The sequence below is a fragment of the Helicobacter sp. WB40 genome, assembly GCF_027859275.1.
Taxonomy (GTDB): domain Bacteria; phylum Campylobacterota; class Campylobacteria; order Campylobacterales; family Helicobacteraceae; genus Helicobacter_D; species Helicobacter_D ibis.
The window spans coordinates 12,831-98,082 of the sequence record NZ_JAQHXS010000008.1; the positions used below are offsets into that span (position 1 = coordinate 12,831).

86 protein-coding genes, 3 tRNA genes and 1 other RNA gene are annotated in these 85,252 nt (G+C 32.5%); 52 read left to right on the forward strand and 38 right to left on the reverse strand.

From position 1 onward, the window contains the following. Positions 1–140: 140 nt before the first annotated feature. The 8 genes from PF022_RS06675 to ilvC all read left to right on the forward strand — a co-directional run bounded on the left by PF022_RS06675 (position 141) and on the right by ilvC (position 8,379). Positions 141–1,946, forward strand: coding sequence for a DNA translocase FtsK (locus tag PF022_RS06675; protein WP_271023292.1), 1,806 nt, complete (start codon positions 141–143; stop codon positions 1,944–1,946). A gap of 66 nt (positions 1,947–2,012) precedes the next feature. Further along, positions 2,013–3,314 (forward strand): trigger factor, encoded by a 1,302-nt coding sequence (gene tig / locus PF022_RS06680; RefSeq protein ID WP_271021716.1) that lies wholly within the window; start codon positions 2,013–2,015, stop codon positions 3,312–3,314. A 1-nt stretch (position 3,315) separates the two neighbouring features. Further along, positions 3,316–3,906: an ATP-dependent Clp endopeptidase proteolytic subunit ClpP gene (clpP, locus tag PF022_RS06685; RefSeq protein ID WP_271021717.1), complete on the forward strand. Its 591-nt coding sequence runs from the start codon at positions 3,316–3,318 to the stop codon at positions 3,904–3,906. A 10-nt stretch (positions 3,907–3,916) separates the two neighbouring features. After that, the gene (locus PF022_RS06690) at positions 3,917–4,999 is read left to right on the forward strand and encodes a GGDEF domain-containing protein (RefSeq protein ID WP_271021718.1); all 1,083 of its coding nucleotides are present in this window, start codon (positions 3,917–3,919) and stop codon (positions 4,997–4,999) included. Further along, entirely contained in the window at positions 4,999–5,505 is a 507-nt protein-coding gene (def, locus tag PF022_RS06695) for a peptide deformylase (protein ID WP_271021720.1), read from the forward strand. Before PF022_RS06690 ends, def begins: the two co-directional genes overlap by 1 nt. 8 nt (positions 5,506–5,513) lie before the next feature. Then, on the forward strand, positions 5,514–7,037 hold the full coding sequence (locus PF022_RS06700) for a YifB family Mg chelatase-like AAA ATPase (protein ID WP_271023293.1): 1,524 nt from the start codon (positions 5,514–5,516) through the stop codon (positions 7,035–7,037). A gap of 57 nt (positions 7,038–7,094) precedes the next feature. Then, positions 7,095–7,352, forward strand: coding sequence for a ComEA family DNA-binding protein (locus PF022_RS06705; protein ID WP_271023294.1), 258 nt, complete (start codon positions 7,095–7,097; stop codon positions 7,350–7,352). Between the two features lies 1 nt (position 7,353). Beyond that, positions 7,354–8,379, forward strand: coding sequence for a ketol-acid reductoisomerase (gene ilvC / locus PF022_RS06710; protein WP_271023295.1), 1,026 nt, complete (start codon positions 7,354–7,356; stop codon positions 8,377–8,379). Positions 8,380–8,974: 595 nt separating this feature from the next. On the opposite strand, the gene PF022_RS06715 is transcribed toward ilvC, so the two are convergent. The 5 genes from PF022_RS06715 to ssrA form a co-directional block, all read right to left on the reverse strand. Beyond that, a complete protein-coding gene (locus PF022_RS06715; RefSeq protein WP_271023296.1) occupies positions 8,975–9,181 on the reverse strand; it encodes a hypothetical protein in 207 nt (68 codons plus the stop codon). A 10-nt stretch (positions 9,182–9,191) separates the two neighbouring features. Next, positions 9,192–9,737: a hypothetical protein gene (locus tag PF022_RS06720; RefSeq protein ID WP_271023298.1), complete on the reverse strand. Its 546-nt coding sequence runs from the start codon at positions 9,735–9,737 to the stop codon at positions 9,192–9,194. Between the two features lie 94 nt (positions 9,738–9,831). Continuing rightward, entirely contained in the window at positions 9,832–10,011 is a 180-nt protein-coding gene (locus PF022_RS06725) for a hypothetical protein (RefSeq protein WP_271023300.1), read from the reverse strand. Next, on the reverse strand, positions 10,012–11,265 hold the full coding sequence (tviB, locus tag PF022_RS06730) for a Vi polysaccharide biosynthesis UDP-N-acetylglucosamine C-6 dehydrogenase TviB (protein ID WP_271021731.1): 1,254 nt from the start codon (positions 11,263–11,265) through the stop codon (positions 10,012–10,014). Positions 11,266–11,350: 85 nt separating this feature from the next. Continuing rightward, positions 11,351–11,720: a transfer-messenger RNA gene (gene ssrA / locus PF022_RS06735) on the reverse strand. A 64-nt stretch (positions 11,721–11,784) separates the two neighbouring features. Here ssrA and panB point away from each other — a divergent pair. Together panB and ruvB are read left to right on the forward strand one after the other, a co-directional pair. Next, positions 11,785–12,591 (forward strand): 3-methyl-2-oxobutanoate hydroxymethyltransferase, encoded by an 807-nt coding sequence (panB, locus tag PF022_RS06740; RefSeq protein ID WP_442908588.1) that lies wholly within the window; start codon positions 11,785–11,787, stop codon positions 12,589–12,591. Continuing rightward, entirely contained in the window at positions 12,591–13,598 is a 1,008-nt protein-coding gene (ruvB, locus tag PF022_RS06745) for a Holliday junction branch migration DNA helicase RuvB (protein ID WP_271021734.1), read from the forward strand. The genes panB and ruvB overlap by 1 nt, the downstream gene beginning before the upstream one ends. Before the next feature lies 1 nt (position 13,599). Here ruvB and PF022_RS06750 read toward each other — a convergent pair whose 3' ends face one another. The 5 genes from PF022_RS06750 to flgL form a co-directional block, all read right to left on the reverse strand. Continuing rightward, positions 13,600–13,932 carry a DUF2972 domain-containing protein gene (locus tag PF022_RS06750; protein WP_333770886.1) on the reverse strand — a complete coding sequence of 111 codons (333 nt, stop codon included), beginning with the start codon at positions 13,930–13,932 and terminating at the stop codon, positions 13,600–13,602. A gap of 386 nt (positions 13,933–14,318) precedes the next feature. Next, positions 14,319–14,395 (reverse strand) — tRNA-Arg (locus PF022_RS06755). An 18-nt stretch (positions 14,396–14,413) separates the two neighbouring features. Next, positions 14,414–14,491, reverse strand: a tRNA-Met gene (locus PF022_RS06760). 51 nt (positions 14,492–14,542) lie between these two features. Next, the gene (locus PF022_RS06765) at positions 14,543–15,130 is read right to left on the reverse strand and encodes a hypothetical protein (RefSeq protein WP_271021735.1); all 588 of its coding nucleotides are present in this window, start codon (positions 15,128–15,130) and stop codon (positions 14,543–14,545) included. A gap of 117 nt (positions 15,131–15,247) precedes the next feature. Further along, a complete protein-coding gene (flgL, locus tag PF022_RS06770) occupies positions 15,248–17,872 on the reverse strand; it encodes a flagellar hook-associated protein FlgL (protein ID WP_271021736.1) in 2,625 nt (874 codons plus the stop codon). Positions 17,873–18,026: 154 nt separating this feature from the next. Here flgL and aspS point away from each other — a divergent pair, with 154 nt between their 5' ends. The 17 genes from aspS (at position 18,027) to hemW (ending at position 36,983) form a co-directional block, all read left to right on the forward strand. Beyond that, a complete protein-coding gene (aspS, locus tag PF022_RS06775; protein ID WP_271021738.1) occupies positions 18,027–19,778 on the forward strand; it encodes an aspartate--tRNA ligase in 1,752 nt (583 codons plus the stop codon). Between the two features lie 9 nt (positions 19,779–19,787). After that, positions 19,788–20,360: an adenylate kinase gene (locus PF022_RS06780; RefSeq protein ID WP_271021740.1), complete on the forward strand. Its 573-nt coding sequence runs from the start codon at positions 19,788–19,790 to the stop codon at positions 20,358–20,360. Between the two features lie 9 nt (positions 20,361–20,369). Then, positions 20,370–20,888: an inorganic diphosphatase gene (ppa, locus tag PF022_RS06785; RefSeq protein ID WP_271021741.1), complete on the forward strand. Its 519-nt coding sequence runs from the start codon at positions 20,370–20,372 to the stop codon at positions 20,886–20,888. 112 nt (positions 20,889–21,000) lie between these two features. Then, positions 21,001–22,023, forward strand: a complete 1,023-nt coding sequence (locus PF022_RS06790) for a DctP family TRAP transporter solute-binding subunit (protein WP_271021742.1) — start codon at positions 21,001–21,003, stop codon at positions 22,021–22,023. A 14-nt stretch (positions 22,024–22,037) separates the two neighbouring features. Next, on the forward strand, positions 22,038–22,649 hold the full coding sequence (locus tag PF022_RS06795) for a TRAP transporter small permease (protein WP_271023339.1): 612 nt from the start codon (positions 22,038–22,040) through the stop codon (positions 22,647–22,649). Between the two features lie 10 nt (positions 22,650–22,659). After that, positions 22,660–23,934, forward strand: coding sequence for a TRAP transporter large permease (locus PF022_RS06800; protein WP_271023305.1), 1,275 nt, complete (start codon positions 22,660–22,662; stop codon positions 23,932–23,934). A 2-nt stretch (positions 23,935–23,936) separates the two neighbouring features. Then, positions 23,937–24,689 carry a cytochrome c biogenesis CcdA family protein gene (locus PF022_RS06805; protein WP_271021744.1) on the forward strand — a complete coding sequence of 251 codons (753 nt, stop codon included), beginning with the start codon at positions 23,937–23,939 and terminating at the stop codon, positions 24,687–24,689. Next, positions 24,686–25,216, forward strand: coding sequence for a UDP-4-amino-4,6-dideoxy-N-acetyl-beta-L-altrosamine N-acetyltransferase (gene pseH, locus PF022_RS06810; RefSeq protein WP_271021745.1), 531 nt, complete (start codon positions 24,686–24,688; stop codon positions 25,214–25,216). Before PF022_RS06805 ends, pseH (PF022_RS06810) begins: the two co-directional genes overlap by 4 nt. Further along, the gene (locus tag PF022_RS06815; protein WP_271021746.1) at positions 25,216–25,905 is read left to right on the forward strand and encodes a formyltransferase family protein; all 690 of its coding nucleotides are present in this window, start codon (positions 25,216–25,218) and stop codon (positions 25,903–25,905) included. The genes pseH (PF022_RS06810) and PF022_RS06815 overlap by 1 nt, the downstream gene beginning before the upstream one ends. Next, on the forward strand, positions 25,895–27,097 hold the full coding sequence (gene pseH, locus PF022_RS06820; RefSeq protein ID WP_271023306.1) for a UDP-4-amino-4,6-dideoxy-N-acetyl-beta-L-altrosamine N-acetyltransferase: 1,203 nt from the start codon (positions 25,895–25,897) through the stop codon (positions 27,095–27,097). The genes PF022_RS06815 and pseH (PF022_RS06820) overlap by 11 nt, the downstream gene beginning before the upstream one ends. After that, positions 27,094–27,726 carry a formyltransferase family protein gene (locus PF022_RS06825; RefSeq protein WP_271021748.1) on the forward strand — a complete coding sequence of 211 codons (633 nt, stop codon included), beginning with the start codon at positions 27,094–27,096 and terminating at the stop codon, positions 27,724–27,726. The genes pseH (PF022_RS06820) and PF022_RS06825 overlap by 4 nt, the downstream gene beginning before the upstream one ends. 404 nt (positions 27,727–28,130) lie before the next feature. Further along, positions 28,131–29,369: a TolC family protein gene (locus PF022_RS06830; protein ID WP_271021749.1), complete on the forward strand. Its 1,239-nt coding sequence runs from the start codon at positions 28,131–28,133 to the stop codon at positions 29,367–29,369. Next, positions 29,366–30,088 carry an efflux RND transporter periplasmic adaptor subunit gene (locus PF022_RS06835; protein ID WP_271023308.1) on the forward strand — a complete coding sequence of 241 codons (723 nt, stop codon included), beginning with the start codon at positions 29,366–29,368 and terminating at the stop codon, positions 30,086–30,088. Before PF022_RS06830 ends, PF022_RS06835 begins: the two co-directional genes overlap by 4 nt. Beyond that, on the forward strand, positions 30,085–33,135 hold the full coding sequence (locus tag PF022_RS06840) for an efflux RND transporter permease subunit (RefSeq protein ID WP_271021751.1): 3,051 nt from the start codon (positions 30,085–30,087) through the stop codon (positions 33,133–33,135). Before PF022_RS06835 ends, PF022_RS06840 begins: the two co-directional genes overlap by 4 nt. Before the next feature lie 86 nt (positions 33,136–33,221). Beyond that, positions 33,222–35,303, forward strand: a complete 2,082-nt coding sequence (locus tag PF022_RS06845) for a TonB-dependent receptor domain-containing protein (RefSeq protein WP_271023310.1) — start codon at positions 33,222–33,224, stop codon at positions 35,301–35,303. 11 nt (positions 35,304–35,314) lie between these two features. Next, the gene (locus tag PF022_RS06850; RefSeq protein WP_271021753.1) at positions 35,315–35,872 is read left to right on the forward strand and encodes a hypothetical protein; all 558 of its coding nucleotides are present in this window, start codon (positions 35,315–35,317) and stop codon (positions 35,870–35,872) included. Positions 35,873–35,912: 40 nt separating this feature from the next. Further along, a complete protein-coding gene (hemW, locus tag PF022_RS06855; RefSeq protein WP_271021754.1) occupies positions 35,913–36,983 on the forward strand; it encodes a radical SAM family heme chaperone HemW in 1,071 nt (356 codons plus the stop codon). Here the strand turns inward: hemW and ribD are convergent. The 10 genes from ribD to PF022_RS06905 are packed head-to-tail and all read right to left on the reverse strand — an operon-like array spanning position 36,969 to position 44,966. Next, positions 36,969–37,997: a bifunctional diaminohydroxyphosphoribosylaminopyrimidine deaminase/5-amino-6-(5-phosphoribosylamino)uracil reductase RibD gene (gene ribD, locus PF022_RS06860; RefSeq protein ID WP_271021755.1), complete on the reverse strand. Its 1,029-nt coding sequence runs from the start codon at positions 37,995–37,997 to the stop codon at positions 36,969–36,971. The genes hemW and ribD overlap by 15 nt on opposite strands. Beyond that, complete coding sequence (locus PF022_RS06865; RefSeq protein WP_271023311.1) at positions 37,991–38,422, reverse strand: ribosome maturation factor RimP; 432 nt, start codon at positions 38,420–38,422, stop codon at positions 37,991–37,993. The genes ribD and PF022_RS06865 overlap by 7 nt, the downstream gene beginning before the upstream one ends. Beyond that, positions 38,406–38,762 carry a 30S ribosome-binding factor RbfA gene (rbfA, locus tag PF022_RS06870; RefSeq protein ID WP_271023312.1) on the reverse strand — a complete coding sequence of 119 codons (357 nt, stop codon included), beginning with the start codon at positions 38,760–38,762 and terminating at the stop codon, positions 38,406–38,408. The genes PF022_RS06865 and rbfA overlap by 17 nt, the downstream gene beginning before the upstream one ends. Further along, positions 38,759–41,335, reverse strand: coding sequence for a translation initiation factor IF-2 (gene infB, locus PF022_RS06875; RefSeq protein WP_271023313.1), 2,577 nt, complete (start codon positions 41,333–41,335; stop codon positions 38,759–38,761). The genes rbfA and infB overlap by 4 nt, the downstream gene beginning before the upstream one ends. After that, complete coding sequence (locus PF022_RS06880; protein WP_271023314.1) at positions 41,328–41,573, reverse strand: DUF448 domain-containing protein; 246 nt, start codon at positions 41,571–41,573, stop codon at positions 41,328–41,330. Before PF022_RS06880 ends, infB begins: the two co-directional genes overlap by 8 nt. Positions 41,574–41,600: 27 nt before the next feature. Continuing rightward, on the reverse strand, positions 41,601–42,485 hold the full coding sequence (gene thrB, locus PF022_RS06885; RefSeq protein ID WP_271021760.1) for a homoserine kinase: 885 nt from the start codon (positions 42,483–42,485) through the stop codon (positions 41,601–41,603). Between the two features lie 9 nt (positions 42,486–42,494). Then, positions 42,495–43,037, reverse strand: coding sequence for a hypothetical protein (locus PF022_RS06890; RefSeq protein WP_271021761.1), 543 nt, complete (start codon positions 43,035–43,037; stop codon positions 42,495–42,497). Further along, positions 43,034–43,567, reverse strand: a complete 534-nt coding sequence (locus tag PF022_RS06895; protein ID WP_271021763.1) for a hypothetical protein — start codon at positions 43,565–43,567, stop codon at positions 43,034–43,036. The genes PF022_RS06890 and PF022_RS06895 overlap by 4 nt, the downstream gene beginning before the upstream one ends. Positions 43,568–43,575: 8 nt before the next feature. Beyond that, positions 43,576–44,424 (reverse strand): menaquinone biosynthesis prenyltransferase MqnP, encoded by an 849-nt coding sequence (gene mqnP, locus PF022_RS06900; protein WP_271023315.1) that lies wholly within the window; start codon positions 44,422–44,424, stop codon positions 43,576–43,578. Then, positions 44,424–44,966, reverse strand: coding sequence for a DUF502 domain-containing protein (locus PF022_RS06905; protein WP_271021764.1), 543 nt, complete (start codon positions 44,964–44,966; stop codon positions 44,424–44,426). The genes mqnP and PF022_RS06905 overlap by 1 nt, the downstream gene beginning before the upstream one ends. Before the next feature lie 108 nt (positions 44,967–45,074). Between PF022_RS06905 and PF022_RS06910 the strand changes: the two genes are divergently transcribed. The 5 genes from PF022_RS06910 (at position 45,075) to PF022_RS06930 (ending at position 49,010) form a co-directional block, all read left to right on the forward strand. Continuing rightward, on the forward strand, positions 45,075–45,206 hold the full coding sequence (locus tag PF022_RS06910) for a hypothetical protein (protein ID WP_271023316.1): 132 nt from the start codon (positions 45,075–45,077) through the stop codon (positions 45,204–45,206). A gap of 97 nt (positions 45,207–45,303) precedes the next feature. Further along, on the forward strand, positions 45,304–45,576 hold the full coding sequence (locus PF022_RS06915; protein ID WP_271023317.1) for a hypothetical protein: 273 nt from the start codon (positions 45,304–45,306) through the stop codon (positions 45,574–45,576). Next, positions 45,573–46,676: a CDP-glycerol glycerophosphotransferase family protein gene (locus tag PF022_RS06920; protein ID WP_271023318.1), complete on the forward strand. Its 1,104-nt coding sequence runs from the start codon at positions 45,573–45,575 to the stop codon at positions 46,674–46,676. Before PF022_RS06915 ends, PF022_RS06920 begins: the two co-directional genes overlap by 4 nt. A gap of 2 nt (positions 46,677–46,678) precedes the next feature. Further along, complete coding sequence (locus PF022_RS06925) at positions 46,679–48,139, forward strand: sugar phosphate nucleotidyltransferase (protein ID WP_271023320.1); 1,461 nt, start codon at positions 46,679–46,681, stop codon at positions 48,137–48,139. After that, positions 48,132–49,010, forward strand: a complete 879-nt coding sequence (locus tag PF022_RS06930) for a DMT family transporter (protein ID WP_271021769.1) — start codon at positions 48,132–48,134, stop codon at positions 49,008–49,010. The genes PF022_RS06925 and PF022_RS06930 overlap by 8 nt, the downstream gene beginning before the upstream one ends. On the opposite strand, the gene PF022_RS06935 is transcribed toward PF022_RS06930, so the two are convergent. The 6 genes from PF022_RS06935 to PF022_RS06960 are packed head-to-tail and all read right to left on the reverse strand — an operon-like array spanning position 48,949 to position 54,659. Then, positions 48,949–50,226 (reverse strand): ComEC/Rec2 family competence protein, encoded by a 1,278-nt coding sequence (locus tag PF022_RS06935; RefSeq protein ID WP_271021771.1) that lies wholly within the window; start codon positions 50,224–50,226, stop codon positions 48,949–48,951. The two genes, PF022_RS06930 and PF022_RS06935, sit on opposite strands and share 62 nt — an antisense overlap. Before the next feature lie 10 nt (positions 50,227–50,236). Beyond that, the gene (locus PF022_RS06940) at positions 50,237–51,055 is read right to left on the reverse strand and encodes a universal stress protein (RefSeq protein ID WP_271021772.1); all 819 of its coding nucleotides are present in this window, start codon (positions 51,053–51,055) and stop codon (positions 50,237–50,239) included. A 56-nt stretch (positions 51,056–51,111) separates the two neighbouring features. After that, entirely contained in the window at positions 51,112–52,272 is a 1,161-nt protein-coding gene (locus tag PF022_RS06945; RefSeq protein ID WP_271021774.1) for an aspartate aminotransferase family protein, read from the reverse strand. 20 nt (positions 52,273–52,292) lie between these two features. Then, a complete protein-coding gene (locus PF022_RS06950) occupies positions 52,293–52,922 on the reverse strand; it encodes a protein-L-isoaspartate(D-aspartate) O-methyltransferase (RefSeq protein WP_271021775.1) in 630 nt (209 codons plus the stop codon). Further along, a complete protein-coding gene (locus tag PF022_RS06955; protein WP_271021776.1) occupies positions 52,922–53,644 on the reverse strand; it encodes a carbon-nitrogen hydrolase family protein in 723 nt (240 codons plus the stop codon). Before PF022_RS06955 ends, PF022_RS06950 begins: the two co-directional genes overlap by 1 nt. After that, positions 53,634–54,659 (reverse strand): ribonucleotide-diphosphate reductase subunit beta, encoded by a 1,026-nt coding sequence (locus tag PF022_RS06960; protein WP_271021777.1) that lies wholly within the window; start codon positions 54,657–54,659, stop codon positions 53,634–53,636. Before PF022_RS06960 ends, PF022_RS06955 begins: the two co-directional genes overlap by 11 nt. A gap of 80 nt (positions 54,660–54,739) precedes the next feature. On the opposite strand from PF022_RS06960, the gene PF022_RS06965 reads away from it, so the two are divergent. The 3 genes from PF022_RS06965 to PF022_RS06975 are packed head-to-tail and all read left to right on the forward strand — an operon-like array spanning position 54,740 to position 58,283. Further along, positions 54,740–56,860, forward strand: coding sequence for a heavy metal translocating P-type ATPase (locus tag PF022_RS06965; protein WP_271023321.1), 2,121 nt, complete (start codon positions 54,740–54,742; stop codon positions 56,858–56,860). Further along, positions 56,857–57,744: a flagellar basal body P-ring formation chaperone FlgA gene (gene flgA / locus PF022_RS06970; protein WP_271021779.1), complete on the forward strand. Its 888-nt coding sequence runs from the start codon at positions 56,857–56,859 to the stop codon at positions 57,742–57,744. The genes PF022_RS06965 and flgA overlap by 4 nt, the downstream gene beginning before the upstream one ends. Next, the gene (locus tag PF022_RS06975) at positions 57,741–58,283 is read left to right on the forward strand and encodes a UbiX family flavin prenyltransferase (RefSeq protein WP_271021780.1); all 543 of its coding nucleotides are present in this window, start codon (positions 57,741–57,743) and stop codon (positions 58,281–58,283) included. The genes flgA and PF022_RS06975 overlap by 4 nt, the downstream gene beginning before the upstream one ends. Here the strand turns inward: PF022_RS06975 and tpx are convergent. Genes tpx through rpsO form a run of 3 tightly spaced genes read right to left on the reverse strand, consistent with a single transcriptional unit; the run spans position 58,280 to position 60,326 of the window. Continuing rightward, positions 58,280–58,789: a thiol peroxidase gene (tpx, locus tag PF022_RS06980; RefSeq protein WP_271021781.1), complete on the reverse strand. Its 510-nt coding sequence runs from the start codon at positions 58,787–58,789 to the stop codon at positions 58,280–58,282. The genes PF022_RS06975 and tpx overlap by 4 nt on opposite strands. A gap of 42 nt (positions 58,790–58,831) precedes the next feature. Further along, complete coding sequence (locus PF022_RS06985; protein WP_271023322.1) at positions 58,832–60,034, reverse strand: glycosyltransferase family 2 protein; 1,203 nt, start codon at positions 60,032–60,034, stop codon at positions 58,832–58,834. 16 nt (positions 60,035–60,050) lie between these two features. Further along, the gene (gene rpsO, locus PF022_RS06990; protein ID WP_271021783.1) at positions 60,051–60,326 is read right to left on the reverse strand and encodes a 30S ribosomal protein S15; all 276 of its coding nucleotides are present in this window, start codon (positions 60,324–60,326) and stop codon (positions 60,051–60,053) included. 144 nt (positions 60,327–60,470) lie between these two features. Between rpsO and flhA the strand changes: the two genes are divergently transcribed. Genes flhA through PF022_RS07015 form a run of 5 tightly spaced genes read left to right on the forward strand, consistent with a single transcriptional unit; the run spans position 60,471 to position 65,799 of the window. Next, positions 60,471–62,738: a flagellar biosynthesis protein FlhA gene (gene flhA / locus PF022_RS06995; protein WP_271021784.1), complete on the forward strand. Its 2,268-nt coding sequence runs from the start codon at positions 60,471–60,473 to the stop codon at positions 62,736–62,738. Between the two features lie 9 nt (positions 62,739–62,747). Further along, complete coding sequence (locus PF022_RS07000) at positions 62,748–63,809, forward strand: DHH family phosphoesterase (RefSeq protein WP_271021785.1); 1,062 nt, start codon at positions 62,748–62,750, stop codon at positions 63,807–63,809. Next, the gene (locus PF022_RS07005; protein WP_271021786.1) at positions 63,802–64,035 is read left to right on the forward strand and encodes a hypothetical protein; all 234 of its coding nucleotides are present in this window, start codon (positions 63,802–63,804) and stop codon (positions 64,033–64,035) included. The genes PF022_RS07000 and PF022_RS07005 overlap by 8 nt, the downstream gene beginning before the upstream one ends. Then, the gene (gene purN / locus PF022_RS07010) at positions 64,032–64,700 is read left to right on the forward strand and encodes a phosphoribosylglycinamide formyltransferase (RefSeq protein ID WP_271021787.1); all 669 of its coding nucleotides are present in this window, start codon (positions 64,032–64,034) and stop codon (positions 64,698–64,700) included. The genes PF022_RS07005 and purN overlap by 4 nt, the downstream gene beginning before the upstream one ends. Then, a complete protein-coding gene (locus PF022_RS07015; RefSeq protein ID WP_271021788.1) occupies positions 64,690–65,799 on the forward strand; it encodes a glycosyltransferase family 4 protein in 1,110 nt (369 codons plus the stop codon). The genes purN and PF022_RS07015 overlap by 11 nt, the downstream gene beginning before the upstream one ends. Here PF022_RS07015 and PF022_RS07020 read toward each other — a convergent pair. The 4 genes from PF022_RS07020 to PF022_RS07035 all read right to left on the reverse strand — a co-directional run bounded on the left by PF022_RS07020 (position 65,788) and on the right by PF022_RS07035 (position 68,336). Then, entirely contained in the window at positions 65,788–66,894 is a 1,107-nt protein-coding gene (locus PF022_RS07020) for a hypothetical protein (RefSeq protein WP_271023323.1), read from the reverse strand. The genes PF022_RS07015 and PF022_RS07020 overlap by 12 nt on opposite strands. Then, positions 66,891–67,871, reverse strand: a complete 981-nt coding sequence (locus PF022_RS07025) for a glycosyltransferase family A protein (RefSeq protein ID WP_271023325.1) — start codon at positions 67,869–67,871, stop codon at positions 66,891–66,893. The genes PF022_RS07020 and PF022_RS07025 overlap by 4 nt, the downstream gene beginning before the upstream one ends. A gap of 21 nt (positions 67,872–67,892) precedes the next feature. Then, positions 67,893–67,976, reverse strand: a tRNA-Leu gene (locus tag PF022_RS07030). Between the two features lie 33 nt (positions 67,977–68,009). After that, a complete protein-coding gene (locus tag PF022_RS07035; protein ID WP_271023326.1) occupies positions 68,010–68,336 on the reverse strand; it encodes a F0F1 ATP synthase subunit C in 327 nt (108 codons plus the stop codon). 175 nt (positions 68,337–68,511) lie between these two features. Here PF022_RS07035 and PF022_RS07040 point away from each other — a divergent pair, with 175 nt between their 5' ends. Genes PF022_RS07040 through PF022_RS07060 form a run of 5 tightly spaced genes read left to right on the forward strand, consistent with a single transcriptional unit; the run spans position 68,512 to position 72,817 of the window. Further along, entirely contained in the window at positions 68,512–69,561 is a 1,050-nt protein-coding gene (locus PF022_RS07040) for a glycosyltransferase family 8 protein (RefSeq protein ID WP_271023327.1), read from the forward strand. Next, a complete protein-coding gene (gene rfbA, locus PF022_RS07045) occupies positions 69,558–70,436 on the forward strand; it encodes a glucose-1-phosphate thymidylyltransferase RfbA (protein ID WP_271021794.1) in 879 nt (292 codons plus the stop codon). Before PF022_RS07040 ends, rfbA begins: the two co-directional genes overlap by 4 nt. Beyond that, positions 70,433–71,440 (forward strand): dTDP-glucose 4,6-dehydratase, encoded by a 1,008-nt coding sequence (rfbB, locus tag PF022_RS07050; RefSeq protein WP_271023329.1) that lies wholly within the window; start codon positions 70,433–70,435, stop codon positions 71,438–71,440. Before rfbA ends, rfbB begins: the two co-directional genes overlap by 4 nt. After that, positions 71,430–71,837: a sugar 3,4-ketoisomerase gene (locus PF022_RS07055; RefSeq protein WP_271021796.1), complete on the forward strand. Its 408-nt coding sequence runs from the start codon at positions 71,430–71,432 to the stop codon at positions 71,835–71,837. Before rfbB ends, PF022_RS07055 begins: the two co-directional genes overlap by 11 nt. Further along, a complete protein-coding gene (locus tag PF022_RS07060; RefSeq protein WP_271023330.1) occupies positions 71,834–72,817 on the forward strand; it encodes a glycosyltransferase family 2 protein in 984 nt (327 codons plus the stop codon). The genes PF022_RS07055 and PF022_RS07060 overlap by 4 nt, the downstream gene beginning before the upstream one ends. On the opposite strand, the gene PF022_RS07065 is transcribed toward PF022_RS07060, so the two are convergent. From PF022_RS07065 to ribE, 4 genes are all read right to left on the reverse strand, one after another. Beyond that, positions 72,818–73,801 (reverse strand): TylF/MycF/NovP-related O-methyltransferase, encoded by a 984-nt coding sequence (locus tag PF022_RS07065; RefSeq protein ID WP_271023332.1) that lies wholly within the window; start codon positions 73,799–73,801, stop codon positions 72,818–72,820. Positions 73,802–73,857: 56 nt separating this feature from the next. Then, complete coding sequence (locus PF022_RS07070) at positions 73,858–74,862, reverse strand: glycosyltransferase family 2 protein (RefSeq protein WP_271021800.1); 1,005 nt, start codon at positions 74,860–74,862, stop codon at positions 73,858–73,860. Positions 74,863–74,942: 80 nt separating this feature from the next. Further along, positions 74,943–75,224: an EscU/YscU/HrcU family type III secretion system export apparatus switch protein gene (locus tag PF022_RS07075; RefSeq protein WP_271021801.1), complete on the reverse strand. Its 282-nt coding sequence runs from the start codon at positions 75,222–75,224 to the stop codon at positions 74,943–74,945. Beyond that, positions 75,224–75,838, reverse strand: a complete 615-nt coding sequence (gene ribE, locus PF022_RS07080; protein ID WP_271021802.1) for a riboflavin synthase — start codon at positions 75,836–75,838, stop codon at positions 75,224–75,226. The genes PF022_RS07075 and ribE overlap by 1 nt, the downstream gene beginning before the upstream one ends. A gap of 58 nt (positions 75,839–75,896) precedes the next feature. On the opposite strand from ribE, the gene PF022_RS07085 reads away from it, so the two are divergent. Continuing rightward, positions 75,897–76,703 (forward strand): TatD family hydrolase, encoded by an 807-nt coding sequence (locus tag PF022_RS07085; RefSeq protein WP_271021803.1) that lies wholly within the window; start codon positions 75,897–75,899, stop codon positions 76,701–76,703. On the opposite strand, the gene PF022_RS07090 is transcribed toward PF022_RS07085, so the two are convergent. Then, a complete protein-coding gene (locus PF022_RS07090; protein WP_271021804.1) occupies positions 76,700–77,224 on the reverse strand; it encodes a phospholipase D-like domain-containing protein in 525 nt (174 codons plus the stop codon). The genes PF022_RS07085 and PF022_RS07090 overlap by 4 nt on opposite strands. A gap of 77 nt (positions 77,225–77,301) precedes the next feature. Between PF022_RS07090 and PF022_RS07095 the strand changes: the two genes are divergently transcribed. The 6 genes from PF022_RS07095 to PF022_RS07120 all read left to right on the forward strand — a co-directional run. After that, positions 77,302–79,014: a hypothetical protein gene (locus PF022_RS07095; RefSeq protein ID WP_271021805.1), complete on the forward strand. Its 1,713-nt coding sequence runs from the start codon at positions 77,302–77,304 to the stop codon at positions 79,012–79,014. After that, positions 79,011–79,637: a guanylate kinase gene (gene gmk, locus PF022_RS07100; RefSeq protein WP_271021806.1), complete on the forward strand. Its 627-nt coding sequence runs from the start codon at positions 79,011–79,013 to the stop codon at positions 79,635–79,637. The genes PF022_RS07095 and gmk overlap by 4 nt, the downstream gene beginning before the upstream one ends. Positions 79,638–79,649: 12 nt before the next feature. Next, positions 79,650–82,910: a carbamoyl-phosphate synthase large subunit gene (gene carB / locus PF022_RS07105; RefSeq protein WP_271023333.1), complete on the forward strand. Its 3,261-nt coding sequence runs from the start codon at positions 79,650–79,652 to the stop codon at positions 82,908–82,910. Next, entirely contained in the window at positions 82,911–83,345 is a 435-nt protein-coding gene (locus tag PF022_RS07110) for a hypothetical protein (protein WP_271021808.1), read from the forward strand. Next, on the forward strand, positions 83,345–83,806 hold the full coding sequence (locus PF022_RS07115; RefSeq protein ID WP_271023335.1) for a hypothetical protein: 462 nt from the start codon (positions 83,345–83,347) through the stop codon (positions 83,804–83,806). Before PF022_RS07110 ends, PF022_RS07115 begins: the two co-directional genes overlap by 1 nt. Positions 83,807–83,889: 83 nt before the next feature. Continuing rightward, positions 83,890–85,252, forward strand: a 1,363-nt coding sequence (locus PF022_RS07120) for a beta strand repeat-containing protein (RefSeq protein WP_271023337.1), incomplete at its 3' end; no start/stop codon positions are given.

An 85,252-nucleotide genomic window follows, 5' to 3' on the forward strand; every position in this document is an offset into this window, starting at 1 on the left:
AATCTGTGGAATCTGTGGAATCTGTGGAATCTGTGGAATCTGTGGAATCTGTGGAATCTGTGGAATCTGTGGAATCTGTGGAATCTGTCCCAGTTTTCAATACTATACCAATGCCAGTGTATGGATATGTGCAACACAATATGGAAGAATTTCACAACACAAATAATATCTTAGCAGATAAGATTCAAAATATTGCCATACAAAAGACAATGCCAAATATCGCACAATCACAAGAAGCAATGGTGCAAAATATAGCACCACATATACAACAAAATATAGAACCCAAAGAACAAATGCATAATATAAACGCCCCTAGTGATACTAATGTGCAACCACCGCGAAGTGAGCAATTAGAATCCCAAATAACTAAAGAGCAAAATATTCAACAAGAAATTAGCCAAGATCTAAAAAGTGAAAATACACTTCAACTAATACAAGATTCTAGTGTGGAAAATATGCAAAATTATGAAACTAGACAAGAGAATATAGTTGAAAATTTTGTACCTCAAGTCTTGGAAGGTTCTAGCAGTATAGAACAGCTTCCAAGAGAAAATCTGGAGTTTGTATTGCCTAAGTTAGGATTTTTACAAAAGGGCAATGATAGTGTAGAAGAGATAGATGAAAATGAGATTGATAGAAAAATCAATGAATTGCTTGTTAAATTAAAGATGTTTAAAATTGATGGAGATATTGTAAGAACATTTTCAGGTCCGATAGTAACGACATTTGAGTTTCGTCCTAGCCCAAATGTAAAGGTATCAAGAATCTTGAATTTACAAGATGACTTAGCTATGGCACTAAGGGCTAAGACAATAAGGATTCAAGCTCCAATACCAGGCAAAGATGTAGTTGGTATAGAAATACCAAATAGCACCATAGAGACTATATATCTGCGAGATGTATTAGAGAGTGAAGAATTTAGAGAATCTGAATCTCCATTAACCCTAGCACTCGGGAAAGATATAGTTGGAAAACCTTTTATAACAGATCTAAAAAAGCTACCACATTTACTAATTGCAGGGACTACAGGGAGTGGCAAGAGTGTAGGAATAAATGCGATGATATTATCTTTGCTATATAGAAATACACCAGATGAATTAAAGCTTATAATGATAGATCCTAAAATGCTAGAATTTAGCATATACAATGATATACCTCATTTGCTAACTCCAGTAATAACGCAGGCAAAAAAGGCAATCATGGCATTAGATAGCTCTGTAAAAGAAATGGAGAGGCGATATACCTTAATGAGTGAAGCAAGAACGAAAAATATAGAAGGTTATAATCAAAAAGCGCAAGTAGAAGGATTTGAGCCTTTTCCTTATATTGTAATTATTATTGATGAATTAGCAGATTTGATGATGACAGGTGGTAAGGACGCAGAAGTGTCCATATCTCGTCTAGCACAAATGGCAAGGGCAAGTGGAATCCACCTAATAGTAGCTACACAGCGTCCTAGCGTAGATGTTGTAACAGGACTAATTAAGGCAAACTTGCCTTCAAGAATTAGCTATAAGGTTGGACAAAGAATAGATTCTAAAGTGATACTAGATACTTTTGGTGCTGAATCTTTACTTGGTAGAGGAGATATGCTTTTTACTCCTCCGGGTGGTGGATTAGTTCGTGTACATGCACCTTGGAGCTCTGAAGTAGAGATTGAAAAAATAGTTGAATTTATAAAGTCTCAAAGAGCACCACAATATGATGAAAGCTTCATGCCAAGTGAAGATGATAATATAAGCGTTAGTTTAGATGGTGAGACTGATGAGCTATATAATGAAGCAAAAAGAATAATACTAACAGATAGAAAAACATCTATAAGTTATCTGCAAAGAAGGCTTGGTATAGGATACAATAAAGCAGCAAACATAATAGAACAAATGGAAGCAAAGGGATTTTTAGGTCCTAGAAACTCAAAAGGCGATAGGGATATAATAGGTGATTAAGAGAATTTAAGTAAATTTTCATTATAATTAAAAATTTGATAAATTAATTTTGGAGCAGAGTGTAAAATGAATTCAAATCTAAAGGTAAATAAAATAAATAGTGCAAATGCCACAGCTACAGCTACAATACCCACTTCTGAACTTAATAGTAAAATGGATAAAGTTATAAAAGATGCTGGTAAAAATATGAATATTGCTGGTTTTAGAAAAGGAAAAGTTCCTGCTTCTGTAATTAAAGCTAGATATGGTAAGCAACTTGAGAGCGAAGCACAAAGAGAGTGTGTGCAGGGTTTGATGAGAGATATTTTAAAGGAACTTGGCGTTGATGGCACTTCACTTATTGGCGATCCAAAGATTACAAAATTTGAAGAAAAAAATTCTGGTATTGATGTTGAGATAGAGTTAAGCTTGACACCTGAAATTAAACTTGGTGATTTAAATGAATATGTGCCTGAAGTAAAGATTCCTGAAGTTAGCAGTAAAGATGTGGAGAACAGACTGCAAGAGATTGCTGATGCAAGAGCACCACTAGTAAGTGTAGAAGATGGCAGAAGAAAACTAAAAGAAGGTGAATATGCTAAGATAAATTTTGAAGGCTTTGTTGATGATAAGCCATTTGATGGTGGTAAGGCTGAAAATTATTTATTAAAAATTGGTAGTGGCACATTTATAGCTGGGTTTGAAGATCAGCTAATAGGCATGAAAAAGGGAGAGGAGAAAGATGTGAATGTAACTTTCCCTAAAGATTATAAAGCAGATAACTTAGCTGGTAAAGATGCAGTATTTAAAGTTAAGCTTGTAGAGATTCAAACAAGGGGAAAGATAGAAATAGACGATAATTTTGCAAAAACAATGCTACCTGATGACAAAGAGGCAAGCGTAGAGAAGCTAAAAGAAAAAATCAAAGAACAACTAAAGATTGAAAAAAAGCAAGAGTTGTATAATGAGAGCTTAAAAGCTGAATTGATTGATAACTTAAATAGCAAAATCGAGTTTGATTTACCTAAGCTTGTTGTTGAGCAAGAAATGGATTTGATGATGAAAAATGTATTTATGACTATGCCTAAAGAAGAACAAGAAAAGTTGCTAAAAGATGTAGAGGCAATTAAGAAAAAAAGAGAAGAACAAAGAGCAGAAGCAGAGCAAAGTGTAAAGATCACATTTATAGTTGATGCAATTGCAAAGCAAAATAATATGACAATATCTGATAATGAAGCAATTAATACAATATATTATGAGGCAATGGCAATAGGTCAGGATCCAAGAGCTATGTTAGAGCATTACAAGAGAAATAATTTAATTCCTGCTGTAAAAATGGCTATGCTAGAAGACAGAATCCTTACTAGTCTATTAGATAGGAAAGCATAATATGAGCTATTATGTCCCTATAGTCATAGAAAAAACAGGTCGTGGAGAGCGTAGCTATGATATATATTCTAGGCTATTAAAGGATAGAATTATAATGCTAAGTGGCGAGATTAATGATGGCATTGCTTCATCTATTGTATCTCAACTACTATTTTTAGAAGCAGAAGATCCAGAAAAGGATATATATTTATATATTAACTCTCCCGGTGGAGTTATTACTAGTGGGTTTAGCATATATGATACTATGAATTATATAAAGCCAGATATATGCACTATATGCATAGGTCAGGCAGCAAGTATGGGTGCATTCTTGCTTAGTTGTGGTGCTAAGGGCAAGAGATACTCTTTGCCTCACTCTAGAATCATGATACATCAGCCACTTGGTGGGGCGAGAGGACAAGCGACTGATATAGAGATTCAAGCAAAAGAAATATTGCGATTGAAAGGTATTTTAAACGATATTTTAGCTAGTAACACAAAGCAACCACTCAAAAAAATAGAAAAAGATACTGAAAGAGATTTTTTTATGAGTGCTAATGAAGCTAAGGAATATGGAATAATAGATAGTGTATTGACAAAAAGTTTAAAGTAGGAGAGAGTTAGTGAAAGATGATTTTGGATCATTTGCAAATCTGCAAAGTTTTGAGACGCATGGAATTAAGGAAAATGCCGATTATTCATCGTTTGGCATGGAATCTGATATAGCTCCACAGCCTACAACTCTAAGCAGTGGTGATTCAGATTCACTAGAAGCTTATGGAATGAGTGTAATAAAATCAATGGTAGCAAATGGTGTCTCTCCTACTCCGTATAACTACAAAATATATTTTGAAAAAATGCTAGAAGATAAATCACAAGACTTTAGGGATAATGCAGCACAATTTATAGATATGGAGACTATTCCTACAGAAAAGCAAATAATACTAGAAGGGCGAATCTTAAAAACTCAAAACTTAATGGTAAATACGCTAAAGTTAATGGGTGCAGTTTATGAGAATATGAATCTTTTGCAAAAGCTATTAGAAAAGCATAAAAAAGAAGCAACAGATACAAATAATCCAAATGCTTTGCAAAATATAATGACCGTTTTATCAAAGGAATTAGAAAAGTTAGATGAGGTAACAAGAAAGCAACTCCAAGAAGTTAATACCTCATACAATCGTTCTTTAAGAGAGGTTGAGAGTATTAGTAGTGATATTATAAGTGATGCAAAGTATGGAGTGTATAATAAAAGCTATTTGGATTCGAGGGTTGCAGCTGAAGTTCAAGCAATCGCACTTGGAAATTATAAATCATCTTTATTAATGGTCAAAATTACAAAAAGCTTAGAGAAAAAAATCACAACAGAAAAAAATGTATTGTTGGTTAATAAGACTATAGCAAAGATTCTTCAAAAAATTTCCAACAAAAGCGATATCTTAGCGTATTATGGCACTGGTATATTTGGAATCTTGCTAAGTCATAATGATAAAGAATCTGCCAAAAGATACGCAAATAGATTACTAGAAAAAGTAATAACAACAAATATGTATTTTGGAGATGAGGAGATTTCGCTTAGTATTTGTAGTGGTATTGTTGAGATTAACTCTGGAGATGATCCAAAAGACATAATGAAAAATGCTGTCGAATCCTTAAAGAAAGCCGCAAACCATAATATATCATTTGTTGTGTTTGGGGAAAAATAATGCTTGAAGTAATAACCTATCCAAATACAATGTTAAGACAAATCTCAAAAAAAGTAGAAGTTTTCGATGAGGCATTGCATGAGTTATTGGATGGCATGTATGAGGTAATGCTCAAAAAAAATGGAGTTGGAATCTCTGCTATACAGGTTGCAAGACCAATTAGAGCGTTGCTAATTTGTATCCCAGATGAAGAGGGGATGCAGCATAAAGAAGACTTACTAGAGATAATAAACCCAGAGATAATACAAAATGAAGGTGAGATTTGCTTTAATGAAGGTTGCCTTAGTGTGCCGGAGTTTTATGAAGATGTCAAGCGTTCTAAAAATATAAAAGTATCATACCAAGACAGATATGGCAATCATAAAGAAATTGAAGCAAGTGATTATCTAGCAGTTGCCTTTCAACATGAGATCGATCATTTAAATGGAGTTTTGTTTATAGATAAATTACCTATACTAAAAAGAAAGAAGTTCGAAAAAGAGCTAAAAAGAAAGAAAAAACTCTAAGGGCTTAAATGAGCTTTCAATCTCTATATTGTGCTGCTTTTGATGGACTTAGTGCTAAAGAAGTCGAAGTAGAAGTTAGCTTTACAAAGGCATTGCCATCATTTCAGGTTACAGGATTAGCAGGAAATGCAATCCAAGAATCCAAACAAAGAGTGCAATCTGCACTGATGGCAAATGACTTTAAATTCCCACCACTAAAAATCACAATAAACCTTTCGCCTTCTGATTTACCAAAACAGGGTAGTTTTTATGATTTGCCAATTGCACTTTTAGTTGCAATGTATGGGAGAAATAATATAAAAGATTCCATAAATAATGAAAAGCCTAAAAAATACTTTGCATTTGGTGAGTTAGGATTAGATGGTAGAATTAAAGATACAAAAGCGATTTATCCTTTGATTTTTTCACTACTTAGTGATGAGAAAAATTTAGATTCCATCTTTTTCTTGCCTATGGAATCTAAGGATTTTTATTGTCAGATACCAAATTTAAAAGCATATTTTGTAGATACTCTAAGTGAGGCAATAGAGATTCTTCAAACTTCGCCTACAATAGTCAATATCATACAAGAGTTACCATTTTCATACATGGATATTTGTAGTGAGCGATATTATTATAGTGATAATTTTGAACTTGATTTTATAGATATAGTAGGACAGATACGAGCAAAAAGGGCTGCTTTAATTGCTGCATGTGGATTTCATAATATATTATTTGAGGGTAGTGCAGGTAGTGGTAAGAGTATGATAGCTACAAGAATGCCATATATATTGCCACCTCTTAGGAGAAATGAGATATTGCACAATGCTTCACATAATTTAATAATAACTCCAAATCGTCCATTTAGAAATCCCCACAATAGTGCTACTAAAGCTGCCATACTTGGCAGTGCTGTTGGACATTCTGTAAAGTTTGGTGAAATATCTCTAGCACATAATGGGGTTTTATTTTTTGATGAGTTACCACATTTTCCAAAGTCTATCTTAGAATCCCTAAGAGAACCGCTAGAAAATCACTACTTTGTAATTTCTCGTCTTTGCACAAAGGTTAAAACTCCTAGTGATTTTATGTTTATAGGAGCTATGAATCCTTGTCCATGTGGTAATTTGCTAAGTATTAGCAAAGAATGCAGATGTAGCAAAAGAGAGATAGATTCATATAGAGGCAAAATTTCAGAGCCTATTTGGGATAGGATTGATTTGTGTGTGCAAATGCAAGAAGGGGATAGCAATAAAGATAGAATCTCTTCAAAAGAGATTCAAAAGCAAATCTTAGATGCTTTCAAATTTCAGAAAAATAGAGGACAGAAGTGCTATAACTCTCGTCTAATTGGAGAATCTTTAGAGGAGTTTTGTAAATTAGATGATGAATGTATTTTTGTGCTAGATAAGGCAATAGCTCGTTTTGGAATCTCACTAAGGCAGAAAAATAAGATACTAAAAGTCGCAAGGACGATAGCAGATTTAGCAGGTAGCGATAATATACATAAAGAGCATTTAGCAGAATCTATCTCATATCGCAAAATCTCTTAAAATTTTTTGCTTTATGCTACAATATGCCCATATACTAAGTTATACAAAGGAGATTTTATGAAGTTTTTAGTTACTTTATTTTTGATGATTGGACTTGCCTTTGCATCTGTTAATCTAAATATAGCTTCTAAAGAAGAGTTAATGAAAATCGACGGAATAGGTGCTACAAAAGCTCAAGCTATAATTGATTATAGAGAGAAGACGCCTTTTAAGACAATAGAAGACTTAAAGAAAGTAAAAGGTTTTGGGGATAAGACATTTGAAAAAGTGAAAGATAAAATCAGTGTTGAGACATCACAAGAAGTAGGACAATAAAATGGCATTGAAGGTTTATTACGATAAGGATTGCGATTTATCATACATAAAAAGTAAGAAAGTTGCTGTAATTGGGTTTGGTTCTCAAGGACATGCACATGCGGAGAATCTTAGAGATTCTGGAGTAGAGGTTGTAATAGGATTATATAAAGGTGGTAGTAGTTGGAGTAAGGCAGAGGCTAAGAACTTTAAAGTCTTAGAAGTTAGCGAGGCTACAAAATATGCTGATGTAATTATGATACTAATCCCAGATGAACTTCAAGGAGATGTGTTTAAAAAAGATATAGAACCAAATTTATCTGAAGGCAAAGTTATTGCATTTGGGCATGGGTTTAATATCCACTTTGGACAGATTAAAGCACCAAAGGGTGTTGGTGTAATTATGATAGCTCCAAAAGCACCTGGACACACGGTAAGAAGCGAGTTTGTAAAAGGTGGCGGAATCCCTGATTTAATAGCAGTTGAGCAAGATACTGATAAAAATGATGCAAAGATTCTTGCTCTAAGCTATGCTTGTGCTATTGGTGGTGGCAGAAGCGGTATCATTGAGACTACTTTTAAAGATGAGACAGAGACAGATTTATTTGGAGAACAAGCTGTTCTATGCGGTGGCGTTAGCTCCCTAATTAAAGCTGGATTTGAGACTTTAGTAGAGGCTGGTTATCCAGAAGAGATGGCCTATTTTGAATGCTTACATGAGTTAAAGCTTATTGTTGATTTGATTTATCAAGGTGGATTATCTGATATGAGATATTCTATATCAAATACAGCAGAATATGGCGATATGGTAAGTGGCCCTAGAGTTATAAATGAAGAATCCAAAAAGGCTATGAAAGAGATTTTACAAGATATACAAGAGGGAAGATTTGCAAAAGATTTCATTTTAGAGCGTAAGGCCAACTATGCAAGAATGAATGCAGAGAGAAAGAATCTAGCAAATCACCCTATTGAGAAGGTTGGTAGCAATTTAAGAGCTATGATGCCTTGGATTGCAAATTCTAAGCTCATAAATAAAGAGAAAAACTAAGCTTTTAGTTTAGTTTTTCTGAATCTTTTATTATCTTATATATATTCCTATTACCTCACAACCTCTTTTATTTATATGCATGGAATCTATAAAGATGGATTTTTTTATGTTTTTTATTACTTCATTTGAATCATAAGCATAGGATTGGCTTTGTGTTTGTATCTCTATTTTTTAGTGCTTGAAAGTCTAATTTGTCTCTAAAATAAAAATTTCTATCTTCCAAGTTTCGATTTATATAGGTGTGGAAATATGGGTATCTTATCATATCTGTATCATCATATAGCATAGCAGTGTCATAGATTTTTGAAAATATATTTTGATTTTTTAAACTATTATCTATGTTGTTTCTTATATTTTTTAGATTTTATTTATTTTGTATTTTTTGCTGTATGTATTTTTCTTTAGAATCTTCTAAGATATTTGTAAAGTTTGACATATAATAGTCATTGTTTTTTTAGCATTTCTAGGATATTTTTATCTTTATAGCTATTGTATAGGAATTTAAAGATTCCATTACGAATTCCTATGAAGTTTGCTACTTTGATTATTTTTTCATCTATATTTTCATCTATATTTTTATCTAGTAGTTTTTGTTTTATTTTTTTTGAATCTCTTTTTTATCGCAGACACAAATTAGAGCTAGTTTGCAACTTTTTAGTGAGTTTAGATTTATAAATTTATCTATTGTTTTTATGTTTAGCCCATCATCTATTATAAGGTAGCTTAAAGAGAAGGTTTCGCATAGTTGTAATGCCTTCTTCCCAGTGTAGCCAAACTCATATATCAATACATCACATTCCATATAATATCCATTATGATAGTGAAAATCTTCTATCAAGTCTTATGTCGTAAATTATACTATTTTCTTGTGATAATTGAAAAATAGGTGCAACATATGGGTAGAATCCTATAAATTTAAACCATTCTCTGCTGTATTTATAAGTGGTGTGATATTCATGATTTAGCATACCGCAGATGAAGTTTGTATAAGAATCTAAATTATCTATATAAAATTCATTTGAGAAAAATTGCAATATTTTTCTTGTTGAGTATGGATCTTTTATTAGTGTGTTTGTGTTTATATTCATATACATGTTAAAAGTCGGGTCTAAAATATATGATACATCATTATGTATAACTTCTAAAAAGCCATGTGTCCAACCAAGCAAATTAGTATATCCACATACTTTTGAGTGAATGTTAAAGTGTGATAATAAAACTTGCAATGCTTTTGGTTTATGTGAGCAGTGTGCATATTCAAGTGTAAAATAATCTTGGAGGTTATTTATGATTATATTATTCTTTGGAGTGTAGTTTATAGGTGGATAGTGCCTTGTTTTATGTATAAAATCACACAAATAAAAGCATAAACTAAACTCCTTGTTTATTCCTCTTGTTTCTAATTCTTTCTCTAATGATTTTTTTAATTTTGCATAATCTTTTTTTAGTGCTTCATATATAGATTCTATCTGCGGGGGGGGGGGTATTTTCAGAATCTTTAAAAGATTCTGTTTGCTTTATAATAGATAAGTTTGATTTTATGTGCAATGGAAAATACTCCATAATCTCAAATGGTCTTATAGCTGGTGAAGTATATTTATATTGTGCATTTACATTAATTTTAATTGCCATTTAGAGTCTTCCATCTACTTGTTCTTTTGGCAAGATACCTTTTAGGTCATAAATTATAGTCTTGCCTTTATTGCTAAAGTCATATTTTTTAAACTCATCATGAGATACCGCTACGATCACTGCTTTATAATCTTCTAGTTTAAATTTATCCATATCTTTTAAAGTTAGATTATATTCATGTTTTACTTCTTTACTATCTGCCCATGGATCAAAAATATCTACACAACAATCAAACTCTTGTAATTCTTTTATAATATCAACTACTCTTGAATTTCTAATGTCTGGGCAATTTTCTTTAAATGTGATTCCTAAGATTGCAACTTTAGAACCTACAATTTGATGAGAGTTTTTAATCATTAGTTTTATAACTTTATTTGCAACCACAATCCCCATATTATCATTAATATGTCTTCCTGCTAGGATTACTTGTGAGTGATAGCCTAAAGATTCAGCCTTATGCGTTAGGTAGTATGGATCGACACTTATACAATGCCCCCCTACAAGTCCCGGGCGGAATGGCAAGAAGTTCCACTTTGTCCCTGCTGCTTCTAATACATCTAGTGTATCTATGCCCATTTTATCAAAGATTAGCGATAGTTCATTTACAAAGGCGATATTAATATCTCTTTGCGAGTTTTCTATAACTTTGGCTGCTTCGGCTACCTTTATGCTTGAGGCTTTATGTGTCCCTGCTGTAATTATGCTTGCATAAAGATTATTCACTTCTTCTGCAATTTCTGGTGTAGAACCGCTCGTTACTTTTTTGATGCTTGGTAGCCTATGTTCTTTATCTCCAGGATTAATCCTCTCTGGTGAATATCCACAGAAGAAATCCACATTAAACTTTAACCCACTCATTTCCTCTAAAATAGGCACACAATCTTCTTCTGTGCAACCTGGATAAACAGTGCTTTCATAAATTACTATATCACCTTTTTTGAGTACTTTTCCGACACTTGTTGATGCCTTCTTTAGTGGGGTTAAATCAGGTTTATTGTAGTTATCAATAGGAGTTGGAACGGTTACTATAAAAATTTGTGCCTTTTTTAAGTCCTCCAGATTTGTTGTATAGCTTAGTTTTTGGGCGCTTAATAGTTCTTCTTTATCTACTTCTAGAGTTCTATCATAGCCTTCTTTTAGCTCATTTATTCTAGCTTCATAAATATCAAATCCAATTACTTCATATTTCTTGCCAAATTCTACTGCTAGTGGTAATCCAACATATCCAAGTCCAATTACAGCTAAAGTTTTCATTAGTATTCCTTTTTGAGTTATTTATAGTTATTTTACTTTGTTTGGGATAAATAAATTATAAACGGAATTTTTATTTGAGAGAATCTGGTGGAGCTGTGGGGGATCGAACCCCAGTCCAAAAATCAAATCATCAATGATTGAATTACATGCTTTTCGTTGGTTTGTTATGCTTCTTTTTTATAAAACACCAAGAAATTTATAAAAAATGCAGTCCTAAAAACTTAGATTCTATATCGGACATATAAAATTGCATCTAGCAAACATGATATCTTTAGTAAATAGCTAGAATCTCTACTAAAAACAGCTCCTAAAGTCGATAAACTTACGCAACTTTAGCGTAAGCTGGAGCGTAATTTGTATTATTTGCGTTTATATTTAGCGGTCGATTTTACGACTTAACCATGTCGGCATGCAATCAGAGCAATTCAACTCCTGTCGATATCCAAGTCAGCCCCCAATTTATAGAGGGCTAAATTCTATTGCTATTTGTTAATTTTGTCAAGTTTTAGTAAAATCCAAATTAAAATAGAACAAGGATTCTTAGTGATAACTACAACACATATATTAAAGAAAAAAAGAAACGAAAAAATAACTATGATAACAGCATATGATGCACTTTTTGCCAAGATTTTTGATGGTGAAGTTGATATGATTTTGGTTGGTGATAGTTTGCATATGAGCTTCTTTGGTGAGAGCGATACTTTAGGGGTTAGTTTAGATTCTATGATATATCATACAAAAGCAGTGTGTAATGGTGCTAAAGAAAGCCTTGTAGTGTGTGATTTACCATTTGGAATCGCACAAGATGAGAGTGAGGCAGTAAAAAGTGCAATTAGGGTTTATAAAGAAACAAAAGCACAAGCAGTAAAGCTAGAAGGTGGTGTTGAGGTAGCAAATATAGTAAAGGGCATCACTAATTTAGGAATCGCAGTTGTTGGGCATATAGGGCTAAAACCGCAGTTTGTTCGTGCTGATGGTGGATATAAAATTAAGGGAAAAAGTGATAAAGAAATAGAAAAGCTATTTTTAGATGCGAAGGCTTTGCAGGATTCTGGAGCATTTTGTATAGTGCTAGAGGGAGTTAAAAGTGAAGTAGCAAAGGAAATAACAAATTTGCTAGAAATTCCAACTATAGGTATAGGAAGCGGTGTAGATACTGATGGACAAGTGCTTGTATGGAGTGATGCATTTGGATTTTTTAATGAGTTTAAACCAAAATTTGTCCGAGAATATTTAAATGGTGCTAGTCTTGTTAAAGATGCATTAAAAAAATATGTAAGCGATGTAAAGAGTAAAAACTTTCCAAATGAAAGTGAAAGCTACTAATGGAAAGAATAGTAGAAATTGAAAAACTATCAATCCAAGGCGACGAAGATGTAAAGCTTCGTCCAACTAGTTGGGATAATTATATAGGACAAGAAAAGCTAAAGAAAAATCTTCAAGTATTCATAAATGCTGCTAAAAAAAGGGGAGAGTGCTTAGATCATATATTGCTCTTTGGTCCCCCTGGATTAGGGAAGACAACTTTAGCTCATATAATAAGCAATGAACTTAATGCACCAATTAAAGTTACAGCTGCACCAATGATAGAAAAAGCTGGAGATTTAGCAGCTATTTTGACAAATCTAAGTGAAGGAGAGATACTATTTATAGATGAGATTCATAGGCTTTCTCCTGCTATTGAAGAGATATTGTATCCAGCTATGGAGGATTTTAGGCTTGATATTATAATAGGCAGTGGTCCTGCTGCACAAACTGTTAAGATAGATTTGCCAAATTTTACTCTAATAGGGGCTACAACAAGAGCTGGAATGATAAGTAATCCTCTAAGAGATAGGTTTGGAATGCAATTTAGAATGCAGTTTTACGAACATAATGAATTATCAAAAATTGTGCAACTTGCATCACAAAAACTACAAAAAGAATGTGAAAATTCTGCTGCACTAGAAATAGCTAAGCGTTCAAGAGGGACACCTAGAATCGCACTTAGACTACTAAAGAGAGTGAGAGATTTTGCTGATGTTGCAAACGAGGAAGTTATAAATCAATCTCGCACAAAATATGCACTAGATGAACTTGGTGTAAATGAACATGGTTTTGATGAACTTGATTTAAGATTCTTAAAAATATTATGTGAGGCTAGAGGCAGGGCAATAGGGCTTAGCACCATTGCTGCTGCTATGAGTGAAGATGAAGGAACAATCGAAGATGTAATTGAGCCTTATTTGCTAACTCTAGGATACTTGGAGAGGACCGCTAGAGGTAGGATTGCGACAAATAAGACTTATGAGTTATTTTCATTTTCAAAAGAGAGAAGTATTTTTGATATATAGCTTATAGTTTTAGAAATTCATTATAGTATTTCCATGAATCCATTATATCGCTTCTATTTCTCTTTAGTAGAGATAGGTGATTATCTAGCACTTTTTTAAGTTTTTCTTTTGAATATTGATTTTCTTTAAAATACTCCAAGACTTCAGATACTTTTAGTTTTTTATTTATTACTTTTTGTTTTTCTTGTTGTGGTATTTTTATGCATTCTAATATGTAAGCTCGAGTGTGTTTAGATAAGTCTTTGCAGTTATTTTTAAAATACTCTATATCATAGCTTTTGTCGCATATTATTATTAGATTATCTAGGGAAGAGTTAGAGAAGCAATTTATTATATCTTGTGTGTTGTTCTCTAGGAAGCAAACTTGTGGTTATCGTTAGTAATGCCCCCCCCCCCTCTTTGTTTGAATCTATACTATTTTCTATTCCCATTTTATTTCTTTCTAAATCGTTTGGGTGGATATGTATTTGTATTTGTTTTTAAGAGATGCTTTATTGATTCTATTGAATCTATTCTTAAGCATATAGATTTTGTGTTTTGGATTAGATTGAAAAATTTTTCTGCATTTTGATATTTGGGATATTTAATAGCTAACAAATTGATATAAAATCATCTAGTAGGTTATCATATATTTATTTTTATTTTATATTGGATTAATAATTTAAGTTTATCAAAGTTTGCTAGTTATTGTATTTTAGCTTGGATTATATTTATATGAAGTGGTACGCCCAAGAGGATTCGAACCTCTGACCTACGGCTTAGAAGGCCGTTGCTCTATCCAGCTGAGCTATGAGCGCATATTTGTAACATAGAAGTGGTACCAAAGGGGGGACTCGAACCCCCGACCTCCGGCTTATGAGACCAGCGCTCTAAACCACCTGAGCTACCTTGGCACTTCAAAAGGTGAGATTATATAGAATTTGTATTTAAAATAAAATTAAATTCTAGCCTATTGTGTCAATTTGTATATTGCCAACATGTATTGCATGGCTGAATTCTCTTAGGATTCTATGTGTTTTGGCCTCTTGGTTTTGATTCATTATATCATTATAGTTGCTAGATAATTGCTTGAAGTGTGGCTTTTTATAATTTCCTTCCAAATTATTTAGATTTTCTTGGAATTCCTTTGCTACTACTTCCCAGCCATTTTTGCTAATACCTAAGAATCCTATTGGATTTGTTTTTTCGTCTATTTTGTCTTTTTGTTCTTTTTCTTGTTGTTCTACTCTCTCAACGCTCCCACTTAGATTCCCTGCTCTTGTAAGAGTTTGTGCTACTGATATTTTTTCGTTATGAGACATACCTGCAGTTACCCTTTCAAATGCCAAATATTGCTCATCACTCATTATCTCTAAACTAACTAACCCATAAGTTACGCGTGGTTTTAATGCTAGGCTATCGTCATTTTCATTTATAGATTCTATCTTTTGTGTTTTGTTTGTTTGACTTATATTTTTGCCATCACTTAGTAGCTTGTTTGCTTCATTGATTACGCTACCAATTTGTGAGCTAAGCGACTGATTGACAACCATAAATAACCCTTTATATAAGTTTGTATTATTAGAAGCAAAAAGGATTCCAAAAGTGTGAATTTAGGTAGCTATTTTGTGTAGGATTAAAGTTACTTAGAATCTAAAATGGATTCTAAGTTAAATGTAATTTACTAAAGATAGTTGAGAGATTTTACCAATAGATGATAGCAATGATTGATAGTTCATGCTTAGGGTTGAAAATTGTAGATAGTTTTCTGCTAAGTCAGTGTCAATAGTATCTGATCTAAGTGTCATTGTTTGAGTTATTAGCACTTCTGTTCGTTCAATGGAGTATTTAAATGAGTTCCCTTGAGAACCATTTTTTGTATGTGCTTTATTTACATGATCTGCTAGATGATCAAATATTAATAGTGCATTTTGAATCCCAGGATTTCTCATTGAATCATTATATGAAGCATTGCCACCAGGTCTATAGATTCCTTCTTCTACTGCTTTTATTATCTCATCTATTTGCTCGAAGAAATTTACATGCGGATCATCTGCTACTAGAGCATTGTTTGCATTAAATGTTAAGGCTGGTTTCCCTGCATTTTGCACCCTTCCGTTTGCATCAAGAGAAAAATCACTACTTGTATTATCATACATTGTAAATTCCATTCTTGTAGCTGATCTTTGTAGGTCTTTTATTTGTAGTTGTCCATTTTGATCCAAACTTACGCTTAAATTTGCTTTAGAGTTATTAATCATATTCTCATAAGCTCTTTTGACTGCTGGATCGTTGAAGTTAGCCCCACCTGCACCATTATTTGTAATAGCATTTAGATCATTGGTTGATGTGTTTGATAGATTCATAACCATTCCAATAGTATTTGCTAATTGCTGATATGTTACTTCATCTGCTGGTGTTGCTTGTCCATTTACTTGTGGTGGATTACCATTAGGACCTAAGATTGGAATCTCTAGTCCACCAACTTGAACTCCATTCATTGTTTGTGGAGAATCTATAATTAGCACACTTCCGCTATCTCTAAATTCGATTCTTGCGTTAATTGGGATTCCGTTAATATCTTTTACTTCTAGGTTATATGTATGCCCATTTAGGCTACCACCTGCTACTTCTGATAGTTTTGTATCTAGTGTTGCATATTCATTTGAATCTCTTATTATTTGTGATACATTTGAGCTTAGAGTTGATCCTTCTTTTTCAAATGCTGCTCTATCATACTCCACACTATAATCATGTCTAAAACCATTTACCGGTTGACCAGCGGCATTATTTGCTGTGATTGTTAGGCTTAGACTACTCTCGCCAATATATGGTAGATCATCTTTGTCTGCTGGTTCTTTTTGTTTTACATTATTATCCTTAATAACTATCTTGCCTTCTGAAAATTCAACCTCCACATTTGCACCTGGTTGTGCATTATACATCTGTCCTATTGCGTCCATTAGATCTTGCACTGTGGTATCAGGTCCGATTGGAAAGTTTGTATTTAAGTTGGTGTTTGTTGGATTTTTATCAGCATCATTTGCACTAATACCGCTTAGATCAAGGCTTGTTACTCCTGCTGGGAAAATATCTGTTAGTTTTGTGTCTTTTTTGGCTATTTCGTTATTATGCGTTCTAAATGTAGTTGGAATTGTATGTAATCTATGATCATTGTAGTCTTCTACTGAAGCAATAGAATCATTAGAAAAACTTCCTAGATATGGGCTTTGAACATATGTATTAACCTTAGCACCACTGCTAAGCAATGCATCCATATCAGCAACACCTATTCCATCTGGATTATTTGGATCTCGATAGTTGCTTGAAACCATGTGGAATTCTATATTTGATCTACCGCCTGTTAGATCTTTAATCTCAATTTGACCCCATTCATTAAGCCTTACATCTACAACTTTATTTGTTGTTGTATTTCCAAATTCTTTTCCGATTCTATCTAGCAAATCTTGTACTTTTACAGCACTATCTTTATCTGTGTATGCTACATCCATTTGGAATTTTGATTTAAAAGGTGTGCCATCTGGTCTCCTGCCTGTTATGTAAAATACTTCTGGAGCGTCATTGCTTGGATCTCCATCATTATCTCCTACTAGATCTCTTAGAGTATCATCAGCTTTTATATATACTTCCTCTCCTTGACCTGTTGGATGGTTTGGATCCATTATTTCTGGATTTAGTTTGCTTTGATTATACTTTGGGACATTTGTTGTTATTACCCTATTTGTATCTCTATCAGAACCAAAGAATAGTTCATATCCTGTTATATTGTACGGAAGTGAATTGTTTGAGCCAAGAAGAGCGTTTAAAGAACCATTGTTGCCATTGTATGTGCCGTCTTTATTAAATGGTATGTTTGTTGTATTTGTTCCTCCAAATAGATACTCTCCACCTATCGATGTGTTTGCTATTGATAGGAAGTGATCTCTAATTGCTTTTAAGTCTTTTGCTATCGCAAGGCGTGATGTCTCACTATGAATGTCGTTTGCACCTTGTACTAGTTTGCTCTTAAAGTTATCCATAGACTTTGTTAGTTCTTGTAGTGCTGTGTCTGTATGGTTTGTAAAAGTTAATGCATTGTTTGCTATGTCTTTTGTTTGTCTTAGTGTTGTTAGATTGTAATCCAAATTAAGAGTTTTACTAAAAATAGATGAGCCTTGATAACCCATTTGAATCTTTAATCCACTCATTCTTTGCATTGTTAGATCAAGTTGCGACATTAGCCTATCTTGCTGATATTGAAGCTTTGAATATATGGAGTTTGTCCCTACTCTCATAGCTACCCCTTTAGAGTTAAATTTATAAATTTTAAGTGGGATTCAAGCAAAAAATATTCCATAAGTTTGTGGATATATGATTTATTGTTTATTTTATTTTTTTGAGTTAGAATCCTAGATTTTTATTAGTTTTAGAAACTTGTAGGAGCAGAATTTGAGAACACATTATTGTGCTAGTCTAAACGAGGCAAATATCGGAGAAGAAGTAAGCTTATGTGGGTGGTGTAATACTTATAGAGATCATGGTGGAATTATCTTTATAGATTTGCGTGATAGAAGCGGGTTAGTTCAGCTTGTATTTGATCCAAAAGACTTTGAAGATTCACATAAAATCGCTTCAGAAGTTAGGGATGAATATGTGTTAATAGCCAAAGGAAAAGTAAGAAGAAGAGGTGAGGGATTGGAAAATCCTAAACTAAAAACTGGAAAAATAGAAGTTCTAGTAAGCAAATTGATTATAGAAAATAAAAGTTTAACTCCTCCTATTGCAGTTGGTGATGAAAGTGTTGGTGAAGATGTGAGATTAAAATATCGTTATTTAGATTTAAGAAATCCAAGACTACAAGAGATTTTTATCACGCGTTCAAAAGTGGCACAAGCTACAAGAAATACTCTAAGTAATTTAGGATTCTTAGAAGTAGAAACTCCTATTTTAACTAAAGCCACACCTGAGGGAGCTAGAGATTATCTAGTGCCAAGTAGGGTTCATCATGGTGAGTTTTACGCACTTCCTCAAAGTCCGCAACTTTTTAAACAACTCTTAATGGTAAGTGGATTTGATAGATATTTTCAGATTGCAAAATGCTTCAGAGATGAAGATTTGAGGCTCGATAGACAGCCTGAATTTACTCAAATTGATATTGAAATGAGTTTTGTAGAGCAAAAAGATGTAATACAAGTAGCTGAAGAGGTTATAAAGTCTATATTTGGTGCTTGTGGTATAGAGGTAAATGCTCCATTCCCACATTATACATATAGCGATGTAATGGAGAGCTATGGTAGCGATAAGCCGGATTTACGCTATGAACTACCACTTATTGAAGTATCTGATTTATTCATAGATTCTTCTAATGAAATATTTGCTTCTATTGCAAAAGATTCTAAGAAAAATAGATTTAAAGCTTTGTGTGTTAATGGTGGAGATAACTTCTTTAGCCGAAAGACATTAGGAGAGGCAGAAGAATTTGTTAGAAAATTTGGTGCTAAAGGACTTGCATATATTCAAGTAAAAGAAGAAGGAGCTAAAGGACCACTTGTTAAATTTATAAGTGAAGATAAGTTAAAAGTATTACTAGATAGAGTTGGTGCTAGTGTGGGCGATATTATATTCTTTGGTGCTGGGGCTAAAAAAGTCGTATGGGATTATATGGGAAGACTCCGCCAAAAAATCGCTTCTGATATGGGAATGATTGATGAGAGTTTATATAAATTCTTGTGGGTTGTTGATTTTCCTATGTTTGAGAGAAATGATGATGGAAGCATCTCTGCATTGCACCACCCATTTACAATGCCAAAAAATATTGATGTAGAAGATATTGAAGAGATTAACTCTGTAGCGTATGATATTGTGCTAAATGGATTTGAAATTGGTGGAGGAAGTATTAGGATTCATAAGCAAGATATTCAAAGCAAAGTATTTGAGTTGCTTGGAATTAGTAAAGAAGAAGCAGAAGATAAGTTTAGCTTCCTATTAGAAGCATTGCAATTTGGAGCACCACCTCATGGCGGAATTGCGTTTGGACTAGATAGAATCATCATGCTTCTAACGAAGGCAAATTCTATTAGAGATGTAATTGCATTCCCTAAAACGCAAAGAGCGACTTGTCCGCTAACTTCTGCTCCAAGTGTTGCAGGAGAGGAGCAATTAAGGGAGCTACATATTAGAGTTAGAGAAACAAAAAAATAAGGAGAAAGAATGAAAAAATTATTTTTAGTTATTGGAGCACCCGGAAGTGGAAAGACAACTGATGCAGAGATTATTAGTAAAAATAATGCAGAATCTATGGTGCATTATTCCACAGGGGAGCTTCTAAGAGCAGAAGTTGCAAGTGGTAGTGAGCAAGGAAAGCTAATTGAGAGCTTTACAAGCAAGGGAAATTTAGTGCCTTTAGAAATTGTAGTTAAGACAATTGTAGATGCAATTTCTAATGCTCCAAAAGATGTGGTGCTAATTGATGGCTATCCAAGAAGTGTAGAACAAATGCTAGAGCTTGATAAAATCTTAGAATCTAAGAGTGATATTAGTCTTTCTTCTGTTATTGAAGTGGAGGTTAGCAAAGAGGTAGCATGCGATAGAGTGCTTGGTCGTGCTAGAGGTGCTGATGATAATGTAGAAGTGTTTAATAATAGAATGAATGTATTTTTAGAGCCATTAAAAGATATACAAGATTTTTATAACAAAAAGGGAATCTTACATAAAATTAATGGTGAAAGAACTATCGAAGAGATAGTAAGCGAAATGGAACGCTTTATTAAGAGTAAAATTTAAGGAGACAAAATGGATTTAAGTAAAATTGAAGTAGGTGAGAATCCTAGTAAGCTAAATGTTGTAATTGAAATTCCTTATGGAAGTAATATAAAGTATGAAATTGACAAAGATAGTGGTGCAGTTGTAGTAGATAGAGTGATGTATAGTGCTATGTTTTATCCTGCAAACTATGGCTTTGTGCCTAATACTCTAAGTGATGATGGCGATCCTGCTGATGTGCTTGTGATTAATGAATATCCGCTTCAAGCTGGAAGCGTTATAAAAGCTAGATTGATTGGTGTTTTAATCATGGAAGATGAAAGCGGAATGGACGAGAAGCTAATTGCTGTGCCTATTTCTAAGATTGATCCTAGATATGACAATATAAAAAGCCTGGAAGATTTGCCAAAAATCACACTTGATAGAATCAGAAATTTCTTTGAAACATACAAAATGCTAGAGCCTAATAAATGGGTGAAAGTAAAGGAATATAAAGATTTAGACGCTGCTAAAGAGATTTTAGATAGAGCAATTTCAAATTATAAATAGTTTCAAAAAGTAGCATTTAGATTCTATAGTTTTATTAAGTGAAATTAAAATTTAATATTTTAAGTTTTACTTTTTATAAAATTAAGAATCTAATAATTTTATGGAGGTATTTATGAAAAAGATTCTTGTATCTTTTGTAGGTGTTTTTTGTCTTGCATTCTTAGTTGGGTGTGGTGGAGATTCCAATAAGAGTGCTAGTGCTAATGGAGATAAGGTTTATGAGGTAAAGTTTGCACATGTTGTTAGTGCAAATACTCCTAAGGGCAAAGCAGCTGATTTTTTTGCCAAAAGAGTTGGAGAGCTAAGCAATGGTAAAATCGTTGTTCATGTGTTTCCTTCAGCACAACTTGTAGATGATGATAAGGTATTCCAAGAGCTAAAGAGAAACAATGTGCAACTAGCTGCTCCTAGTTTTTCAAAATTTGCCCCTTTTGCTAAGGAGTTTAATTTGTGGGATGTTCCCTTTATATTTAGAGATACAGAACATTTACATAAGGTAATGGATGGTGAAGTAGGTCAGATTCTAAAAGATGTGATAAATGCTAAAGGATATGTTGCATTAGATTATTGGGACGCGGGATTTAAGCAATTTAGCACAAATAAAAAGCCAATTATAGAGCCAGCAGATGCACAAGGGCAAAAAATGAGAATTATGAGTTCTAAAGTGCTAGAGGAACAAACAAAAGCCATTAAAGCAATCCCTCAAGTATTGCCATTTGGTGAAGTTTATTCAGCACTTCAAACAGGTGTAGTTGATGCAGCTGAAAATCCATTATCAAATCTTTATAATTCTAAATTCTATGAAGTGCAAAGTTCTATTACTATGTCAAATCATGGGTATTTAGGATATTTGGTTGTTGCAAGTGAAAAGTTTTGGCAAGAACTACCAGATGATTTAAAAGAAGTATTTAAAACTGCTATGAGTGAAGCTACCGAATATGAAAGAGAAGAGAGTGCTAAAGAAGAGCAAGTTTTATTAGATAGACTTAAAAATGATGATAAAACAGGCACAAAAGTATATGAGCTAACAGATGAGCAAAAGAAAGAATGGCAGGATTTGATGATTTCCATTTATCCTAAATTCTATGATTTAGTTGGCAAAGATTTGATTGAAAAGACTTTAAATACTAAATAGGGGGAGTTTTGGGTATTTTAGGTATTGTTAAAAAGCCCTTTTTATGGGCTCATAATAATCAAAAAGTTCAACAAATTTTCAAAATATTAGATGTGATTATTGCTTCAATTAATAAAAATGTTGCGGTAGTTGGGTTGGCAGTTGGAGTTGTAATAACTGCGATTAATGTATTTATGCGTTATGCTGCTGGGTTTTTCCCAGAGATAGGCTCTCTTACATGGGCAGAAGAGGTTGCTAGGTATTGTTTTTTGTGGTCAGCATTCTTTGGTGCTGCATATGGCTTTAGAAAGGGTGTTCATATATCAGTTACTATGCTAATAGAGAAGTTTCCACATTCTATTGCAAAGACATGCGTAATATGTAGCCATATTTTATGTGTAGTATTTTTGGGATTTATGTGTTATGCAAGTGTTATGGTTTGTTATTTAAATTATGAGATTGGCTATATGAGTGAAGCGTTGCATAGTGTGCCTTTGTGGGTGTTTTTATTATGTTTGCCTATTTCTTTTTTGGGTGCGACATATAGAAGTGTGGAAAAAATATATGAAGTCTCTTTCTTGCCTTCAGATAGGGTTGTAAAAAGTGCTGAAGCTGAAATTATAAGAGATTCTGTAATAAAAGATTAAAGAGTTAAAGATGAGTGTTGCATTTTTATTGATTTTGTTATTTGGTCTTTTATTACTTGGAGTGCCGGTTGCTATATCGCTTGGAGTTAGTGCTGTTGCTACGATGCTACTTTTTAGCTCTTATGATATTTTTGGAGTGCCAGAGATTATGCTAAATGGGTTAAAGCCTGCATTAATGGCTATCCCTATGTTTATACTAGCTGGCTCTTTAATGAGTAAGGGAAGTAGTGCACATAGAATCGTTGAGTTTGCCAAGAGTATTGTAGGGCATTTGCCCGGTGGGCTTCCTATGAGTGCGATTTTAGCTTGTATTATTTTTGCTGCTGTTAGCGGTAGCTCACCTGCCACGGTTGTTGCAATTGGTTCTGTTATGTTTTTGGCATTAAAGGAGGCTGGTTATCCTACTAGCTATTCTGTTGGTGCTATTACTTCTGCTGGTAGTCTTGGGATTTTGATTCCGCCTTCTGTTGTCATGATTGTATATGGAGTAACTGCTGAAGTCTCGATTGAAAAGCTCTTTATCGCAGGAGTGATTCCTGGATTGCTAGTTGGCGGAATGATGATGTTGTATGCTTATTTTGGAGCGAAACGACTCGGATTTACCGCTACAAAACCTGCTAGTTTAAAAGAGAGGATAAAGAAGTTTAAAGAAGCATTTTGGGCATTATTAATTGTAGTAGTTGTAATTAGTGGTATTTATGCTGGTGTATTTACTGCTACTGAAGCTGCTGGGATTAGTGCCATGTATGCGTTTATAGTATCTGTATTTATTTATAAAGATATTAAGTTTAAAGACTTGTATGGAGTATTTTTAGATGCAGCAATTACTACTGCTATGATTTTTTTTATCATTGGCTTTGCTGTCGTTTTTGCTCACTTTTTAACAAGCGAGAGGATTCCGCATATAATTGCTGAATATTTAGTTAGCATAAATATGACATGGTGGATGTTTTTAATATTGGTAAATTTAGTGCTGTTTGTTATGGGACAGTTTATGGAGCCTAGCTCTGTTGTCATGATTATGACGCCATTATTGCTACCTATTGCTGTGTCTTTAGGGATTGATCCTATACATTTTGGGATTGTTATGATTGTAAATATGGAGTTTGGTATGCTAACTCCTCCTGTTGGGCTTAATTTGTTTGTTGCAAGTTCTTTAACTGGACTTAGTTTAAAAGAGGTAGTAGTATCGGTCCTACCTTGGTTGTATGTGTTATTGGTTGGGCTTATACTTATAACATATATACCAGCAATTTCGCTATGGCTACCTAGTATGATAGGATAATTATGGAAGAATCTTTGGTTGGGCTATTTGGTGAAGCTCCAATTTTAATTAGTCTTGTTGCAGGGATTTTGACTTTTCTTAGTCCCTGCGTTTTACCGCTTATACCTATATATCTTTCTTATGTTTCTAATATTTCTATTAATGAGCTAAAAGATTCTGAAGTTCTATCTTTTAAGTCGCGTTTGTTTGTGCTTAGGAATTCCATATTTTTTATATTTGGCATGGGGATTGTATTTGTTCTTTTGGGTGCTGTTAGTGCTAGAATCTTAAGTGGTGGAATCTTGCTTAGCAGTTATGTCTCATATGTTGCTGGTGGTATTTTAATAATTTTTGGATTATGTGTTATGAATGTTATTAAAATACCATCTATACAAAGACAAAAGACTTTTGATTTTACAAAATTACAGAAATTTTCGTTTGCAAAGGATATTTTAACTCCATTCTTACTTGGCGCTAGTTTTAGCTTTGGTTGGACACCTTGTGTTGGTCCGATATTAGCTGGTATTATATCATTGGCTTCTTTTGAGGGTGAGAGAGGTATTTGGCTTATGGTGGTTTATACTTTAGGGTTTAGTATTCCGTTTTTGCTGTGTTCTATTTTTATAGGATATGCCTTTAATGCATTAAATAAAATTAAGAGATATTTTAGAGTGATTGAATTTATAGTTGGTAGTTTGTTAATAATCATAGGAATCTTGGTAGCTAGTGGCGGAATGAGTAAGATTTCTCTGTATTTAGTAGAGATTTATAAATGATAGAGCTAAAAAACTTTACAAAGCTAAGTTGTGAAGAATCTATAATGGTGCTATCATGGCGTAATAGTCCAAAAGTAGCTCCTTTTATGTATAATGCTCTAATAAGCCCCAAGGAGCATTTGGAGTTTTTAGAGAGTTTAAAAACTACTTGTAATAAAGAATATTTCTTAGTGTATAAGGGTGCAATTCCAATAGGAGTTATAGATTTTATAAATATACAAATTGGCAATTCTTGTGAGTTTGGAATCTATGCTAATCCGAATCTTAAAGGTTATGGAGTGATATTAATGGAGACTTTGTTGGATTATGCTTTTAATACTCTAAAAGTAAAAGAATTAAAAGCACAAGTGCAGAGTGAAAATATAAAAGCTATAAATTTGTATAGTAAATTTGGCTTTAAAAATGTTTGTAAAAAAATAATAAATAATAAAAAGATGAATCTAATAAAGCTAGATTCCGTGTTTTATAGTGGGGGGGGGGGTAATAATCTCCTAGTAGCTCCATTTTCTAGTTCTTTGGTTGCGTAATGAAAGTTATAGTAATCGCAACTCTAAAGAAATGGAATATAAAAAACTTCTACAAGCTACAAGATTCTTGCAAAAATTACAAATTACATTTAATTACACAACCGCAAGATTTAACATTGCAAAATCTTCATAAGATAAATCCTAAATATATTTTCTTTCCTCATTGGTCAGAGAAAATAGAATCTGAAATTTATAAAAACTTTTCTTGTGTTGTATTTCATATGAGTGATTTGCCTTATGGTAGAGGTGGCAGTCCATTGCAAAACCTAATAATTATGGGAATAAAACACACAAAAATATCTGCACTAAAGGTTAATGATATTTTAGATGGTGGGGATATTTATCTAAAAAGCAAATTGGATATTTCTAAAGGTAGTGCTAAAGAAATCTATAAAAAAGCTTCTAAGATTATATTTTTCCACATGATTCCATATATTTTAAAAAATAATCCAAAACCTAAAAAGCAAGTTGGAGATGTGGAGATATTTAAAAGACGAAAAAGAGAAGAGAGCAATATTCTAACTATTAATAATAAAAATTTAGATTCTATATATGACTTTATTAGAATGCTTGATGCACCTACTTATCCAAGAGCTTTCATTGAGCTTGGTAACTTTAAAATAGAATTTTATAAAGCTAAAAGAAATAGAAAAACAATATCTGGGAGATTTAAAATTTATGAGAAATAAAACCATATTAATTGTAGTAGCACACCCTGATGATGAGGTGCTAGGTTGTTTTGGCACTATCGCTAGAATGATAAAAGAAGGACATAGGGCTTATACTTTGGTTCTTGGAGAGGGCAAAAGTAGTAGAGCAGTTAAGAGGAGTGATATTACACAAGAATCTTATGATATCTTAGATGATGAGTTTTATAAGGCAAATAAAAGCATTGGCATAAGTGAAGTTTTTAGAGAAAGATTCCCTGATAATGCCTTTGATAGTGTGCCTTTATTAGAGATTATAAAAAGTATTGAAAAAATAAAGCAAAAAACAAAACCAGATATTATCTTTACGCATTATGAATCTGATTTAAATATTGACCATAAAATCACATTTCAAGCAGTTCTTACGGCAACTAGACCTATGAATGATGAGTGTGTGAGCGAAATATATAGCTTTGAAGTTTTATCATCAACAGAGTGGAAGTATCCACATAGCTTTTCTCCAAATGTGTTTTTTGACATTAGTGATACTTTAGAGTTAAAAATAAATGCTATGAATCTTTATAAGTCAGAATTATGTGAATATCCTCATCCAAGAAGTCTAACGGGAATAGAGCTAAATGCGAAATATCGTGGATTGCAAGTTGGATTACAAAGCGTAGAATCTTTTATGCTTATTAGGTTGGTTAATCATTGCAAAATAGAGTTTAAATCCTTTAGCGAGCTAGATATTAATGAAATTGCAATTATATTTGTTTGGAGAAACGATAAAAGAGTGTGCGAGTTTATGAAGGCAAAGAATTTTTCATGGGAGATTCATAATGAGTTTATAAAAAGTTTAAAAGATAGAAAAGATATGGAGTATTTTTTGGTTTATAGTGGTGATGTTGCAATTGGTGTTGTGTATTTTGTTGATATAAATTCAGATTCTTGTGAGTTTGGAATCTATGCTAATCCGAATCTTAAAGGCTATGGGAAGATTCTTATGCAACACTTATTAGATTATGCAAAAAATACTCTAAAAGTTAAAACCTTGTATTCTAGTGTATATACGAAAAATAAAAGAGCATTAAAATTATATGAGAGCTTTGGCTTTGAAATACAAGAAAATAAAGAAATGTCTTTTGTTAAGCTTGATTTATCTGCGGGGGGGGGGGGACTATTAAGCTTTAGTAGGTTTAATCTCTCTTATAGGTCTTTTAGGGGGGTTGCATGAAAGTTGCAATCCTAACCTCTAAAAGTCAGTGGTTTGTCCCATATGCTAGAGAGTTAGCAGAAAATCTTAAATGTCCTTTGTATTTCTCTCATAAATATTTTGTGGAATCTTATGAGATTGTCTTTATCCTCTCTTATCATTCTATAATTCCTAAAGAGTTTTTAGATACAAATAAACATAATATTGTGATCCATGCTTCTTCTTTGCCAAAGGGCAAGGGCTGGTCGCCGATGTTTTGGCAGGTTTTAGAGGGTAAGAGTGAGATAACTTTTAGCCTATTTGAAGCAGATTGTGGCATAGATAGTGGGGATATTTATCTGCAAGATATGCTAAGGCTTAAAGGTGGTGAACTCTATGATGAATTGCGAGAGCTTCAAGCTAGAATGTGTCAAAAAATGTGCTTAGAGTTTTTAGACAAATATCCGAATATAGAATCTAAAAAGCAAGTTGGAGAGGAGAGCTTTTATCAAAAACGCACAAAAGATTCAAGTGAGCTAGATATAACAAAGAGTTTGGAATCTCAATTTAATCTTTTGCGAATTGTAAGCAATGAGGAGTTCCCTGCATTTTTCTATAAAGATGGCAAGAAGTTTATTATAAAAATTTATGATTCTAGCTGTGGGAGTTAAAATAGTCTTAGTTGATTAATAAGTATATAATCGATAAAGAAAGACTATAGATTTTGCAAATGAGAAATGAACCAATAAGTTTTGTGATGTGATTTTGGGTAGTGTTAATTTTGAAATTAGAGAAGAGGTTGTGGAGTTTGGATTTTATGCGAATACATTTCGAGGTTGCTGGGGTTGGTAGGATTTTATAGTAGATTTCTATTTTTTATGAATTTTTTGGTTAAGTAAATAAGTTTTAGAGCTAGAGGGTATTAAATAAAACAAATCAGTGGCAAACTTGTGTATGAATTTGTGTTTTGTTATCTATGATGAATTGAACAAAATATTTAAGATAAGGCCGGATAAGATCTATAGTGTTAATTAAGCATATTTTAGCAATAATCAAAGAAACATTTTGGAAATACATGTTTAGAATATTGATACTTTTTTGTTTTATTGTTAATTGCTTTGCTGAATCTAGTCTGTATGAACTTATACAAAATGCAAAAAATAATCCCCTAATACAAGCAAAAATCGCCCAACATCAAGCACTAAAGCAAGAAAAAAATGCACTATATTCTAACTATCTCCCAAAAATAGCTGCTGGTTATAACTATCAAAATACCACAAATGCTGATTTATTCTATCCTAAAGAGGCAGAGGGATTCTTTGTTGAGGGTTCATTTGATTTATTTGATGGATTTAAAAGAGAAGGAAAAATAAAAATTCAAGATTCAAAAGTAGAATCTTCTTATTTTGATTATTTAGACACGCAAGAGAAGGTATTTTTAGAAATAATAACCAAGTATTATTCATTGCTTATTGCAAAAAGTAAGCAAGAAGCATTAATGAATCAACAATTAGAGTTGCAAGAAAATCTAAAAAAACAAGATATTTTATATGATGCTGGATTGATACAACAAGATAGCTTAGAGGCAATAAGGTCGCAATTTTTGCAAAATTCTTATAACTTAGAAAATATAAAGGTGGAGATAAGCATATATAAGGAGAATTTGAGCCTTCTTAGTGGGATAGAGATTGTTGATATAAATAAGGATTCTAAGCTAAAGGAAGTTGAAGCAAATAATAAGCTACCAAATTATTTGCTATCACAGAGACATTATGTAAGGGGCGTTGAATCTTCTAAGAATCTATACACATATCTGCCTACAATAACTATTTTTAATAAATACACAAATTATAACTATGGCACACGCAACATACCTACACTGCCATTTAGCTTTGATATACAAGATCCAAAGTATCAAAATGTATTTGGTATTAGTGTTAGTTTTACTATTTTTGATTCTTTTGCTACTTCTTTTGCTAAAGAGAGTGCTAGATTAAACGCACTAGCAGCAAATACAGAGTATGCATATAATGTAGATAAAAATAATAAAGATAGAATAATTTCCAAAAATGCCCTCCATTCAGCCAAAGAAAAGATAAAATGGGCAACTTCAGCACTAAAATCAGCACAAATATCTCATAGCTATGCAAGAGAAAAATTCAATGCTCAACTAATAGACTATACAGAGTATTTAAGCTCCCTAACATCATTGTTTAATGCACAATTTTTTTTTGATGAATCTTATTTTTCCTATGAGATACAAAAGGCGAAATTCTTGTATGTAAATGGGGAAAATTTAGAGGAGTATTTGTGAGATATGTTGTTGTTTTTGTTATGTTTTTTGGCGTAGCGTTATGTGAGGGGATTTATGCTACATTCCATATACAACCGATAAAAAAGGCAACTTTAAGTCTATCTAGTAGTGGAATTATAAAAGAGATATTTGTAGATGTAGGAAGCCATGTAAAAAAGGGAGATAAATTATTGGCTTTAAAAAATGATGACTTAAAAGCTAGTGTAGAAGTGTCATTGGCACTTTTGGAGGGGGCTAGGATACAACATAGCTTTTTAAAAGATCAATTTTTGCGTTATGAAAAATCAAAAGAAGCAATAGATAAAAATACCTTTGAAAAAATCGCAACCCAATATAAAACAAGTCTATATGAGCTAAAAAAAGCAGAATCTAATTATAAGCTACAAAAAGAATTATTAGAAAAATCAATCCTTTATGCTCCATTTAGTGGTGTGATTTCAGAAAAATTTGTAGAAGTTGGCGATGGCATTGGTGCTATATCTAGTAAGCTATTTATTTTAGAATCTAAAGAAAAAAAGGCTTTAATAGAATTTGATTCTAAGTATTTTACACAAGTAAAAGTTGGCAATAAATTAGAAAATAATATAAGCAAAAATCCAATTGCTATAAATAAAATATATCCAAGTATAAATGATAAAACAAAAAAGGCAATAGCCGAAGGGGAGTTTTTAGAATCTATACCTAGTGGTATTTTTGGAGATGGATTTATACAACCATGAAATTAGCTATTTCTCGTCCGATTTTGGTGTTTAGCTTTGCATTAATATTAGTGTTTTTTGGGATTAATGCTCTAAAAAACTTGAGCGTATCTTTATATCCAAATGTAGATGTGCCAATAATTACTATAACAACAATATATAAAGGTGCAAATGCAGAAATAGTAGAAAGCAAAGTAACAGAAAAGATAGAAGAAGCAATAAGTGGAATTGATGAGCTAAAAAAGATAACATCGACTAGTAGCGATAATGTGAGCATTGTTGTTGCAGAATTTGAACTTACTAAAGAGATAGAAATTGCCGCAAATGATGTAAGGGATAAAATCTCAAGACTAAGTTTGGATAATGATATAGACTCTCCAATAATAGAAAAATATAATGTAGGAGGAGCACCTGTTGTATCTTTGTTTATATCTCCTAAACATAAAATCACAAACACCAAAGAATTGTTAGCATTAAATACTTATGCTGATTTGAATATTAAGCCACTTTTGCAGAGGATAAAGGGTGTAGGAAGTGTGAATATGGTTGGCTTTTTGGAAAGAGAGATAAAAATAAAGCCAAACAATAACGCACTTAGCAAATACAACCTAACATATACAGATATAGCACAAGCGATAAATGCCCAAAATATCCAACTAGATGGCGGTAAAATAATCTCTAAAGATAAAGAGTGGAAGATTCTAAGTAAGAGTGATAAAGATAAAGTAGAAGAATTAGCAAATATAGTTGTCGCAAATGGCATAAAGCTGGGAGATATTGCTGTAATTTTGGATTCAACAAAGGAGAGGAGAAGTTTCTCAAGTTTAGCAGATGGCGAGATTCAAAGTGAAGGGATTTTATTAGAGCTACAAAAAATATCTGGTGCAAATGAAATTGAAATTAAAGAGGGATTATTAGAGAACCTTCCATTTTTGCGGAGTATAAGTAGTGATTATGATCTAACAATCGTTAGAGATACGACAAATTATATACAAGATACCATAAATTCTGTTTCATTTGATTTGTTCTTAGGTGCATTCTTGGCCGTTTTCATAGTGTTTGTATTTTTACGGAATCTTTCTGTAACGCTAATAGCGGCACTTAGTTTGCCCATCTCAATTATGGGTGCGTTTGCTTGTCTTTATTTCTTTGGTATGACATTAAATTTAGCTACCATGATTGCAATTACTCTTGCAATAGGTATTATTATTGATGATGCTATTGTTGTAATTGAAAATATATATAAAAAAATAGAACAAGGAATGGAAAGAAGGGAAGCAGCATATGAAGGTGTTAAGCAGATATCTTTTGCGTTAATTGCTATATCGTGTATGCTATTATCTGTATTTATACCAATTGCAAATATGAGTGGAGTTACTGGGAGATTCTTTGTGTCTTTTGGTCTTAGTCTATCAGCTTCAATTATTATTTCGTATTTTGTTGTTATATCATTAATCCCAATGCTATCAGCAAGAATCATAACTACACAAAAAAGCAGATTCTACGCAAATACAGAAAAGTATTTTACCAATATTGAAGAGTTTTATAGCAGAATCTTGCAGGTTGTATTAAGAAATAATTGGCGTGTTATTTTGCTTGTGTTTTTAGCTTTTGTTAGCTCTTTATTGTTAATTTCTAGGCTTGGAGTTGAGTTTTTACCCTCTGAAGATAAAGCAGAGTTTGATATAAGATTAGTAAGTAAGCCCGGAATTTCAATGGAAAAAATGCAAGAAGAATCTTTGGAGATTCAAGCTTATTTGGATAGGTTGCCTGAAGTTGAGTATAGCATTTTAAATATAGGATTCACACAAGAGAGGAAGGTATATGAAGGGAAAATCTATGTAAAACTAACACCATATAATAAAAGAGATAGAGGTTTGCAAGAGATAATGGAATCTCTAAGAGAAGTATATAAGCCATATTCTAGCAAGCTTGATATGGATATTACGCTAATTGAGATTCCACAAATTAGTCTTGGCGAAGATGATTCACCTTTTCAGATGGCACTTTATTCATTTAGTGATGAAAAATTACAAGAAAGCCTAAATAGACTAGAATCTCTTATGCAAAGTAGTGGTAAATATAGTGATATACACACTGACATAAAGCCCAAAACACCGCAAATAAGGCTTGATATAAAGCAGAGTGTTGCTAATGAATATGGCTTTAGTGCAAAAGAAATTGCACTAGCAGTTAGCAATGCTTTTAGCGGGGAGTATGCTATATCTTATTTTAAAGAAAATGGAAAAGAATATGACATAGTTCTTCTAAGCACACAAAAGTCAAATATAAATGATATAAGAAGATTGATTTTAAGGAATAAAAGAGGAGATATAGTGTTTTTAGAAGGCTTAGTTGATATACAAGAAATAGATTCTATTACTTCTATAAAGCATTATGATAGACAGAAAAGTATTATGGTGTATTCTAATTTGGGTAATGGAATAAGTCTTGGAGAGGCTACAAGTTATGTTGAAAACAATACAGATTCATGGCTATTAGATGGGGTTAGATATAAAATTGAAGGATATGCAAAGTATATGCAAGAGACAAATGAAGCATTTATCGTTGCTATGAGTATGGCATTTATCCTTATATATTTAATTTTAGCAGCACTTTATGAATCTTTATTGCAACCATTAATTATAATAACAACCTTGCCACTTAGCTTTAGTGGAGCATTTTTCGCACTTTTTATAAGTGGTGAATCTATCAGTCTTTTTAGTGTTATGGGGCTTATGCTTTTAATGGGATTGGTTGGAAAAAATGCTACGCTTATAATTGATGTAGCAAACGAAAAGATAGAATCTGGCATTGAGATTGCACAGGCTATTTGTGAGGCTGGCAAAGAAAGGTTGCGACCAATACTGATGACTACCATTGCTATGGTTTTTGGAATGTTGCCTTTAGCATTAGCAAGTGGAGCTGGAAGTGGTATTAAATCTCCAATGGGAATTGCTATGATAGGAGGACTTGTATTTTCAATGATTCTTAGTTTATTAATCGTCCCTGCCCTTTTTAGAGTATCTTATAATTTAGATAGAAAACTTAGAAATTGGTATAAATAATTTCAATTTTAAGATTAACTTTCATTTTTATATATTTTTAAACAAATAGTAAATAAAATCCATTCTTATTATTAGAATTAAAAGGAATGGAAATGAAAAAACTTGTTGTCTGTGTTTCATTAGCTGGTATTTTATCTGCCAATGTTTATGCAAATGAGTATAGATTAGATACTTCAGTAATTAGTGCTACTGGATTTGAGCAAGATGTAAAAGATGCACCTGCTAGTATATCTATAATCACAAAAGAAGACTTGGAAAATAGACCAGTGGCTGATATTGCAGATGCCATAAAAGATGTTCCAGGGGTTGATGTTAGTGTATCTAAACTTGGAACTTACTCGTTTAATATTAGGGGTTATGGTTCAAACTATGTGCTTGTTTTAGTTGATGGCAAGAGGCAAAATTCAGTTAGAGGATTCCAAGGCAATGGATTTGGAGAAGCTGATAATGCATATTTGCCACCACTAGCTATGATTGAGAGAATAGAGATTATAAAGGGTCCTGCTTCTACTTTGTATGGTGGAGATGCTGTAGGTGGTGTGGTAAATATAATCACAAAGAAGAATCCAAGTGAAGTAACAGGGACAATTTCATTTGATACAAAGTTTCAACAGCACCCAGATTTATATGGGAATTATAAAGGTATAAATTCTTATTTGGCATTTCCATTGCTAAAAGATACACTATCTCTTTCACTAAGAGGTCAATATAAAACAAGGGAAAAGAGCAATCTAAAATGGCCTACACAGACAGATCTAAGCAATCCAAACACAGCATATCCTAGTCATTCTCCCGGTGCATTTGATATGGGTAATATAGGCACAAGACTTAATTGGACTATAAATGAACAAAATAATATGTATTTTGATGCGGAGCATTATTTTCAAAAAACAGCTACAAACAATACTTCAGGTAAAAGTGTAGCGGTAAATAAAAAGTATAGAAAGAATAATTTACTATTAAATCACGATGGATATTATCACTTTGGGACGCTAAATACATATCTGCAATCACAAACAACAAGCGAGGTCGGTAGTAGCTCTATTGCAGGTAATGGTGCTGTAAGTAAAGGTGCAAGATTGGATAGTGAAGTCTATATCGCTGAAAGCAAGGCAATAATCCCAATTAGTATGGGGAATCTTGGTGGCATGTCTTTAAGTGCTGGAGCACAATTTATGTATGAAAATTTCGTAACTTTTGCTTCTAGTGCTGGAGCTTTGCAAGGTAAAGATCAAGATCAAACAACAATTTCTCCATATGCTGAAGCAGAATATTACATAACAGATTCTCTTATTTTAACTGGTGGTTTGAGATATGCAAAGAGTGATTTATTTGATGGGGAATTCATACCTAGAGGATATTTGGTATATCATCTAACTGATAATATAACCTTAAAAGGTGGGGTAGCAAAGGGCTATAAAACACCAGAAGCAAAAGTGCTAACTAGTGGAGAATATAGTTTAGGCTACTATGGGAATCCAAATTTAAAGCCAGAATCTAGTATTAACTATGAATTGGGAACTATATTTGATTTTAATCATTATGGAAATGTAAGTATTACAGCGTTTCAAACCGAGTTTAGAGATGAGATATCAAGTGAAATGTATGATTATCAAGCTATGTTGCCAAATGGTGCAGAATGTTCTGTAGATACTGGTTGTTATTATTCTGTAAATAGAGGTAGAAATGAGGCTTTAGGAGTTGAGGTTGCACTAACTAGTGGAGAGTATAAAGGCTTTAGTGCAAATGTTTCTTATACATTTTTGGATAAAAAATATAAAGATGGGATAAAAAATGTCCTTGGTGGAGATAGGGTTGAGAATGTTCCTAGACACACAGCAATTTTGAAATTAAATTACACTAGTGGTAAGCTTAGCTCATATATTAAAGCAACAGGTAGATATGATACTTTAGCTAAATCTAAAGGTGGTGGTAATCGACCTATACTGGGATTAGATAAGTATAAAGATTTTTATGTTGTTGATTTGGGTATGAGTTATAAGTTATCAAAGTCTTCAAGCATTAGTTTGGCCATTAATAATTTGTTTGATAGAGATTTCTTTGTTCCACATGAGTATTTAAATAATGGCAATGTAGCATATGCAAATAGTTATAAAGACTACTATGAAGGCAGAAATATGTGGATTAACTATAAGTTTGAATTTTAATATCAATTAAAATGAAAAAGTTAATCAGCAATAAGTCTTGGATGAAGATTCATCTATATGTTAGCTTATTTTTTATACCAATGGCACTAATATATGCAATCACTGGTGTTGGATATATATTTGACTATCGTCAAAATGCAGGTGCAGAGATAAATAAGGTAGCTATCAATTCAGAAATTAACGCAGAAAAGATTCAAGAAATCATGCTAAATACACTTAAAGAGAACAATCTAGCAATACCTAGCAATACTGAAGTTAGGTTTGCTAAAGGTGCTCATAGCATGGGGAATTTAAAATATCAAGTGGTGCTATTAAAGAATAAAGACAATGAAGGCTATACGCTACAAACGATAGATAGAAACTTATATGGTGTGGTGTTGCTACTACACAAGGCAGCTGGCAAGTATTATTTTGATATTTTAGCCATAGCATTTTCTGTTGCATTAGTTTTATTATATATTTCTGGATTGTTTATAACTGCATTTTGCAAAAAAGACAGAAAAGGTTCTATGATTGCTGTATTGCTTGGATTCTTGGTTACTGCTTTAGCTATATATTTTAGTATTTGATTTTAGGTATTTGGATATAATTTGCATTTTTGGAGATTCTTTGGAAATTGCACTTTATATTCATATACCATTTTGCGATAGTAAATGTGGCTATTGTGCCTTTAATTCAAAAATAAATAAAAATCATCTAAAAGAATCTTATATGAGATTCTTGCGAGATACTCTAAGATCTAAACTACAACAAGAAAACTACAAAATTACATCTGTTTATATTGGTGGTGGGACGCCTAGTGTTGTTGATTATAATTTATACAATGGAATCTTTGAGACTTTTAATCCATATCTTATAGAAAATAGTGAGATAAACATAGAGGCAAATCCAAATTCATGCACTAAAGAGTGGATATTTCACCTAAAAAATCTTGGAGTAAATAGGCTTAGCCTTGGTGTGCAGAGTTTTTATAAAGAAAAGTTAGAGTTTTTGGAGAGAGATCATAGTAGAGATTCTATTTTTCATGCTTTAGACTTTGCTACTAGTGCAGGATTAAGCAATATTAGTATTGATTTAATTTATGGCACTCCACTTTGTGTTAGAGAAACTTTAGAAGATGAAGTGAAAATAGCCTCCAAACTACATATTAATCACATTTCAGCATATCAGTTAAGCATAGATTCTGGAAGTAGGTTTTTTACTCAAAATAAAAAAGAGTTTATAGGGGAGTTTTGCGGATTTGATAGTATGGGACATTTTGTTAGAAGTCTCTTAGAGAAATCAGGCTTTAAACAATATGAAGTTAGCAACTATGGGAGGGTTATTAATGATTCATATTATAAAAGTCAGCATAATTTAGCATATTGGCGTGGTGCTGATTATTTAGGGGTTGGTGCTGGTGCTGTATCATGTCTAAAAGGCACTAGATATTATGAGGAATCCAAAATAGAATCATTTATAAAAGGCACACCTCCAAGAGTGGAAAATCTAAGCATAGAAGATATAGCCTTAGAGAGGTTATTTTTGGGATTTCGCTCTTTAGTTGGGGTTGATTGTAAGTTTTTAGATTCTAAAAAGTGTGAATTGCTATTGCAAGAAAATAAAGTTTATAAAAATGGTAACAAAATTATTGCAAGTGATTATTTTTTGGGAGATGAGTTAGCATTATTTTTTAGCTAACCATATTAATAAATCCCCATCAAGTTCTGATGTATGTAGAATCTTTAGATTCAAGTTTAGTGTATGTATTAGCGTGTTTTGTGAGATTGTAGGGCTTAAAAACAATAAAATCATATCAACCATATCTATTAGAGACTCTAGCATACTAATGCCACCTTCTATCATAATAAACCCACTTGGCTTTGGTGGCGTATTTGTGATTGTAATTTCTCTATTTATGTGAAATAATGGTGCATTTTGTGGGAGATTTTTATTTCTTGTTAGAATTGTTATGTTTGGTGCTTTTTTATTATCTAAAGTAGCATATCTGCAATCTAGTGTTGGGTTATCTAGCATTATGGTTTTACCAGAGATTAGCAGGTTATCTACTTTGGTTCTTATGTTGTGCATAAATATTTGCGAAGATTCATTGCTTATTCTGCCCCCATCTATGCTACCATTTAGTCTGCTTGCATACTTAAATAACACAAAAGAATCCTTACTCTGTAATGATATAAATGGCAATAGCAACTCTTTAGCTTTTAGCGCTACTTTTTGCATTTTTTGTTGTTTGTATGCATATATAACTTCTATCCCATTTTGTTCTAATAGCTCTCCACCGCCTTGTGCATTTTTGTTTATATCTTCACTTCCTATTATGATTTTTTTAACTTTTAGCTCTTTTAGTAGATTTGCACATGAAGGAGTTTTGCCCACATGTGTGCAAGGAGAGAGTGTAACATACATTGTTATATCATTAAAGATTGATTTTGCATTTTTAAGCAGATATTTGTGAATTTCAGCAGAATCTGTAATGTTTTCTATCTTATTATCGTTGGTTAGTTTTATATAAGATTCTTTTAAGGCTAATACCTCTGCATGAGGTGTGCCTACTTCTTTGTGTGCTTGTATGCTTAGTATTTGCCCATTTTTATCTATGACTAGAGCACCTACGGCTGGATTTGGGATAGTTATACACTGATATTCCCATGCTCTATTTATCGCTAAATTTAAATAAAAGCTATCATCTACCATATGAAAAATGTTTGTGCTTTTTTTATGTCTTGAATCTCTATTTTTGTTCCATCTTCTATAACTAAAGATTCTGCTTCTACTTTTATTAGTTTGCCTTTATATTCGTGCTTATTAATTGTCTTTATTTTTACCATTTCGCCTATTGCACCTTTGAAGTGCACCATTGTCTTTAGCACTCTTTCAATCCCCGGTGAGCTAACTTCTAAGAAATAATTGTCATAATTTTCTAATTCAACATCTAAAAGTGGTGATAGCACAAGACTTACTTCTTTGCAGTCATCTAGCGTTACTTGTGGTGATTTTGTAATATAGATTCTTAGTATTTTGCTATCATTTTCTTTTAGAATGTCAATTCCATACAATTCACACTCTAGTGACTTTATGAGATTTTCTATTTTTGCTTCTAATTCATTGCCTATCATCATTTTCACTCTTTATTTGTTGAAATATAGATTCTAATTTATTTTGTTGTTCTAGTGTGTTATCAAATATAAACTTAAAATCCGGACACCTAAACCAGCCAGTCTCTTCAAGACAATACTCTTTTATGATCCCATTTGCTTTTTTTAGTTGTTGCAGTATTTCTCTTTGTTCTTTTTCGTCATAGTCTGCACTTAAGAAGACTTGTGCATTATGCTTGCCTTTAGAGCATTGCACATCTACTACATTTAGAGAGCTTAGCCTTGTATCATTTAGTTGCGATAGTGCTATCCCTACTATTTCTTTTAGTAGAGATTCTGTGCGTTGGAGTTTTATGCTTTTCAATCTAACTCTCTTTGTTTATGCACTTCTTTGAATGTCTCAAATACATCGCCTATTTGTATATCATTGAAACTCTCTAGCATAATTCCGCATTCAAAGCCTTTTTGAACTTCTCTTGCGTCATCTTTGAATCTCTTTAGCGATGCTATATTGCCAGTGTGTATTACAACACCATTTCTAATTAGCCTAACTTTTATACCTCTTTGGATTACTCCATCAGTTACAAAGCACCCAGCAATAACGCCAACTTTAGCTATGCTAAATGTCTCTCTTACTTCTGCTTGACCGGTGTTTTCTTCTTCTAGCACAGGAGATAGTAATCCGCCAAGCAATGCCTTAATATCATCGATTAATGAATAAATAATCGAATATGTCTTAATTTCAATGCCCAATTCTTTGGCTTTATTTTTCACGCTTCCAGTTGGACGAACATTGAATCCTAAAATCACACAATTACTACTAGCACCAGCTAGCGTAACATCACTCTCTGTGATTCCTCCTACACCTTTATGAATCACATTTACTTGCACTTCTTCGTTTTGAAGCTTGTCTAAACTTCCTTTTATTGCCTCTAAACTTCCTTGTGTATCAGCTTTTATAATAACAGGTAGGCTTTTTAGCTGACCTTTTGCAACCATTGAGCTTAGTTCATCAAAAGATACTTTAGTTGAGTGCGATAGTTCTTTTTGTCGCAAGTGAGCTGCTCTTTTTTGTGCATAATCCCTTGCTATTGTATCGTTTTCCACTGCTAGAAGTATAGAACCAGCAGGAGGCACTTCGCTAAGACCAGTTATTACTCCAACACCAGAAGGAGTTATTTTGCTTATATTTTCTCCAAGATCGTTTGTAATTGCTCTAACCCTACCAAATGCAGTATCTGCAATAATGCTATCTCCAACATTTAAAGTTCCATTTTGCACGATTATTGTTGCTACTGGTCCTTTGCCTTTTTCTAGACTACTTTCAATGACTACTGCTCTTGCTTGCTTGTTTGGATTTGCTTTTAGCTCTATTATCTCTGCTTGAAGCAAGATAGTTTCTAATAAGTCATCAATACCCATACCAGTTTTAGCAGAAATATGCACAAACTCATATTCTCCACCCCATTCTAAAGGTGTGAATCCTAACTCTGCGGCTTCTGCTTTTACCTTATCGGGATTTGCATCTGGCTTATCCATTTTATTTACTGCTATTATAATAGGTGCTTTTGCAGCTTTTGCATGGTTTAGTGCTTCTATGGTTTGTGGTTTTATGCCATCATCTGCTGCTATTACTATTATTGCTATATCTGTTACAGAAGCACCTCTAGCCCTCATTTCGCTAAATGCTTCGTGTCCGGGAGTGTCAATAAAGGTGATTTCTTTGTCATTTTTTGTGATTGTATATGCACCTATGTGCTGTGTGATTCCACCAGCTTCACCATGTGCTACTTTTGTGTTTCTTATATAATCAAGCAGTGAAGTTTTACCATGATCTACATGTCCCATTATTGTAACGACAGGTGCTCTTGTAATTAGGTGCTCTTCTTTATCATTATCATCATGTAGCTGTGTATAATCAAGCTCATCAGCAGTATTTATAAGCTCGATTTCAACACCAAACTCTTCTGCTAGAATCTCTATTGCATCTTTTTCTAGGAAGTCATTTTTGGTTATCATCATTCCAAGGTTGAAGAGTATTTTTATTACCTCTCCTATGCTTCTGCCTACTTTTTCTGCAAATTCATATGCGCGAATCTCTTCTGGGATTTTTACCACACCGCTTACTGCTTCTTGGATTTTTTGCACTTTTGGTGCTTTTTTTCTGCTAGAACGCCTTGTGCTACCTTGCTCCATGAAAGGATTGTGTCGTTGCACCCTTATTCTATCGGTTGTTGCTTTCTTTTCATTTTCATCTTCATCTATATCTACTTCATCTTGAACGCTTAGATCAAAGAGTATAACGCCTTCTTCTTCATCGTCATCAGTTGAATTAAATTCTCTATTATCTAGCAAGTCCATTTTGTAATCATTGCTATGTTTTTTGGCGTGATTTACATGCTTGTCTTTTTTCTTTTTTTTGTCTTTTTTGTAAGAATCTTCCGTGTCTATGTTGCCAAGTAGGTCTTGTAGAGTTTTTGTTGGGTTTTCTTTTTTTGTATCGTTATTTGTGCTTGGCTTTTCTTGTTCTCTTTTTTTGACGATTCTTAAGCCAGTTCTTTTTATTTGGTTTTCTTTCTCTTTTGTTTCTTTTACTTCTTCTTTCTTAGCTGGAATAGATGGTTTTTTTTCTTTTTCTTTCTCTTTTGTTTCTTTTACTTCTTCTTTTGGCTTTTCTTGTTTTACTTCTTCTTTTTTAGCCTTTGTTTCTTTTTTGGGCTTTGTGCTTTCTTTTTCTTTTGTCTCTTTTTTAGCCTTTTTTTTGCCTTCTGGTAGTTTGCCTGATATTATGTAGTTATACAACTCTTCTGCTTCAGTTGCACTAACAGCACTTGACGCCGTCTTTGCTTCTAGTCCTAATTCCTGTGCTTTTTGCAGTATTTCTTTGCTTGTCTTCCCAAGCTCTTTTGCTATTTGACTAATACGGATTTTATCCATATATTAACAACTCCTTTAATTCTTGGTTTATTTGGTCTTTGTATTTTTTGTCAATTTTGCAAACCCTAAGCAAAATATCTGAAATATTTTTAGATTCTTTACAAGTGTGGCATATGTAAAAACTTCTACCAAAACCGCTAAACTTTATCAGTTTTGAATTTATATATTGAAGGCGAATTAGCTCACATTGTAACAATCTATTTCTGCACTTTATACACATTCTAGTAGGGTTTGACATAAAATCTCCATTATATCACTTTAGAACTTAAAATTCTTCAAAGGATACGCCATTGTTATCAAATGGAAGTGTTAGAATCTTTATGTTTTTGAATTTATTTTCTAACACGGCATGTAGTCTATCTGCATCATCGCTATAACATAAATTAAAAAATGTAGAACCGCTTCCTGATAGTGTGCTCATCAAAGCACCATTATTTAGTGCAGTCTTTTGTAAATCAAATAAGATTGGCACTTGCTTCATTCTGTAAAATTGGTGGAATCTATCCATACTTGCTTCTCTTAATAAATCCCACCTTTCTTCAAAAAAGGCACTAGCAAGATATGTCGAATGCGATATGTTGAAAATAGCATCTTTTTGCGAGTATCTCTTTGGCAGTGTTTGTCTTGAATGGTGTGTTGAGATTGATTGTTGTGGGATTGCAATTACTGCTTTTATTGTATTTGGTAATTTTTTGTTTATAAATCTTACTTGTCTATGCATTAGCATACATACATTAAATCCTCCAACAAGTGCTGGAGTGATATTATCTGGGTGAGATTCGTAATATAGTGCTATATTTAGAATCTCTTCTTTATTTATTGCTTTTTTGGCAATTTTAAAGGCCGCACTAATAGCACCGACTATAACTGCAGAACTGCTACCTAGCCCTCTTGAGATAGGAATAGAATTTTCAAATGTGAATTTGAAGTTTTGTTTTTCAATTTTTAGCCTTCTTAGCTGTTCGTTAAATATTTTGACAAATGCGTTATCAACTCTTATTTTGGTGTTTTTTGTGCCTTCGCCTTCTACATGTATGCTTTGAATCTTGGCTGGTTTTATTGTTATTTTATTATAAAGCCCTAAAGCTAATCCTAAAGTATCAAAGCCAGGTCCTAGATTCGCACTTGTTGCTGGTATTTTAAACTGCATTTCTTTCACCTAATTTAAATTTGCAAATTTTAATGTAAATTCTACCTCACCTTTTCCGATTCTTAGCTCTTTTGCTATTGAATCTACACTCCAACCATCTTTAAACATAGAAATAATTCTGCCCTCATCAATGTTAGTAGGATTCGTAGGTGTGTAGGCAAATTCTTTTATTCTATCTTCAAGTCCAAATATCTTATTTTCAAGCATATCTTTAGAGTTTTCAAGTTGGTTTTGCAATAAATCAATTTGGCTTCTTAGTGGCATTACTGATGAGTGAAGGTTTGAATCTATTAGATTTTTCATCTCTAATCTCATGTCTTGGTATATTTGTTGTTTTATATTTGATTTAAATTGCTCTACATTCATTTCTGTATTTTTTATTTTTTTTTGTAGGCGATATACTTCTTTGTTTAGTTCTTCTATTGATTTTTCATATCTTTTGGTTCTTTTGGTACTTTCATTTTCTTTTATGTATAAATATATAATTAATAATATTAGAATAGCTCCAGCACCCACTGCTACCCATAACATTAGGTTTTCTTCATTTATCATACATTCGCCTTTTTGTCTGATTTTATCATTCTTATTAATGCTCTTTCTTTGCTTGCTACATAGCTATCCCACTCCATTTCGTCTCTAGCGTGTATTTGCTCTATGAATGCTAGTTCTTTGTTGTATTTAAAATACATAGGAACGATTCTTGTTGGGAATGTTGGTAACTCAACTCTTCCATAATATAGCGTATTTTCTAATAGATTTGAATCTTCTAGTGCAAAACACCCATGTCCTATTGTAGATATATTTGATGAATACTCTAGTGGTATGTATGTTTTTGGATTTTTTTCTATTTTGTTTTCTAGAATCTCTAGCTTTCTGTATATTTCTACTAATAATTCTAAGACAATTGTATTTTCGCTATCAAAATTACCCTTTTTAGCACGCATGATTCTTAGCCATTCACCTATTGGGTCTTCATCGCTTTGTGTTAGTTTGTTGAATTCTTTGGCACATTCTTCGCTTTTTATATGGGCTTGTTCGTATTGTATGTTTAGTGTTGTATTTATAAGACGACTTTTTTCCATGCAAATCCTTAAAGAATCAAATCAATTATGCAGAATATTAAAAATACAATACCCAAATAACCATTAACAACAAAAAACGCCTTTGGTATATTATTAAAGTCTTTTCTCACCAAATAATGCTCATAAGTTAATGCAATCATAGATATTAAAAGTCCAATATACATATATAATCCTAAGTTTGCATTATAAATAAAAAGACCCCAAAATATTATTGTAAAGACATGGAAGATTCGTGAAATTAAAATTGCTTTTTGAGCCCCAAATATGCTAGGTATTGAATATAAACCTTCTTTCTTATCATGTGCTATATCTTGTAGAGAATATAATAAATCAAAACCAGCTACCCAAAATAGCACACCAAGACATAAATACACACTCCAAAGTGGCACATATCCTAAAACCGCAATCACCCCAGCAATAGGTGCTAATCCTAGTGATAATCCTAGCATTAAATGTGCCATTGATGTAAATCTCTTCATTAAAGAATAACTAGCAAGGACTATTAAAATAGGAAAAGAAATATAAAAACACAGAGGATTTATAAAATATCCTATAAGCACAAAAATTATCGCATTAACCAAGATAAAAATTAGCATTCCATTAGGTGAGATTCTGCCATCTACACTTGGTCTATTTTGTGTGCGTGGATTTGTTATATCAAATTTCCTATCAGCATATCTATTAAATGCCATAGCAAAATTTCTGGCACTTAATGTGGCTATAATCCCAAATATAAGCAGTTTTAATCCAAACCAACCATTTTGTGCAGTGATCATAGCAATGAAAATAAATGGTAGTGAAAAAATGCTATGTTCAAACATTACAAGCTCTTTAAAGTCTTTTATTTTTTGCAGCATCACTTTACGCCTAGAGAGATGATTTTCTTAAATCCATCACTTACAGATAGGTTGGACATTCTTATATTTTCTTTGCTTATTTTGGCGATGAATCCTGAAGTTGGGTTTGGCGTTGTTGGTATAAATACCCAAAAAAACTCACCTTCATCTTTTGTTATAAATCCCATTAACTCCATTGTGCCCACATTTACATATGCTACCCCAAGATACCCTTCTTTGCCCTTGCCAGAGAAGATATTTAACACTTCTTTGATGCCTGAATATATACTCTTTACCAATGGAATCTTAGCAATTATCATCTCTGTTATACTAATTAGCAAAAATTCCTTATTCTTGTCTAGCAAATGTCCTATGTAGTATAAAAGACAAATGCTAAGTATAAAAATCACTATGGTGATAAAAAGATTCGAGTTTGTAATGCCAAATACGGAGTGGAAAATTGCCTCAAAAAAGTCATAGACAAATGAAAAAATCCAAAACAATAGTAAAAAAGGTAGTATTGCAATGATGCCTTTACTAACTTTAGAGATAAAGTTATTCACCAAAAATCCTTGAAAAAAATCTTAAAAAGTATGCGTGATTTTATCTTTTTTTGGTTAAAAAACAAAATTTGGTTAGAATTTATGATCTTAAAATATTAGGGGATATTCATGGATATTTTATATGCACCATCATTTAGGCTTGAGACAGATACTATTCATGCAAATTGCATGGTTAGTTATGATATTGTAAATATTGAGATTCTAAATTCTCTGCGGGGGAGGGGGGCAAAATATAGCTAAAAGCAATAATATATTATATCTTCCAAGCACAAAAACTCCACAAAAATATAATGAGACAGTATGCGATTCTTTACACTATGTAAAACAAATAGATTCTTTGTCTGAAGCTAGTGAGTGTGATTTTTTGATAACTGATAGTTCTGCTAGATTGCTTGCTTTTACTTGTGCGTTTTTAAAACCAGCAATTTTCTTCTATCCGGGATATGATAATGTGTCTTTAAGTGATGATAAATTGGATTTACTATTACCAAAAATAGCGTATGTTGCACATTCTATTAGTGAGTTAGATTCTGTGGTGCAAACTCTTAGTGAAACATTTGAAGACAGAAGACAAAATATATTAGAGTTTTTAGATGGAGATTTAGTATGATTGATTTGGTGCAAGAACAAATAAACAAATTTATAAGTATTACAAAAAAGGAGTTAGAATCTAAGCTAAGTAATGATAGGGAAAATATAGTAATAGTCTCATATTATCCAACTTATAGATCTCAATATGGTGAGCTAATAGAAAGGTTAATGGAGAGATATAATGTAATTGTTGTGTATTCTATGAAATGTAATGATGAGTTTGAAAAGAAGGGTCATCATAGCATGTTTATACCTTGGATAATTGTTGAGAATAATCAGACATATTATCTAAATATGGATATACCTAATATTGATCTAATAATTACTGCAGATGAGGTTGGGTATTTAGAAGGCAAGATAGATAAGACATTTTTAAGTAAGACTGCAAAGAGAATCTATCTACCACATAGACTAAATGGTGCTTGTGGGAACTTGGAGTATCATACAGGGGTTTTAGTGCCTAGCAAGAGAGCATTAGAAGGATTTAAAGAAAAAGATTCAAATAAGCTTATAAAATGCGGTTATCCACAGCTTGATTATGCTATTAAAAATTATACTTTTAAAGATACTAATACAATATGCTATGCACCTACATTAAGGTATGTAGAATATGATAGAAAAGCTAATGTAAATATATTTGCAGGATTAGAGATTCTAATAATTGAATGGTTGCTTAAAAACACAACTTTTAATATTGTGTATAGAGCTCACCCACTAGCATTTTCTAATAATCATTCATATTATAAAACTATACTAAGCAGATTTAGAGACGAAAAAAGATTTAGCTTCAATAATTCTATTGGATATGATTTTTTTAATAATATATCATTTATGATTACTGATTGGAGTTCTACTAGTAGGCTTTTTTCTTATACTACATTACGTCCTTGTTTATTTTTTATGCCATATCCTATGAATGATAGCGAATTAGCAAATGGAGAGTATGTATTTAGTGATTTAAGAGCAAGTAGTTTAGAATCCCTAAAAAAGTTAATGGACAATATAGACTATAAAAAAGAAGAAGCAAGATATAAACAAATGAGAGAAGATGAAGTCTATAACATAGGTAAGTCTTGTGAAGCTATTTTAGATTATATAGGCGATATTTTAGGGGGATAATTTTGAGAGCTATAATTCTAGCAGCAGGGCTTGGTAGCAGACTAAGACCTATGACTTTGCATACGCCAAAGCCACTTTTATTGGTTTATGGTAAGAGTATTTTAGAGCACAATATTGAGCTTTTATTAGACAATGGCTTTGATGATATAGTTGTTGTATGTGGGTATAAGCATGAATCTTTTGATGAGCTACAAAAGAAGCTTGGCTTTACAAAAATAGTTTTTGAAGACTATGAAGGTAAAAATAGTGCTGCCTCATTAAAGTTTGCAAAAGATTTCATACAAAAGGGAACTTTAGTTTTAAATGGTGATTTGTATTTAACTAAGTCTCCTTTAAATCATGCACGATTTGGCGTTACGCAAATATTGGCTCAAGTAATCAAAGATAAATGCTGGGGTTATGCTACTAGTAGCGATTGTGTGCTTTTAGATATTGATATTGATTGTGCAAATTCACTAGGAGATGGTGTAGCATTTTTTGATAATGAATCTGATATGCCTTATATCTTGGAATCTCTAGCTAAATGTAGTGATGATGAGTATTGGGAGGCTTTATTTTTAGAGCTATTTAGATACACTAGAGTATATGTGTTTGATAATGGAGAATTTTATGTAGAAATAGATAGCTTTAAAGATGCCTTGCAACAAAATATGCTAACCCCACAAGAAGTAGCACAAGCATGTTCTGATAATGGAGAGGCTACTAGGTTAGCTGGAATTACAAATATAAATTACAAAATAAGATTCTTAGGCAAAGATAAAGTAATTAGAATTGCAAATAAAGATATAGATAGAATAATAAATAGAAAAAAAGAAAGACAAATTTTTGAGATTATAGAAAAATATAACATCACTCCAAAATGCGAGTTCTATGAAAGTGGGATTCGTTTGAGTGATTTTTTGCAGAGTTATCATCATCTAAAATGTAATGAGCTAAATGATAATGTCTTGGAGAAAATAATAAGCCAAATGCATATATTGCATAAAATCAAACATGAAGATTATAGTTATATACCAAAATTATCGCTTGTAAATGAAATTAAAAAATATGAACAAGAAGCTAAAGTAATTCTAATTTCAAAAATAGAAAAGAGATTTCTGCTTAATATAGCAAAAGAGCTAGATACCGCTCCTAGTGTGTTGTGTCATAGGGATTTGCAATTGCCAAATATCTTATATGATGGGGATAATGTTTGTTTTATTGATTTTGAATATGCCGAATTTACTTCTATTGCATTAGAACTTGGGAATTTTACATCAGAATTGCTTATGTGTGAGAGCGAGATTAACAAAGTATGTCAAATGTATGGTGATATAAAGTATGATAGCGTGATAAAGGGGCAAGCAATAGCAAATTATATATGGGCATTGTGGGGATTTATTTATGATGATTATCCTTTAGCTAGAGATTATTTAGTAAGATTCCATGCAAATTTAAAATATCTCATGGAAAACAATGCTTAAAGGTCATTTGTTAGCGTTTTTATCGGTATTTATTTGGTCTAGTTTGTATATCCAAACAAGTCTATTATTAGAATCTTTTAATCCATTTACATTGCTTGTTTTGCAGTGTTTTATTGGATATTTGTTTTTGCTTATTGTTTATCCTAAATTTTGCAAGATTCTTAGTCTTAAAGAAGAGCTATTATTTTTACTTGCTTCATTGCTTGGAATTGTGTTTTATAATTTGTTTTTGAATTTGAGCATGGAAATATCAAGCCCTTCAAATGTGAGCATTATAATTGCCACTTCGCCCTTATGGACATGTATATGTGCATTCTTCTTACGCATAGAAAAACCTTACTTATTATTTTTTGTTGGATTTTTTATTTCGATTTTTGGCGTAGTGTTGCTAAATTTTGAATCTTTTTTGAGTTTTAATTTAAAGGGTGATATTTTAGCTTTATTATCTAGCGTATCTTGGGGATTGTATGCTATTTTGATTGCTAAATTATTGCATTATAATATTATCTTTTGTGTGCGGAAGATTCTATTTTATGGGCTTTTGTTAATTTTGCCATTGTCTTTTGTGTTTGATTTTAATTTTGCATTTTATAAAAGTTTGGATTTTATAAATTCGATAAACTTATTGTTTGTAGGCATTTTTTCGACTGGGATTTGTTTTGTTTTGTGGTTTTATGCTACAAAGTTAATAGGTGCAGTATCAGCAAATATTTATGTGTATTTAACTCCAGTGATTACGATTGTTGTTGCATTTTTTGTGCTTGATTATAAGCTTAGTTTGTTGCAGATTTTTGGTGTTATTTTTGTGCTTATTGGAGTGTTTGTATCTGAGAGAAAACCGCATAACAAAAAAACAAAAGATTCAAAATAAAAAGCATAAAAAATGCACTTTTGAACTTTATAGCTAGTAGGCTTAAGAGATTCGTAGCTAAAAATAGCACATAACTTTTTGTAAGTGTGATTGTGTTTATATCTATTGCCAACCATGCTAAAAGATACGAATCTAAAATCCCTCCATAGCCACATAAATGCAAGAATAAAACCAATGGATAATACACTACAAAAAGTAAGGTAAAAATTGGTGATAGTATTGATAGATATGAAAATTCATTAAAGAAATAATAAGAAATAATAGCCATGTTTATAAATATAAAAATATTAAATAAAGCGATATATAGAATCTTATTTATAATCCCACTCTTTAAGTTTATATATTTGCAAAATAAACAAATATACAACACTCCCATACATGAAAAATAAAATCCCAATGAAAATATAAGGCTAGGAAATAATGCTAAGAGTATAGCAACGCACCAAAATAGAGTTTCTAACTTTAAGATATTTATCCCTCTTATAAACATCAAAAACCCAAATCCATACAATGCAATAGCCCTAAGATATGAAGGGGATTGTGTTAAGAATAGATAATATATGACAAGTATGCTAAGTGCTAGGAAGCCTAAATCATAAAATTTATTTCTATATGGAAAATATCTTTTATGCAATGGAACATAAAATAGACCAAGCATAAAAAAACTAATTGCACTTAAGATTCCAGCATGATAACCAGATATGGCAAATATATGTGATATTCCATAGCCCTGCACTAGAGAACGCCACTCTTTTGGTAGGGATTCTGCTAAGAATAGTGATAGATAGTATTCTTGCATTATTTGTGTGTTATGTTGGCTTATTATGAGTTCTTTTATTTTGTTGTTTATTGGTTTTTCTTTTAGTAGGATTATATTAAAGCTAGGTGCATAAAATCCACGCAAGAATCCCAAAAAAGAGACTTTATTAAATATAACACGCAAGTTTATTAATCTACCTTGTATATTTTGTAAGTCTTCTTTTGAAGTTGTATAAAAGTTTCCAAAATCACTTTTTAACTTTAATACAAAATATTCATTATTATTCTTGTGTTTTGTATATTGAAGCAAGACTTGTGCTTGTATTAGTGGTGTTTTTTGTGCTTTTAACTCTAGGAAAATATAGTATTTATAAGAAAGTGTGAGTGCTAATATGATTAATAAGAATAAAAAGAAAAACACCCTCTCTTTATTGTTTGTAAATAAAGGGGCGTTCATTATTGCTTATTTATACTTTCCAAATAAGAACATCACTTTGAGAATTCTCTAAAACATCAATTGCAAAAAAGCTAACTTTACCACTTGTAGGTAGTGCTATTAATGATGCATTCTTGCTTTCTGCAACACTTAGCAGTCTAGTATAAGACAAAATCCCACTATCTAGCACAACTTCATTTTTATCTTTAAAGTTTTTTAAAAATTTTCTTGATTGTTCTTTTGCCTTTTGTTCTGATTTTTGATTATATTTTTCTATCTCATCATCATTAGCACCATAATGTCCAAGTCTCATTTCAAATGGTCTATTGATCATGTGATAAAAAATTATTTTTGCATTTGGGAAAATCTTTTTTGTTGTTTTTGCGACTTTTATAGACAAATCTGAAAAGTCAGTTGGTGAAAAAATATTTACATAATCAGATAGAGATTCATTTTTTGCTACTAGTATTGGTGTGTTTGATTTTTTTATGATTTGTTTTGTTGTTGAGCCAAGTAGTATTTCTGATATGTTGTGATTTTCTCCTGTTGCACCTATACATAAAAGTCTGCATCCTCTCTCATCAGCATGTTCGCAAAGATTCTTAATAGATCCTACATAGCAAAATTGCTGTATTTCAACTTCTGGGTTTGGAAATTTATCTTCAATAAATTTTGCTAGAGCATTTTTACCGGCTTTTTTATCTTTTTTTGGATCGTGGAATATAGAGTATTCTACTATATGCACGACATCTAAAGTATATTGTAATTTTTTTGCTAAATAGATTGCTTTAGTTAATGCAACCAAACTTTTGTCTGAAAAGTCCGTAGCCACCACGATTCTGTCTTTCATATAACCCCCCCATTATAAATATCATTTCATTTTATAATAAAAAAATAAAATGTAATTTAAATTATGGATTTTTTTAATCTTTTAAAACCTTCGTTTATTTCATCTTTTGATATTGTAAGAGGAGGAAGGAATCTTGCGGTATTTTTGCCACTTTTTAAGATTAGCACCCTATTTTTATGAGCTTTGTGTATTAGTGTCTTTAGGGTATTTTCATCTTTCATTCTAAGGCCCAGCATAAGCCCGATTCCTACTTTTTGTGTAAAAATATCGCAATATTCTTTTTGGAATTTTTCTAGCTTTTTGTTGAAGTATTTTATTGTTTTATCTAGTTTGTGATTTTCTTTTAGATTGCTTAGTATATCAAGTGTTGTTAGTGCAGCGCTTGTTGATAGGAAGTTGCCACCAAATGTGCTTCCATGATCTCCAAATGAGAAAATATCTTTTAGTGTGCTTAATGTAGCACCTATTGGCACACCACCACCTAAGCCTTTTGCGGTGGTTATTATATCTGGTGTTATATCATATAATGTTGAGGCAAACAATTCTCCACTTCTATAAATTCCACTTTGCACTTCATCTAGTATTAGTAATATATTTTTCTTTTTTAGATATTTTGCTATGGATTGCACTTTGTGTTTATCTAGTGGAGAGATTCCACCTTCACCTTGTATTAGCTCTAGCATTACTGCACATGTTTTATCAGTTATTTTATTTCTTATATCATCTAAGTCTTTTGCATAGACAAATCCATCTGGAAATGGATTAAAAAATTTGTGCATTTTTTCTTGTGCTGTTGCTTTTAGTGTTGTAATCGTGCGTCCGTGAAACGACGAATCAAGTGTGATTATTTCATATCTATTAGATGAATTCCCAAATTTTCTAGCAATTTTAATAGCACATTCATTAGCTTCAGCACCAGAGTTTGAGAAAAAAACCCTCATATCATATCCGCTTAGTTTGACTAACTTTTTTGCCAGTTTTGCTTGTGGTTCTATTGCGTATAGATTAGAAGTATGAATTAGATTCTTGCTTTGAATCTCAATTGTTTTGGATAATTTTTTGTTCCCATGTCCTACACTGCATACACCTATGCCTGAAGTAAAGTCAATATAATCTAAGCCACTTTTGTCAAATAAAGTAGCATTTTTACCTCTAACAAAATAGGTATAATTTCTAGCATAAGTATGCATTACATATTTTAAGTCCATGTTTTCCATAATATCCCCCCTAAATTAAATTATTCTAAACCATTTTTTACTGGGACAAAAGCACAAGATTCAAGCTCTTCTTTATTTTCTAAGCACCCATTTTTCTTAGTCCATCTTGTGATTATTTGTTTGTTGTTTGTTTGTATTGGTGCAACTAGGATTCCACCTTCATTTAGTTGGCTTATTATTGCATTTGGTATTTCCATAGGAGAGGCAGAAAATAATATCCTATCAAATGGTGCATAAGCACTCCAGCCATTTTGTCCATCATCTAGCTTTGTGTGTATATTGCTTATATTGCACAGCTTTATTCTTTCTCTTGCTTCTAGCAGTAGTTTATCAATTCTTTCTATGCTAAATACTCTTCTTATTATTTTGCTTAAAATTGCAGCTTGGTATCCACTGCCACAGCCTATCTCTAGCACACTATCAGCACCATTGCATTTTAAATATTCAGTCATTTTAGCAACCGTTAGAGGAGAGCTTATCCATTGATCTGCTGCCATAGGTAATGCATCTAGGCTATATGCCATGTAAGAAAATCCACTAGGTACAAAAATTTCTCTATTTACACTTAAAATAGCATTTTCAACTTCTTTGCTTATGGAGAATCTTCTGTGTATTTCTTTTACCATATTGGCTGTCTTTACAGATTGCATTATAATCCTATGTCAATGAATTTTCTTGCTTTTGCTACTTCATTGAAGTTTGCTTTTAGATTTATTATTTCTTTTGTGTCATCTCTAGTTTCATATCCAAGTGGAGTTATGATTCCACTTCCTTTTGCCATGCTATCATTTGCACCATTACTTGCTATTACGAAGCTTTGCGTTGTGATTGCTAGTGCTTTTGTTAGGGTCTCAAAGTTGTCTTTTCTTTCTTTGCTCCATTGGGCAGGGACAAGTATCAAATCGCAACCCTTTAATCTCTCCCAAAGTTCTATAAATCTAAGTTCAAAACAATTTATAGCACCACATTTTAAGCCATCTATGTTAAATGGTGTAATTTCTTCTATGTCGCCTGCTTTAAAGTGCAAATGTTCATTGCCTAGTGGAAATAATTTATTTTTGCTCTGCTTGTGCAATAGTTCTTTGTTATGAAATACCTTTAGATTGTTGTAAAAGCCATCTTTATATTTTTCTATCATTGTAGTTACTATTGTTTTTTCTTGTGATAGATCAAGTAATGCTTGTGTTGCAACTTTAGCAAACTCTGATGCTTCTTCCATTTTTTGATAGGCAAAATTAGTCAAACATACTTCAGGCAAGAGTATAATTGAATCTAAATCGCAGTTTATTATTAGCTCTCTTATGTGGTTTAGATTGTCCTCAAAATTTTGCTTTGTTTTTGCTTGTAATGCGTATAGTTGCTTAGAAATCATCAAAATTTATACTCCCCTTTGCATAGTTTGTAACATTGCCTTCAAAGAAATTGGTCTTTTGGTCATTAAATGAGCTAAAAGATTCCACCCATTTTATAGGGTGTTTTGCGTTGTATATTGGTGACATTCCTATTTTTTTTAGTCTATCATCTGCAAGATAGCATATATATTCTTCTATTATCTCGCTAGTTAGCCCCAAAATCTTGCCTTGAGTTATATAAATTCCCCATGCAGTTTCTATTTTCACCGCTTCTTTGAACATTTCTATAACTTCTTCTTCTAGTGATTTTGTGAAAAGATGAGGCATTTCTTTTTTTAGAGATTTGATCATATTTTGGAATAATAATAAGTGTGTTACTTCATCTCTTTGTATGAATCTTATCATTTGAGCACTTCCTAGCATTTTACCACTTCGTGCAAGAGTGTAGAAGTATGCAAAACCAGAATAAAAATAAATGCCTTCTAAAATTTGATTTGCAAACATAGCCTTTAGCAATGCTTCTTCTGTCGGATTTTTGGCAAGCTCTTCATAAACATTTGCAATATAATCATTTTTACTTCTTAGGTGCATATCTGTTCGCCACATTTCATAGATTTCATCTGTGTTAGCAGAAATTGATTCAACCATTACTGCATAGCTTTGTGAATGCAATGCCTCTTCAAATGCTTGACGCACTAGAATTAGATTTATCTCTGGGCTTGTTACATATGGATTTACATTATCAATTAGATTATTAGTTTGAAGAGAATCCATAAATATAAGTTGCGCTAAAGCCCTATCATAGCCTATTTTTTCCTCTGGTGTTAGTCCATCTGTATAGTCTCTTTTATCTTGCGTCATATTGACTTCTTCTGGGAACCATGAGTTTGCAAGCATTACTTTCCATAGGTTATACGCCCATTGATATTTTATTTTATTAAGCTCAAAAATACTTGTTGGATTTCCGCCAAAAATTTTTCTGTCATTTACGCCTTCAGTGGAGTTTGGATTATATATTTTCTTTCTATTTATCATTAAAAACCCTTAAGAAATTAAAAAGCAAGTATAAAGCATTATTTCATAAAAAATACTGAAAAATAACTTTGGAGATTTATATGGAAGTAGCTAGATTAAGTATCGGTGGAATGCATTGTTCAGCGTGTTCTTCTACTATTGAAAAAAATCTTTTAAAGTTAGAATCTATAAAAAATGTAAAAATAAATGTAGTAAGTGGAAAAGCAAAAATATCTCATGAAAATTCTATTAATACACAAGAAATAATCAATCTTATAAATTCTTATGGATTTAGTGCTTTAGTGGATAATTCAAAAGAATTAGAAATAAAATACATTAATGATTTAAAGAAGAGATTCTTCGTTGCTGTGCCTTGTTTTTTGGTTATTTTTATTTTGCATATGAGTGGTTGGCATAGTTCAATGTCTGCATTTTTGCAATTATTATTTGCTTCATTTGTGCAATTTTATTGTGCATATCCATTTTATAAAGCATCTTTAAGTGTATTTAAAACGAAAAGTGCTGATATGAATGTGCTTATTGCACTTGGGACTTCTGTTGCTTATTTTTATTCTTTATACTTATTTTTCTATGATTTTGGCGATGGATATTATTTTGAGGGTTCAAGCTCGATTATTTGTTTTGTTCTATTTGGAGAATATATAAAGTCAAAAGCAAAAAAAAATGCAAATGATGAACTAGGACTTCTAACGCAAATTCTGCCACAAAAGGCAAGAATCTTAAAGGATAATAATCAAACTTTTATTGATATAAGTGATATTAAAAAAGGCGATAAATGTCTTGTAATAGGTGGCGAGAAAATTCCACTTGATGGCGTTATTCTTAGCGGTGAAGCAGAAGTTAGTAGCACTCATATAAATGGTGAGGAAATGCCAAGGAATCTAAAGGTAGGAGATTTGGTTGTTGCAGGCAGTGTCGTATATCATGGAGAAATAATGGTTGAATCTACAAAAGATTCTAGTGAGTTTTTTGTTTATGAAATGTTAGATCTCTTGGAATTATCGCATGTAAAAAAGCCAAAAATAGGAATCCTGGCTGATAAAATTGCATCTATTTTTGTTCCTTTGGTTTTGTTAATTAGTGTGGTAGCTTTTATGTTTTGGGTTAGTATTGGATATTCTCCTATTTTTGCATTATCAATTGCAGCTTGTATTTTGGTTGTATCTTGTCCTTGCGCATTGGGTCTTGCTGTTCCATTAGCTATAGTATGTGCGTCAATTAGAGCTAAGAGAGATGATATTTTGATAAAAACACCAGAAATATATGAAAAGACAAAAGATATAAAATATATAGCATTTGATAAAACAGGCACTCTAACTAGGGGTGAAATAATGGTAAAGGACTTTTTTATACTTGAATCTTCTTGTGATCAATTAGAGATTCTAAAGATTGCAAAAGCAATGCAAGAAAATAATCCGCACCCAATAGCTAAGGCTATTTTAAACTTTACAAATAACTATGAATCTTGCACACTTGATAAGAAAGAATATTTTGTAGCAAAAGGCATTAAAGCTAGCGTTAGAGGCGAAGAATATTATTTTGGTGCGTTAGATTGGGTTTGTTCTCAAGTTAATTGCGAGTTTAGCGGCGCTAGGAATAATGCAGTTGCATTTGGTAATAGCTCCAAGATTATTGCCGTATTTTATCTAAGTGATAGCATTAGAGATGAGGCTTATGATGTTGTAAAGTGGCTAAAGAGAGAGAATATCACGCCAGTTATTCTAAGTGGGGATAATGAAGAATCAGTTAGAAATGTCGCAAAAGAGTTGAAAATAGACGAATTCTACTTTAATCTTACTCCTGCTAAAAAGGTAGAAAAAATAATAGAGTTAAATAAAAGCGGAGGAGTGTGCTTTGTAGGTGATGGGATAAATGATGCACTGGCGTTAAAGGAAGCAAGTTTTGGAATATCCTTTGTAGGTGCGACTGAATTAGCAAAAGAAGTTGGAGATGTATTGCTTTTAAAGAATAGTCTTAAAGGCATTGTATCTGTGTTTAAAATCTCAAAGCAAACACTAAAAAACATACAACAAAATTTATTTTTTGCCTACATATATAATATTGTGTTAATCCCTGTTGCGTTTGGGATTCTTTATCCATTTGGAATCTTGCTTACGCCAACTTTAGCAGGAATGGCTATGGCATTTAGTTCCATTAGTGTAGTTAGCAATGCACTTAGAATCTTAAGGTTTAATTTATGAGAATCTTTATTTTTTTGGCTTTGTTTATTAATTATGTCTTTGGGCTTGATTATGTCGTCTTAGAAGAGGAATATGGATTTAGGGATAATAAAGTGTATTCTAGTCATCTATTTAAGGATATAGAAAAAGACTTTATGCTATTTGAGATACCAAAGAATTCACATATATTTCGAGTAAAAAGCTCACAACTTATAAATAAATTTGAAGAAGAGGGGATTCAAGCTGGTGCTAAGGGTCCTATTGTTGTCTTTAAAAAAGAGAGTAGTGGTGATATTGAAGGGATTAAGAGATATATAGCTTCTTTATTCTTGCAAGAATATAGACAAAATAATATACAAATAAAAGAAATCATACTAGAGCAGATGACGCCTTTCGACTTTGAGGGAGATTGGATTAAAGAAATTGACTTTGGCAAAAGATTATTAAAGAGAAATGAGGGGACATTTGATGTGCTAATGCAAGAGGGAGATGAGAGAAGAAAGAAAATATTCTTTAAGTATTATGTTGATGCGACTTTAGATGTTGTGCAGACTGTTTCTCCAATTAGCGGTGGTGAGACGATATCATACAATAATGCAAAAATAGTAACAATACCATTTGAAAAAGTTTCAAGCTCACTTATGCAATCTTCACAATTAGGAAATATCGCTGCTAGATCTTATACTCCAAGTGATGTGATAGTTACAGAAGATAGGCTTGTGCCAAAGATTGTAGTAAGAAAGGGAGATAAAGTAATAGTAGCCATAAGGGAGAATGGTGTTTTATTAGAGTTTTTATTAGAAGCACAAAAAAATGCGGCAATAGGAGATGTAATAAAAGCCAAGATTGATAAAAAAACATATCAAATAAGAATCATAAGCGAGGGTAGGGGTGAGCTTATATGAGGCGTATTGTAGTTGGCATTAGTGGTGCTAGTGCTATTTATTTGGGTTTTAGGTTTTTAAATATTTTGCCTAATGAGATTGAAAAGTATCTTGTCATATCAAATGGTGCAAGGCTTGTGTTACAGAGTGAGGATATAAAGGTTGATTTTAGCGGTGTAGAAAATTTAACGATTTTTGATGATACAGCTTTAGAATCTTGTATTTCTAGTGGGTCTTTTAGATGTGATTGTATGGCTATTATCCCTTGTTCTAGTAATACTTTAGCAAAGATTGCATGTGGGATTAGTGATACTTTAATTACTAGAGTTGCACATGTGATGATAAAGGAAAGTAGAAAATTGCTTCTTGCTCCTAGAGAAATGCCATTTAGTGCTATTATGCTAGAGAATATGTTAAAGCTCTCACGGCTTGGAGTTGTGATTTCTCCTCCGCTTTTTGGTAGTTATAGTGGGAGAACATTAGATGATATTGAGAATCTAATTTTGGGTAAATGGTGCGATAGTTTGGGGATAGACTATGATTATAAGCGTTGGAGTTAGCAGTTATATGTTTTTGCTAAGAAATCTTCTATTTTATTAAAATCAAGCTTATCATTTATGTCATTTGCAAAGTCTTTATAAACAAGGATCCCTTTATCAATTACAAATAATGCCCTGCTTAGAAGTCCTTCCAAGATTCCATTACCTATTAGAGTGCCATATTTATAGCCAAAACTTTTATTTGCATAATCACTAGCAAAGGTTAGGTTGCTAATCCCAGAAATTGCACAAAATCTATTTGCCGCAAATGGTAAATCCATACTAACTATAATTGTATGAAACCCCTCTTTGGAGGCTAGTTTTTGGTTTATTTCTTTTGTTTGTTTAGAGCATACAGAAGTATCAAGGCTAGGTAGAGACATTATTATTTGGGATTCTGTTTCTTTTGCTATTTCTACATATGACAGATTCCTGCTTCTTAGCAATACCTTTGGTGCTTTTATATCTAGTGTTGGTTCATCTCCTAGTAGTTGCAAGATTTGATCTTTAAAAGATACAATACGCATATAGCCTCCATAAAGTTTTTTAAAATTTTACAATATTCATTTCTAATTAGACTTAAAGATTCTGCTAGGGTGGCGGTATATCTCCCTAGCTTTAGAGTATAGAAAAATTAGTCTTGGGTATTTAATTAGTTTTTCTTCTTTTAGTTTATTTATTAGATTTAGTATATCTTTGTTTTTATAATGTAAAATGTAGTGCAGTATGTATGTTGTGAATAATTTTTTGTATGCTTTTTTATCTTGTAAATTTATTTGTTTGTAGAATCTATATATGTGTAATGCTGCAATTACTTTAGAATATGATAGAAAATATTCTCCCAAGTCTTTGTAATTTGTAAAATGTCCTCTTAGTGGTTCTAAGATTCTTGGCATTTTCTGTGGCATTGTTTTAGTGTAGTGCATTGTTGAATTTTCTCTTATTGTGTAGATATAACCTATAAAGTTTTTATATAAAAATCCCCTGCATAAAGCATATAATATCGTCCCAAAATCTAAGTCTTCACAATAGATTCCTAACTGATGTCGCAAGTTGTATCTATTTAGTATATTTGTATTTATAATCCCTTGCCAACAAAATGAAGAAATATATTTTTTGTGATTTTTTAGCATTTCTAGTCCATTATCGTATGATAGAGATTCATATCTGCATAAAGAATCGCAAGTTATATCGTTTGTGTTTGTGTTATTATCATTTGTTATACTGTGGCTAACAAGCTCTAAGTGTTTGTTGTTTTGTGTTTCTCTAACACATCTTTCTATACTATCTAGTGGCAGATAATCATCAGAATCTACAAATCTAATCCACGAATCTTCTGGTAGCTTTTGTGTTAGCAGTGTGCTTATATCTTCTAGGTTTGTTTTTATGTGATTGTTGTTTGTTGTGAAGTGTTTTAGTATTGTTTCTTTGTCTATTATTTTGGATTCTTCGTTGAATGAGTTTTGTGTATATGATGTAACTTTAGTTGTATTACCAAATATACACTCTCTAAGCTCACTACCATGAATAAATTCTAGTCCCATATTTTTTGCGCTACTTTGCAGTGCATTTGGTTTTTGGATTATTAGAATCCTATTATCATTTTGTGCGTATTGTAGTGCTATATTTAGGCTATTATCAGTGCTTCCATCATCAACTAAGATTATGTCAAGATTCTTATATGTTTGATTTATTATTGATTGCAGACATCTAGCTAGGTAGGATTCTACGTTATGTATTGGTATTATTATTGAGACTAGCGGGTTTTCCATTTTGCAAAGATAGAGATTATCCTCTATCTTTTAGTCCTAATTTATCAATTAGTGTTGCATATCTTTTAAAATCACTCTTTTTAAGATAGCTAAGAAGTCTCTTTCTGTGAGAAACCATTTTTCTTAATCCTAAACGACTTGAGTGATCTTTTTTGTTGATTTTTAAGTGATCTGTTAGAGTTTTTATCCTATCGCTTAGTAGTGCTACTTGCACTTCTGTCGAACCTGTATCCTTTGGATTTCTAGCAAAAGCAGAAGTAATTTCTTTCTTTTTCGCCGAATCTTGAGCCATTTTAGACCTCCTGATTGGTAATTTAAAATAAAGGCGAGATTCTAGCATAAAATTGTAAAAAATTGCTAAAACTTAGTGGATTTATTGATTTTATGGGCTAAAGTAGATTAGAATATCAGATTATTTTTGTCTTTAGGAGATAAGTTGGCTAAAAGTAGCGGTGCGAAGAGTTCATTATTAGGAAAGATAGCTCCATTTTTTGGATTTCTAACTGGTTCAAAAGATTTAACGGTTGTCTTTTTTATCGTTGCTATTTTAGCAATCATTATCGTGCCTCTACCTAGTGCATTATTAGACTTTTTCTTGGCTATATCAATTGCACTCTCCGCACTTATTATCTTAATTGCACTTTATGTAAAAAAGCCTACCGATTTTTCAGCATTTCCGACATTACTTTTGATTGTTACGCTATTTAGGCTTTCTTTAAATATCGCTACTACAAGAATGATTTTGAGTAATGGACACATGGGACCAGAGGCTGTTAGTGATATTATTACTGCATTTGGGCAGTTTGTTGTCGGTGGAAATTATGTAATAGGTGTTATTTTATTTATTATTTTGGTAATTATTAATTTCATGGTTGTTACTAATGGTTCTACGCGTGTATCTGAAGTAAAGGCAAGATTCACACTAGATGCTATGCCCGGGAAGCAAATGGCTATTGATGCGGACTTAAATACCGGACTTATAGGACAAGAAGAAGCAAAGGCAAGAAGGGATGAACTAGCAGCTGAAGCGGATTTTTATGGTTCTATGGATGGTGCTAATAAGTTTGTAAAAGGTGATGCAGTAGCTGGTATTATAATTACGCTTATTAATATAATCGGCGGATTTTTAATTGGCGTATTTCAAAAAGATATGTCTGTTGCAGATTCTGCTTCTACTTTTACTATCCTTACTATTGGTGATGGGCTTGTATCTCAACTTCCTGCACTTATTGTATCTACTGCTACGGGTATTATTGTTACACGATTTAGTAAAGAGGGAGAAAACTTCGCTGCAGGAATTATAGACCAGCTAGTTAATGAATCTAAGACTTTGTTAATTGTTGGTTGTGTTCTGCTTATGTTTGCGTTAGTGCCGGGACTTCCTACTTTATCGCTTGGGTTTGTTGGATTGTTATTTCTATCATTATCCTTGCTTTTAAACAAGCAAAAAGATGGCGAGGTATGGAAGTTTGTAGAATCCATGTTCCAAAAACTAAAAAAACCAAAACAAGATGAAGAATTAGACCCACAAGCAGCACTAAATGCAGCAAAGCAAAGACAAGAAAAAGCCACACAACAAGCACAACAAGTCGCCTCCCAACCACCACAGCCACAAGAGAGTGAAGAAGCAAGGCGAAAGAGAGAGGAAGCAGAGCTTGATAAGGCATTAAAAGTTACTATTCTTAGAGTATCGCTTGGTTATCAGCTAATTAAATTTGCAGATCCAGCACAAGGTGGAGAGCTTGTAAATAAAATAAGGCAGATTCGTAAAGCAGTTGCAACAGAACTTGGTGTTTTAGTCCCTATGGTACATTTGAGGGATAATTTGAATTTAGAACCAGATGAGTATCAAATATTCTTAAAAGATGTAGAAATTGGAAAAGGCAAAATAATGCCTGATAAATTCTTAGCAATACCGGGTGGCTTTGTTGGTGAGCCACCAGATGGGATTCCTACAAAAGAGCCTGTATTTGGTATGGACGCATATTGGATAGACCCAGATAAAAAAGAAGATGCAATTATAGAAGGATATACTACTATTGATTGTGCAACGGTGATTTCGACGCATATTCAAGAGGTAATCAAACAATATGCAGAGGAGCTATTAACAAGACAAGAAGTATCAAATCTAGTATCAAAACTAGGAGAAGATTATCCTATATTAGCAGAAGAAATGAAAGGCGTCGGCGTAGGTATCATTCAACATGTATTAAAAGAGTTGTTGCATGAGCAGATTCCTATTAGAGATATGCTAAGCATTTCAGAAGCAATAGCAAATGGAGCTCCTGCTTATAAGGCTGATTTGCCATCTTTGGTGGAGTATGTTAGGGCTTCTTTAAAGAGAGTTATTACTTATAACTTCAAAAGTGATGATGGTGCGTTAAAGTATTTTGTGCTTTCACCAGCTTTGGAGCAGTTTTTATTAGAGAGATTACCAGACCAGAGTAAAATTGGTCAAAGATTGCGCCTAAGTCCTACTGAATCTCAAAGCCTATTTGATGCTATTGTGGCTTCATATAATAAGAGTGTATCAGTTGGTGCTTCACCTATGATAATAGGTGCTGTGCCTATGATATTAAGAAAACCACTAGCTACTTTTGTAGATCAGTATGGAATCTCTAGAAAAGTAGTTGCGCTATCAGTTGCAGAGATAGATCATCAAAGCAAATATGAGATTTTAGGAATGGTAGATTTTATAGTTTAAAGGTAGATAATGCACATTCACCACCTTTCGCACATTGATTTAGACGGGTATGGTTGTCAGCTTGTAAGTAGTGAGATTTATAAAAATATTGCAACTAAGATGTTTTTTTATAATGCTAATTATGGCAAAGAAGTAATGGCAAGAATCGAACATATAATAAAGAATATAAAACAAAACAAAGAAAATAAGGCACATATAATAATTAGTGATTTAAATCTAACTCTAAGTGAATGTCAGAGTTTAAAAGATGAGATTTTTGAGCTAAATTTAAATGGATATAGCGTTAGTTTCGAACTACTAGATCATCACAAAAGTGGTGCAGAGTGTGCAGCAAAATATGAATGGTATGTGCTAGATACTACAAGATGTGCTACAAAAATAGTCTATGATACGCTAAGTGCCAGGTATGAAGTGTTAGATTTGACTAAAAGTTGGCTATCTCCTATGGTGGATATGATAAATAGTGTTGATTTGTGGTGTGAGAATAGCTATGCCTTTGAGTTTGGCAAGGTGGCTATGCGTATAATTGCTGAATGTAGAGAGTTTAGTAGATTTATGTTTGATGATGATGATAGGGGCTATAAGCTTCATTTATTAAAAGAATCTTCAAAGATTCTTGGACTAAATAATAATTATATAGAGCTTGATAATAGTATTTTGGGGATTAAAAAGAGATATTTAGGTGGTGAGTTAAATAGTGATAGTATTGATAATTTAATATCAAATTTTCAAAATAAGCTATTAAGCAAAAGAGCAGAATCTTCTCTTGTGTATTGTGATGGATATAGAGGGTTTTTGAGTTATGGGCTAGGAAGTATTTCTGTTGTGGCTAATTTGTTTTTAAAAACGAATTGTGATTTTGACTTTTTTATTGATGTTAATACTAGAGGAAATGTGAGCTTGAGAGCAAATAATAAATGCGATGTAAGTGCCATAGCTTCTAAATACTTTGGAGGTGGAGGACATTTTAATGCTAGTGGTGGTAAGATAGAGGGTTTTAAGGAGAGTTTTTTATATGATGATATAAAGGTTATGATAGAAGAAATTTTCAAAGGAGACAAATATGAGTAAAGATAGAATAAAAGAACTAGAAGAAGAAGTAGAAGAACTCTCAATACAGCTTAGTGATATGCTATGTGTAGCACTACTCTTAGCAGGAGTAGATGAAGACAAAATAGAAAAAGCACTAGATTTGTATGTCGAAGAATTAGATGATGAAAGTGTAGAGTATGGTGTAAAGGAAATTTTGGCAAATATAGAGAATCTAAAGACAAAGCACGGAGAATTATTTAAGTGAAAAAAAATATAGCAATACTCTTTAGCGGTAATGGCAGTAACTTAGAGCGATTAATAAGGCAATTACATAATAAAACATTTATCCCTACAAATGAGATTCCAATACATGAATCATTTTTTATCTCTGGGCTTAAGAGGGGGTTTAGAGAAGCTAGAGATAATGAAGATGGAAATAAATTTAGTATAAATGTAGCTCTAGCACTAAGCAATAAAAAAAATGCCTATGGTGTGGTTAGAGCACAAAATCAAGGGATTAAAACAATAGTGTGTGAAAGCAAGGGCAAGGATAGGGAGAGCTTTGATATGGAGCTTGTAAATATCCTAAAAGAGCATGATATTGAGCTTTGTGTTTTAGCTGGGTTTATGAGGATTCTCACTCCTAACTTTACAAATAATTTTAAAGCTATAAATATCCACCCTTCATTGCTCCCATTATATAAAGGTGCAAATGGTATAGAAGATAGCTTTAACTCCCCTATGGTGCTAGGGGGTGTTAGTGTGCATTATGTAACTAGTGAGCTTGATAGTGGAGAGATAATAGCTCAAGGGGTGATACCAAAGTATGAATCTTTAGAAATTTATGAAGAGAGGATTCACGCTTTGGAGCATTTTTTATATCCATTTGCACTATTAGAGGCTGTATATAGGGATATATATGGCATATAGGATACTGCACACAGAGTGGAGTGATGGCTATGGTGGTCAAGAGATGAGAATCATAGCTGAAATGCAAGAAATGAGAAAAAGAGGACATTATGTAGCACTTGCTACTAGGGATTCTTGTATGATATTGCAAAAGGCTAGAGAACTTGGCTTTGATACTTATGTTGTGCCATTTTCTGGGAAGTTTGATTTAAGAAGTATTTTGCAGCTTAAAAAAATAACACAAGAAAATAATTTTCAAATCATCAATACTCATAGTGGGATAGATACTTGGGTAGGTGGTCTAGCCTCTCTTATAAGTAATGCAAAATTCATACGCACAAGACATCTATCAAATAAGATAAATAGCTCTAGGCTAAACTTCATAAACGAACTTGCTGATTTTATAATGACAACTGGTGAGAGTGTAAAAGAAGCAATGATTAAAGATAACAGAATTAAAAGTGATAAAATCCTATCTGTGCCAACAGGCATAGATGAGGAAAGATTCGCACCTATGCGATATGATAAGCAAAAATCAAGAAAAAAATACAATATACCGCAAGAAAAAATAGTTGTCGGTTTTTTAGGGATTTTGAGACGATTTAAGAGGTTTGATAACTTTGTCTCTCTTGCAAGAGAGATTCATAAAAGTTATCCAAATGTATATTTTGCTATCGGTGGTGGAGGAGTTGGCAAAGAATACTTAGATAAGCTTGTATGTGGCTATATAAATGAAAATGGAGAGAAAATAGAATCTGCTGAAAGTTATGTTGGAAGAATTGGATTTATTGATAATCCAGCAGAGTTTTTAGAGGCTATTGATATTTTTGTTCTTACTTCAGATAGTGGAGAGGGAGTATCTCAAGCACTAATGCAAGCACTATTTATGGAAAAGATTTGCATTGCCGCTGATATTGGGAGCTTGAAGGATTTGTATTGTGATAATAACTTTATCCTTACAAATGATGCGACATTAGAATCTTTTATAAAAGCTCTAATAGATGTGCTAAAAAAAAGGGTAGATATAAAAATAAATAGAGAGTTTATGGTGGATAATTTCTCTCTTTCTTCAATGGGGAATAAAATAGAAGGGATATACAAAAGACTTTTAGAGTGTTAGCAAAAAGTTGTAAATATCTTTTGCTATATTTTTGTAATCTAGCTTTGCTTGTGCTAGTTTTAGTAAGTTTTGTTTTTTTTCTATTAGTTTATTTTTGTCTGTTTTGATTATCGATTCTATTGTGCTTGTTATATGTGTTTTGTCAAATTTTGTAAAAAATGCACTATTTTCATCAAATAATCTTATATATTCTGGCAAATCATTTATTAGAGGGATTACACCATTACTTGCATATTCCATTACCTTTATTGGAGAGGCTACGCTATATAGCGGTGTGTTTGGGATTATGCCTAAGCCTATATCATAGTTTGGGATTATATTAAATATCTCATTAAATGGAACAGAATTCCTTAGTCTTATTTTATTATTTTGCTTGGTTATTTCTTTTATTTTATCCATTTCAGAATTTTCACTAGAGCTAAAAATATCTAATACAAAATCACTATTTACTTCATTTATAGCGTCTATTATCTCTAACATTTGTCTATTTTTATCTATTGAGCCTATGTAGAGTAGTTTGAGTGGGGTATTTATTTGGCTTATATTTTTCTTTATTAATTCTAAATTGCACAAACTAAAGTCAATGCCATTTGGTATGTAGGAAGTTGGAATTGTAAGATGGCTATAAAACATGTCTTTAAAATGAGGAGTGCTGCCCATGTATGCTAGGCATTTTTCTAGGATTTTTGTATGCAGATAGTATTTTATTTTATACTCTATGCTTTTTCTAAGAATAGCTTTTTTATCTCTTTTTGCTTCATAGATTCTACGATAGTCATGTGGGAAAGTCTCCCAAAACACTATTTTTTGACTAAATGGTAGAATCTGCTTTGCTATTGAATAAAAGTTTCTAACAATTATAAAATCAAAGTCATTTAGATTGTAATTAAGTCTAAGGAGTGTTTTTACGAAATTTCTATGCTTTGTAGAATATGGAAATATAAGCTTGTTATCAACGCTTATTGCAACTTTTGAATCTTTTGTAAAATACACCATATAGCACTCACAATATTCTAAAATATGGTGTTCAAAGATCCCCTTTAGAGCTGTTTCGTGTTCATTTATTTGCTTGTCTGTGATACATAGGATTCTCATAGCCTTTCTTTTATATTTGGAAATTTATCTAGCAGATATAATTTCACTATTTTACCAAATGAAAAGTATTTTCTGTATTTTAGAATTTCTTTTTTTGTGTATATATCAAAATACCCAGTATATAGGATATATTTAAATAATCGTCTTGCATGGTATCTTATTTTTCTTTTTAGGAATTTTTTCCAAAATTTTGATTCTTGATTTATTAATAGTTTTTCATATTCTTGTATTATTGTGTAGAATGATTTTACTTCTAGTTGTGCTTTTTGCAGGGTTATATTTGATCTAGTTAGGGAATCTTTTGACTTTACTATTGTATATACTGCTATGTTGTTTATGTATAGCTTTTCTGTTTTTAACATTATGCTTGTGTGATATAGGTTGTCCTCATGTAGTATGTTTGTTTCTATGAAGTTTATATTGGTAGAGAATAAAAAGTCTGCATCATAGCAATACATGCAAGGAGAGTGCCATTCATTTCTTAAATGAAACGCTATTTGCTGTGGCGATATTAGATTTGTGTTTATTATCTCTTTGTTAAAGAAGTAATTTTCTTGCAGTTCTTTATTTGTGTAGTCATAATTTGCATAATATACGCTATTGCTTAAAATGCATTGTATATTTTTATTTTCTTCTATTATGTTTTTATAATGTTCTAGTGCGAAATTTTCTAATAAATCATCAGAATCTAGGAAGCATACATATATATCTTTAGCCTTTGTTTTTTCGTATTCTTCTTGTGCTATTTTTAGTGCTTTGTTCCTAGCTATACTTACTCCACTATTTTTATGTTTATGCAAGATTATCCTGTTATATTGCGTATATTCTTGTGCTATATCATAGCTATTATCTGTGCTCCCATCATCTATTAAAATAGCTTTGTAATTTTTATATGTTTGATTCTTTAGTGAGTCTAGCGTGTTTTTTAGAGTATTTTGTGAGTTGTATATTGGGATGATTATTATAAATTGTATCAACATATACTCCATGTTAGTTTGTGGTGCGCTGAGCGAGACTTGAACTCGCACGGGTCGCCCCGCCACCCCCTCAAGATGGTGTGTCTACCATTCCACCACCAGCGCAATAGATTCTGCAAAAGCAGAATCTAAATATTATTAAAGTCCTAGCACTGCTAAGAAAGGATTTGCATAAAGTAGGATTAAAGCTACAACAAGTGTATAGATAACTTGTGCTTCAATCATTGCTAAAGCAATAAACATAGTTGTCATTAGCTTACCGCCAACGCCTGGATTTCTAGCCATACCAGAAATAGTAGCAGCAGAAGTATTACCCATACCAATAGCACCACCTAATGCAGCAATACCTAATCCAATACCAGCAGCAATTGCAGAATATGCAAGTAGCATTTCTCCATTGCTTCCACCTTCAGCAGCAAATGCAAAACCTGCTAATGCCATAAATACGAAAAGTAACTTTTTCATTATTTGTCCTTTGTTTAAGATTCAAAGCCTGTTCGGATTCATTCCCCTACTTATCGCTTTGGAAGTGTGATTATTATAAAACTTGCATAAAGATTCAATAAAATGTGCTAAATTTACTATTAAAGATAAATTTATTACAATTTTCAATTGTATTTAGATTGTTTTGGAGTGTTTTATGTATCACATTGTTCTTAATTCTGATGAATCATATATGAAATATGCTGCTGTTTTAATCTCTAGCATAGCTAAAAATAGCCCACATGATAATGGATATATGATACACATTCTTACAAATGAAATTTCAAAAGAAATAAGCGATAAAATGGAGCTTCTAACTAATAGCCTTAGTAAATATTGCAAAATTAGCATAAAGTTACATCATATGGGTGATAAGGACTTTCAAGGCTCACCTTTATGGGGAGAGAATCAAAACTATCTAGCTTATTATAGACTGAAGTTAGCACAAGTTATGCCAACAGATATCGATAGATGTTTATATTTAGATGTTGATATGCTTGTAGTTGGCGATATTAGTTGTTTGTTTGAAGTAGATTTAGGCGAGGCAATAGCTGGTGTTGTGCTAGACTTTTATAGACCACAGAATAAAAGACCACTAGCTCTTAAAAGACAAAAGCTATCTTATGTCACTTTAGATACAAACATTTATTTTAACTCTGGTTTATTACTTGTGAATTTGAAGCAATGGCGAGAGCATAAAGTAGAAGAAACATGTATAGAGTTTCTAAGTAATTATGAATCTATGTTTCCAGATCAAGATGCACTAAATGTAGTTATAAAGGATAAGACGAAGATCTTATCTCCAAAGTTTAATTATTATTTGCTACTTCCTTCTAATAAGCTAGTATTTAGAGGTAAGAACAATGCTAACATAAATGAAGAAGAAAGTGTTTATAATGAGGCACTAAAAGATATTAGAATTGTTCATTTTATAGGACATTTGAAGCCTTGGGATTCATTTGTAGAACCATTTTACAATTATGGTCATTTGGTAGCTACTCCATATATTAGGCAGTGGTGGAGTATAGCACTAAGATGTGAAGCCTTTAGAGATGAGCTTTTAGACATTTATGAAAATAGAGAGCAAGAAAAGTTAGACATTCTAGCACGAGATATATATCTAAAAATGAAAAAACTAGAATACAAAATAAACTCTACACGCCACCCAATAAGAACGCTAATTAAAAAATTAAAAGGAGAATTATGAAAGGCATAATTTTAGCAGGTGGTAGTGGCACACGGCTATATCCTACAACACTCACCATATCAAAGCAACTCCTACCAATATATGATAAGCCTATGATTTATTATCCATTTTCCGTACTTATGTTAGCACACATTAGAGATGTGCTAATAATCTCAACTCCAAGTGATATAGATAGATTTAGAGAGCTTTTTGGCAGTGGGGATTGGCTTGGTATGAATATAGAATACAAGATTCAAAGCTCTCCAGATGGACTAGCACAAGGGCTTATCTTAGCAGAAGAATTTGTCAAAAACGATGATATGGCATTAATTTTAGGGGATAATATTTTCTATGGGCAGGGTTTATCTCCAATGCTAAAAGAAGCAAAAGAAAATGCAAAAAATAACTACGCAACTATATTTTCATATAGGGTAAATGATCCGCATAGATTCGGAGTAGTGGAGTTTGATGAGAGTGAGAACATACTAAGCATAGAAGAAAAGCCACAAGAGCCAAAGAGTAACTTTGCGGCTACTGGACTTTATTTTTATGATAATTCAGCCATTGATATTGCAAAGAGCATAAAGCCAAGCACTAGAGGTGAGCTAGAAATCACTGATGTAAATTCTGTATATCTAAGCAATAAAAGGCTAAAGACACAGATTCTAAGGCGTGGGTTTGCATGGCTTGATACTGGGACACATGATAGTCTGCTTGAGGCTGGAAGTTTTGTGCAGACAATAGAAGTAAGACAGGGTTATAAAGTAGCGTGTTTGGAGGAAATAGCATACAATAATGGCTGGATAGACAAGGAAACTCTGCTTAAAAGAGCGGAATTTTTGGCAAAGAGTGGGTATGGTGAGTATCTAAAAAAAGTATCAGAAGGCTTTCGATGAATATTTTAATCACTGGTGGAGCGGGGTTTATAGGGAGTAATTTTATAAATTACTTTGCTAAAAAGTATAGAAATTATCATATTTTTAACTTAGATTCTTTGACATATGCTGGGAGTTTGGAGAATCTAAGAGAAGTTGAAAGCGAAGAAAATTACACTTTTATAAAGGGCGATATTTGTGATTTTGACTTTGTTAGAGAAGTGTTTTTGGAGCATAAAATAGATTCTGTCATACACTTTGCTGCTGAATCTCATGTTGATAATTCTATTAAAAATCCAAGTGTATTTATAAATACTAATGTAAATGGCACTTTTAATCTATTGCATAATGCTTATAATGCTTGGTTTGTTGAGCCATTTGTGTGTAAGGATTCTGCAAGACATGTATTTTTTCACATTAGCACAGATGAGGTATATGGCTCACTAGAGATTAATGATGAGCCATTTACTGAATCTACCTCCTATGCACCAAACTCTCCTTATTCAGCTTCTAAGGCATCTAGCGATATGCTTGTTAGGTCTTATTTTCATACTTATGGTTTATGTGGATTTATAACTAATTGTTCCAATAATTATGGGATAAAGCAACATGATGAAAAGCTAATCCCAACAATAATAAGAAACGCATTATTAAACAAAGACATACCAATATATGGAGATGGGAAAAATATAAGGGATTGGTTATATGTAGATGATCATGCAAGGGCTATTGACTTGGTGTTTCATAGTGATTATTTTGGAGAGAGTTTTAATGTTGGTGGGAATTGTGAGATTCAAAATATAAATATCGCAGAGTATATCTGTAAGGCACTAGATAAGCTATACCCAAAAGAAGAATCCTATACAAAGCAAATAAGATTTGTAAAAGATAGAGCAGGGCATGATAGAAGATATGCAATAAATGCCTCTAAGATACAAAACAAGCTAGGTTTTATACCGCAAGAATCCTTTGAGAGTGGGATTATGAAAACTATACAATGGTATGCAAAGCAATATGGATTTTAGAAATTATAAATTATTAAATTTTAGCGTTATGGGTGATTTGCGTGGAAATCTTGTGAGTTTGGAAGAAAATAAAAACATACCATTTTGTATAAAGAGAGTGTATTATATATACAATACTAGCGATAAAGAGAGAGGATTTCATGCACATACAAGATTGGAACAAGTAGCAGTTGTGTTAAGTGGTGAGTGCGAGTTTGTGCTCGATAGTGGAAAGAGTAGGGAAGTTATAAAGCTAGATACTCCTAGTGTTGGGCTATATATTGGCATTGGAATATGGAGAGAGATGAGGAATTTTAGCTCTAATTGTGTGCTAATGGTTTTAGCTAGTGAGTATTATGATGAGAATGAGTATATTAGAGATTATGATGAGTTTTTAAAATTTAAGGGGATAAAATGAAAAAATCACCAAAATTATCATTACTAGCACCTAGTTTCAATCATCAAAACTATGTGAAGTATTTCTTAGATTCTGTATTAAATCAAACTTGTGAAGATTTTGAGCTAATTATTGTTGATGACTGCTCTTCTGATTCAAACATACAAATAATAGAAAGCTATAAAGATAAGAGAATAAAGCTAATCAAACATAAGCATAACTTAGGAATGAATGCTGCACTTAATAGTGCGTTTGAAAAAAGCACTGGAGAATACTTAATGTTTTGTGCTAGTGATGATATTCTAGCTCCAAATGCCATTGAGACAATGATAAATGCCCACAATAATAGCAAAGCAGTTACAATTTATACCAAGCTTATCCCAATAGATATTAATAACAATGTAGTTCATAGTCATATGAATGGATATTTAAATATGCAAAAAAGAAGCACAGAAGAGTTCTTGCGACATACATTTTTAGTGTCAAATCTCTTTGTATCACCCGGAATGTGTGTTAAGAGAGAATATTTTGAGAGAATTTATCCATTGCCACTATCATTGTGTAACTACCAAGATTATAAAATGCACATAGATTTACTTAAGTTTGGTGAAATTGATGTGTTAGAAGAAAGAGTTGTGTATTATAGGTTACCAAGTGCTGTATCTGGTGCTAGTGCTCCAAGTGCTAAGACTGGAATGAGAGAATATTTAGAGACGCATTATTTTTTGGATTCTTATATTGCATATGATGATTTAGAGCTTTTATCTAGGACATTTGCAAATGAGATAGAATTTACAGGGATAAAGCCATTTAAAGATACCTTGGAGTTTTTTTGGGGTTGCATGGCATTATGTTCGCCTCATGATATAAGGAAGACTTGGGGTTATCATAAGATTATGAATTTTTATAATACAAAAGAAGGTGCAACTTTACTTTATAAAAGATATAAATTTACATTTGCACATCTTTTGAATCTTGTTAATTTTTTTATCAAACAATAACTATTTTGCGATAATCACAGAGCCAAATAGATCCGCAATAGGAATTATAGTTACATTGTGTTCTTTGGAGAATTCATCTATGGCTTCTTTAGTGCCACTAAATACCTTGTTATGATAGTCGTGTGCCATTATGTATCCACCTTGACTTAATCTAGGGTAGAATATTTCTAATGCGTCTTTCATTGGCTTATATAAATCCATATCTAAGCTAACAAATGCAAATTTCTCATCATCTAGGTCAAATGTCCCTGGAAAGTAACCTTGTTTTATTATGCAGTTTTCTTTATGTGGCATAGATTCTAATACTGCATTAGCGTTTGTATTTTTGAATCCTTTATTAAAGAAATCAGTAGATCCAAACTCGCATTTTATATCACTTGGACTAAAGCCCTCAAATGTATCAAACAAATAAAATTGTCTATCTTTGAATAATCTATTTATAATCCTTGCGAACTCTCCTTTAAATACACCACATTCAGCGATCGCACCATTTACATTTTTGCTCAGTATTTGTTGTGAGAGTAGATATAGTGTTTGGATTCTTATAAAGTCAAATCCTTCTTGTGTGTTTTCATGCCACATTGTTACGGCTTGGAAGTTTTTTGCTTTCCATTTTGGCATTATTTTTTGCGTTAGATCTAAGTTGAGATACCTTTTTACAAATTCATTTGGTAATTTTAGTGCTTCTTGTATTTTTGGATTATTTTCTCTTTCAAATATATAACCGCATATTATAGATTCATTAATACCTGCTCTTAGTAGTTCTTCTTTTACAGATTCAAAGTTTCCACTTGCTATTAAAATATAATCAAATTCTATATCTTTTAATTTTGAGATATTTATTAAGGGTTTATTATTAAATTGCCCCCCCCCCCCCCTTGTTAGCTCATAAGAGTTTATAAAGGCTATAATTTCACAACTATCATCTATTAGTTCCATAGCATATTTATAAGCAGAACCAATGCCACATACTACAAGTTTCATAATTTGTCCTTTGTTTAAAACTAAAAAGCCCTAATTATACCCTTTTTGTCATAACTTTAAGCTATCTTTATAATATCTTTAAATATTTCGCTAGTAGAGTAAAATCCTTTTAGTTTGTTATAGTGTTCAGCATAGACTTTTTGCATTATTGGAATTCTATAATGTGGATTATCCACTGCTTTATATGCTATTGTTTTTAGTCTGTCTTGTATTGTTAAATAGTGTCGAAATGAAGTTGCTAGGGGAAGTATGAATTGTCTATTACTAAATTCCCAAAATTGATACCACAAATGTGCCAATCTATAATGCAATAAATCTTCATTAATACTACTAAACACACCATTTCCATGCATATTATATACAGAATCTACATCAGTAGAATGATATGAAAAGCCATGTATTAAATGTACAAAATTCCTAAAGCTATCCCCACCATATATATCATCTTCTAGTGCATTATCAAAAATGTGCATATAATTATTTAGACAATTTCTAAATATAGAACTACTAGTATGTCCCATAGTAGGATGTGACATTGGAGATTTTATTAATTCTAAGTCTTGTTGTGTGAGTGTTTTGTTTTGTATTACTTTATCTCTCTCATCAGCTGTTAGTAGCGAGAGAAACATACAAGAATGATCAATTGGATAATCAATGTATATATAATCTTCATTTGGCTTTTTAACTAGAGTTTTGCCTTGATAGCTCGTGTAGTTTTTGTTAGATTCTAAGAAATTTAGTGCTTTTTCTATCTTATCATCTCTAAGCCAGTAGTCATCACTATCAAGTGTACAAAAATACTCGCTATCTATTTGCTTGTATAGTGCTATTGCATTTTTACATACTTTTAGATTCTTCTTTTGTTTTATTAGCTTTATTTTGTCTTTGTGCTTTTTTCTGTATTTTTCTATTACTTTTATACTATTATCTGTTGAGGCATCATCGCTTATTATTATCTTGTATGGATAGTTTGTTTTTTGATTTAGGATTGAATCTAGAGTTCTTGTGATTGTTTGTTCGCCATTGTAGTTTGGTATGAGTATGCTTAATGAAGGCTTCACTATCTTGCCCCCCCCCCCCTATTTGTAAAATAAAATTGAAACTATACTTAAGCATTTATTAAATATATTTTAAAATATTATTAATTTTTACTTGCTTGAGCTTTATTTTCTGTGTTGTATAACCATATGAAAACTTCTACTACTGCTTTGTATAGTTCTGGTGGGATTTCTTTATCTATTTCTAAATCCATTAATGAATCCACTAATGCTTTGCTTTGAAACAATGGTATGTCAAATTCTTTTGCTTTTTCTATTATTCTATCTGCTAATAGTCCTTCCCCCTTTGCTAGAACTTTTGGTGCTCTTTGTTTATTTTGTTCATATGCTAGAGCGACGGCTTTTTGTATGTGTTTATTTTGCACTAATACGCTCCTAAGATTCTATCTACTGCTTCCCAAGTGAGCGGACTATTTGGCTTTCTATCTAAAAAATGTTTTATCATTCTTGCAAACATATCTGTTTCTATATTTACTTCATCACCTACTTTGTATGTGTGGAGTAAAGTATTTTGCAATGTGTGTGGGATTATTGTTAGTCTAATTCCATTTTGTAATACTTCATTTATAGTTAGGCTAATACCATTTATACATATGCTTCCCTTTGGGATACATAGACTTAGTATTTCTTGTGTTGTTTTTATATAAAAGTCTGTGCCTATTTTGTGTTTTATTATTTTTGTGATTTCTCCTATACCATCTATATGCCCTTGCACGAAATGTCCATCAAGTCTGTCATTTGTCTTTAGTGCTGGTTCTATATGGACTAGATTCTTGTATGATTTTATTGCTATATTTTTTATGCTCTCTTCGCTTAATTCTAAGGAAAACCCATTTTCTAATATTTCTATAATTGTTAGACATGCACCATTTACAGCTATGCTATCACCTAGTTTTCCTTTGTGTTTTGCAATTATTGTCAGTTTATTGTCTTGTAGGCTTTTTACTTGTGCAATTTCTCTAACCAAGCCTGTAAACATCTATCAATCCTTTAAGGCATGTTGTATTAGAATTTTATTTTAACATAAAGGAATTATTATGAAGCTTTGCGATACACATTGTCATTTAGATGATGAACGATATTTTGATGATTTAGATTTAGTGATAAATAGAGCAAAAGAAAATGGAATTACTAGATTTATAATCCCAGCAGCACACCCAGATGACACAAAAAGAGCACAAGAAATATCTCATAGGCATGATTGTGTATTTTTTGCCACTGGACTTCACCCAAACTATCCTCATTTATATGATGAAAGATTCATAGAATCTTTCATTGAGGATAAAAAATGTGTCGCAATAGGTGAGTGTGGGTTGGATTATTACAATATAGAAGAAGCGTTAAATAGGACACAAATACAAAGTGCAGAAAAGCTAAAAGAACTTCAAAAAGAAGTCTTTGAATCTCAAATAAAACTAGCAATAAAGCATAAAAAGCCATTAATAGTCCATATAAGAGATGCTTCAAATGATTCTTTAGAAATATTACAAAAATACTCTAAAGAGCTTGTAGGTGGTATTTTGCATTGCTTTAATGCAGATTTTCAACTTCTATCTTTAGCAAAAGATGGGTTTTATTATGGTATTGGCGGAGTTTTGACATTTAAAAATGCAAGAAAGCTAGTTGAAGTCTTACCAAAAATACCTTTAGAATCTCTCCTTTTAGAGACAGATTCGCCATATCTTACTCCTCATCCTTATAGAGGTGAGAGAAATGAGCCTAGCTATATACCATTAGTGCTTGATAAAATGAGTGAAATTTTAAATATAGACAAAGAGATTCTAGTTTCTAAAATAAACCAAAACACAGAAACTCTTTTTGGGAATCTTTTTAAAGCGTCTTAGTATTTTTCACATTTTTTAAACATGAGTTCAAAGGCATTTTGTGCCTTTGTTATGAATTCTTTATTTTGCATTATTATTAAATTTTCGTAATTTGTCTCAAATGCACTTTTAGACCAGTTTGCAGAGCCTAAGATTATCTTTTTGCTATCGATAATAGCCATTTTTAGGTGCATTAGCCCTGTATATTTTTTATTTTTTGATAATTCTCCATCCAGTGTGCATACTTCTACATTTTTTAGCTTCGCTAGATAGCCTATTGTTGATTTATCTGGGTTTTTATTTGCCTTTTTATCATAGATTATTCTTATTTTTGTACCTTTTTTAGCAGTGTCTCTTAGTGCTTTTGATATTTCCCTATTTGTGAAGCTATATATGGCTACATCTATGCTTTTTGATGATTCTTTTATTGTTTGTGTTAGTGCCTTTATTGCTTGTTTGCTTTCTTGTGGCATGAAATATATTTCATCAGCATAAACAAAAGATAAAATAGCAATAAAACAAACAAGATATTTTTTTATCATAAAATTCCTTCTTTTAAGATATAAAGTGCTAGAATTGTAGCAGATTTTGGTCTAAACTAGGTCATGGAGTGTTTCTTATGAAGTTGTATTTAGTTAATAAAAATCCGATTATTACAAAGCTTGTAACATTAAGTGCTGGTAAAATAGGACTAGATGTAGAAGAATCACAGGAACTAGACATAACAAACACTAGCGATATTTTATTATTAGATGATGAATGTTATGATGAAACACTCTTTAGCTCCTACAAGGCTAATAACGCAGATTCTAAGTTAATTTTATTTTTCTCCAAATCAACAGACAGGATAGAAGGCTTTGATGAATATGTCCAAAAGCCATTTTTGCCAACAGACCTACTTAAGCTATTAAGCAAACTAACTGGAATTGCCGCAGAGAATACACACGCAGAATCTGATATGTCAGATGATATATCGCAGTTTAACGACGATTCTTTAGATGATTTTGGGTTAGATGGTGATATTGATTTGTCTGGATTAGATGATTTAGGATTAGATGATGAGGATTCAAATATGAATGAGAATAATACTTCAGGTGTATTAGATGAAGATGATGTAAATGAAATTAAAACCCTACTAAATGATGATAGTGATAGTGTAGTTGTAGCTAGTGAAGATTCTGCTAATAATGAGTCTTTAGATATGCCTAGTGATAGTGATATTGGGCTTGATAATGTTTCATTAGATGTAGATTCTAGTAGCACACTCGAAAATCCAATGGAAGGAGCTAATGAATCATTTGACTTTGAAGAAAATGTAGATACAAGTGAAAGTGTGAGTGATGTGTCAGACTTTGATAAAGAGCAGTTTGATGAATTTTCAGCTGATGATGAGAGTAAAGATTCTAGCAATGAAGAGATAGATACAAGTGATCTTTTATCAGAGCTTGATGAGAAGAAAGATGAGAATAATAGCACAGATGATACTTTAGATACTGCTAGTTTGGCTGATGCACTAGATAATCTAAACTTTGATGATGAGCTACCACAAGAGCAACCTAGCGTGGATACTGCAGATTCTAGCCTTACAGATATTATGGATTTAAATATTGATAGCATGGATAGTGTTGAGGGATTAGGAGATAGTATTAGTGATTTAGGTAATGCAGATTCTAGCATGGATAGCACGGAGGATTCCGCACTTGATGATGTTAATCTATCTAGCGAAAGTGCAAACACAGAAGAATCTCTAACAGAAAATGAAAACCTAGATAGCCTAATAGATGAGGTAAGCACAGATACAAGTGATAATATAGCTGATGATATGAAGCTTGAATCTCTAGATGAACTATCTAAAGAAGATGAACCAGGAGACATTCTAGGAGATAGTAAAGAACAAGATAATGCAGATGAAAGTGCAATCACAGAGGATATACAAGATGAACTCTTAGAGATTCCACAAGATAACGAAGAATTCTCACAAGAAGACACAATGCAAGAAGATATGATAAATGACGCTAGTAATGAGTTGCCACAAGTAAAAGAATCACAAGAATCAAAGCTAGAGGCTAATGATAATGAATTTTCAGCTTTAAGCTTAGAGGGTTTAAGCGAGGCATTAGGAGAGCCTATAACAAAAGAGCCAAATACCGCACCAATAGTCCCTAAAGATGCACCAAATGAAAGTGTAAATCTTCCTACAAATATTTCTGCTACTTCACTAGATGGACTAATAGGTGCATTACAAGCATTGCAAACACAGAGCTTAAAGGAATTGCTAAATGGTGCTACTATTAACATTAGCATACAATTCCCAAAAAAAGATGATCTATGATAGATTCTAAACAAAAGGGAGTAATTTTAATTCTATCAGGTCCAAGTGGTGCCGGTAAAAGCTCCCTCTATACTGCTTTAAAAGAATCTTTTCCAAACCATTATTTTTCTATTTCATCTACTACAAGAGATATGCGAGATGGAGAAGTGTGTGGGATTCATTATAATTTTGTTACAAAAGAACAATTTCAAAAAGATATAGAGCTAGGAAATTTTTTAGAATGGGCAGAGGTTCATGGGAATTATTATGGCACTTCAAAAGCTCCTATTTTAAATGCATTAGAGCAAGGGAAGCTAGTTATATTTGATATTGATGTGCAAGGACAGGTAAATGTTAAAAAATCCTTTCCAAATCATACAACTTCGGTGTTTGTAACAACAAAAGATAGCAAGATATTAGAAGATAGATTAATATCGCGTGGCGATATGGATAGTGAAGCCATAAAAAAACGACTTAAAAACGCCAGGTGTGAGCTAGATAATATTTCAAATTTTGACTATCTGCTTATTAATGATGATTTTAACACTACTGCAAGTGAGTTGATATGTATCGTAAAATCAGCCTTTCATAAGGCCAGTTTATACGACTTAGAATCATTTAACAAATCATGGAGTAAATTATAATAAAGAGATAATATGCCAAAGAGAAATGATATACAAACAATTCTACTTATAGGTTCAGGTCCCATAGTTATTGGCCAAGCTTGTGAGTTTGACTATTCAGGCACACAAGCCGCTAAGACTTTGAAGAATCTAGGTTATAAAGTTGTGCTTATAAATTCAAATCCAGCTACCATTATGACAGATCCAGATTTTGCTGATAGAACCTACATAGAGCCAATCACTGAAGAAGTTATTGCAAATATTATCAAAGAAGAAAAAGTTGATGCGATACTGCCAACTATGGGCGGACAGACGGCACTAAATGTTGCGATGAGCATGTATGAGAAGGGAATGCTAGAAGGTATCAAGTTCTTAGGTGCAAACCCAGAAGCGATAAAAAAGGGAGAAGATAGACAAGCTTTTAAAGAAACGATGATAAAAATTGGCATGGATCTACCAAAATCACGCTATGCGTATAATATAGAAGAAGCGTTACAGGCAGCCAAAGAGATAGGATTCCCGCTTATTATCCGTGCTAGTTACACACTTGCAGGTGGTGGCAGTGGTGTGGCTTATAATATCGATGAGTTTAAAGCAATAGCACAAAATGGACTTGATGTGAGCCCAATTAGTGAAATTCTAATTGAAGAATCACTTCTTGGTTGGAAAGAATATGAGATGGAAGTTATTAGAGATAAAAATGATAACTGCATTATCGTGTGTAGTATTGAAAACCTTGATCCAATGGGAGTGCATACCGGAGATTCTATAACTATTGCCCCAGCGCTTACTTTAACTGATAAAGAATATCAACGAATGCGAGATGCTTCTTTTAAAATCTTGCGTGAGATTGGCGTAGATACTGGTGGAAGCAATGTGCAATTTGCCATAAACCCAAAAAATGGCAGAATGACAGTTATTGAGATGAATCCGCGTGTATCGCGTAGCTCTGCACTTGCTTCAAAAGCCACAGGATATCCTATTGCCAAGGTAGCTACAATGCTTGCAGTAGGCTTCTCTCTTGATGAGATAAAAAATGACATCACAGGCACACCTGCAAGTTTTGAACCTAGTATTGATTATATTGTTACTAAGATTCCACGATTTACTTTTGAAAAATTCCCACAAGCAGATTCCACGCTTACTACTTCTATGAAGAGCATTGGTGAAGTTATGGCAATAGGCACTACTTTTAAAGAATCTTTGCAAAAGGCACTAAACAGTCTTGAGACAGGGATTTTTGGATTTAACCAAATAAGTAGTGATTTAAATGAGATTCAAAGAAATATAAGAATCCCAAATGCAAATAGAATCCTCTACATCGCTGATGCTTTTAGACGCAATGTAAGCTTAGAAGAAGTGTATGAGTGGTGCAAAATAGACCCATATTTTTTAAAGCAAATACAAGAAATCATAGAATTTGAAAAAGAGGTATCATTCGAATCTTTAGGAGATTCTAGCTTTTTAAGAAGGGCAAAAATACTAGGCTTTAGTGATAGAATGCTTAGCTTTTTAGTTAATTCTAAAGAATCTTTAGAGCTTAGAGAAGAAGATATTTTTGAACTAAGAAAGAAGCATAATATAATCCACTCCTATAATGAAGTAGATACTTGTGCAGCAGAGTTTGCGACACAGACTTCATATCTATACTCTACAATTCCATTTACAAATACACAAGACACACAAAAGCAAGATTCAAAGAAAAAAGTCCTAATTCTAGGTGGTGGACCAAATCGCATAGGACAAGGCATTGAGTTTGATTACTGCTGTGTGCATGCAAGTTTTGCATTGCGTGATATGGGGATAAAGAGCATTATGTATAATTGCAACCCAGAAACCGTGAGCACGGATTATGATACAAGTGATGTGCTATATTTTGAACCAATAACACTAGAATATGTCCAATCTGTAATAGAAAGAGAAAAGCCAGATGGCATAATCGTGCATTTTGGCGGACAGACACCGCTTAAACTAGCTAAGATTCTAACTAAAATAGGTGCGAATATAATAGGTACAAACGCAAAAATCATCGACATAGCAGAAGATAGGGCGAAATTTGCAAAATTCGTAGAAGACAACGGACTGCTTCAGCCCAAAAATGGAACTGCATTTAACAAAGATGAAGCAATAAATATAGCACAGCAAATAGGCTATCCAGTGCTAGTGCGTCCTAGTTATGTGCTAGGTGGTAGGGCGATGAAAATAGTGCATAATGTATCTGAATTACATGAATATATAAATGAAGCCGTTACTTTAAGTGAGGATTCTCCCGTGCTTGTGGATAAATTTTTACAAAATGCAATAGAGTTAGATGTAGATGCAATATGCGACGGAGATGAGGTATATATTGCAGGAATCATGCAGCACATAGAAGAAGCAGGGATTCATAGTGGGGATTCTGCTTGTTCTATACCTACCATTAGCATAAGTAAAGAAAGAATAAGAGAAATAGAGAGCACAACAATGAAAATCGCCAAGAATCTAGGCGTAGTAGGGCTTATGAATATACAATATGCGATTTTTGAAGATACCTTATATCTAATAGAAGTTAATCCAAGAGCATCACGCACCGTTCCTTTTGTGAGCAAAGCTACTGGAATCCCACTTGCAAAAGTAGCTACACATGTAATGGTAAATGGTAGTCTAAAAGACGCTCTAAAAGCATATGACAGATATGGTAGGGTTATATACGAAAATGGACTTTATAAACCTAAAGAGCTAAAGCACATATCGGTTAAAGAATCTGTATTTCCTTTTGATAAGCTAAAAGGTGCGGTTATGATTCTAGGACCAGAGATGAGATCTACAGGAGAGGTTATGGGCATTAGCCATAGCTTTAGCATAAGCTTTGCCAAGTCCCAACTAGCTTGTAAGAATCAGATTCCTACAAGTGGAGAGGTATTTATTTCTTTACGAAATATAGACAAGTTTCAAGTAGGCAAATTAGCTAAGAATCTCCAAGAGATAGGATTTAGCCTATGTGCCACAAAAGGCACTGCAAAGGCGATAAATGATCTAAATATCCCATGTAAAGAAGTGTTAAAGATAAGCGAGGGAAGACCAAATATCGCTGACATGCTAGCAAATCGAGAGATAGCTCTAGCGATAAATACTAGCGATGAATCTTCTAGTCGAGGTGATACTGATATAATAAGAACTCAAGTGCTAAGAAATAATATCCCATATTTCACCACTCTTGAAGCAGCACTTGTAGCAGTAAATGCAGTATATGAGATAAAGCACACAAACCCAAATGAAGTAAAAGCACTGCAAGATTATCTACTAGAAGTATAAATGTATCCTATATTGTTAGCTCAAAGCGATACTACGGCTGGATTCCTTTCCAAAGATCCAAGTCTACTAAATAAAGTTAAAAACAGAAGCATAAATCAAAAGATAATAATTACAACAAGCAAACTATCAAATCTAAAATCACTAGCTAGAATCCCAAATATACATAAAAATAAAGTAAGAAGACAGACCCAATCAACATTCATCTACAAGAATAATAAAGCAATAAGGGTAATAAAAGATTCTAAACATTCAAAATTATTAGATAACTTTGACTATCTATATTCCACTTCGGCAAATCCACATAAGCAAAATTTTGAAACCACCTTTGCTATAAATAGTGCAGATATAGTAATATTAGATGAGAGAGGTTTGTATGAAGGCAAACCATCACAAATCTATAAGCTAAATAATAAAACCATAAAAAGGCTAAGATAATGAAAGCAGCAGATATATTACAAAGTATTTTAGTAGGAATTTTTTTGACGCTTGTCTTATATTGCGTGTTTTGGGCGGCTATTTATAACAACTATATACACTTCTATGGGATAAGAGAGTTTTTTAATCCATTCTTTGGAAATGTAGTTAATTTCTATGTGTTTTTTACATTAGCGATTATTTTGGGTATTGGGTTTGCATTGCCTATCATCTCTAGTGTATTTTATATATTATATGTATTATCTCTAGTGTTTTCTCTTACTTTATTTGTTCCCTCATTTGGTAAATATATGGGGTCTAAACTATTAGCAAAACAAGCAGAAATAATAGTAAAAGGTGAAGGAAAACTAGTAAATAGCATATATGAAAATAACTTCTATATAGTATATCTATCATCAGAGATTACCGATACAGATAGCAAAGAAGATAGGGAGAGAAAGCTTATATATTATGAGAAATAATTTTTATTGTTTGCTTTATGTTTATTTTAATATTTGCAATAGTATAATTTAGAGTTTTTTAATTTTTATAGAAGGAGAAGATTGTGAAGAAAAAGACTAATAAAAAATTCACAGCAAGTAAGAAGAGTCTAGTGTTATCACTAGCGTGTGTGTCTGTGTTAGCAACTGTTGCTAATGCTACAAATACTGGTATAGATACTGATGGTTCAAAAGTTAAAGGCGATGCAAATGTTGTTATTAATTCAGAATTATCAGGTGGAACCCTAGACCTTAATGGTTTTAGTGGCGGTGGTGACAAGAACGTTACTATAAACTTTGATATAACAAATGGCATTATTAATGGTAAAGGTTCTTCTAATTTACAAGGAACTATCACAAACAATGCTACAATTGGTAAAGGTGCCAATTTTGGAAATATTACTTTTTCTGGTGGTGGCGCAACTATATCAAATAACGGCACAATAGATGGAAATATGACATTTGGCAAACTGAATGTTAGTGGTTCAGCATCAGCTACTGGTGCAATTATTAATAGTGGCACAATCAGTGGAAATTTAATCATTGAATCTGTGAATGTAAATGCAAACATCAAAGCTAGTGGTTCTGGTATCTCTGTTACAAATGGTGGTGCGATTACTGGTGGTGTAAACATAGGTGCAATAGATGTTAATGTTTCTGGTGGTGCATTAGGTGGTGATTTCGTATTTGAAAACACAGCAGAAGGAACAATTGGCAAAGATGTAAATGTAGGTAAAATAAATATAGAAAGCAAAGGTGTAGGTGTAAATGGTGGTTTTGCTAATGTAGACATCAAAAATGGTGGGACAATTAAAGGTTCAATCAATCTAAATGGCGAAATAAAAGTTGCTGGTCCTATGGCAAATGATTCTACTGCTTCTGCTGTAGCTTCAGTAATTAATTCTGGCACTCTAGGTGGTATAAATCTAAATAATAATGTTACTGCAACTAAGGGTGGAGCTTTTGAAATTATTAATGAAACTACAGGTAATATTACCAACTTTGTAATTGGCAAGTCAAATATAACAGTAAGTGATAGCGGTTCAGTAGATTTAATTAATAAAGGAACTATAACAAACTGGATTAATAACGGAAGCTTCTCTGAAATAAACTTGCCAAATAATAATTCAGGTGGTATTACGATATTGAATGAAGGTGTTGTTGAAAACTTTACTAACAATGGTAAGATAGATACAAAAACTGGATTTGAAAATAGCGGTAATATTACTAACTTTACTAACTCAAAAACTGGGTTTATTTCTAAAATTACAAATGCTGATGCTTCTGCGAATGCATATATTGGCACATTAAATAATGCTGGTAAAATAACAACAATAGTAAATGGTGGCATTTCTTCATATGGCACAATTAATACCCTAGTAAATACAGGTTCTATTGGTTCAGGTGCTAATACTGCTGCTGGTGTTG

Bases quoted from the DNA above. Each gene is read 5' to 3' on its own strand.
- PF022_RS07000 (WP_271021785.1), top strand. From the start codon at position 62,748: ATGCACATTCACCACCTTTCGCACATTGATTTAGACGGGTATGGTTGT.
- PF022_RS07085 (WP_271021803.1), top strand. From the start codon at position 75,897: ATGAAGCTTTGCGATACACATTGTCATTTAGATGATGAACGATATTTT.
- ruvB (WP_271021734.1), top strand. From the start codon at position 12,591: ATGGAAAGAATAGTAGAAATTGAAAAACTATCAATCCAAGGCGACGAA.
- rfbB (WP_271023329.1), top strand. From the start codon at position 70,433: ATGAATATTTTAATCACTGGTGGAGCGGGGTTTATAGGGAGTAATTTT.
- PF022_RS06950 (WP_271021775.1), bottom strand. From the start codon at position 52,922: ATGCAATCTGTAAAGACAGCCAATATGGTAAAAGAAATACACAGAAGA.
- tpx (WP_271021781.1), bottom strand. From the start codon at position 58,789: ATGCGTATTGTATCTTTTAAAGATCAAATCTTGCAACTACTAGGAGAT.
- PF022_RS06840 (WP_271021751.1), top strand. From the start codon at position 30,085: ATGAAATTAGCTATTTCTCGTCCGATTTTGGTGTTTAGCTTTGCATTA.
- flgL (WP_271021736.1), bottom strand. From the start codon at position 17,872: ATGAGAGTAGGGACAAACTCCATATATTCAAAGCTTCAATATCAGCAA.
- PF022_RS06780 (WP_271021740.1), top strand. From the start codon at position 19,788: ATGAAAAAATTATTTTTAGTTATTGGAGCACCCGGAAGTGGAAAGACA.
- PF022_RS06850 (WP_271021753.1), top strand. From the start codon at position 35,315: ATGAAAAAGTTAATCAGCAATAAGTCTTGGATGAAGATTCATCTATAT.
- ilvC (WP_271023295.1), top strand. From the start codon at position 7,354: ATGGCATTGAAGGTTTATTACGATAAGGATTGCGATTTATCATACATA.
- PF022_RS07110 (WP_271021808.1), top strand. From the start codon at position 82,911: ATGTATCCTATATTGTTAGCTCAAAGCGATACTACGGCTGGATTCCTT.
- PF022_RS06880 (WP_271023314.1), bottom strand. From the start codon at position 41,573: ATGTCAAACCCTACTAGAATGTGTATAAAGTGCAGAAATAGATTGTTA.
- thrB (WP_271021760.1), bottom strand. From the start codon at position 42,485: ATGCAGTTTAAAATACCAGCAACAAGTGCGAATCTAGGACCTGGCTTT.
- PF022_RS06805 (WP_271021744.1), top strand. From the start codon at position 23,937: ATGGAAGAATCTTTGGTTGGGCTATTTGGTGAAGCTCCAATTTTAATT.
- tviB (WP_271021731.1), bottom strand. From the start codon at position 11,265: ATGAAAACTTTAGCTGTAATTGGACTTGGATATGTTGGATTACCACTA.
- PF022_RS07005 (WP_271021786.1), top strand. From the start codon at position 63,802: ATGAGTAAAGATAGAATAAAAGAACTAGAAGAAGAAGTAGAAGAACTC.
- PF022_RS06895 (WP_271021763.1), bottom strand. From the start codon at position 43,567: ATGGAAAAAAGTCGTCTTATAAATACAACACTAAACATACAATACGAA.
- rfbA (WP_271021794.1), top strand. From the start codon at position 69,558: ATGAAAGGCATAATTTTAGCAGGTGGTAGTGGCACACGGCTATATCCT.
- PF022_RS06790 (WP_271021742.1), top strand. From the start codon at position 21,001: ATGAAAAAGATTCTTGTATCTTTTGTAGGTGTTTTTTGTCTTGCATTC.
- ribD (WP_271021755.1), bottom strand. From the start codon at position 37,997: ATGGTAGATGATAGCTTTTATTTAAATTTAGCGATAAATAGAGCATGG.
- PF022_RS06945 (WP_271021774.1), bottom strand. From the start codon at position 52,272: ATGGAAAACATGGACTTAAAATATGTAATGCATACTTATGCTAGAAAT.
- PF022_RS06985 (WP_271023322.1), bottom strand. From the start codon at position 60,034: ATGGAAAACCCGCTAGTCTCAATAATAATACCAATACATAACGTAGAA.
- infB (WP_271023313.1), bottom strand. From the start codon at position 41,335: ATGGATAAAATCCGTATTAGTCAAATAGCAAAAGAGCTTGGGAAGACA.
- PF022_RS06960 (WP_271021777.1), bottom strand. From the start codon at position 54,659: ATGATAAATAGAAAGAAAATATATAATCCAAACTCCACTGAAGGCGTA.
- PF022_RS07020 (WP_271023323.1), bottom strand. From the start codon at position 66,894: ATGAGAATCCTATGTATCACAGACAAGCAAATAAATGAACACGAAACA.
- PF022_RS07060 (WP_271023330.1), top strand. From the start codon at position 71,834: ATGAAAAAATCACCAAAATTATCATTACTAGCACCTAGTTTCAATCAT.
- PF022_RS06920 (WP_271023318.1), top strand. From the start codon at position 45,573: ATGATTGATTTGGTGCAAGAACAAATAAACAAATTTATAAGTATTACA.
- PF022_RS07065 (WP_271023332.1), bottom strand. From the start codon at position 73,801: ATGAAACTTGTAGTATGTGGCATTGGTTCTGCTTATAAATATGCTATG.
- PF022_RS06765 (WP_271021735.1), bottom strand. From the start codon at position 15,130: ATGGTTGTCAATCAGTCGCTTAGCTCACAAATTGGTAGCGTAATCAAT.
- def (WP_271021720.1), top strand. From the start codon at position 4,999: ATGCTTGAAGTAATAACCTATCCAAATACAATGTTAAGACAAATCTCA.
- PF022_RS07035 (WP_271023326.1), bottom strand. From the start codon at position 68,336: ATGAAAAAGTTACTTTTCGTATTTATGGCATTAGCAGGTTTTGCATTT.
- PF022_RS06705 (WP_271023294.1), top strand. From the start codon at position 7,095: ATGAAGTTTTTAGTTACTTTATTTTTGATGATTGGACTTGCCTTTGCA.
- PF022_RS06825 (WP_271021748.1), top strand. From the start codon at position 27,094: ATGAAAGTTGCAATCCTAACCTCTAAAAGTCAGTGGTTTGTCCCATAT.
- carB (WP_271023333.1), top strand. From the start codon at position 79,650: ATGCCAAAGAGAAATGATATACAAACAATTCTACTTATAGGTTCAGGT.
- PF022_RS07115 (WP_271023335.1), top strand. From the start codon at position 83,345: ATGAAAGCAGCAGATATATTACAAAGTATTTTAGTAGGAATTTTTTTG.
- PF022_RS06930 (WP_271021769.1), top strand. From the start codon at position 48,132: ATGCTTAAAGGTCATTTGTTAGCGTTTTTATCGGTATTTATTTGGTCT.
- PF022_RS06940 (WP_271021772.1), bottom strand. From the start codon at position 51,055: ATGAAAGACAGAATCGTGGTGGCTACGGACTTTTCAGACAAAAGTTTG.
- PF022_RS06955 (WP_271021776.1), bottom strand. From the start codon at position 53,644: ATGATTTCTAAGCAACTATACGCATTACAAGCAAAAACAAAGCAAAAT.
- PF022_RS06975 (WP_271021780.1), top strand. From the start codon at position 57,741: ATGAGGCGTATTGTAGTTGGCATTAGTGGTGCTAGTGCTATTTATTTG.
- rpsO (WP_271021783.1), bottom strand. From the start codon at position 60,326: ATGGCTCAAGATTCGGCGAAAAAGAAAGAAATTACTTCTGCTTTTGCT.
- PF022_RS06890 (WP_271021761.1), bottom strand. From the start codon at position 43,037: ATGATAAATGAAGAAAACCTAATGTTATGGGTAGCAGTGGGTGCTGGA.
- gmk (WP_271021806.1), top strand. From the start codon at position 79,011: ATGATAGATTCTAAACAAAAGGGAGTAATTTTAATTCTATCAGGTCCA.
- PF022_RS06715 (WP_271023296.1), bottom strand. From the start codon at position 9,181: ATGGAATGTGATGTATTGATATATGAGTTTGGCTACACTGGGAAGAAG.
- PF022_RS07095 (WP_271021805.1), top strand. From the start codon at position 77,302: ATGAAGTTGTATTTAGTTAATAAAAATCCGATTATTACAAAGCTTGTA.
- PF022_RS07090 (WP_271021804.1), bottom strand. From the start codon at position 77,224: ATGATAAAAAAATATCTTGTTTGTTTTATTGCTATTTTATCTTTTGTT.
- PF022_RS06675 (WP_271023292.1), top strand. From the start codon at position 141: ATGGAAGAATTTCACAACACAAATAATATCTTAGCAGATAAGATTCAA.
- PF022_RS07040 (WP_271023327.1), top strand. From the start codon at position 68,512: ATGTATCACATTGTTCTTAATTCTGATGAATCATATATGAAATATGCT.
- ppa (WP_271021741.1), top strand. From the start codon at position 20,370: ATGGATTTAAGTAAAATTGAAGTAGGTGAGAATCCTAGTAAGCTAAAT.
- mqnP (WP_271023315.1), bottom strand. From the start codon at position 44,424: ATGCTGCAAAAAATAAAAGACTTTAAAGAGCTTGTAATGTTTGAACAT.
- pseH (WP_271023306.1), top strand. From the start codon at position 25,895: ATGAGAAATAAAACCATATTAATTGTAGTAGCACACCCTGATGATGAG.
- PF022_RS07055 (WP_271021796.1), top strand. From the start codon at position 71,430: ATGGATTTTAGAAATTATAAATTATTAAATTTTAGCGTTATGGGTGAT.
- PF022_RS06965 (WP_271023321.1), top strand. From the start codon at position 54,740: ATGGAAGTAGCTAGATTAAGTATCGGTGGAATGCATTGTTCAGCGTGT.
- PF022_RS06800 (WP_271023305.1), top strand. From the start codon at position 22,660: ATGAGTGTTGCATTTTTATTGATTTTGTTATTTGGTCTTTTATTACTT.
- PF022_RS06865 (WP_271023311.1), bottom strand. From the start codon at position 38,422: ATGATGATAGGCAATGAATTAGAAGCAAAAATAGAAAATCTCATAAAG.
- pseH (WP_271021745.1), top strand. From the start codon at position 24,686: ATGATAGAGCTAAAAAACTTTACAAAGCTAAGTTGTGAAGAATCTATA.
- clpP (WP_271021717.1), top strand. From the start codon at position 3,316: ATGAGCTATTATGTCCCTATAGTCATAGAAAAAACAGGTCGTGGAGAG.
- ribE (WP_271021802.1), bottom strand. From the start codon at position 75,838: ATGTTTACAGGCTTGGTTAGAGAAATTGCACAAGTAAAAAGCCTACAA.
- PF022_RS06845 (WP_271023310.1), top strand. From the start codon at position 33,222: ATGGAAATGAAAAAACTTGTTGTCTGTGTTTCATTAGCTGGTATTTTA.
- PF022_RS06725 (WP_271023300.1), bottom strand. From the start codon at position 10,011: ATGGCAATTAAAATTAATGTAAATGCACAATATAAATATACTTCACCA.
- tig (WP_271021716.1), top strand. From the start codon at position 2,013: ATGAATTCAAATCTAAAGGTAAATAAAATAAATAGTGCAAATGCCACA.
- flgA (WP_271021779.1), top strand. From the start codon at position 56,857: ATGAGAATCTTTATTTTTTTGGCTTTGTTTATTAATTATGTCTTTGGG.
- PF022_RS06700 (WP_271023293.1), top strand. From the start codon at position 5,514: ATGAGCTTTCAATCTCTATATTGTGCTGCTTTTGATGGACTTAGTGCT.
- PF022_RS07015 (WP_271021788.1), top strand. From the start codon at position 64,690: ATGGCATATAGGATACTGCACACAGAGTGGAGTGATGGCTATGGTGGT.
- PF022_RS06830 (WP_271021749.1), top strand. From the start codon at position 28,131: ATGTTTAGAATATTGATACTTTTTTGTTTTATTGTTAATTGCTTTGCT.
- PF022_RS06815 (WP_271021746.1), top strand. From the start codon at position 25,216: ATGAAAGTTATAGTAATCGCAACTCTAAAGAAATGGAATATAAAAAAC.
- PF022_RS06910 (WP_271023316.1), top strand. From the start codon at position 45,075: ATGGATATTTTATATGCACCATCATTTAGGCTTGAGACAGATACTATT.
- PF022_RS06935 (WP_271021771.1), bottom strand. From the start codon at position 50,226: ATGAACGCCCCTTTATTTACAAACAATAAAGAGAGGGTGTTTTTCTTT.